This window comes from Streptomyces sp. NPDC046712, assembly GCF_040645695.1.
Lineage (GTDB): Bacteria > Actinomycetota > Actinomycetes > Streptomycetales > Streptomycetaceae > Streptomyces.
Map to the genome: position 1 here is coordinate 1 of NZ_JBEYYW010000027.1, position 111,107 is coordinate 111,107.

103 protein-coding genes and 14 pseudogenes are annotated in these 111,107 nt (G+C 70.8%); 68 read left to right on the plus strand and 49 right to left on the minus strand.

Going from position 1 to position 111,107, the window contains the following annotated elements; translation table 11 throughout:
- The coding region (locus ABZ939_RS28855) for an Hsp70 family protein (RefSeq protein WP_361861330.1) at positions 1-594 on the plus strand (594 nt) is incomplete at its 5' end.
- A gap of 97 nt (positions 595-691) precedes the next feature.
- On the opposite strand, the gene ABZ939_RS28860 is transcribed toward ABZ939_RS28855, so the two are convergent.
- From ABZ939_RS28860 to ABZ939_RS28870, 3 genes are read right to left on the minus strand one after another with little or no spacing between them, the layout of a single operon-like run.
- Positions 692-901 (minus strand): DNA-binding protein, encoded by a 210-nt coding sequence (locus ABZ939_RS28860; protein WP_361861333.1) that lies wholly within the window; start codon positions 899-901, stop codon positions 692-694.
- A 24-nt stretch (positions 902-925) separates the two neighbouring features.
- Entirely contained in the window at positions 926-2,299 is a 1,374-nt protein-coding gene (locus tag ABZ939_RS28865) for a VWA domain-containing protein (protein WP_361861336.1), read from the minus strand.
- A complete protein-coding gene (locus tag ABZ939_RS28870; protein WP_361861339.1) occupies positions 2,296-3,165 on the minus strand; it encodes a MoxR family ATPase in 870 nt (289 codons plus the stop codon). Before ABZ939_RS28870 ends, ABZ939_RS28865 begins: the two co-directional genes overlap by 4 nt.
- A 304-nt stretch (positions 3,166-3,469) precedes the next feature.
- On the opposite strand from ABZ939_RS28870, the gene ABZ939_RS28875 reads away from it, so the two are divergent.
- From ABZ939_RS28875 to ABZ939_RS28885, 3 genes are all read left to right on the plus strand, one after another.
- The gene (locus tag ABZ939_RS28875) at positions 3,470-4,636 is read left to right on the plus strand and encodes a PP2C family protein-serine/threonine phosphatase (RefSeq protein WP_361861341.1); all 1,167 of its coding nucleotides are present in this window, start codon (positions 3,470-3,472) and stop codon (positions 4,634-4,636) included.
- A gap of 197 nt (positions 4,637-4,833) precedes the next feature.
- Positions 4,834-5,442: a hypothetical protein gene (locus ABZ939_RS28880; protein WP_361861344.1), complete on the plus strand. Its 609-nt coding sequence runs from the start codon at positions 4,834-4,836 to the stop codon at positions 5,440-5,442.
- A gap of 200 nt (positions 5,443-5,642) precedes the next feature.
- Positions 5,643-6,011, plus strand: coding sequence for a luciferase family protein (locus ABZ939_RS28885; protein WP_361861347.1), 369 nt, complete (start codon positions 5,643-5,645; stop codon positions 6,009-6,011).
- A gap of 184 nt (positions 6,012-6,195) precedes the next feature.
- Here the strand turns inward: ABZ939_RS28885 and ABZ939_RS28890 are convergent, their stop codons facing one another.
- Positions 6,196-6,684, minus strand: a complete 489-nt coding sequence (locus tag ABZ939_RS28890) for a PaaI family thioesterase (RefSeq protein ID WP_361861350.1) — start codon at positions 6,682-6,684, stop codon at positions 6,196-6,198.
- A 120-nt stretch (positions 6,685-6,804) separates the two neighbouring features.
- Between ABZ939_RS28890 and ABZ939_RS28895 the strand changes: the two genes are divergently transcribed.
- Positions 6,805-7,278, plus strand: a complete 474-nt coding sequence (locus ABZ939_RS28895; protein ID WP_361861352.1) for a helix-turn-helix domain-containing protein — start codon at positions 6,805-6,807, stop codon at positions 7,276-7,278.
- Between the two features lie 94 nt (positions 7,279-7,372).
- Complete coding sequence (locus tag ABZ939_RS28900; RefSeq protein WP_361861355.1) at positions 7,373-8,254, plus strand: YhjD/YihY/BrkB family envelope integrity protein; 882 nt, start codon at positions 7,373-7,375, stop codon at positions 8,252-8,254.
- 9 nt (positions 8,255-8,263) lie between these two features.
- On the opposite strand, the gene ABZ939_RS28905 is transcribed toward ABZ939_RS28900, so the two are convergent.
- Together ABZ939_RS28905 and ABZ939_RS28910 are read right to left on the minus strand one after the other, a co-directional pair.
- Entirely contained in the window at positions 8,264-9,115 is an 852-nt protein-coding gene (locus ABZ939_RS28905; protein WP_361861358.1) for an ABC transporter permease, read from the minus strand.
- Complete coding sequence (locus ABZ939_RS28910; RefSeq protein WP_361861361.1) at positions 9,112-10,023, minus strand: ATP-binding cassette domain-containing protein; 912 nt, start codon at positions 10,021-10,023, stop codon at positions 9,112-9,114. The genes ABZ939_RS28905 and ABZ939_RS28910 overlap by 4 nt, the downstream gene beginning before the upstream one ends.
- Positions 10,024-10,157: 134 nt before the next feature.
- On the opposite strand from ABZ939_RS28910, the gene ABZ939_RS28915 reads away from it, so the two are divergent.
- The 3 genes from ABZ939_RS28915 (at position 10,158) to ABZ939_RS28925 (ending at position 12,617) form a co-directional block, all read left to right on the plus strand.
- Positions 10,158-11,354 carry a sensor histidine kinase gene (locus ABZ939_RS28915; protein WP_361861364.1) on the plus strand — a complete coding sequence of 399 codons (1,197 nt, stop codon included), beginning with the start codon at positions 10,158-10,160 and terminating at the stop codon, positions 11,352-11,354.
- Positions 11,351-12,016: a response regulator transcription factor gene (locus ABZ939_RS28920; RefSeq protein WP_361861367.1), complete on the plus strand. Its 666-nt coding sequence runs from the start codon at positions 11,351-11,353 to the stop codon at positions 12,014-12,016. The genes ABZ939_RS28915 and ABZ939_RS28920 overlap by 4 nt, the downstream gene beginning before the upstream one ends.
- Before the next feature lie 100 nt (positions 12,017-12,116).
- Positions 12,117-12,617: an NUDIX hydrolase gene (locus tag ABZ939_RS28925; protein ID WP_361861370.1), complete on the plus strand. Its 501-nt coding sequence runs from the start codon at positions 12,117-12,119 to the stop codon at positions 12,615-12,617.
- A gap of 50 nt (positions 12,618-12,667) precedes the next feature.
- Here the strand turns inward: ABZ939_RS28925 and ABZ939_RS28930 are convergent, their stop codons facing one another.
- Positions 12,668-13,189 (minus strand): hypothetical protein, encoded by a 522-nt coding sequence (locus ABZ939_RS28930; protein ID WP_361861373.1) that lies wholly within the window; start codon positions 13,187-13,189, stop codon positions 12,668-12,670.
- 172 nt (positions 13,190-13,361) lie between these two features.
- On the opposite strand from ABZ939_RS28930, the gene ABZ939_RS28935 reads away from it, so the two are divergent.
- Together ABZ939_RS28935 and ABZ939_RS28940 are read left to right on the plus strand one after the other, a co-directional pair.
- Positions 13,362-13,601: a hypothetical protein gene (locus tag ABZ939_RS28935; RefSeq protein WP_361861375.1), complete on the plus strand. Its 240-nt coding sequence runs from the start codon at positions 13,362-13,364 to the stop codon at positions 13,599-13,601.
- A 58-nt stretch (positions 13,602-13,659) separates the two neighbouring features.
- On the plus strand, positions 13,660-14,157 hold the full coding sequence (locus ABZ939_RS28940) for a peptidylprolyl isomerase (protein WP_361861378.1): 498 nt from the start codon (positions 13,660-13,662) through the stop codon (positions 14,155-14,157).
- Positions 14,158-14,353: 196 nt separating this feature from the next.
- On the opposite strand, the gene ABZ939_RS28945 is transcribed toward ABZ939_RS28940, so the two are convergent.
- Positions 14,354-15,121 carry an alpha/beta hydrolase gene (locus ABZ939_RS28945; RefSeq protein WP_361861381.1) on the minus strand — a complete coding sequence of 256 codons (768 nt, stop codon included), beginning with the start codon at positions 15,119-15,121 and terminating at the stop codon, positions 14,354-14,356.
- Between the two features lie 131 nt (positions 15,122-15,252).
- The gene (locus tag ABZ939_RS28950) at positions 15,253-15,507 is read right to left on the minus strand and encodes a type B 50S ribosomal protein L31 (RefSeq protein ID WP_361861384.1); all 255 of its coding nucleotides are present in this window, start codon (positions 15,505-15,507) and stop codon (positions 15,253-15,255) included.
- Positions 15,508-15,699: 192 nt separating this feature from the next.
- Between ABZ939_RS28950 and ABZ939_RS28955 the strand changes: the two genes are divergently transcribed.
- Positions 15,700-15,918: a hypothetical protein gene (locus tag ABZ939_RS28955; RefSeq protein WP_361861387.1), complete on the plus strand. Its 219-nt coding sequence runs from the start codon at positions 15,700-15,702 to the stop codon at positions 15,916-15,918.
- 33 nt (positions 15,919-15,951) lie between these two features.
- Here ABZ939_RS28955 and ABZ939_RS28960 read toward each other — a convergent pair whose 3' ends face one another.
- Positions 15,952-18,453, minus strand: coding sequence for a SpoIIE family protein phosphatase (locus ABZ939_RS28960; RefSeq protein ID WP_361861390.1), 2,502 nt, complete (start codon positions 18,451-18,453; stop codon positions 15,952-15,954).
- A 233-nt stretch (positions 18,454-18,686) separates the two neighbouring features.
- Here ABZ939_RS28960 and ABZ939_RS28965 point away from each other — a divergent pair, with 233 nt between their 5' ends.
- Entirely contained in the window at positions 18,687-19,451 is a 765-nt protein-coding gene (locus tag ABZ939_RS28965) for an alpha/beta hydrolase (RefSeq protein WP_361861393.1), read from the plus strand.
- Positions 19,452-19,592: 141 nt separating this feature from the next.
- The gene (locus tag ABZ939_RS28970; RefSeq protein WP_361861396.1) at positions 19,593-19,895 is read left to right on the plus strand and encodes a hypothetical protein; all 303 of its coding nucleotides are present in this window, start codon (positions 19,593-19,595) and stop codon (positions 19,893-19,895) included.
- Here the strand turns inward: ABZ939_RS28970 and ABZ939_RS28975 are convergent.
- Positions 19,892-20,113 carry a hypothetical protein gene (locus ABZ939_RS28975; RefSeq protein ID WP_361861399.1) on the minus strand — a complete coding sequence of 74 codons (222 nt, stop codon included), beginning with the start codon at positions 20,111-20,113 and terminating at the stop codon, positions 19,892-19,894. The two genes, ABZ939_RS28970 and ABZ939_RS28975, sit on opposite strands and share 4 nt — an antisense overlap.
- A gap of 14 nt (positions 20,114-20,127) precedes the next feature.
- Between ABZ939_RS28975 and ABZ939_RS28980 the strand changes: the two genes are divergently transcribed.
- The 3 genes from ABZ939_RS28980 (at position 20,128) to ABZ939_RS28990 (ending at position 22,556) form a co-directional block, all read left to right on the plus strand.
- Positions 20,128-20,637, plus strand: coding sequence for a DinB family protein (locus tag ABZ939_RS28980; protein ID WP_361861401.1), 510 nt, complete (start codon positions 20,128-20,130; stop codon positions 20,635-20,637).
- 195 nt (positions 20,638-20,832) lie between these two features.
- Positions 20,833-22,236: an FAD-binding oxidoreductase gene (locus tag ABZ939_RS28985; RefSeq protein ID WP_361861403.1), complete on the plus strand. Its 1,404-nt coding sequence runs from the start codon at positions 20,833-20,835 to the stop codon at positions 22,234-22,236.
- 53 nt (positions 22,237-22,289) lie between these two features.
- Positions 22,290-22,556: a hypothetical protein gene (locus tag ABZ939_RS28990; protein ID WP_361861406.1), complete on the plus strand. Its 267-nt coding sequence runs from the start codon at positions 22,290-22,292 to the stop codon at positions 22,554-22,556.
- Between the two features lie 88 nt (positions 22,557-22,644).
- On the opposite strand, the gene ABZ939_RS28995 is transcribed toward ABZ939_RS28990, so the two are convergent.
- From ABZ939_RS28995 to ABZ939_RS29005, 3 genes and pseudogenes are all read right to left on the minus strand, one after another.
- Positions 22,645-22,857 carry a DUF4287 domain-containing protein gene (locus ABZ939_RS28995; RefSeq protein WP_361861409.1) on the minus strand — a complete coding sequence of 71 codons (213 nt, stop codon included), beginning with the start codon at positions 22,855-22,857 and terminating at the stop codon, positions 22,645-22,647.
- 137 nt (positions 22,858-22,994) lie between these two features.
- Complete coding sequence (locus tag ABZ939_RS29000; RefSeq protein WP_361861411.1) at positions 22,995-24,734, minus strand: glycoside hydrolase family 6 protein; 1,740 nt, start codon at positions 24,732-24,734, stop codon at positions 22,995-22,997.
- 15 nt (positions 24,735-24,749) lie between these two features.
- Positions 24,750-25,754: pseudogene (locus tag ABZ939_RS29005) on the minus strand (cellulase family glycosylhydrolase); the annotation flags it as partial.
- Between the two features lie 145 nt (positions 25,755-25,899).
- Between ABZ939_RS29005 and ABZ939_RS29010 the strand changes: the two are divergent.
- Both ABZ939_RS29010 and ABZ939_RS29015 read left to right on the plus strand, forming a co-directional pair.
- The gene (locus ABZ939_RS29010; RefSeq protein ID WP_361861414.1) at positions 25,900-28,632 is read left to right on the plus strand and encodes a Tat pathway signal sequence domain protein; all 2,733 of its coding nucleotides are present in this window, start codon (positions 25,900-25,902) and stop codon (positions 28,630-28,632) included.
- Between the two features lie 13 nt (positions 28,633-28,645).
- Positions 28,646-29,692 (plus strand): rhamnogalacturonan acetylesterase, encoded by a 1,047-nt coding sequence (locus ABZ939_RS29015; RefSeq protein ID WP_361861416.1) that lies wholly within the window; start codon positions 28,646-28,648, stop codon positions 29,690-29,692.
- A 108-nt stretch (positions 29,693-29,800) separates the two neighbouring features.
- On the opposite strand, the pseudogene ABZ939_RS29020 reads toward ABZ939_RS29015, so the two are convergent.
- Positions 29,801-29,932 (minus strand): annotated as a pseudogene (locus tag ABZ939_RS29020) (sugar ABC transporter permease); the annotation flags it as partial.
- Between the two features lie 154 nt (positions 29,933-30,086).
- On the opposite strand from ABZ939_RS29020, the gene ABZ939_RS29025 reads away from it, so the two are divergent.
- From ABZ939_RS29025 to ABZ939_RS29045, 5 genes are all read left to right on the plus strand, one after another.
- Positions 30,087-30,857 carry an IclR family transcriptional regulator gene (locus ABZ939_RS29025; protein WP_361861419.1) on the plus strand — a complete coding sequence of 257 codons (771 nt, stop codon included), beginning with the start codon at positions 30,087-30,089 and terminating at the stop codon, positions 30,855-30,857.
- Positions 30,854-31,471 (plus strand): SMP-30/gluconolactonase/LRE family protein, encoded by a 618-nt coding sequence (locus tag ABZ939_RS29030; RefSeq protein WP_361861422.1) that lies wholly within the window; start codon positions 30,854-30,856, stop codon positions 31,469-31,471. Before ABZ939_RS29025 ends, ABZ939_RS29030 begins: the two co-directional genes overlap by 4 nt.
- A 145-nt stretch (positions 31,472-31,616) precedes the next feature.
- Positions 31,617-32,675: a LacI family DNA-binding transcriptional regulator gene (locus tag ABZ939_RS29035; RefSeq protein WP_361861424.1), complete on the plus strand. Its 1,059-nt coding sequence runs from the start codon at positions 31,617-31,619 to the stop codon at positions 32,673-32,675.
- Positions 32,656-33,186 carry a SigE family RNA polymerase sigma factor gene (locus tag ABZ939_RS29040; RefSeq protein ID WP_361861427.1) on the plus strand — a complete coding sequence of 177 codons (531 nt, stop codon included), beginning with the start codon at positions 32,656-32,658 and terminating at the stop codon, positions 33,184-33,186. Before ABZ939_RS29035 ends, ABZ939_RS29040 begins: the two co-directional genes overlap by 20 nt.
- A complete protein-coding gene (locus ABZ939_RS29045; protein ID WP_361861430.1) occupies positions 33,186-33,833 on the plus strand; it encodes a hypothetical protein in 648 nt (215 codons plus the stop codon). Before ABZ939_RS29040 ends, ABZ939_RS29045 begins: the two co-directional genes overlap by 1 nt.
- Here the strand turns inward: ABZ939_RS29045 and ABZ939_RS29050 are convergent.
- From ABZ939_RS29050 to xylA, 13 genes are all read right to left on the minus strand, one after another.
- Positions 33,817-34,944, minus strand: coding sequence for a pectinesterase family protein (locus tag ABZ939_RS29050; RefSeq protein ID WP_361861432.1), 1,128 nt, complete (start codon positions 34,942-34,944; stop codon positions 33,817-33,819). The two genes, ABZ939_RS29045 and ABZ939_RS29050, sit on opposite strands and share 17 nt — an antisense overlap.
- 150 nt (positions 34,945-35,094) lie before the next feature.
- Complete coding sequence (locus ABZ939_RS29055; RefSeq protein ID WP_361861435.1) at positions 35,095-36,384, minus strand: pectate lyase; 1,290 nt, start codon at positions 36,382-36,384, stop codon at positions 35,095-35,097.
- Entirely contained in the window at positions 36,381-37,208 is an 828-nt protein-coding gene (locus tag ABZ939_RS29060; protein ID WP_361861438.1) for a rhamnogalacturonan acetylesterase, read from the minus strand. The genes ABZ939_RS29055 and ABZ939_RS29060 overlap by 4 nt, the downstream gene beginning before the upstream one ends.
- Entirely contained in the window at positions 37,205-38,545 is a 1,341-nt protein-coding gene (locus tag ABZ939_RS29065; RefSeq protein ID WP_361861441.1) for a sugar ABC transporter substrate-binding protein, read from the minus strand. The genes ABZ939_RS29060 and ABZ939_RS29065 overlap by 4 nt, the downstream gene beginning before the upstream one ends.
- Positions 38,542-40,134, minus strand: a complete 1,593-nt coding sequence (locus ABZ939_RS29070; RefSeq protein WP_361861444.1) for a family 43 glycosylhydrolase — start codon at positions 40,132-40,134, stop codon at positions 38,542-38,544. The genes ABZ939_RS29065 and ABZ939_RS29070 overlap by 4 nt, the downstream gene beginning before the upstream one ends.
- Positions 40,131-40,970 carry a PmoA family protein gene (locus ABZ939_RS29075; RefSeq protein ID WP_361861447.1) on the minus strand — a complete coding sequence of 280 codons (840 nt, stop codon included), beginning with the start codon at positions 40,968-40,970 and terminating at the stop codon, positions 40,131-40,133. Before ABZ939_RS29075 ends, ABZ939_RS29070 begins: the two co-directional genes overlap by 4 nt.
- Positions 40,967-42,130, minus strand: a complete 1,164-nt coding sequence (locus tag ABZ939_RS29080; protein WP_361861450.1) for a Gfo/Idh/MocA family oxidoreductase — start codon at positions 42,128-42,130, stop codon at positions 40,967-40,969. The genes ABZ939_RS29075 and ABZ939_RS29080 overlap by 4 nt, the downstream gene beginning before the upstream one ends.
- The gene (locus ABZ939_RS29085) at positions 42,127-43,035 is read right to left on the minus strand and encodes a carbohydrate ABC transporter permease (RefSeq protein WP_361861602.1); all 909 of its coding nucleotides are present in this window, start codon (positions 43,033-43,035) and stop codon (positions 42,127-42,129) included. The genes ABZ939_RS29080 and ABZ939_RS29085 overlap by 4 nt, the downstream gene beginning before the upstream one ends.
- The gene (locus ABZ939_RS29090) at positions 43,035-43,982 is read right to left on the minus strand and encodes a sugar ABC transporter permease (RefSeq protein ID WP_361861453.1); all 948 of its coding nucleotides are present in this window, start codon (positions 43,980-43,982) and stop codon (positions 43,035-43,037) included. Before ABZ939_RS29090 ends, ABZ939_RS29085 begins: the two co-directional genes overlap by 1 nt.
- A gap of 90 nt (positions 43,983-44,072) precedes the next feature.
- Positions 44,073-45,824, minus strand: a complete 1,752-nt coding sequence (gene araD, locus ABZ939_RS29095) for an L-arabinonate dehydratase (protein WP_361861456.1) — start codon at positions 45,822-45,824, stop codon at positions 44,073-44,075.
- Positions 45,812-46,720, minus strand: a complete 909-nt coding sequence (locus ABZ939_RS29100; protein WP_361861459.1) for a dihydrodipicolinate synthase family protein — start codon at positions 46,718-46,720, stop codon at positions 45,812-45,814. The genes araD and ABZ939_RS29100 overlap by 13 nt, the downstream gene beginning before the upstream one ends.
- Before the next feature lie 4 nt (positions 46,721-46,724).
- Complete coding sequence (locus ABZ939_RS29105) at positions 46,725-47,366, minus strand: GntR family transcriptional regulator (RefSeq protein WP_361861462.1); 642 nt, start codon at positions 47,364-47,366, stop codon at positions 46,725-46,727.
- A gap of 205 nt (positions 47,367-47,571) precedes the next feature.
- Positions 47,572-48,741 (minus strand): xylose isomerase, encoded by a 1,170-nt coding sequence (gene xylA / locus ABZ939_RS29110; RefSeq protein ID WP_361861465.1) that lies wholly within the window; start codon positions 48,739-48,741, stop codon positions 47,572-47,574.
- 271 nt (positions 48,742-49,012) lie between these two features.
- On the opposite strand from xylA, the gene xylB reads away from it, so the two are divergent.
- Together xylB and yicI are read left to right on the plus strand one after the other, a co-directional pair.
- Positions 49,013-50,500: a xylulokinase gene (gene xylB, locus ABZ939_RS29115; protein ID WP_361861468.1), complete on the plus strand. Its 1,488-nt coding sequence runs from the start codon at positions 49,013-49,015 to the stop codon at positions 50,498-50,500.
- Positions 50,501-50,534: 34 nt separating this feature from the next.
- Positions 50,535-52,795: pseudogene (gene yicI, locus ABZ939_RS29120) on the plus strand (alpha-xylosidase).
- Positions 52,796-53,481: 686 nt separating this feature from the next.
- Here yicI and ABZ939_RS29125 read toward each other — a convergent pair.
- Positions 53,482-53,661: pseudogene (locus tag ABZ939_RS29125) on the minus strand (winged helix-turn-helix transcriptional regulator); the annotation flags it as partial.
- Positions 53,662-53,812: 151 nt separating this feature from the next.
- Here ABZ939_RS29125 and ABZ939_RS29130 point away from each other — a divergent pair.
- On the plus strand, positions 53,813-54,688 hold the full coding sequence (locus ABZ939_RS29130) for an NAD(P)-binding domain-containing protein (protein WP_361861471.1): 876 nt from the start codon (positions 53,813-53,815) through the stop codon (positions 54,686-54,688).
- Positions 54,689-54,711: 23 nt separating this feature from the next.
- Here the strand turns inward: ABZ939_RS29130 and ABZ939_RS29135 are convergent.
- Together ABZ939_RS29135 and ABZ939_RS29140 are read right to left on the minus strand one after the other, a co-directional pair.
- A pseudogene (locus tag ABZ939_RS29135) lies at positions 54,712-54,983 on the minus strand (IS5/IS1182 family transposase); the annotation flags it as partial.
- A gap of 87 nt (positions 54,984-55,070) precedes the next feature.
- A pseudogene (locus ABZ939_RS29140) lies at positions 55,071-55,223 on the minus strand (transposase family protein); the annotation flags it as partial.
- A gap of 87 nt (positions 55,224-55,310) precedes the next feature.
- Here ABZ939_RS29140 and ABZ939_RS29145 point away from each other — a divergent pair.
- The 3 genes and pseudogenes from ABZ939_RS29145 to ABZ939_RS29155 form a co-directional block, all read left to right on the plus strand.
- A complete protein-coding gene (locus tag ABZ939_RS29145; RefSeq protein WP_361861473.1) occupies positions 55,311-56,525 on the plus strand; it encodes a hypothetical protein in 1,215 nt (404 codons plus the stop codon).
- 544 nt (positions 56,526-57,069) lie between these two features.
- Positions 57,070-57,387 (plus strand): annotated as a pseudogene (locus ABZ939_RS29150) (transposase family protein); the annotation flags it as partial.
- A 160-nt stretch (positions 57,388-57,547) separates the two neighbouring features.
- A pseudogene (locus tag ABZ939_RS29155) lies at positions 57,548-58,024 on the plus strand (IS5 family transposase); the annotation flags it as partial.
- A 40-nt stretch (positions 58,025-58,064) separates the two neighbouring features.
- Here ABZ939_RS29155 and ABZ939_RS29160 read toward each other — a convergent pair.
- On the minus strand, positions 58,065-58,361 hold the full coding sequence (locus ABZ939_RS29160; protein WP_361861475.1) for a hypothetical protein: 297 nt from the start codon (positions 58,359-58,361) through the stop codon (positions 58,065-58,067).
- 364 nt (positions 58,362-58,725) lie between these two features.
- A complete protein-coding gene (locus tag ABZ939_RS29165; RefSeq protein WP_361861605.1) occupies positions 58,726-59,967 on the minus strand; it encodes a hypothetical protein in 1,242 nt (413 codons plus the stop codon).
- Between the two features lie 31 nt (positions 59,968-59,998).
- Here ABZ939_RS29165 and ABZ939_RS29170 point away from each other — a divergent pair.
- The 3 genes and pseudogenes from ABZ939_RS29170 to ABZ939_RS29180 form a co-directional block, all read left to right on the plus strand.
- Positions 59,999-60,279, plus strand: a pseudogene (locus ABZ939_RS29170) (HNH endonuclease); the annotation flags it as partial.
- Between the two features lie 73 nt (positions 60,280-60,352).
- Positions 60,353-60,562 (plus strand): hypothetical protein, encoded by a 210-nt coding sequence (locus tag ABZ939_RS29175; RefSeq protein WP_361861478.1) that lies wholly within the window; start codon positions 60,353-60,355, stop codon positions 60,560-60,562.
- 45 nt (positions 60,563-60,607) lie between these two features.
- A protein-coding gene (locus ABZ939_RS29180; protein ID WP_361861481.1) for an IS5 family transposase occupies positions 60,608-61,425 on the plus strand; the annotation gives its coding sequence in 2 pieces (ribosomal slippage) (positions 60,608-60,950 and positions 60,950-61,425; 819 coding nt in all).
- Between the two features lie 144 nt (positions 61,426-61,569).
- Here ABZ939_RS29180 and ABZ939_RS29185 read toward each other — a convergent pair.
- Positions 61,570-61,968, minus strand: coding sequence for a hypothetical protein (locus ABZ939_RS29185; RefSeq protein WP_361861484.1), 399 nt, complete (start codon positions 61,966-61,968; stop codon positions 61,570-61,572).
- Between ABZ939_RS29185 and ABZ939_RS29190 the strand changes: the two genes are divergently transcribed.
- The 4 genes and pseudogenes from ABZ939_RS29190 (at position 61,967) to ABZ939_RS29205 (ending at position 65,307) form a co-directional block, all read left to right on the plus strand.
- Positions 61,967-62,257 carry a hypothetical protein gene (locus tag ABZ939_RS29190; protein WP_361861487.1) on the plus strand — a complete coding sequence of 97 codons (291 nt, stop codon included), beginning with the start codon at positions 61,967-61,969 and terminating at the stop codon, positions 62,255-62,257. The two genes, ABZ939_RS29185 and ABZ939_RS29190, sit on opposite strands and share 2 nt — an antisense overlap.
- Before the next feature lie 529 nt (positions 62,258-62,786).
- Positions 62,787-63,614 (plus strand): hypothetical protein, encoded by an 828-nt coding sequence (locus ABZ939_RS29195; protein ID WP_361861490.1) that lies wholly within the window; start codon positions 62,787-62,789, stop codon positions 63,612-63,614.
- A 122-nt stretch (positions 63,615-63,736) separates the two neighbouring features.
- Positions 63,737-64,432, plus strand: coding sequence for a hypothetical protein (locus ABZ939_RS29200; RefSeq protein WP_361861492.1), 696 nt, complete (start codon positions 63,737-63,739; stop codon positions 64,430-64,432).
- A gap of 44 nt (positions 64,433-64,476) precedes the next feature.
- Positions 64,477-65,307: pseudogene (locus tag ABZ939_RS29205) on the plus strand (IS5 family transposase).
- Positions 65,308-65,349: 42 nt separating this feature from the next.
- Here the strand turns inward: ABZ939_RS29205 and ABZ939_RS29210 are convergent.
- Both ABZ939_RS29210 and ABZ939_RS29215 read right to left on the minus strand, forming a co-directional pair.
- Positions 65,350-65,850: a DM13 domain-containing protein gene (locus ABZ939_RS29210; RefSeq protein WP_361861608.1), complete on the minus strand. Its 501-nt coding sequence runs from the start codon at positions 65,848-65,850 to the stop codon at positions 65,350-65,352.
- 139 nt (positions 65,851-65,989) lie between these two features.
- Entirely contained in the window at positions 65,990-66,397 is a 408-nt protein-coding gene (locus tag ABZ939_RS29215) for a RidA family protein (RefSeq protein WP_361861495.1), read from the minus strand.
- A 144-nt stretch (positions 66,398-66,541) separates the two neighbouring features.
- On the opposite strand from ABZ939_RS29215, the gene ABZ939_RS29220 reads away from it, so the two are divergent.
- Positions 66,542-66,922: a helix-turn-helix domain-containing protein gene (locus ABZ939_RS29220; protein ID WP_361861498.1), complete on the plus strand. Its 381-nt coding sequence runs from the start codon at positions 66,542-66,544 to the stop codon at positions 66,920-66,922.
- A 213-nt stretch (positions 66,923-67,135) separates the two neighbouring features.
- Positions 67,136-67,393 (plus strand): hypothetical protein, encoded by a 258-nt coding sequence (locus ABZ939_RS29225; RefSeq protein ID WP_361861501.1) that lies wholly within the window; start codon positions 67,136-67,138, stop codon positions 67,391-67,393.
- Positions 67,394-67,455: 62 nt separating this feature from the next.
- Here ABZ939_RS29225 and ABZ939_RS29230 read toward each other — a convergent pair.
- Positions 67,456-67,753 (minus strand): annotated as a pseudogene (locus ABZ939_RS29230) (HNH endonuclease); the annotation flags it as partial.
- 113 nt (positions 67,754-67,866) lie between these two features.
- Here ABZ939_RS29230 and ABZ939_RS29235 point away from each other — a divergent pair.
- From ABZ939_RS29235 to ABZ939_RS29255, 5 genes are all read left to right on the plus strand, one after another.
- Positions 67,867-68,988, plus strand: a complete 1,122-nt coding sequence (locus ABZ939_RS29235; protein WP_361861503.1) for a tyrosine-type recombinase/integrase — start codon at positions 67,867-67,869, stop codon at positions 68,986-68,988.
- A gap of 71 nt (positions 68,989-69,059) precedes the next feature.
- Positions 69,060-71,174 carry a tyrosine-type recombinase/integrase gene (locus tag ABZ939_RS29240; RefSeq protein ID WP_361861505.1) on the plus strand — a complete coding sequence of 705 codons (2,115 nt, stop codon included), beginning with the start codon at positions 69,060-69,062 and terminating at the stop codon, positions 71,172-71,174.
- Between the two features lie 29 nt (positions 71,175-71,203).
- Positions 71,204-71,752, plus strand: a complete 549-nt coding sequence (locus ABZ939_RS29245) for a DUF6262 family protein (protein ID WP_361861508.1) — start codon at positions 71,204-71,206, stop codon at positions 71,750-71,752.
- 1,487 nt (positions 71,753-73,239) lie between these two features.
- Positions 73,240-73,554, plus strand: coding sequence for a metalloregulator ArsR/SmtB family transcription factor (locus tag ABZ939_RS29250; protein ID WP_361861511.1), 315 nt, complete (start codon positions 73,240-73,242; stop codon positions 73,552-73,554).
- Positions 73,551-73,961, plus strand: a complete 411-nt coding sequence (locus ABZ939_RS29255) for an SRPBCC domain-containing protein (RefSeq protein ID WP_361861514.1) — start codon at positions 73,551-73,553, stop codon at positions 73,959-73,961. The genes ABZ939_RS29250 and ABZ939_RS29255 overlap by 4 nt, the downstream gene beginning before the upstream one ends.
- Before the next feature lie 35 nt (positions 73,962-73,996).
- Here the strand turns inward: ABZ939_RS29255 and ABZ939_RS29260 are convergent, their stop codons facing one another.
- The 3 genes from ABZ939_RS29260 to ABZ939_RS29270 form a co-directional block, all read right to left on the minus strand.
- Positions 73,997-74,212 (minus strand): hypothetical protein, encoded by a 216-nt coding sequence (locus ABZ939_RS29260; RefSeq protein ID WP_361861517.1) that lies wholly within the window; start codon positions 74,210-74,212, stop codon positions 73,997-73,999.
- A gap of 280 nt (positions 74,213-74,492) precedes the next feature.
- On the minus strand, positions 74,493-75,368 hold the full coding sequence (locus ABZ939_RS29265) for a sigma-70 family RNA polymerase sigma factor (RefSeq protein ID WP_361861520.1): 876 nt from the start codon (positions 75,366-75,368) through the stop codon (positions 74,493-74,495).
- Positions 75,365-75,748, minus strand: coding sequence for a VOC family protein (locus ABZ939_RS29270; protein ID WP_361861523.1), 384 nt, complete (start codon positions 75,746-75,748; stop codon positions 75,365-75,367). The genes ABZ939_RS29265 and ABZ939_RS29270 overlap by 4 nt, the downstream gene beginning before the upstream one ends.
- A 195-nt stretch (positions 75,749-75,943) precedes the next feature.
- On the opposite strand from ABZ939_RS29270, the gene ABZ939_RS29275 reads away from it, so the two are divergent.
- The 3 genes and pseudogenes from ABZ939_RS29275 to ABZ939_RS29285 form a co-directional block, all read left to right on the plus strand.
- Positions 75,944-76,147, plus strand: coding sequence for a hypothetical protein (locus ABZ939_RS29275; RefSeq protein WP_361861526.1), 204 nt, complete (start codon positions 75,944-75,946; stop codon positions 76,145-76,147).
- The gene (locus ABZ939_RS29280; protein WP_361861529.1) at positions 76,116-76,619 is read left to right on the plus strand and encodes a hypothetical protein; all 504 of its coding nucleotides are present in this window, start codon (positions 76,116-76,118) and stop codon (positions 76,617-76,619) included. The genes ABZ939_RS29275 and ABZ939_RS29280 overlap by 32 nt, the downstream gene beginning before the upstream one ends.
- A 221-nt stretch (positions 76,620-76,840) precedes the next feature.
- Positions 76,841-77,471: pseudogene (locus ABZ939_RS29285) on the plus strand (hypothetical protein); the annotation flags it as partial.
- Here ABZ939_RS29285 and ABZ939_RS29290 read toward each other — a convergent pair.
- Both ABZ939_RS29290 and ABZ939_RS29295 read right to left on the minus strand, forming a co-directional pair.
- Positions 77,458-78,478 (minus strand): annotated as a pseudogene (locus tag ABZ939_RS29290) (LacI family DNA-binding transcriptional regulator). The pseudogenes ABZ939_RS29285 and ABZ939_RS29290 overlap by 14 nt on opposite strands.
- Positions 78,479-78,638: 160 nt before the next feature.
- Positions 78,639-79,193, minus strand: coding sequence for an XRE family transcriptional regulator (locus ABZ939_RS29295; RefSeq protein WP_361861610.1), 555 nt, complete (start codon positions 79,191-79,193; stop codon positions 78,639-78,641).
- 178 nt (positions 79,194-79,371) lie between these two features.
- Here ABZ939_RS29295 and ABZ939_RS29300 point away from each other — a divergent pair, with 178 nt between their 5' ends.
- Both ABZ939_RS29300 and ABZ939_RS29305 read left to right on the plus strand, forming a co-directional pair.
- Complete coding sequence (locus tag ABZ939_RS29300; RefSeq protein ID WP_361861532.1) at positions 79,372-80,496, plus strand: aryl-sulfate sulfotransferase; 1,125 nt, start codon at positions 79,372-79,374, stop codon at positions 80,494-80,496.
- Positions 80,493-81,872, plus strand: coding sequence for a solute carrier family 23 protein (locus ABZ939_RS29305; protein WP_361861535.1), 1,380 nt, complete (start codon positions 80,493-80,495; stop codon positions 81,870-81,872). Before ABZ939_RS29300 ends, ABZ939_RS29305 begins: the two co-directional genes overlap by 4 nt.
- On the opposite strand, the gene ABZ939_RS29310 is transcribed toward ABZ939_RS29305, so the two are convergent.
- Positions 81,780-82,706, minus strand: a complete 927-nt coding sequence (locus ABZ939_RS29310; protein ID WP_361861538.1) for a universal stress protein — start codon at positions 82,704-82,706, stop codon at positions 81,780-81,782. The genes ABZ939_RS29305 and ABZ939_RS29310 overlap by 93 nt on opposite strands.
- Before the next feature lie 74 nt (positions 82,707-82,780).
- Positions 82,781-83,680, minus strand: a complete 900-nt coding sequence (locus tag ABZ939_RS29315) for an Lrp/AsnC family transcriptional regulator (RefSeq protein WP_361861541.1) — start codon at positions 83,678-83,680, stop codon at positions 82,781-82,783.
- A gap of 208 nt (positions 83,681-83,888) precedes the next feature.
- Between ABZ939_RS29315 and ABZ939_RS29320 the strand changes: the two genes are divergently transcribed.
- The 5 genes from ABZ939_RS29320 (at position 83,889) to ABZ939_RS29340 (ending at position 87,699) form a co-directional block, all read left to right on the plus strand.
- Positions 83,889-84,902, plus strand: coding sequence for a C-terminal binding protein (locus tag ABZ939_RS29320; RefSeq protein ID WP_361861544.1), 1,014 nt, complete (start codon positions 83,889-83,891; stop codon positions 84,900-84,902).
- On the plus strand, positions 84,899-85,681 hold the full coding sequence (locus ABZ939_RS29325) for a class II aldolase/adducin family protein (protein ID WP_361861546.1): 783 nt from the start codon (positions 84,899-84,901) through the stop codon (positions 85,679-85,681). The genes ABZ939_RS29320 and ABZ939_RS29325 overlap by 4 nt, the downstream gene beginning before the upstream one ends.
- Before the next feature lie 93 nt (positions 85,682-85,774).
- Positions 85,775-85,972 (plus strand): hypothetical protein, encoded by a 198-nt coding sequence (locus tag ABZ939_RS29330; protein WP_361861549.1) that lies wholly within the window; start codon positions 85,775-85,777, stop codon positions 85,970-85,972.
- A gap of 78 nt (positions 85,973-86,050) precedes the next feature.
- Positions 86,051-86,947: a PfkB family carbohydrate kinase gene (locus tag ABZ939_RS29335; RefSeq protein WP_361861613.1), complete on the plus strand. Its 897-nt coding sequence runs from the start codon at positions 86,051-86,053 to the stop codon at positions 86,945-86,947.
- A gap of 155 nt (positions 86,948-87,102) precedes the next feature.
- Entirely contained in the window at positions 87,103-87,699 is a 597-nt protein-coding gene (locus ABZ939_RS29340; RefSeq protein ID WP_361861552.1) for a hypothetical protein, read from the plus strand.
- Positions 87,700-87,744: 45 nt separating this feature from the next.
- Here the strand turns inward: ABZ939_RS29340 and ABZ939_RS29345 are convergent, their stop codons facing one another.
- Both ABZ939_RS29345 and ABZ939_RS29350 read right to left on the minus strand, forming a co-directional pair.
- A complete protein-coding gene (locus ABZ939_RS29345) occupies positions 87,745-88,338 on the minus strand; it encodes a hypothetical protein (protein ID WP_361861554.1) in 594 nt (197 codons plus the stop codon).
- A 122-nt stretch (positions 88,339-88,460) separates the two neighbouring features.
- Positions 88,461-89,810 carry a serine hydrolase domain-containing protein gene (locus ABZ939_RS29350; RefSeq protein WP_361861557.1) on the minus strand — a complete coding sequence of 450 codons (1,350 nt, stop codon included), beginning with the start codon at positions 89,808-89,810 and terminating at the stop codon, positions 88,461-88,463.
- 174 nt (positions 89,811-89,984) lie between these two features.
- On the opposite strand from ABZ939_RS29350, the gene ABZ939_RS29355 reads away from it, so the two are divergent.
- Positions 89,985-91,073 (plus strand): magnesium and cobalt transport protein CorA, encoded by a 1,089-nt coding sequence (locus tag ABZ939_RS29355; protein WP_361861559.1) that lies wholly within the window; start codon positions 89,985-89,987, stop codon positions 91,071-91,073.
- 63 nt (positions 91,074-91,136) lie between these two features.
- On the opposite strand, the gene ABZ939_RS29360 is transcribed toward ABZ939_RS29355, so the two are convergent.
- On the minus strand, positions 91,137-92,501 hold the full coding sequence (locus ABZ939_RS29360; RefSeq protein WP_361861561.1) for an NAD(P)/FAD-dependent oxidoreductase: 1,365 nt from the start codon (positions 92,499-92,501) through the stop codon (positions 91,137-91,139).
- 168 nt (positions 92,502-92,669) lie between these two features.
- Between ABZ939_RS29360 and ABZ939_RS29365 the strand changes: the two genes are divergently transcribed.
- The 6 genes from ABZ939_RS29365 to ABZ939_RS29390 all read left to right on the plus strand — a co-directional run bounded on the left by ABZ939_RS29365 (position 92,670) and on the right by ABZ939_RS29390 (position 100,666).
- Positions 92,670-95,444, plus strand: coding sequence for a SpoIIE family protein phosphatase (locus tag ABZ939_RS29365; RefSeq protein WP_361861564.1), 2,775 nt, complete (start codon positions 92,670-92,672; stop codon positions 95,442-95,444).
- A 113-nt stretch (positions 95,445-95,557) separates the two neighbouring features.
- Complete coding sequence (locus tag ABZ939_RS29370) at positions 95,558-97,048, plus strand: carboxylesterase family protein (protein ID WP_361861616.1); 1,491 nt, start codon at positions 95,558-95,560, stop codon at positions 97,046-97,048.
- Positions 97,049-97,174: 126 nt separating this feature from the next.
- Positions 97,175-97,516, plus strand: coding sequence for a hypothetical protein (locus ABZ939_RS29375; protein ID WP_361861567.1), 342 nt, complete (start codon positions 97,175-97,177; stop codon positions 97,514-97,516).
- Positions 97,517-97,602: 86 nt separating this feature from the next.
- On the plus strand, positions 97,603-98,151 hold the full coding sequence (locus tag ABZ939_RS29380; RefSeq protein WP_361861570.1) for a hypothetical protein: 549 nt from the start codon (positions 97,603-97,605) through the stop codon (positions 98,149-98,151).
- Positions 98,152-98,326: 175 nt separating this feature from the next.
- Entirely contained in the window at positions 98,327-99,091 is a 765-nt protein-coding gene (locus ABZ939_RS29385) for a hypothetical protein (RefSeq protein ID WP_361861573.1), read from the plus strand.
- Between the two features lie 141 nt (positions 99,092-99,232).
- Complete coding sequence (locus tag ABZ939_RS29390) at positions 99,233-100,666, plus strand: serine hydrolase domain-containing protein (RefSeq protein WP_361861576.1); 1,434 nt, start codon at positions 99,233-99,235, stop codon at positions 100,664-100,666.
- 72 nt (positions 100,667-100,738) lie between these two features.
- On the opposite strand, the gene ABZ939_RS29395 is transcribed toward ABZ939_RS29390, so the two are convergent.
- Both ABZ939_RS29395 and ABZ939_RS29400 read right to left on the minus strand, forming a co-directional pair.
- Positions 100,739-102,304, minus strand: a complete 1,566-nt coding sequence (locus ABZ939_RS29395; protein WP_361861579.1) for a glycosyl hydrolase 53 family protein — start codon at positions 102,302-102,304, stop codon at positions 100,739-100,741.
- 147 nt (positions 102,305-102,451) lie between these two features.
- The gene (locus ABZ939_RS29400) at positions 102,452-104,473 is read right to left on the minus strand and encodes a beta-galactosidase (protein ID WP_361861582.1); all 2,022 of its coding nucleotides are present in this window, start codon (positions 104,471-104,473) and stop codon (positions 102,452-102,454) included.
- Between the two features lie 191 nt (positions 104,474-104,664).
- Between ABZ939_RS29400 and ABZ939_RS29405 the strand changes: the two genes are divergently transcribed.
- From ABZ939_RS29405 to ABZ939_RS29435, 7 genes and pseudogenes are all read left to right on the plus strand, one after another.
- Positions 104,665-105,978, plus strand: coding sequence for an extracellular solute-binding protein (locus tag ABZ939_RS29405; protein ID WP_361861585.1), 1,314 nt, complete (start codon positions 104,665-104,667; stop codon positions 105,976-105,978).
- Positions 105,975-106,907, plus strand: coding sequence for a sugar ABC transporter permease (locus tag ABZ939_RS29410; protein ID WP_361861588.1), 933 nt, complete (start codon positions 105,975-105,977; stop codon positions 106,905-106,907). Before ABZ939_RS29405 ends, ABZ939_RS29410 begins: the two co-directional genes overlap by 4 nt.
- Positions 106,904-107,845 carry a carbohydrate ABC transporter permease gene (locus ABZ939_RS29415; protein WP_361861591.1) on the plus strand — a complete coding sequence of 314 codons (942 nt, stop codon included), beginning with the start codon at positions 106,904-106,906 and terminating at the stop codon, positions 107,843-107,845. Before ABZ939_RS29410 ends, ABZ939_RS29415 begins: the two co-directional genes overlap by 4 nt.
- Before the next feature lie 26 nt (positions 107,846-107,871).
- Positions 107,872-108,897, plus strand: coding sequence for a LacI family DNA-binding transcriptional regulator (locus ABZ939_RS29420; protein WP_361861594.1), 1,026 nt, complete (start codon positions 107,872-107,874; stop codon positions 108,895-108,897).
- A 206-nt stretch (positions 108,898-109,103) separates the two neighbouring features.
- Positions 109,104-109,811, plus strand: a complete 708-nt coding sequence (locus ABZ939_RS29425) for a tRNA-dependent cyclodipeptide synthase (RefSeq protein WP_361861597.1) — start codon at positions 109,104-109,106, stop codon at positions 109,809-109,811.
- Positions 109,801-110,985 (plus strand): cytochrome P450, encoded by a 1,185-nt coding sequence (locus ABZ939_RS29430; protein ID WP_361861600.1) that lies wholly within the window; start codon positions 109,801-109,803, stop codon positions 110,983-110,985. The genes ABZ939_RS29425 and ABZ939_RS29430 overlap by 11 nt, the downstream gene beginning before the upstream one ends.
- A 28-nt stretch (positions 110,986-111,013) precedes the next feature.
- A pseudogene (locus tag ABZ939_RS29435) lies at positions 111,014-111,107 on the plus strand (LLM class F420-dependent oxidoreductase); the annotation flags it as partial.

Sequence of the window (111,107 nt, forward strand, 5' to 3'; positions counted from 1 at the left end):
CTGCCGCCGGCCCCGCGTGGCGTCCCGCAGATCGAGGTCGCGTTCGACATCGACGCCAACGGCATCATGCACGTGACCGCGAAGGACCTGGGCACCGGCCGGGAGCAGAAGATGACCGTCACCGGCGGCTCCTCGCTGCCGAAGACCGACATCGACCGCATGATGCGCGAGGCGGAACAGTACGCGGAGGAGGACCACCGTCGTCGCGAGGCCGCCGAGACCCGCAACCAGGGCGAGCAGCTGGTCTACCAGACGGAGAAGTTCCTCAAGGACAACGAGGACAAGGTCCCGGGCGACGTGAGGACGGAGGTGGAGGAAGCGCTCGCCGAGCTGAAGGAGAAGCTCAAGACCGAATCCACCGACGAGAACAGGACGGCGGAGATCCGTACCGCCACCGAGAAGGTCATGACCGTCTCCCAGAAGCTGGGCCAGGCCATGTACGCCGCAGCCGGGGCCGCGCAGGCCACCGGCGGCGACGCCCCGCAGGACGAGTCCCCGCAGGGCGGGGCCAAGGCCGGCGGAGGTGGCGACGACGAGGTGGTGGACGCCGAGATCGTCGACGACGAGGACGAGCGGAAGGGCGGCGGCTCCTGAGCCGTCCGCCGAAGGACCGTCCCCGCTGTGGGCGGCGGCTCGTCGAGCCGTCCGCCGAAGGGCAGTGCCCGTTGTCGGGCGGCGGCTCCTTGAGCCGTCAGCCGAAGGACAGACCTCGCTCCGCCATGACCTCCTGAAGCACGGTCAGCGCCTTGGGGCCGACGCCGTGCAGCGCCAGGAGTTCGGCCTCGGGCACTCCGGCGAGATCTTCGAGCGTGGTGTACCCGGCGGCGGTGAGCGCACGGGTGGCGGGCGCGCCGATCCCACGCGGAAGGTCCGTGCCCGGTGACTCGTTCGGCTTCGTCATACCGCGATGGTGGCACGAGGGCGGTCAGACCGGCAGCAGCCGGCCGATCAGTTCGCCCAGCTGTCGCGCGTTGCGGCACGGGTGCATCTCGACCAGCTCCGCGTAGGTGAGCGCGACCGAGTCGCCGGTCGACCAGAGTGAGGGCTGCTCGGGATTGAGCCAGTAGATCCGGCGGGCCCGGTCCGCGATGAGCTTCAGCGCCGGAAGGTTCGGGTCGCTCATGTTCGTACGGGCGTCGCCGAGGACGAAGACGGCGGTGCGCGGGCCGACGGCGTCCGCGTACCGTTCGGCGAACTCGCCGAGGGCGGTCCCGTAGTCGCTCTGCCCGTGCCAGCCGGTCAGCTCGGCCTCGTCGATGATGCGCGCGCCGAGGCCCGCCGGATCCGCCGCGCCCCGCGCGATCAGATCGGTCACCTCGTCGACCCGGTTGACGAAGGCGAACACCCGCACCCTGCTGAACTGGTCGTGCAGGGCCTGGACCAGCAGCATGGTGAAGTTCGCGAAGCCGGCGACGGATCCCGACACGTCGCAGAGCAGGACGAGCTCCGGGCGCCCGGGACGGCGGCGCCGCAGCACCGGCCGCATGGGTACGCCTCCGGTCGACAGCGAGCCGCGCAGCGTCCGCCGCAGATCGATCTGCCCGCGCGCGGCGCGCCGCCGCCGGGCCGCGAGGCGGGTGGCGAGCTTCCGCGCCAGTGGCCGTACGGTCGTGCGCAGTTCGTCCAGCTGGGCCCGGCCCGCGAGCAGGAAGTCGACACTGTCCGCCGTGCCGGCCACGGCCCGCCGCGCGACCCGGTCCCGGCCCTGGCGCTCGGCGACCCGTCGGCGTGCCTCGGTCCGTACCCGCTCCCGGAACGCCTCGATGCGCCGCCTGATCTCGTCGTCCGTCAGGCGGTCGGTGAAGTCGGGCCCGTCCGCGGCGGATTCCCGGAGCATCGCCCGCACCCGCGCGAGCAGCGTCTCGGGCCGGAGCCGGGCGAGCGTCTGGTACGAGGACCAGCCGTCCGAGTCCGGTGCGGAGCCGTACCCGCCGAGGCCGCCCACCGCGTCGCCCGCGAGCTGCGTCAGGGCCGGCCGGTCGTCGGCGGCCAGGGCCGCGGCCAGCTGCTCCCGCAGCGCGGCCGTGTCGAACTCCCCGTCGGCGGCCCCTTCCGCCCGCTCAGGGGTGAGCGGAAAGTACAGGTCGAAGACCCGGTCGAAGAGGGCGCGTTGCCCTTCCTTGTGGAGCAGGGTGGCGGCGAGCGCCTCCCGCATCCGGTCCCTGTCGGTGAATCCCACCGCCTCCAGGGCGTGGCCGGCGTCCACGCTCTCGCCCGTACCGATGGAGAGACCGTGGGCCCGCAGCGCGTGCACCAGACCGGTGAGCCGGTCCGGCACGCCCGCCGGTGGCGTGCTCACACCGCGTCCAGGTCGAGCTTGGCCGCCGCCTTCTGGATGTCGTCCTGGTGTTTGAGGATCACGCCCAGGCTGTCGCGCACCACCGTCTCGTCGAGCGTGTCGGCGCCGAGCGCCAGCAGGGTGCGGGCCCAGTCGATCGTCTCGGCGACCGACGGCGCCTTCCGCAGGTCCATCGCGCGCAGCGCGCCGACGACCCGCACCACGGAGGCGGCGAGCGCCTGGTCGAGCCCCGGCACCTTCGCCGTGACGATCCGCCGCTCCAGCTCCTCCTCGGGGAAGCCGATGTGGAGGAAGAGACAGCGGCGGCGCAACGCCTCGGACAGCTCGCGGCCCGCGTTGGAGGTGAGGACGACGAAGGGGCGCCGGGTCGCGGTGATCGTGCCGAGTTCGGGGACGGTGACCTGGAAGTCGCTGAGCACCTCGAGGAGCAGCCCCTCGACCTCGATGTCGGCCTTGTCGGTCTCGTCGATGAGGAGCACCGTCGGGTCGTCGGAGCGGATCGCGGTGAGGAGGGGACGGGGGAGCAGGAACTCCTCGCTGAAGATGTCCGTGCGCGTCTCGTCCCAGGACTCGTCGCGGCCCGCCGTGATGCGCAGCAGCTGCTTGGCGTGGTTCCACTCGTACAGGGCGCGGGACTCGTCGACGCCTTCGTAGCACTGGAGCCGCACGAGCCGGGCGTCGGCGACCCGGGCGACGGCCTTGGCGAGTTCGGTCTTGCCGACCCCTGCCGGGCCTTCGACGAGGAGCGGCTTGCCGAGCCGGTCGGCGAGGAAGACGGTGGTGGCGACGGCGGGCGAGGCCAGATATCCGGTGGCGGCGAGCCGCGCGGCGACATCGTCGACTGACGTGAAGTACCCGGTCGTCATCGGTTGTTCTCCCCGGAGCCGCAGGATTCGTACTGGCCGGTAGCGTCCTGTGTATTCGATCAGCTCAGCCACCGCACCACAACCTTCCGACCGAGATTGCGGCCACGTCGCGCGCCCGCCGGTGAAGGACGTGGCCTGATTACGGAAAGACTTGGCTATGGCATCACGGAATGTGATGGACTCCTGGTCCGGCCGGTGTGGCGCGCGGCCGGGTCGCGCCGCTGGTCCAATGGATGTGTGCGCTGCTCGGGGCCGTAGCGGCGGTGGAGGTGTCTTGTCGGAGCGAGCGGGGGAACAGGCCTCCTTGGTCGAGGAGCATGCGGCGGTCCTGGCCAGGCTGCGGGCCACGACGGACGCCATCGGCGAGATCGGCTCGCGCCCCGACGAGGAGGGCGTCTGTGAGGAACTGGCCACGTTCCTCTGCCGGCACGGGTACGACGCGGCGGCCGTGGACGTCCGGCCCGAGGACGGTCCCGGCTGGGCGCGTGCCGCCGTGGCCGGGGACCCCAAGCTGGTCGACCGGCTGGAGCCGCGGCACGCGAAGGGGGCACCCCGCACCTACGCGGACGTCGCCCCGGGGGGCGTCCCCGTGGTGGTCGTGTCCGCGCCCCTGGAGTGGCAGGGCCGGATCATCGGATCCGTGAGCGCCGTCAGCGCGCGGGCCACCGCCCTCACCGAGCACGAGACGGCCACCGTCCACGACGCCGCACGGCTCGCCGCGGCGCATCTGGGCCACGCCCGCCGGCTCACCGCCACCGAGCGGACCGCCTTCCACCTCCAGCAGGCACTCGTCGCGGAACCGGGCCGCCCGCACCCCAACCTGGAGGTCGCCGGCCGCTATCTGCCGGTCGGCGCCAGGACGTTGGTGGGCGGCGACTGGTTCGAGACCGTAAGGCTCCACTTCGGCCGCAGCCTCCTCGTCGTCGGCGACGTGATGGGTCACGGCCTCGACGCCGCCGTCGACATGAACGCGTACCGGTCGGCCCTGCGGGACGTCGCCTCCACGGACCTGCCGCCCCACCGGGTGCTGCGCCAGCTCGACTCCGTCGTCGCGGACGACGGCGGGCTGCGGCCCGCGACCTGTCTGTTGGTCCAGGTCGACCCGGCGCGCGGCGCGGCCACCTTCGCCAGCGCCGGGCACCTGCCGCCCGTCGTCTTCGCCGCCGACGGCTCCGCCGACCTCGTCGAGCTCCCCGTCGGACCGCCCCTGGGCACGGGCGTCGGCGGGTACGAACCCGTGACCCGCACCCTCGCCCCCTCCGACACCCTCGTGCTCTTCACCGACGGCCTCGTGGAACGGCGCGGCGAGGACATCGACGTCTCGCTCGCCAGGCTGTCCTCGCTCCGTCTGCGCCCCGGCTCCGGCCCCGAGGAGCTCGTGGAGGAGGTCCTCCAGCGACTCGACGCCCTCCATGCCGAGGACGACGTCGCCGTCCTCGCGGCCCGCCTCCGCGAACGCCCCACCCACTAGCCCCTCTCGCAACCCTCCTCGTGGACCGCCGCTCGGCCCGCTGGCGCACGCGGGTCACCCGGACGACCCGGCCCCCTTGCCTCCCTCCCTCGCAGGCCGTCGCATGGAGTCCGGGAGGCGGGTCCACCCGGGCTCGCCCATGGCCGGCGAGCCCTCGCGGGTGCGACGCCGGGCAGGACGAAGGGACCGCTGTGTACGTGCGCACGCTGTATGTGACAGGAGATCCGGCCAAGATCGACGGCGCGGTCGACGCGATCGCGTCCGATGGCCGCGCCATGGTGTCGGAGCAGCCGGGATTCCGGGGTTTCGGGCTGTTCGTCGACCGGGAGCTCGGCAAGCTGCTGACGGGAACCTGGTGGGAGGACGAGAAGTCCCGGAACGACAGTGACGAGCAGCTGCGGGAACGGCGTGCCGCGCTGCTCGCGCCGTTCGCCCAGACCGTGGCCGTCGACAACTGGGAGGCGGCCGTCGTTCGTCCCCCGCAGTCCGTCGGACCCGGGGCGCGGTTCCGGCTCGTGCGGATGGAGCTCGACCCCGCCGACGTGGACCTCCTGGTGGACACCTTCCGGGACGTGGCACTGCCCCGGATCGACGCCATGCCCGGCTTCCTGGGCGGATCCCTGTTCGTCGACCGGGCCAAGGGGCGGGCGAGTGTGGGGGCCATCTGGAGCGACCGTGACGCGCTGGCGGCCTCCCGCAGCGGCGTCGCGGCGATCAGGGGCGAGGCCACCGCGACGGCGCGCGTGACCACGAGGAGCCTCGAGGAGTTCGACGTGGTCTTCGCCGGCGTGAACCCGCCTTCCTGAACCCGGGGCGCCACCCCGCCCGCGCCGCCACCGCCGCGCCCCGACGCGCGCCCCGACGCGCGCGAACGTCCGCCGGAAAGAGGCTCTTTGTGAGACCGCGCGCGCCCTGTGTCACCAGGGGCGGGGCGGTTTCACGCCTCGGCCGGATTCTTTCCGCCGGACGCTTGTGCCGGGCCCTTCGTCCCGGCACGCTCCTGGGTATGAACACAGCCCGGCACGCCGGTGAACGTCTGATGAGTTGGCCTTCGCTGGCCCCCGGCCGCGCCCAGTGCGGCGCCGAGCTCGGACTGCGTACCGCGACGCACGACATCGTGCACTTCCACGGCGAGCACGAGGCCGACGTCCATCTCACCCGCGCCATGATCGCGAAACTGCGCCCCGCCCTGCTGGGCTCGAGCGCCGTGCGACTACGGGCCGGATCGGGCTGGGTGACGGTCCGTCTGGACATGAACTCCGACATCGACCTGCTGGCGACCCTGGTGAGCGCCGCGCTCCAGGCGTCCACCCGAGGTCAGGACACCGCGCCGGACGGCTGCACCCGCACCGGCCTCACACCCGTGCGGCCCTGAGCGCCCCGGCCCTGATCGGCCCCGACCTGAGCACCCCGGCCTGAACGCACCGGCCTGAACGCACCGGCCTGAACGCACCGGCCTGAACGCACCGGCCTGAACGCACCGGCCTGAACGCACCGACCCCGAGCGCCCCCGGCCCTGAGCGCACCCGCGCCGGGGCCGTCGGGGCGGGCCGCGGGCGTCACGCCACAGGGAACAGCATGCAGGTGCTCGTGGCATGACCGAGGAGCCGGTCGGCGGCGTCGTAGAGACCGGCCTCCGCGAGCGCCGTGCGGCGGCCCCGGCTCATGACCGTGCCGACCGCGCGCACCTTCCCCGTGTCCAGCGTGATGGGGCGCAGGAAGCGGGTCGACAGGTCCAGCGAGGTGTACGCCATGCCCTGGGGGAGCGTGGAGTGCACCGCGCACCCCGCGGCCGAGTCCAGCAGCGTCGCGTACACGCCCCCGTGCACACTGCCGATCGGGTTGTAGTGCTCCTCGCCCGGCTCGAAGCCGAACACCGCGCGCCCGTGCTCGACCTCCTCCAACGAGAAGCCCAGCAGGGCGCCGAAGGGCGCGCCGGGCAGCCGGCCGGACGCGATCTCCCGCAGGAAGTCCAGGCCCGCCATCGTCCCCGCCGCGCTCGCGGTGGCCGCGGCGTCCTCCCACTCCACCGTGCGTGACCGCTTCATACCCGTTTCGCTCCTTCGCCCGCCCGCGCCACCTGGCTTCACCACCTGGCTTCGAAGATCGAAGCTAGACCGGCGCTCACCTGACTGTCAACGACGAAGCCAGCTGGTTAGAGTGTGGCGATGAAGTGGCTGGAGACGGACACCGCGAACTGCTCGGTCCGCCGTACGCTCGACGTCGTCGGCGAGAAGTGGTCCCTGCTCATCGTCCGGGACGCGTTCAACGGCGTACGACGGTACGAGGAGTTCCGCCGCCACATCGGGCTGTCCGAGGCCGTCCTCGCCGACCGGCTTCGCAAGCTGACCGCCGCGGGCATCCTGCGCGCCGAGCCCTACCGCGAGCCCGGGACCCGCACCCGCTCCGAGTACCGGCTCACCCCCAAGGGTCGTGATCTGTGGCCCCTCTTGCTCGCCCTCAAGCAGTGGGGCGACGCCCACGCCGCCGACCCGGAAGGTCCCTCGCTCGACATCCGGCACACCGCCTGCGGTGCGCCCGTCCGTGTCGTCGTCGAGTGTCAGGGCGACGAGCGGGCCACCCTCGGTCCACGTGACGTCTCCGTCCGGCCCGGCCCGGGCGCCCGTCCCCTCGCCGACTGAACCCGCCGCGCCGACGCGCGCCCTCCCCGTCGTACACCCCCCGTTCGGCGGCATGACGGAGGTGTCCCGGGCTCCGGCGGGTACTCCCCGTGGCATGCCCCCCACTTCCGGTGCGCCCCACGACGGTGCCCCCACCGAGCACGGCCACTGGTTCCACCGGCTCCATCAGTCAATCCTGACCTCGGTCGTCGGACTCGCCTGGAACCGCGGGCGCGACGTGGAGCTCATGCACCGCGCGATGGGCTTCGCGGCGCTCAGCCTGCTCACCCTCGTCCCGCTGCTCATCGTCGTCGCCGCCGCCGACCTCGCCAGCGGCCAGGGCTTCGCCCGCTGGCTCGTCCAGGGACTCGGCGTCTCCGAGGTCTCACAGGAGGAGGTCGAGGACCTCTTCGGCAAACCGGGAGCGGCGCTGCAGCGGACCACCGCCTTCGGCCTCGCCGCCCTCGCCGCGTTCGGTGTGACCTTCGGATCCGCCGTGCAGACCGGCTACGAACGGGTCTGGGGCCTGCCCACCGCCCGCTGGCACACCATGTGGCGCCACGTCGTCTGGCTGGCGGTCCTCATCGGCGCCCTCCTGCTCTTCGTCGAGGCACCGGAGGAGCGGGAGACCTCCACGGCCATCACCGTGCTCATCGCCGTCACCGACGTCGTCGGCGCCTTCCTGTTCTTCTGGTGGTCGCAGCGCTTCCTGCTGTGCGGGCGCATCCGCTGGCGCGCGCTCGCCCCAGGGGCCGTCTGCACGGCCCTGGGGCTGTTCGGGCTGCGGATCTTCTCCCAGTTCGTCTTCTCCCCGCTGATCGCCTCCAACGCGGTGACGTACGGTCAGTTCGGCACGGTCCTCGTCCTGCAGTCCTGGCTCGTCGGCGTCGGCTTCGTCGTCTACGGCGCCGCCCTCGTGGGGCGCCTGATCCACGAACACCTGGTCCGGCGCCGGATCGACCACCTGCCGGCCGAGTTGCCCGACGACATCGAGTGACGTCGCGGCTCACTGGTCCCGAAGGTGGACGGCCGTCACCGTGATCACGGCCGCCACGAGTGCCCACGCCCCGTAGACGCACCACGCCCCGCCGAGCGACCAGGGGTAGAGGGTCTCGTACTGGCCGGCCTGCACCAGGCGCATCCACGCCTCGTACGGCAGCGTGTGGGCGAGCACGGCCGACCAGTGCCGCTGGTCGCTGACGACAAGGGGCAGCACCAGCAGCACCACCACGCTCGCCACGATCGTCGACGCGCTGTGCCGCAGCACCGTGCCGATCGCCATGCCCACGAGCGCCGACAACGGCGCCAGCAGCGCGGACGCCACGACGAGGCGCAGTGCGCCCGGCTCGCCGATCGAGACGCCGGCCCCGCGTGCCGACAGGACGGCCTGCGTCAGCGCGAAGGAGGCGCCGGCGACCATCGCGCCGCAGACGGTGGTCACGCCCGCGACCACGACCACCTTGGCCGCCATCACCGACCTGCGCGCCGGGACGGCGGCGAAGGTCGTACGGATCATCCCCGTGCTGTACTCGCCGACGACCGCGAGGGCGCCGATGGCGCTGAAACAGAGTATGAGGATCATGCCGGCGTTCGTGGTGAACGCGTCCCACAGCGCCATCTTCTGCTCGATGAACTGGGCCTGGTGCTCACGGTCGAACGTCGGCCAGTAGCGGTAGTGGTCGTACGCGATGCCCACGTTGAAGGCGATGACGACCAGCTCGGCGCCGAGGAGGGACCACGGGGTCGAGCGCAGCGACCACAGCTTGATCCACTCGGATGCGAGCAGATCCCGGAAACGGGCCCGCGGCTCCCCGACCGCGAGCTCGGCGGACGTGCGGGCGGTGGCGAGCGAGGTCATCGGGATTCTCCTGCGAGGTATTCGACGCTGTCGGCGGTGAGTTCCATGAACGCCTCCTCCAGCGAGGAGGTACGGGTGGTCAGCTCGTGCAGCAGGAAGCGATGGCGGAGGGCCAGTTCACCGATGCGGGCCGCCGGAAGCCCGGACACGGTCAGCAGGTCACCGCCCCGCGCCTCGACCGACGCCCCCTCGGCGACCAGCACCTCCCCGAGCGCGGCGGAGTCCGGGGTCGCCACCGAAACCGTCAGCCGCGTGCCACGGGCCGAGAACGCGGCCAGGCTCTCCGCCGCGATCAGCTCACCCCGGCCGACGACCACCAGATCGTCCGCCGTGTTCTCCATCTCCGACATCAGATGGCTGGAGACGAACACCGTGCGGCCCTCGGCGGCCAGCCGCCGGAACAGCCCGCGCACCCACTTCACGCCCTCCGGGTCGAGCCCGTTCAGCGGCTCGTCGAACAGCAGCACCGGCGGGTCGCCGAGCAACGCGGCCCCGATCCCGAGCCGCTGGAGCATCCCGAGGGAGAACCCGCCCACCCGGCGCTTCGCCGCGCCGGTGAGGCCGACCTCCTCCAGGACCTCGTCGACCCGGGAGAGCGGGATGCGGTTGCCGCGGGCGAGCAGGGCCAGATGGGCCCGCGCGGTCCGTCCGCCGTGCACATCGCCCGCGTCGAGCAGCGCACCGACGTGCCGCAGTCCGCGTGGGAGCTGCCGGAACGGGCGGCCGTCGACGGTGACGGATCCGCTCGTCGGCGCGTGCAGACCGAGGATCATCCGAAGCGTGGTGCTCTTGCCCGCGCCGTTGGGGCCGAGGAAGCCGGTGACGCGACCGGGCCGTACGGAGAACGTGAGCCCGTCGACGGCGGTCGTGGCGCCGTAGCGCTTGGTGAGTTCGTTGACTTCGATCACGGCGACCACGGTGCCTGGGGCGGCCCCAGCGCGTCGTCGGACCGGAGGCGACAGCCGACGCCGGCACCTGTCGGCCTGGGGTGTACACCCCAGGTCCGATGTCCCCCGGACATCGCGCGCCTAGGATCGTGATCATGCCGGTCACCGCGCCCCCGCCCCTGGTCAAACGCGCATCGCCCGCCGTCTGGACGGTCGTCGCCTGGTGCGCGGGCGCGGTGTTCACCTTTCTCATCCGGATGCGGTTGCCAGGGGAGGACGAACCCGCCGTTCAGGTCGGGGTCCTGTACACCCGCTGGGACGGCATCCTGTTCCTGGTGGTGGCCTCCGCGCTGGTACTCGTCGGTGCCCGGCGGCTGCGTGGCCGGCCGCTGACCGCCCTCGGCCTGTTGCTCCTCGCCTCGGTGACCGCGACGATCCCGTTGGGCGTCGGGGAGATCCCCCTCGCCCAGTTCCTCGCCGTCGAGGTGGCGCTGTACACCATCGCCGCCGGCCGCCCACGGCGCACCGGGATCATCGCGCTCGCTCTCGCGCTCGGCGTGCTCGTCGGCTTTCTCGGCTTCCGCTTGGCGAAGGGCTGGAGTGTCGGCACGTCGGCGGAGATCGCGGTGGCCCTCACGGCCTGCGTCGCCTGGCTCCTCGGGCGCTCGGCCCACCAGGCACGCGCGGCGCGCGACCATGCGGCCGTGCAGGCCGCGGCCAAGGCCGTCACCGACGAACGGCTGCGGATCGCCCGCGAGATGCACGACATGGTGGCCCACTCCATCGGAGTCATCGCCCTCCAGGCCGGCGCCGCGGCACGGGTCGTCGACACCCAGCCGGCCGGTGCCCGCGAGGCGATGATCGCCGTGGAGCAGGCGAGCCGGGAGACCCTGTCCGGCCTTCGCCGGATGCTCGGGGCGCTGCGCCAGCACGAGCAGCCGGACGGCTCCGCACTGAAGCCGGCCGTCGGACTCGCGGACGTCGAGGCGCTCGCCGCCACGACGACGGCAGCCGGCGTCCGCGTGGACGTGCTCTGGCGCGGTGAACGGCGCCCGCTGCCCCCGGACATCGACCTCTCGGCGTTCCGCATCATTCAGGAGTCCGTCACCAACGTGGTCCGCCACGCGGCCGCCGACTCCTGCCGCGTGACCGTCGACGCCCAGGAGGACGAGCTGCTCATCGAGGTCGTCGACGACGGGAGGGGCGAAGACCCGGGCGCCCGCCCCGGCTACGGACTCGTCGGCATGCGCGAGCGGGTCGCCCTGCTCCACGGCGAGTTCTCCGCCGCCCCACGCCCGGAAGGCGGCTTCCGGGTCACCGCCCGCCTCCCCGTCCCGACAGGAGTCCGATGACCGGCCCGGCCGACGTCGTCCGTATCGTCCTCACCGACGACCAGCCCCTCATCCGCACCGCGCTGCGGATGGTCATCGCCGAGGCCCCCGACCTCGACGTCGTCGGCGAGGCCGGCAACGGCGCCGAAGCGGTCGACCTGGCCGAGACCCTCCGCCCCGACGTGATCGTGATGGACCTCCGTATGCCCGGGATGGACGGCATCGAGGCCACCCGCAGGATCATGGCGGACCAGGGGACCCGGATCCTCGTCCTCACCACGTTCGACGACGACGACTACGTCTACGGTGCGCTGCGCGCCGGGGCAAGCGGCTTCCTCGTCAAGGACATGGGCCTGGACGACATCCTCGCCGCGATCCGCGTCGTCGCCGCCGGGGACGCCCTGATAGCGCCGAGCGTCACCCGCCGTCTCATCCAGGACTTCGCGGGCCGCCCCGCGTCCGGCCCGCCGCGACGGGGCGAACTCGGCTCCATCACCGAGCGGGAACGCGAGGTGCTGACCCTCATCGGCAGCGGACTGTCCAACACCGAGATCGCCGAACGGCTCGTCATCAGCGTCGCCACCGCCAAGACCTACGTGACCCGGCTGCTCGCCAAACTCGACGCCCGCGACCGGGTCCAGCTCGTCATCATCGCGTACGAGACGGGCCTGGTGACCCCGTGATCACACGATCCGGTGACGCACCGGCGGGGCGCCGGACGTGCGCACCGCGCCCGGTTGGATGGAGGTGATCAACCCCGCCCGTCGAAAGAGAGCTGCCCCCATGGCGAACACCTGGCTGCCGCCCGCCGAGTACATCGCGACGCTGCCGAGGGCGACGGCGTACGCCTGCCTGTACTTCACCGACACCGCCGGCCGGCCGTTCCAGTTGCGCGCCACGTACCGCACCGAGCTGTGGCAGTGGCCGGGCGGCAACATGGACCCGGGCGAGACCCCGTGGCAGACGGCCGTACGCGAGTGCCACGAGGAGACGGGGATCGTCTTCGAGGGCGAGCCGCGGCTCCTCGGCACCCACTTCGTGTCCGCCCGCGGTGAGGAGTGGCCGGCCAATCACATCGGATTCATCTTCGACGGCGGCGTCCTGACGGACGAGCAGCTCGCCGGTGTCGTCCTCGACCCGGAGGAGCACAGCGAGTTCCGGCTGCGAACCCTTGCCGAGTGGCGGCGGGAGATGACGCCCGGGAACTTCGCCCGGCTCGCCGAGATCGACCGCGCCCGCCGTTCCGGCACCACCGTGTACGTGGAGACGGACGCCGGCATCTGAGCCGCACGGCGGGGGCCGTCACCGGGACGGCCCCCGCCCGGGGTCCTCCTTCAGGCCCGGCAGCCGACCGGGTGGTTGATGTCGAGCACGAAGCGCTCGGGGGAGTGGAGCGTGAAGGTCTTGTAGCTGGGCTTGGTGTCGAAGGCCGCCCCGATGGTCACCACACCCTCGAAGTCGCCGGTCAGGGCGACACCCTTGAGCATGGGCAGATAGATCTTCAGGAGCCGGGGGCCCTGGTAGACGGACCGGCCGGACTCGTCGTGTGCGGCGGCGGGGGAGAGCCTGATCTCCAGGAAGTACTTCCCGGCGAGCGGAACCCGCTGGCCCGAGCCGTCGTAGTGCAGTGCGGCGACCGGCGTCACCGTGACCGGGGGCATCGCGCCCCGGACATCGATGACCAGCCGGTCGAACGAGGCGTGCCCGCCCCAGCGGGCGTTGACCACCAGGGCGGTCGAGGGCGGCGTCGTCGCCCCGGACCGTTCCGTGGAGGCGCCGGCGGGGATCGTGGCACCGATCCCGGCGGCGAGAAGAATGCCGGCGGCCACAGCCGCGAGGCTCTGACGGTGAAGCATGACGTCCCCCAATTCCTGCTGCTCCGGGGACAGTGGTGTCACTAAGAGAGACATCCACCACAACCATACGGTTCCAGCTGTTTTGCGGGGAATTCTGGGGAGATGCGCGCCGCGTTCCGAGCGTCTGGGGAACAGGCCGTAACCCCTGGGCTCCTCGACAGTTGACCAGGGCATGAAGAAGCGCAGCATGCTCGCCATCGCCTCCCTCGCCGCCGGTGTCGTCACGGCCCTCGTCACCCCGCCGCCGAACGCGTCCGCGGCCGACCACGGCGCGACCGGCACCACCGGTCTCCTGCAGAACGACAACCCGGTCGGCCCCCTCATGGACGACGCCGCCCCGCTGGTGGAGGACGCCGCCCCGGTCGTGGCCGACACCGTCCCCCGGACCCCGGACGTCCGCGGCCTGGTGTGACGCTCCGATGGGGCAGCCCGTGTGCGCGCTGCGTGAGCGGGAATGACAGGATGTCCCCATGAGCAACAACGTTTACTTCGACATCACGATCAACGACGAGCCCGCGGGCCGGATCGTCTTCAAGCTGTTCGACGACGTCGTCCCCAAGACGGCGAAGAACTTCCGTGAGCTCGCCACCGGCGAGCACGGCTTCGGCTACGCCGGCTCCCCGTTCCACCGTGTCATCCCGCAGTTCATGCTCCAGGGTGGCGACTTCACCCGGGGCAACGGCACCGGTGGCAAGAGCATCTACGGCGAGAAGTTCGCGGACGAGAACTTCACGCTGAAGCACGACCGGCCGTTCCTGCTGTCGATGGCGAACGCGGGCCGCAACACCAACGGCTCCCAGTTCTTCATCACCACCATCGTGACCGACTGGCTGGACGGCAAGCACGTCGTCTTCGGCGAGGTCGTCGAGGGCCAGGACCTGGTCAAGAAGATCGAGGGCCTCGGCTCCCGCTCCGGCGCGACCAGCGCCAAGATCGCCATCGCCGCGTCCGGCGTTGTCGAGGCCTGATCAGTACCGATCCGCGTTCCACCCCCGTGAGGGGACCACGTCCGGCCGCCACCGCGCACACGTCGCGGGGCGGCCGGATGTTCATCCGCCCCGCGCCGCGGCGGCCGCTTCATGGCCCACGAGGAACCCGAGCAGGTCGCCTCCGAACTGCGTACTTTCTTCCGCCCGTTGAGGTGAGAAACGGGTTCGCGAAGGGTCAGCGGCGCTCGACGACCAGCGCCCGCGCCAGCTCCTCCGCGAACCCGTCCGGGTTGTCGATCATCAGGTTGTGCCCGGCCTTGGGGACCTCGAACACCGGCACACCGAGCGCGCGCATCCGCTCGGCGTCGGCGTCCGGGAGGCTGTACTCGCCGACCAGGAAGGCGCGCGGCCGGTCGAGACCGGCCAGCAGCTCGCCCTCCGTCGGGGAGTCCCCCTCGACCAGGGCGACCGCGCTGCGGTGCACCGCGAGGGGATCGGAGAGCCGCAACCGGGCCGCGTAGTCGGCCCGGCCCAGCACGGCCAGCATCCGTGAGAAGCCCTGCCGGACGAAGGTCTCCTCGTCCTGGGCGGCGATCGGGGTACTGAACGCGCCCCCGCCGGGATACAGATTCGGCTCGGCCACCACGAGCCGGGCGATCAGGTCGGGCCGGGCCGCCGCCAGCCGGACGGCGACCGCCCCGCCCATCGAATGCCCGATCAACTCCGCGCCGGAAGCGCCCCGGTGCTCCAGGATCCGTGCCACGGCGGCGGCCTGCGCGGCCATGCCGTAGCCGAAATCCCTCGGCCGGTCACTCAGTCCGTAACCGAGCAGGTCCACGAGCAGCGCGGGCCCGCCCCGCAGCGCGGGGTGTGTCGCGATATGGGCGAAGTCGGACGCGCCCGTGCACCCGAGACCGTGCAGGAAGACCCTCACGGGCCCGTCCCCGGGCACCTCGATCCACCTGATGTGCGCCTGCACGTCCGTCAGGAACAACTCCCGCACGACCGACCCCCGTACCGTCCCGTATCTCGTACCGACCCGCTCACCCTACGGGGCGGCACCGACAGAGACACGGATCAGGACTCTCGCGGAGGGGGCCGCGCCGGAATCGGCGCGGCCCCCTCTCGTACGGCTCACTCCTCGCCGCCCTCGCCGTAACGGCGCTCGAACTTCGCGATGCGGCCCTCGGAGTCCACCGTGCGCGCCTTGCCCGTGTAGAACGGGTGGCTCTCGGAGGAGATCTCGACGTCCACCACTGGATAGGTGTGGCCGTCGTCCCACTCGATGGTCTGCTCGCTGGTCGCCGTGGACCGGGTCAGGAAGGCGAACCCGGCGGAGCGGTCGCGGAAGACCACCGGGCCGTACTCCGGCTGCTTGTCCTGCTGCACTGTTCCTCCTCGGGCTGCCCGCTGATGGCCCCAGCCTCGCCGGGACGGGCCCGGCCGACCAGTGCCACGGGGCCGACCGGGTGAGTGCGTCCGACCGCCCGCCACCGTTCCGCCGTGATCATTTCCGGGATACCGTGGGCGGAAGCCGGCGCACGGGTGGGCGACGGCGCGACGACGTGGGGGGAGCCCGTCATGACCTCGGTTCTTGTTCTCTTCGGTGTGTTGGGCGCAGTCATCCTGCTGCTCGTCGTGAAGCTGCTGCGCCGGGGCAGCGGCCGTACCGAGAACGTCGACGGCCTCCTCATCGAGCAGGCACGGCGCGTGCAGGCGCACGACGACCGGTCGTCGTTCTCGTCCTTCTCGGCGCACAACGCGCCGCCCACCACGACCGACAGCTACCACCGCCCCTGACGTATCCGGGGGAACGAACCGCTTCCGCCGCGCTCAGGTGGGATGCGCCCAGCGGGCGGCCAGGAGCAGGGCGATGTCGTCCGGGCGGTCGGTGGCCTGGCGGGCGTCCCGGATCAGCCGGTCAGCGGTCTCCGTGAGCGGGATCGACCCGGTCACGGAGAAGGTACGGCGCAGCCACTCGACACCCTCGTCGATGTCCGTACCCGGACGCTCCACCAGACCGTCCGTGTACAGCGCGAGGACCGCTCCCCGCTCCAGCTCCAGCTCGGTGACCGGGTACGTGGCGTCGTCGTCGATCCCCAGGACCAGCCCGCCCGGCAGCTCGAGGATCTCCGCCGTACCGTCCGGCCTGCGCAGCAGCGGCTGCGGATGCCCGGCCCGGACGGCCTGCGTGGCACCGGTCGCCGGATCGAGAACGACATAGCAGCAGCTGGCGAACTGCCCCGGATCGAGGTCGATCAGCAGCCGGTTGGTGCCCCGCATCACTTCCTGCGGCGGATGACCGCCGAGCGCGAAGGCCCGTACCGCACTGCGAAGCTGACCCATCGTGGCCGCGGCCGCGACACCGTGCCCCTGGACGTCGCCGACCACAAGCGCCAGCAGCCCCCGTCCCGTCTCGATCACGTCGTACCAGTCACCACCCACGTCCATGCCCTGCGTGCCAGGCAGATACCGCGCCACCGTGTCGACCTGCTCGCGGACCGGCAGCCGGGCGGGAAGCAGTGCGTCCTGCAGCCCGCGGGCCAGGGCGGCCTCGCTGTCGTACCGCCGGGCCCGCTCCAGCGCCTGGGCGATCAACCCGGCGAGGGCGGTGAGGACCGTGCGCTCCTCCGGGCTGAAGCCGCGCGGCCGGTCGAAGCCGAGGATGCACGAGCCGACAGGACGGCCCGAGGCGATCAGCGGCAGAAAGGCCCGGGCCCCGCTGACCGCGTCCATGGGAAGGCCCGGATAGGCCCGGCTCATCTGCTCCATCGACTCGAAGAACAGCGGACGACCGGTGGTGAGCGTCTCGACGCCCGGTAGATGCGCGTCGAGGCCCACACCGTCGAAGGGCTCCAGGAAGCCGGGCGGGAACCCGGTCTCCCACGCCAGATAGAGATGACGGTCGCTCAGCAGGTAGATCGCCAGCTGCCGGCCGCCGAACGCGGGCAGCAGCTCGTCGGTCACGACGGCCGACACCTGGCGGGCCGTCACCGCCTCGGTCAGCGCGATCGCGAGCGCCACCGGCCGGTAGAGCGCCGAGGCCCGGTCCGCGGGGGATCCGAGACCGGAGTCCGGGTGGGAGACGGAGCTGGGCTTGTACGCGGGGTCGCCCTCGGGCAGGAGCACGAACGTGACGCCGTCGTGGCCGGGATAGAGCGAGACCGACAGCCACTCGGCGTCGGAGGCGTGGGCCAGGAAGTGCACGGGCTCGTCGGAGAGCAGCGCGGCCCGCAGGTGCTCGTCGTAGGCGGGCTGGCCGATCCATGGGAGCACGTCCCACACGGTGCGCCCGGCGAGCGCCGTGCGGGGGTGGCCGAGAAGGGCCTCGGCCAGATGGTTCACGTACGTGATCCGGCCCAGGCGGTCGATCGCCAGGATGGCCCGCGGCAGCCGGTCGGTGGCGTCCGAGCCGACGAGGCCGGTGCCGAGGTCGACCAGCGAGCCTGTCAGGCGCCCGGGGCGGTCGCCCGCGGGGCGGGCGGAGATCTCGAGGAGATGGAGCCCGCCGTCGGGCCCCTTGAGCCGGAGCCGGCGTGCCACCTGCGCCCCGGAATCGGCCGCGCGACGGGCCATCGTCCACAGCGCGTAGCTGTCCTCCGGCGCGAGGCGCGCGGTCAGCGCCTCGATGGTCCCGGGGAACGTGTCGCCGTCGTCGCCGAGGATCGCCCGCAGCCCGGCGTCGGCGGTGACGGTGCCGCTGGTCAGGTCCCAGTCGAAGTAGCCGATCCGGACCGGCTTCGTACCGCCCGAGGGAAGCTGGACGCACACGGGCTCACCGGGCCATTCGACGGGCACACCGCTCTCCGCGAGCCTCGCGAGGCCCTCCCCGAGGCGGCGCGCCTCCCGTGCCAGCCGCATCCGGTCCCGGGCGTTCACCGGCACACCGGGGGTCGGCGTACGCAGCGCCACGAGCACCCCGAAGCGTTCCCGGCCGCTGACGATCGGAGCGTAGAGGGACGCGAAGGGGAACGGGAGACTCGCGACGAGCTGGGGGAACTGTCGCATGGCCTCCTCGACGTCGGCCAGGTGCACCGGCTGACTCGAGCGGTGGACCTCGGCCACCGGGAACGGCCGGTTCGCATGCATCCGCCACCAGGGCCGGAACAGCGGGCCGGGGAGTCCGGCGAGCACCGCCATGCGGAGCAGATCCGGTGTCCCTGACCGCAGATAGACCGCGCCCGCGTAGCCGCCGACCGCCTCGATGGTCCGGAGCGCGCCCTCGGCCAGGACCAGCGGCAGGGCGTCGAGGAGCTGCCCGTCGGTGTCCGCGATCCCGGGATCGCCCCCGGTCCCGGCCGACGGGGCAGGGTCGGCCACGCCGTGCGACGTCACACAGCCAGGATGCTCCCGGCCCGCCGGGCCCCGCATCTCGGCGCCGGTCGCGCGACGTACCGGCCCGGACACGCCTGGTCACGCCGGGACGCGCCCGGCGCGCCGCCGTGCGCCCGGTCGGCACTGTTGACCCGGCCGCCGCGGCTCGCGACACTCGATCGTCGGCGACCGAGGGCGGGCGCCGGCAGGCACGATGCCGGAGCACTTCCACCACCTCGTGACCAGGGGGCGTGATGACGGGCCAGGTTCTTCCGTACGACGTGGAGGGCAGCGGGCCCCGGCGGGCCCTCGTGCTGCACAACTGGTTCGGCGACCGCACCAGTTTCGACCCGCTGCGCGCCCACCTGAACGGCGACACCGGCTCGTACGCCTTCCTCGACTGCCGCGGCTACGGGGAGGCGATCGACACCGAGGGCGCGTTCACCATGGAGGAGGTCGCCGCGGACGCGCTGGCCGTCGCCGACGACCTGGGCTGGGACTCCTTCACCGTGATCGGTCATTCGATGGGAGGCAAGGCGGCCCAGTTGATGCTGCTCGACGCGCCCGCGCGGGTCCGCTCGCTCATCGGCATCTCACCGGTGTCCGCCGCCGGCTTCCCGCTCGACGAGGCGAGCTGGGCGCTGTTCGCCGGGGCCGCGGAGGACCCCGCGTACCGGCGGGTCATCATCGACACCACCACGGGCGGCCGTTACGACGACGCCTGGCTGGATCCCGTCGTGAAGCGCTCGGTGGAACGCTCCTCGGCCAGAGCCTTCCGTGCCTACCTCGACTCGTGGTCCCGCACGGACTTCCACGGGCGCGTCAAGGACAACCCGGCTCCCGTTCTGCTCGTCGTCGGCGCCCACGATCCGGCCCTGGGCGCCGAGGCCATGGCGGCCGGCTGGCTGCGGTGGTACCCGAACGCCCGCCTCGAAGTCCTTCCGGAGGCAGGCCACTACGCCCCGGAGGAGACCCCGGAGGCGCTGGCCGCGGCGATCGAGGACTTCCTCGCCGGCTGACACGCGGGGCGACGTGGCGCCGCCCGGCGCTCCGCCAACGGCCCGGCGGCCGCGCGGCGCCCTGCCCGGCGGCGCCCGTTCCCCTGGCCCGGTGCGCGCCCGACGGGTCTGCGCGAGCATGGACGGGGAGAGGCGGGTGCCATGGAGTCGTCCGTGCTGACAGCGGTGGTCGCGGCGGCGGCACTGGTGTGCCGTGCCGCGGTGCTCGAGCTGCGCGAGCCCGGCACGGGACGCCGTGCCTGGGCCTTCGCCACCGACCGGCGGGCGCTGGGCGCCGGACTGGGGGCCGCACTCGCACTCGGCGCGACGGGCTGGCTGACCGTCGGGGCCGACGCGGTGGTGTGGGCGGGACTCGCCGGCATCCTCGTCGCCTCCCTCACGGCCGAGCTGCGCCCACCGGGGGAGCGAGCGCCGGCACGGCGGGATCCGGAGGACGGGACCTAGCGGACCACGGTGACCTGGCCCCGGATCCCGCCTGTCTCGGAGAGGCGGTGGACGGTGTCAGGGTCGTCCGGTGGACGTGACGGGGAGATGTCGACGGCGGCGACGCCCGCAACCTGGCCGTCGAGCGCCGACGCGAGCGCACCGCGGCCGACGCGTACCGGCGAGGTGGAGGCTCCGGCCGGGGCGAAGTAGGTTCGGTTCCCGCACCGGACGATCATGAGGAGCAGCCGTAGTGACCACCGACCACCGCATCGGACCGCCGCACGTCGGGAGCGAACGCGACACGCTGCGGGCCTTCCTCGACTACCACCGCGCGACGCTCGCGATGAAGTGCGAGGGGCTCGGCGACGACCAGCTGCGTGAGCGGTCCATGCCCCCCTCGACGCTGTCCCTGCTCGGCCTGGTCCGGCACATGGCCGAGGTGGAACGTGCCTGGTTCCGCCGGGTCTTCGAGGACGGCGAGGCGCCGATGGTCTGGTCGGACCGGATCGACTTCCAGGCCGCCTACGACGCGAGCCGGTCCACCCGGGCCGAGGTCTTCGCCGCCTGGGAGGCGGAGGTCGAGAACTCCCGGCGGATCGAACGCGAGGCGGCGTCCCTGGACCTCGTCGGACACCAGCCGAGGTGGGGCGAGGACGTGTCGCTCCGGATGGTGATGGTGCACGTCCTGCTCGAGTACGGACGGCACAACGGGCACGCGGACTTCCTGCGCGAGGGCGTCGACGGAACCGTCGGCGCCTGAGCGGTGCCCAGGGCCTGTCCGGCGGATCAGGGGCGGACAGGCCCTCGGTCGGCCACGGGCTCACCGCCGTGCTGGTCGCGCTCACGGGCGTGCTGCTGCGGGAACGCCCGGCCCGGGACACCGCCTGATCCCACTGGCAGCGGCCACCGGCCGGTGGGACGCTGGCAGGAGAAGCCGATCCGCGCAGGAGTGAGCATGGGCGCAGCCCCCGCCGTGCGCGTGGACGAGACCGCCTTCCAGGAGCTGGAGCGATCCTTCTCCGGCCGGCTCGTCCGCCCCGACGATCCCGCCTACGACGAGGCCCGGCGTATCTGGAACGGGTCCATCAGCAAGTTCCCCGCGCTCATCGCGTACTGCACCGGTGTCGCCGACGTCGCCGCCGCGCTGGAGAGCGCGGCGCGCAGTGGCCTCCCGGTCGCGGTACGGAGCGGGGGCCACAGCTTCCCGGGCCAGTCGCTGTGCGACGACGGCATCGTCATCGACCTGTCGGCGATGAACGGGATCCGCGTCGATCCCGTGAACCGCACGGTCAGGGCCCAGGCCGGAGTCCTCCTCGGGGCGCTCGACCGCGAGACGCAGCACTTCGGGATGGCCGTGCCCGCGGGGATCGTGACGCACACCGGTCTCGCCGGACTCACCCTCGGCGGCGGGATCGGCTGGTTGATGCGCAAGTACGGACTCACCGTCGACCAACTGCTCTCCGCCGACGTGGTCACCGCCGACGGCTCCTTGGTCACCGCGAGCGAGAGCCGCGAAACCGAGCTCTTCTGGGGACTGCGCGGCGCGGGCAGCAACTTCGGCGTCGTCACGGAGTTCGAGTTCCGGCTCAACCCCGTAGGACCCATGGTGCTCGCCGGACCGATCCTGTGGCCGCTGGAAGAGGCACCGCACGTGCTGTGCTTCTACCGGGACTGGATCACCGACGTCCCCGACGAGCTCACGACCATCGTCGTCCAGCGCAAGGCCGCACCCCTCCCGGCGATCCCGGTCGAACTGCACGGCAGGCCGGTGATCGCGGTGATCAGCTGCTACGCCGGGGACATCGAGGCAGGCCAGGAGGTTCTCCGGCCGCTGCGCGAGTTCGGGACGCCGCTGCTCGACCTGTGCGCTCCCAAGCCCTACGTACAGCACCAGTCGATGTTCGACCCGTCCTTCCCCCACGGGTGGTGGTACTACATCCGGTCCTGCGACGTCGACCGGCTCAGCGACGAGGTCATCGGAATCAGCGCGGCGCACGCCCTGCAGGTCTCCTCCCCCCTCTCGACCTGCGGTGTCTTCCACCTGGGCGGCGCCGTCGCCCGCGTCGGCGAGGACGAGACGGCGTTCAGCGGCCGCGGCGTCGGCCACACCTTCAACATCAACGGCAACTGCGTCGACGCCGAGGGGTTCGCCGAGGAGCGCACCTGGGTGCGGGACTGGTGGTCCGCCCTGGAGCCCCACCACGCCGGTGTCTACGTCAACTTCCTCATGGAGGAGGGCGCGGACCGCGTCCAGCAGGCCTACGGGACCGACAAGCTCCGCCGGCTGCGCGCGCTCAAACGGGAGTACGACCCCGGCAACGTCTTCCGCTCCAACCAGAACATCACCCCGGCGGCCTGACCACACCCGTCACGCCCGGGCGACTGTCAGTGCCGGGTGCGATGCTGCCGGGTATGGACGAGCTGATGCGAGGCCGTGTGTACGGCGCCGACCACGACGATCCCGATCCTGGCCCCCGACCGGGGCGCGTCTACCGCGAGCTGGTGGCGGGCCCCCTGGACGGCCTCCTGCTCGACGTCACCGGATGGACCGCGCGACAGCTGGAGGAGGGGGCCGCCCTCGCCACGGAGATCGGTTCCTACGGCCCGGGCGGCCACGCCCGGTACGGGCCGCGCGAGGGCGACGCCGTGCACTGGGACTGGGAGGGCGACACCCGCTAGGCCCTGAGCGGCCCGACAGGCCCCGCCGGACTGCGCCGGCGAACGAACCGGGGCCCCCGGACCGGCCCCGTGCGGCTCCGCCCCGGGATCACTTGCCGCTGTCCTCCGCGAGCGTGTGCGCGACAAGGGCGTTGGCGTGGCCGTGCCCCAGACCGTGCTCGGCCTTGAGCCACGACACGAGCTCCATGTGCTTGGTCAGCGGTGACGAGCGGATCAGCTCCTTCCACTCGGCGACGGGGCGGCCGTACTTCTTCTCGATCGAGGGGAAGTAGCTCGCGGGGCCCTTCACGGTGTCCGTCATGGTGTCCAGTCCTGTCGGTGCGTAGTGTTCTTGCAGGTATGACCGGACGGGACGTGCGAAGTGATCGGTTCGGGCGTGTGAGGTGGATCACGCCTGCCGTGCGCCGGCCGGAACCAGGGTTCCGGCCGGCGCGGCGGTCACAGCGCCGGGTGGGCGTTCTTCAGGAGTTCCTGGAACTGGGCCGAGAACCACTTCCCGGAGAGCGGCGCGTCCGGCAGCGCGCCCGACATGCTGTTGCCGTTGCGGGCGTTGCCCGTGTACGTCGGGTCGCACATCCGATCGAAGCCCTTGCCCTCGTCGTTCGGGATCTCCTTGCTGGCACCGTCCGACTCGCCCGGGGGCTTCATCCACACGTACGCGTCGATGCCCGCCGCCGGGGCCGCCTTCGGCCGTTCGCCGAGCCCCGCGCCCGACTGGTTGCACCAGTTGCCGAGGTGGATGCGCCGGTCGTAGCGGCCGCCGTTGACGTACGTGTTGACGTCCGTCAGCGCCCCCGGGCCGGTGGGCCGTGCCGTCCCGCCCCAGCCGTTGCGTGAGGTGTCGATCAGCATGCCGAGGTTCGCGTCGAAACCGAGGGAGACCAGCTTGGTGCGCATGGCCTGGGCGTACGACAGCTCGTCCGTGTACCGGTTCCAGTCCACCCACGTCGACTGGCGTACGGAGACGCCGTTGACGGAGTCCTCGATCTTGAAGTGGTCTTCCTTCAGCGCGCTGTAGTTGGCGGTGTTGACGATGAAGCCGTGCACGTTGGCGACTGTGGAGCCCTCGGCGGTCGCGGCCTGCTTGAACAGCTCGGCGGACGCGCCGAAGTTGTCGTCCCAGCCGAGCCAGCCGTGGTGTCCCGCGTCCACGTAGTTGTAGACGTTGCCGATCGCGCCCAGCTTGTTCAGGGCGTAGCCGACACCCTTGATGTAGTTGCCGTTGGCCTTCATCACATCGCAGTTGGCGGTGGCCGTCGGGCGCCCGGACACGTTGGTGACCAGGTTGGGCAGCGAGTCGATCTCGACGGTCGTCACGATCCGCAGGCCCGCGTACTTCGGGTCGGCGAGGATCGCGGCGATCGGGTCGATGTACTGGGTCTTGTACTTGTCGATCTCGGTCGGGCCGAGTTCACCGTTGGAGGCGAGCGCGGCGCAGTCGCGGCCCGGCAGGTTGTAGACGACCAGCTGCACGACGAGCTCGCCGCTGCCCTTCTGGGCCAGAGCCTCGTCGAGGTGGTCGCGCAGCCCCATGCCGCCGTTCACCCCGGCGATGGCGGCCGTTCGGTCCAGCCAGACGCCGGTGGGCTGGTTCGAGACCTTGGTGCCACCGGCTTCGGCCGCAGCCTTCGCGGACCACTCGGGGTTCACGTAGACCCTGGCGCCGGCGTACGGGTTGTCGGCCTTGGTGCCCGCCGGCGGCGGAGTGGTCGGTGGCGTCGTCGGGGGAGTGGTGGGCGGGGTGGTCGGCGGCTGGGTGGCGCCGTTGCAGACGACTCCGTTGAGCGTGAACGTCGCCGGGACGGCGTTCGTCCCCGTGTGGGAGCCGTTGAAGCCGAAGGAGGTCGAACCGCCCGTGGCCAGGCTTCCGTTGTACGAGACGTTCCTGGCGGTCACGGCGGCGCCGGACTGGGTGATCGTGGCGTTCCAGCCCTGGGTGACCTGCTGGCCGCCCGCGTAGGACCACTCGAGCGTCCAGGAGCTCAGGGGGTCGCCGGTGTTGGCGACGGTGACGTTGGCCCCGAAGCCGTTGTTCCACTGGTGGGTGATCTGGTAGTCGACCTTGCAGCCGGCTGCTGCGGCTCCGGCCGTGCTGGTCATGACGGTGGCGGTGGCGCCGGTCGCCGTGATCAGGCCGATGGCCGCCAGGAGGGCGGTGCGGCTCGTGGTGCGGCTCATGTCGTGGTGTGCCTTTCAGTTCAGGGCGCGCAGATGGTCGCGCAGCCCGATGCCGAATGCGGTGGGTGTGCCGTGCGAGGTGATCAGGGCCGGTCCGGAGGAGCAGTTCCAGGTGTTCCAGGTCCAGCCGAGATAGGAGAGCCCGCGGTCGTCGAACCACTTCATGACGCGGTCGATGAAGCCGTGGCCACAGGTGTTCTCGCCGATCTCGCCCGCGACGAGCAACACCTGGGCGGCGACCGGAGCGAGGGTGCTGTCCCAGCACGCCTCGTTCGAGCAGGTGTTGAAGTTGTAGACGTGCCAGGCGGCGGCCAGATTGCCCGCCGGATCGGTGGGGCGGTGTGCGAGCCACTGGCTCAGATCGTTGGAGTACGCGATCCCGGGTACGAGGACGAGGTTCCGTGACCCGGTCGCACGGACCGCGTCGAGGAGGTCCTGCATGTCGGCGACCTCGTAGCCGATGCCCGGGCAGGTGCCGCCGTCGCGCCAGCACGTCCAGGCCTGGGCGGCCGTGGAGGTCGCCCGGTCGGGATAGGGCTCGTTGAACAGGTCGAAGACGACACGGCGGTCGTTCTTGAACGTGTCAGCGACCGAGGTCCAGAAGGCCGGGGTGTACTGGGCGTTGGGCATCGGCTTCTGGCAGGAGGCGTGGACGTCGGAGCACCCCGCCGAGTTGCCGGTGTACTGCCCGTGGGTCCAGTGCAGTTCGACGATCGGGGTCATGCCGTGCGCGAGGACGCGGGTGACCAGGTCCTTGACCGCTGTGACGTACTGCGTGCCCCGGTACTCGGGCTTGATGTTGTCCAGGCCCAGCCAGCACTCCTCGTTGAGCGGGATACGGACGGTGTTGGCCTTCCAGTCCGCGATCGCGCGGACGGAGGCGTCGTCGACCGGGCCGTCGAAGATGCCATGGCCCTGGACGCACATGAACTCACCGCCGGAGCGGTCGACGCCGAGCAGGCGACGGGTGGCGCCGTTCTGGTCGGTGAGCCGGTTACCGGCGACGCTCAGCTCGGGCGCGCCGGATACGGGGTCCGGCGGATCGGCGACGCCCGCACCGCTGTCGCGTCCTCGCGTGGTGGAGTGCGCCGACCGGACGGTCCTTCCTCCGGCTCGCGGAGTCGCCGTCGAGCCCGATGGATGTCATGCTCATGAAAGGATTCGCATGTCCTCCATTCCTCGCAGGTCTCTGCTCAAGGCCGCGGCCGTCGCCGGCGCCGCCGCCCAGTTCAGCTGGGCGCTCGGGCGGGGCGACGCGCGGGCCGCCGCAGGCGCCGAGGCGCCGTCCGCGGACCGGCCCGCGACCGTCACCTGGCTGGAGAACGGCGGCCTCGGCGCCGCGCCAGGCTCCACGTTCGGCGTGCCCTGGCCCAAGGGGGCCCACCCCGCCGACCGGACCTTCGCGCTCACCACGGCCGACGGCAAGGAGATCCCCGTACAGACCTGGACCACCGCCCGCTGGCCCGACGGCTCCCTCAAGTGGACCGCGCACGCCGTCGGACCCGAGGCCGCCGGGGCGGAGCGGTTCACGCTCGCCCCCGGCACCCCCGCGACCGCGAGCCGACGCATCACCGTCGCCGAGTCGAACCGGCGGATCACCGTCGACACCGGTACGCTCAGGGCGGTGATCTCCCGCGACGGCGAGAAGCTCGTCGAGTCCGTGACGCGCGACGGAGTGAAGATCGCCACCGACGGGCGGCTGGTGCTGCTTCGCCAGAGCGACCTCGACGACGGGGACCAGGGCAACGCCAAGTGGGAGCGGTTCGACGGCGAGATCGCCGGCGCCACCTTCGAACAGCGCGGCCCGGTTCGTGCCGTGGTCCGCATCGACGGCAAGCACCGCAAGGGCAGCCGCAGCTGGCTGCCGTTCTCCGTACGGCTCTACTTCTACGCCGGTGCCGAGTCCTTCCGGATGGTGCACACCATCACGTACGACGGAGACCAGAGCAAGGACTTCATCCGCGGCCTCGGCGTCCGCTTCACCGTCCCGATGCGTGACGCCGCCTACGACCGCCACATCCGCATCGCGGGCGAGGGCAAAGGCTTTCTCACCGAGGCCGTCCAGGGCATCACCGGCCTGCGCCGCGACCCCGGCACCGCCGTCCGCAAGGCCCAGGTCGCGGGCGAGAAGCTGCCCGACCCGGCCACCTGGGACCAGCGGGTCACCACCCGGCTGCAGTACGTCCCCACCTGGGGCGACTACACCCTCTCCCAGCTCTCCGCCGACGGCTTCGCCCTGCGCAAGCGCACCAAGCCCGGCCACGGCTGGATCCCGGCCGGCGGCGGCGGACGGGCGAACGGCTTCGGCTACGTCGGCGGTGTCAACGGTGGACTCTCCTTCGGACTCCGGGACTTCTGGCGGAAGCACCCCGCCCAGCTCGACATCCGAGGCGCGGCGGGCGACGCCGCCGAGGTCACGCTCTGGCTCTGGTCGCCCGAAGCTCAGCCCATGGACCTGCGCTTCTACCACGACGGCATGGGCCAGGACACCTTCCCCGAGCAGCTCGAAGGCCTCAACATCACCTACGAGGACCACGAGCCCGGCTTCGGCACCCCGTACGGCATCGCCCGCACCAGCGAGCTGATGTTCTGGGCCAACGCGGCCACCCCCACCGCCGACATGCTCGTCGCCCAGGCCGCCGCCGTCTCCACCCCGCCGCAACTCGCCGCGAGCCCCGGGGACCTGAGCCGGGCCGGCGTCTTCGGCGGCCTCTTCGCCCCCGTGGACCGCTCCACCCCCGCCAAGGCGAAGATCGAGGACCACCTCGACTACCTCTTCACGTACTACAAGGACCAGGCCGAGCAGCGCCGCTGGTACGGCTTCTGGGACTACGGCGACATCATGCACACCTACGACGAGGACCGGCACCAGTGGCGGTACGACATCGGCGGCTACGCCTGGGACAACTCCGAACTCTCACCCGACCTGTGGCTCTGGTACGCCTATCTGCGCTCGGGCCGCTCCGACATCTTCCGCTTCGCCGAGGCCATGCCCCGCCACACCGGTGAGGTCGACGTCTACCACCTCGGCACCTGGGCCGGCCTGGGCACCCGCCACGGCGTGCAGCACTTCGCCGACAGCGCCAAGCAGCAGCGCATCTCCACGGCCGTCTACCGCCGCCCCTACTACTTCCTCACCGCCGACGAACGCGTCGGGGACCTCATGCACGCCCTGGTCGACTCCGACGAGACCTTCCTCGCCCTCGACCCCATCCGCAAGATCCGCACCGAGCCGTACACCCCGGACCGCCACGCCCTCTCCATCGGCTTCGGCACGGACTGGAGCGGCCTCGCCGCGGCCTGGCTCACCGAGTGGGAACGCGGCGGCCCCAAGGCGGCGAAGGCCGAAGCACGGCTGCGGTCCACCATGGAGACCATCGCCGCCCAGCCCAACGGATTCGTCCAGGGCACCGGTCTGTACGACCTCGACACCGGGCGGTTCGCGGTGGCGACCGAACCCGCCGTCGGCGTCTCCCATCTCTCCGCGATGTTCGGCCTGGTCGAGATGTGCGCGGAACTCATCGACCTGATCGACATACCGGCGTTCAAGGCGGCCTGGCTGGACTACTGCCGCTACTTCAACGCCACCAAGGCCGAACAGGCCGCCCGCTACGGCAAGAACTTCGGCACCCTGCTCCTCTTCCAGGGCCACTCCCGCCAGGACGCCTACGCCGCCGCCCAGTTGAACGATCCCGTCCTCGCCAAGCGCGCGTGGGCCAAGTTCCACGGCAGCGACGGCTACACCTCGGCGATGGTGTGGGACAAGACTCCGGTCCAGGGGCCCGCCGCCCTCGAACCGGGATACGAACACCTGTGGATCAGCACCAACACCACGGCGCTGTTCGGACTCGCCGCCATCCAGAACCTCGCCCTCGTCGGCGACAGCCTCCCCGCGTAGAGAAGAAGGAACGATGAGACGCACCGCCCTGCTCGTCGCCGCCGCGACCGCCGGCACCGTTCTGGCCGCTGTCCCCGCCCACGCCGACAGCCCCTACGGCCAGGGGCTCGACCACTGCACCCCCACCGAGGCCGGTCCGCTCGTCTGCCACTTCGACGTCGCCCCCGGAACGTACGACGTCATGGTCACCCTCGGCGGAGACACCGCCGGAGTCACGTCCCTCACAGGCGAGACCCGCCGCGCCCTGCTGCCCGAGACCTCCACCGGAGCCGGGGAGCGGACCCTGCGCTCCTTCACCGTGGACGTCCGCGAGCCCGAGGGTGAGCCGACCGGTCCCACCGGAAGCCCAGGGCTCGACCTGGCCTTCGCCGGCCCGGCGCCCCGGGTGGGGGGCGTGCGGGTCACCCCGGCCCCCGCCGCCACTCGGATCTTTCTCGTCGGCGACTCGACCGTGTGCGACCAGCCGGGCGAGCCGTACAGCGGCTGGGGTCAGCAGCTGCCGCAGTATCTGAAGCGAGGTGTCGTGGTCGCCAACCACGCCGACTCCGGTGAGAGCACGGTCAGTTATCTGGCGAACCCGGCCCTGTTCCCGACCGTCCGGCCGCTGATCAGGACCGGCGACCCGGTCCTGATCCAGCTCGCCCACAACGACAAGCAGACGGACGCGACGACGTACCGGGCGAACCTCACCACCCTCGTCGAGGGGGTACGGGAACGGGGCGGCCGGCCCGTGCTCGTGACACCGATCGTGCGCCGCTGGTTCAACGCCGACGGCACCTTGAACAACGGCACCGCCCTGCTCGTCAACGGCCTCGGAGTGGACCACCCGGCCGAGATCAGGCGCCTCGCGGGCGAGCTCGGCACCCCGCTGATCGACCTCACCGCCCTCAGCAAGGCGCGCGTCGAGGAACTCGGCCCCGAGGCGTCCAAGGCGCTCTATCTGACGGCCGAGAAGCGGGACAACACCCACACCTCGGTGCGCGGGGCCACCGAGTACGCGGCCCTGGTCCTCACCGAGCTGCGCGCCCAGGGGATCGTCCCGGACCGCCTGATCCGCTGAGTGCCTCCGAAGCCTAAGGCGACACAGGAGGCCGCCGCGGCCGGCCGAAGCTCCGACCGGCCGCGGAAGAGGGGTCGTCCTTCCCCGACCGGCTCCCGCGGGCGCCTCCTACCGGCCCGCTCGCCGCTTGTTCCACACGTCGAAGCCGACCGCGGCGAGCAGTACGAGACTCTTGATGACCTGCTGGTAGTCGGCGCCGATGCCGACCAGCGACATGCCGTTGTTGAGGACGCCAAGAACCACAAGGCGGCGGCGAAGCTCTCCTAAACAGCCTCTCCCCGGGTGTCAATGGTCCGCGTACGGCCGTTGCCGGACGAACACCCGTACGGTTAGCCTGTGTTCGTCATACCGATCTCTGATCGGGATTTCGAACGAAGAGGGGTGGGTGGACGGCATGGGGCGTCTTGTTCCCGCGGTGACCAGGGCATTCGACATCCTGGAACTGTTCCTGCAGGGCGACGGATCACTCTCCGCCCCCGAGATCACACGCAGGCTCCAGCTCCCGCGCACCACCACGCACGAGCTCCTCACCACCCTGGCTGCCCGCAACTACCTGACGCCGGTCCCGCAGCAGCCGGGCCGCTACCGGCTCGGCGTGCGCACCTACCAGCTCGGCAGCCGCTACGCCGAACAGCTCGACCTCGCCGCCGAAGGACAGGCCGTCGCCCGCGAGATAGCCGACACCTGCGACGAGACCGTCCATGTCGCCCTCCTCGAAGACCTGGACGTCATCTACATCGCGAAGGTCGACTCCACCCACGCCGTCCGCATGGTCTCCGCGGCGGGCCGCCGGCTCCCCGCCCACTGCACCTCCGTCGGCAAACTGCTCCTCGCGTTCCTCCCCGAGGAGGAGTTCGACGCCCGCGTCGAGGGCCGCGAACTGGCCCGTATGACACCCCACAGCATCACCGACCCCGATGCCCTGCGCACCGCCCTGGCCGAGATCCGCGCCCAGGGCACCGCCACCGAACACCGCGAGTCCAACCCCGATGTCAGCTGCGTCGCCGCACCCGTACGGGACGGCTCCGGCCGGGTCGTCGCCGCACTGTCCATCTCCGTGCCCGTGATCCGCTGGAGCGAGGAGCGCGAGGGCGAACTGGCCGCGCTCGCCGCGAAGGGCGCGGACGAACTGTCGCTGCGACTCGGCCACCGGAGCGCCCGATGACGCCGGAGATCGCCGTACGGGAGTACGCCGAACTCGGCGAAGGACCCACCTGGGACCCGGCCGGAGCCCGGCTGATCTGGGTCGACATCCTGTGGGCGGGCACCATGCGCTACGACGAGGGACCCGGCGGCGGCAACCTCGTCCGGATCGCCGGCGACGGCGCCGCCACCACGCTCCTCGACTCCGTCACGATCAGCAACGGCACCGGATGGAGCCCCGACGCCGCCCTCACGTACTACATCGACACCCCCACCCGGCGGATCGACACCCTGCGCGTCGAGGACGGACACGTCGTCGAACGCCGGGAGTTCGTCACCGTCGAGCCGGGCGCCGGTTACCCCGACGGACTCGCCGTCGACGCCGAAGGCTGCGTCTGGGTCGCCCTCTGGGACGGCGGACAACTCCGCCGCTACACCCCGCGCGGCGCGCTCGACCGAACCGTCCCCCTGCCCGTGCCGCGCCCCACCGCGTGCGCCTTCGGCGGCCCCGGTCTTCGTGACCTCTACATCACCACCGCCCGCACCGGACTCACGGACCCGTCCCCGCTGTCCGGCTCCCTCCTCGTCCTGCCGGACGCCGGCCAGGGACTGCCCGGCACGCCCTTCGCGGGCTAGGTCGTGTCCGCAGGGCCTGCCCGCCCGAACAGAGCCGGACCGCCCCCAACCGTCTGGACACGCCGCTGAGCTGCCGCTTAGGGTCGGGGGCCCAGGCGTCGGGCAGGCACCGTCCTCCCGCCCGGAAATTGTCCCGGAGAAGTGAATGGTCACCCTCGCCGATGTCGCCCGCCACGCCGGAGTGTCGGCCAGCACGGTCAGCTACGTGCTCAGCGGCAAGCGGTCCATCTCCGACACCACCCGCGAGCGCATCCGGCGCAGCATCGAGGAACTGGGCTACCGACCGCACGCCGGCGCCCGTGCCCTCGCGAGCAGCAGGACCCGGATCCTCGCCCTGATGATGCCGCTGCGCACCGACCTGTACGTGCCGGTGATGATGGAGATCGCCATGGCCGTCACCACCACGGCACGCACCCACGGCTACGACATCCTGCTCCTGACCGGCGAGGAGGGACCGGAGGCCGTACGCCGCGTCGAGGGCAGCGCCCTCGCCGACGCCATGATCGTGATGGACGTGGAGCTCGACGATCCCCGGCTGCCCCACCTACGCCAGGCCGACCGGCCCGCCGTGCTCGTCGGACTGCCCGCCGACACCACCGGACTGAGCTGCGTCGACCTCGACTTCGAGGCGGCCGGCGCGCGCTGCGTGGACCACCTCGCCCCCCTCGGCCACCGGCAGATCGCGGTGCTCGGCGAACCGCCCGCCGTCTACGCACGGGGCACCGGCTTCGCCGAGCGCACCCTCACCGGGCTGCGCGCGGCGGCGGCCGAGCACGGCATCGGAATCCTCCACCGCCCCTGCGACGGCACGTACGCCGCCCTCGCCGCCACCGTCGGCCGGATCTTCGAAGAACGCCCCTCCACCACCGCCCTCGTCGTGCAGAACGAGGCCGCCGTCGAACCCCTCCTCGCCCTGCTGCGCCAACAGGGCCTCGCCGTACCCGAGGACATCTCCGTCGTCGCGGTCTGCGCCACCCAGGTGGCCGCGCAGGCCTCCGTACCCCTCACCTCCGTCGGCATCCCGGCACAGGAGATGGGGCGGCGCGCGGTCGAACGCCTCGTCGCCCACCTCGACGGGCACGCGACCCCCGGCACCGTCCTGATCGCCCCGGAACTGACCGTCCGCGGCAGCTCGGGCCCGGCCGCCGCCACGCCGCCGCCCGGCCGCACCGATGGAGCACGCCGTGGGCATAGCCGTCGATGACTCCGCGACGGAGTTCCACGACTTCTTCGAGCGCCACTACGTCGAACTCGCCCGGCTGGCCCACATGCTGACCGGCGAGGCTGACGGCGCCGACGATCTCGCGGCCGACGCCATGGTCGCGCTCTGGCACCGCTGGGACCGCGTACGCGCCGCCGACCACCCCGTCGCCTACGCCCGCGGCGTGGTCGCCAACCTCGTCCGCAGCCGCATCCGGGGCGCCGTGCGGGAGCGTCGCCGCATCGCGCTCTTCTGGGACCGGCGCTCCGAACGGTTCGACGACCCGGACGTCCCCGTCGTGGTGGACGTCCAGTCCGCGCTGCGCGCCCTGCCCTTCCGCAAGCGTGCCTGCGTCGTCCTGCGCCATGCCTTCGACCTGTCGGAACGGGACACCGCGCTCGCCCTCGGCATCTCGGTCGGTACGGTCAAGAGCCAGACGTCCAAGGGCATGGCGGAACTGCAGTCGCTGCTCGGGCCCCAGGCCGCCACGGCGCTGGCCGGAGGGAGGAAGTGATGGACGACGCCCGGCTGCGCCGACAGCTGCGTGAGGCGGCCGACGCCCACCGGCCCGACCGCGCCCGCATCCTCGCCCGCGTCGAGCGGGGCATGGCCGAGCCGCCCGTCGCCAGGATCCGCCGGGCGGGACCGACGAGCCGCTGGGCGCGGACCGTCGCGGTGGCGTGCGCCGTCACCGGCGTCCTCACCCTCGGCGCGGTCGCCGCGACCACACTCCACCGCGTCGCCGCCCCGGCCGCCACCACCTCGGCGCCGGATCCGCTCCGGGCGTCGGGCGCTATCGACCCCGGCAGCAATCGCTGGTGGGCACAGAGCAACGTCACCGTCACCGCGCCCACCCCGCTGACCTCCCTCGTCGTCGAACTCCGCATCGCCCGCACGGGCGGCATCGCGAGCACGGGCCACTGGCGCACCCGCCCCGCCGAGGACTTCACGGTCTCGGTACGGGAGGAGTCCACGGCCCTGGTCTACCACTGGACCCTCAAGCCGGGCCGCACGGTTCCGCCCGGCAGCCATGTCTTCGCCGGCCAGTACAACCATGCCGAGGGCGCCCGCGACGCCACGGGCGACGCGTACACGATCACGGCAACCGACCTCGCCGACGAACAGAGCACCGTACGCGGCGACTTCACGCCCCGCTCATAGGCGGGGAGGGGCACCAGCCGCCGAGATAGGTTGCCCGGGTTGCCGACTCGGCCTCCCCGGGGGTGAGTTGGGGGCGGTTCTCCGGGACGGTGATCTCCGCGCCCGGGCCGGTGTTGCGGTACTCGGCGAAGCGCTGGGACTGCCACGGATACGCCTCCCGCATGTTCGCGTACGGCGCGGTGGCGTCGATGCCCGGGCCGAGCACACTGTCGCGCACGACCAGGGACGGCCATGCGGTCGTGTCCGAGCTGGGCACCCACGGGCGGGCCAGCTTGTAGTAGCCGTCTGGCGCCTCGCTGGTCACCCGGCAGCGGCTGGCCAGATAACCGTACGGATTGGCGCCGGCGGTGGACGGGGCGAAGACGAAGCCGTGCGGGGCGGACGCGAGGTCGGGGCGCAGCAGCGTACGGAAGTGGCAGTGCTCGAAGACCGCGGTCGCCCGGCCGAAGACGAAGTCGACGTCGCCCTCGACGTAGCAGTGCGCGAAGTACTGGCGGGCGAAGGCGGAAAGCGACATCGAGTCGGCGTAGAGCGTGTCCTGGTGGCCGAGGAACCGGCAGTGGAAGAAGGCGGACCGGTCGCCCTGGACCTTGATGGCGACCGCCTGGGTGCCGGGGTTCCCGGGGAGGTCGGTGCGCAGGAAGTCGTTGGCGAAGGTGACCCACCGCGCGGTGAAGCCGTCGGCCTGGACGGTGGTGGTCGCCGAACCGCTCGTGCCGTACGTGCCGCCCTCGGGGCGGGTCGTGCCGGCGGCGTTGTCGTACACCACGACGACGTCCCGCGGGTCCTCGCTCGCACCGATCCAGGTCATCCCGGTGCGGGCGGTGCTGACGGCGACGGTCTCCCGGTAGGTGCCCGGGGCGATCACCAGCGTCCAGCCGGCGCCGCTCGCCGCGCTCACCGCCGCCTGGACGGTGGTGTGGTCGCCGAGGCTGCCCGGGTGGACGTACAGGGTGCGCTCGTCGCGCCGGGCGACGGGCGATCCGAACCGGCCGAACGGGCCCGGGGAGCGCGCCGCCGAGGGTGCGGCGGCCAGGCCGACGGACAGCGCCGCACCGGCGCTCGCGGCGAGCAGGGCCCGGCGCCCGATCGAGTGACTTGGTGAAGGCATGCCAAAACTCTTTCGCTGGGGGAGGGGGTGCGGAGAGTGGAGCGGGATGCGGGATGCGGGATGCGGGATGCGGGATGCGGGAGGAGGCAGGGGCGGGGGGCGTGGTCGGACGGGTGACCGCGCGGCCGCCCCTGCCTCCCGTACGGGACGTCAGCGCAGCCGGCCCGCGCCCGCGCAGTGGTCGACGATGCCGGGCACCGCCTGCGGCACGTCGACCCGGGTGCGCAGGGACGGCGTCCAGCCCGCACCCTCGCGCAGCGTCTCGCCGGGAATCTGGGCGTTGTGGACGGCGAGCAGATCGACAGCGGCGCCGTTGACGAGGTTGCCCGCCGTGGTGACCGGCGCGTCGCTCCACTTCTTGAGGACCTTGCCGGCCGGAACGCCCGCGGGGAGCGTGAACGCGTTCTTCTCGGCGACGAGCTGCGACTCGAAGCCGATGCCGAAGCTGTACACGTATCCCGAAGCAGGCGCCACGAAGTGGTTGTTGTACGCGTCGACCTTGCCGAAGCGGACCCGCGGCGCCCGCTCGATCACGTTCTTGAAGAGGTTGTGGTGCAGGGTGACCCGCAGCTTGCCGCGGTCGGTCGCGCCCGCGCCGTCGCTGTTGCCGATCATCAGCGTCTTGTCGTGGTCGGCGAAGACGTTCCATGAGGCGGTCACCAGGTCGGCGCCGCGCACGATGTCCAGCTCGCCGTCGTGCTGCTGGTAGATCTCGCCGAAGTACGAGGGCAGCGAGCTGTCCGGGTGGGCGCCGTCCGTGAACGTGTTGTGGTCGATCCACACATGCGTGGAGCCGTGGACGACCATGCTGTCGTACTCGGAGTTCCACGCCCCCGTCGCACCGTCCGTCGGGTCCCACTGCGGGAAGCAGTCGAGCGGGCTCTCCATCGTCAGATTGCGGACCACGACGTTGTCGACGCCCTGGATCTGCAGGCTGCCGCCGGTGATGCCCGCGTTCCTGCCGACCCCGATGACGGTGGTGTTCGCGGGCACGCGCACCTTGATCGCCTTGCCCTGGGCGGTGGCGGAGGCCGCGCGCAGGTCCTCCTGAGGACCGCTGACCTCGTTCTCGTACCCCCAGACCGCCGGGTCGTAGTCGGCGAGGTACTGGTCGAAGTCGTAGCCGGGGGCCTCGAAGGCCGCGCAGCCCGCGGCCGTGGCGTTCAGCGTGCCGACGACCTTGACGATCCTGGGCTCGGTGCCAGCCACGGCGAGCGCCGCGCGGAACTCCTCCCAGGTCGTGACGGTGAAGACGCGGGAGGCGTCGGCCGCCGCGCCGCCACGGGTTCCCGTACCGTCCGACGCCCAGCCGTCACCGGCAGGCAGGGTCTGGCGGGCGGGATCGGGTCCGGCGGGCCGGGCGTGGGCGGCCGCGGTCGGGCCGGTGACGCTCAGGACGAGCGCGGTGGCGCCCACCGCCCACAGACGGGTGTGTCTCATGCTCGGCTCTCCTCGGGTTCGGGCCAGGTGATCCACCGCGTGGGGATCTCGTCGTCGAGCCGGCGCGTGTCGCTCGGCGCGAGGACGCGCGTCTGCAGCAGCTCGGCCGCGACCAGCCGCGCCACGGCGATCGCGCCGGGCGGGTTGAAGTGCGTGTTGTCCTGCTCGGTCGCGGTCCAGTTGAAGTACGTCTTCGTCGTCTCCGGACCGAGCTTCTGCCACAGCGCCAGGGAGAGTTCCTGGACGTCGAGGAGGACGACCCCCTCCTCGCGGGACACCTCCCGCATCGAGGCCGGGTACTCCCCGAGGGTCATCAGCGCCGTGCCGTTCGCGTCGAACTTCCGCCGCTCGACGGAGGTGGCGAGCACGGGCACCGCCCCGCGCTCCCGCGCCCCGGCGACGTACCGGCGCAGATTGTCCTGGTAGGAGGTCCAGGGCTCGGTGTAGCGGGTCGGGTCGGCGATCTTCTGGTCGTTGTGGCCGAACTGGATCAGCAGCAGGCCGCCGGGCCGGATCAGCTCCAGGATCGCGTCCAGTCGGCCCTCGTCGAGGAAGCTCTTCGTGCTGCGGCCGTTGATCGCGTGATTGGCGACGGCGACGTCCCGGTGGAGGAAGAAGGGGAGCGCCATGCCCCACCCGGTCTCGGGCGCGGCGTCGGCGTACTTCTGGGCGGCGGTGGAGTCGCCGGCGATGTACAGCGTGCGCATGCGGTGGGGTCCTCGGGGGGATCGGGGGAGGGCCGCCGCGGCGGGGGCCGCGCCCAGGGCGAGCGCGAGGCCCGCCCCGGCCGCGACCACCTGACGGCGGGTCGGTCCGGCCGTCACTTGTTCTGCGACTTCCACTCGGCCTGCGCCGTGTTGAGCTGCTCGGCCAGGCCGTCCAGGAACTCCTTGGCGGTGGACTTGCCGAGCAGCACCTTCTGGAAGGCGGGCTCGTTGTCGGCCTTGGAGATGGTGTTCCAGTCGGGCAGGTAGTACGGCAGCTGCACGATGGCGGCCTTGCCGCTGAACAGCACCTCGGCGGCGAGCTTCGTCGGCTCGGCCTTCTGGATCCAGGCGTCCTGCGCCGCCTCGGTGTTGGCGGGGATGGCGCCGGCCGACTCGTTCCACTTGCTGTTGGACTGGTGCGAAGCGGCGAACTCGATGAACTTCCAGGCCGCCGCCTTGTTCTTGCTGGAGGAGAACAGCCCGAGGCCGTCGACCGGGTTGGAGACCTGCACCCGGGTGCCGTCGTCGGTCGTCGGGTTCGGGATGCCACGGAACTTCTCGGTACCGAGGGCCTTCACATGGTCCTTGTAGGAACCCAGGTTGTGGTTGAGCATGCCGATCTCGCCGCTGTCCCACTGGGCGACCATCTTGGTGAAGTCGTTGTTGACGTCGGCCGCCGGGGTGTTCTTCTTGAAGAGACCGACGTACTTCTCGAGCGCCGCCACGTTCTTCGGGTCGTTGACGGTGGTCCTGTCGCCGTTCCAGAAGCTGGTGATGCCGCTCTGGCCGTACATGGCGTCGAGCGCCTGGGCGATGGAGCCCGCGCCGCCGCGAATGGTGTAGCCGAAGCGGTTCTTGTCCTTCGCCGTCAGCTTGTCCGCCGCGGCGTAGAACTTCGACCAGGTCGTGGGCTCCTCCAGTCCCGCCGCCCGGAACAGGTCGGTGCGGTAGTAGAGGACACCGTTGCTCGCGGAGGTGGGAACCGTGAACAGCTTCCCCTGGCCGCCGGCGGACTTGACGCTCTCGACCATGCCCGCGTTCAGCTTGCCCTTGAGCGCACTGGACTCGATCCGTGCGTCGAGCGGCTCCAGGGCGTTCTGCGCGGCGATGCCGGCGAGCATGGCGGCCCCCACGCCGCCCACGTCCGGCAGTCCGCCGCCCTGGATGGCGGTGTCGTACTTGGACTGCACCTCCGTCGAGGCGATCCCGACGTACGTCACCTTGATGTCGGGGTTCGCGTTCTCGAAGTCCTTGATGATCTCCTTCCAGACGTCGGTGCGGACACCGCCGTTGTTGTCCCAGAAGGTGATCTCTCCCTTGCCCGATCCCTCGTTGCCCTTGTCGCCTGCGGCGCCGCTGCCGTCGTCGCCGCAAGCGGTGACGGTCAGCGCGAGGACGGTGGTCAGGGCGAGGGCACTGGCAGCTCTGCGCCGTCCATTGCGGAAGATGGTCATCGTCGGCTCTCTTCTCTCGGGGGGATCTCACTCGGGGTGATGCGGAAGGTGGTGAAGACGGCCGTACCGGCGGGGCCCGTGCCCGTCGGAGCGGCGGCGAACAGGCCGAGCAGGGCGCCGACCCAGCGCCAGGGGGTGGCGGCGAAGACCTGGCCGGAGGGCGTGAAGCCGTCGGCCGTGTCCGCCGGGTCGCTGGTGGCGTACGAGAAGCGGCAGCGGGCCCCCGCGCCGATCTCGATCCTCAGCCGGGCCCGGCCCTCGGGCGCGGGCCGCGGAGGGGCCGCGTCCCGCTCGCGGTCGGCCGAGACCGGGGCGAACCGGTGCACCAGCCGGACGGCGCCGTCCGTACCGCGCTCGAGACCGATCCAGCTGTACGCGTCGCCGAGCACGGCAAGGCCCGCGCGGGCACCCGGCTCCTCGCTGTCGAGCCGCAGCTCGACCTCCACGGCGGACGGGTCGGCCGGCAGCCGCTGGGTGAGGACGTGCGGGAGCGCTCGCAGATCGTCGGCGTCCTCCGCACGGCCGCAGCTCAACCGCAACCCGTCGGCGGAGTGCTGGGTCGTCCACCCCTCCCTCGGGTTGGCCGTCCACTGCCACTGACGCCCGAACCGGCCGCCGGGGAAGTCGTCGTCGGTGGCGGGAGCGGACGGCGGCTGCCGCGGCAGCGCCGGCTTGGGGTGGACGGTGACCGGGGCGCCCTCGTCGCCGAGCACCGGCCAGCCGTCGTCGTCCCAGCGCATCGGCTGCAGATGGACCACCCGGCCGTACGCACCGCGCTGCTGGAAGTGCAGGAACCAGTCCTCGCCAGGGCCGGTGCGCACCCAGCCGCCCTGGTGCGGCCCGTTGACGTCGCTCCCGCCCTGCTCCAGGACGACCCGCTCCTCGTACGGGCCGAAGAAGCCACGGGACCGGAAGGCGCCCTGCCAGCCGGTGGCCACCCCACCGGCGGGGGCGAGGATCCAGAACCAGCCGTCGTGCCGGTACGCCTTGGGGCCTTCGAGGGTGAACCAGCCCGGGATGCGGTCGGCGTCGACGATCGTCCTGCCGTCGTCGAGGAGTTCGGTGCCGTCGGCGCTCATCCGGTGACCGGTCAGCCGGTTGTTGACACCGGAGCGGGACTTGGCCCAGGCGTGCACGAGATACGCCTCGCCGGTCTCCTCGTCCCACAACGGACACGGATCGATCAGCCCACGGCCCGCCTTCACCAGGTGGGGCGTGCTCCATTCACCGCGTACGGACGGTGAGTTGATCTGCCAGATGCCGTGGTCGGGGTCGCCCCAGAAGATCCAGAACCGGCCGTCGTGATGACGCAGCGACGGAGCCCATACGCCCCCGTCGTGCCGGGGCGAGGCATAGGACGCCTCCGGCGGCAGCCGCTCCAGGGCGTGCCCGACCAGCCGCCAGTTGACCAGGTCGCGCGAGTGGAGGATCGGGAGGCCCGGCGCCCGGCCGAAGCTGGAGGCGGTCAGGTAGTAGTCCTCGCCGACCCGCACCACGTCCGGGTCCGACCAGTCGGCGGCCAGGACGGGGTTGCGGTACGTCCCGTCGCCGAGGTCCCCGGTGGACCACGTGCTCTCACGGCCCCTCATCCGGCGACCGCCTTGCGCACGAGCGCCGCCGCCGCGTCCCGGTCGAGCCGGCCGTCGGCCACGACGGTGACGACCCGGCGGACCACCGTGCCGCCCGCCGGCACGCTCAGGCGCGCGTCGGAGGCGAGGGAGGAGCCGACGCCCGGGTACTCGGCGGCGCGCACGAACCACGGGTCCCGCCGGGTCTCCTCGGTCGCCCCCGCGAAGACCAGCGTCCACCCCTGACCCGCGAGCGCGACCCAGTCGGCGCGGGCCCCGTGCACGGCCTGTTCGCCGTCCGCGTCCGCGCCGAAGACCCCCGGCGCCGCGCTCTGCAGCGGGGCCCGCCAGAAGAATCCGCCGTAGGCCGCCCCCGGCCGGCCGTTGGTGGCCGGGCTGCCGAAGGACAGCTCCTCGTCCGTCGCGTTCGTCAGCGAGAAGGTGAAGTCCAGCGCCCACGCGCCGTCCGTGAGCGGGGCGGCGGCGATCGTGCGGTGCTCACGGAGCAGGACGCGCTCCCCGACGGCCCAGCTCAGCTCCTCCACGAAGCCGTCCGGGTCGCGGAGCTTGAACCCCTCGTGCCGCTGGACGCCGTGGTTGTCGAGCGCGGTAGGGCCCTGGTCACGGACGAAGGTGCGGCCGCCCCAGAAGTTGAACCCTGCGACATCGGGCACGGCGACCCCCGCACCCAGGTGGTGCGGATGGTCCTCGGGCAGCTGCTCGGTGACCGGGACACCCGCCAGGGTGGAGACGGGGTGCAGATAGGGGCGGGGGGAGTGGTCGGGCGCCAGTTCGGGGCGCAGTACGTACCGGGCGACCGTACGGCCGGCGACACGCAGAACCGTCGGGGGGTTCATCGGGAGTCCGCCTTCGGGGTCAGGGCCCAGGGGGCACCGAGCTCGGAGTAGAGGCTGAGGGTGTCGGCGCTCACCGCGACCAGCCCGTCGACGCCTGGCACGACCCGGCGGGGCGCGCTCTCGCCCGGCTCGGTGCGCCAGGCGTGGGCCGGGAGTTCCTCCGGGTCGGGCGCCAGCCTGACGGCCTCGACGACCCGCATGAACGCGCCGGTCGCCTCGGGCGGTACGAGCAGCTCGGTGCCGTCGGTGAGATGGGCGACGAGGTTCTCCAGGAGGTTGGTCAGCCCGTGGACGGACTCCTCCGGGCCGTGTCCGGCCCGCTGCAGCAGCACGCGGTCCTGCTTGTACCAGAAGGTGATCCGGCCCCGGCTGCCGTGCACGACCACGTACGGCTCCGAGGACTTCTCGGCGCACAGCGTGGCGGCCACGCTGACCCGGGTGCCGCGCGTCGTGAGGAGCCGGACGCAGGAGGTGTCGTCGGACTCGATCGCGTTGGCCCGGAGCAGCTCCGTCTCGATGTGCTCGACGTCCTCGGCGCGCGGGGTACCGGCCAGGGCGAGAGCCGTGGCGACGGCGTGGGCGAGCGGATTGGTCAGGGCGCCGTCGACGACGTCGACCCCGTTCAGCCGCCGGCGGCCCGCCCAGGGCGCGCGGCGGAAGTACGCCTCGTCGCGGACCCAGGCCCCGGCCCCGCCGACCCCGAGGAGCTCACCGATCGCGCCCTCCTCGACCAGCCGCCGGACGGCGGGTACGGCGTGCGAGCCGAGCGACTGGAAGCCGATCTGGCAGGCCACCCCGGCGGCGGCGACCCCGTCGGCCATCCGCCGGAACTCGGCGTACGAAGGCGCCGGAGGCTTCTCCAGCAGCAGATGCGCGCCGTGCCTGGCGGCGGTCAGGGCCAGGTCGGTGTGGGTCTGGATCGGGGTGCACACCACCGCGATCCGGGCGCCCGTCGAGGCGAGCAGCGCGTCGAAGTCGGCGGACTGCTCCGGGGTGCCGAAGCCGTCCAGCTCCTCGGCGTCGAGCGGCCGCAGTTCGCAGATCCCGGCGAGGCGGACCAGGCCCATCCGTTCCAGTCGGCGGATGTTGAGCAGATGGGAGCGGCCGTGTCCGCGGGCGCCCGCGAGGACGACGGGGAAGGGGGTGCTCGGCGTGCTCAACCCTTCACCGCCCCGGCGCTGAACCCGGTGACGAGCCACTTCTGGATGAAGGCGAAGACGATCACGACGGGCACGGCGGCGATGACGCCGCCCGCGGCGAGCGCGCCCAGATCGACGCTGTCCGCGCCCATCAGGGTGTTCAGGCCGACCGGGATCGTCTGCTTCTCCTGGCTGCTGAGGAACATCAGCGCGAACAGGAAGTGGTTCCAGGCATGGACGAAGGCGAAGGAGCCCACGGCGACCAGACCGGGCCGCAGCAGCGGCAGCACGACGATCCGGAACGCGGTGAAGCGGCTGCAGCCGTCGACCCAGGCGGCCTCCTCGAGGGAGTACGGCACGTTCCTGATGAAGCCGCTGATCAGGATCATGGACAGCGGCAGCTGGAAGACGGTCTCCGCGATGATGACGCTGCCCAGCGAGTTGATCATGCTCAGATTGGCGAAGATCTGGAACAGCGGGACGAGCAGCAGCGCACCCGGCACGAACTGGGAGCACAGCAGGGCCAGCATGAAACCCTTCTTGATCCGGAAGTCGAAGCGGGCCAGGGCGTAGCCGCCGGCGAGCGCGATCACTGTGGTCATCACCAGGGTGGCCAGGCCGATGAGCAGACTGTTCTGGAAGAACGTGGCGAAGCTGCGCTCGGTCCACACCTTCTCGAAGTGCTCGGTCGTCATCGGCCACGGCACGAGCGAGGTGGACCCGGCCGGGCGGAGCGCGAAGAGCAGGATCCAGTAGAAGGGGACGAGGGTGAAGAGCAGATAGATGCCGAGCGGCAGATAGATCTGCCAACGCGGGACCTCGTCCCAGGCGCGCCGCCGCCTGCGGGCGGCGGGTGCGGGCGGGTGCGGGGGTGGTACGGCGTCGGCGAGGGGCCGGGCGGACGCCTGGTGGGTGTCCTGGACGATCACTTGCTCTCGCCTCCGAACTTGCTCAGGCGCAGATAGACCATCGAGCAGAAGAGAAGGATCACGAACGCCACCGTCGTGAGGGCGGAGGCGTAACCGAAGTTGTGGGCGTCGACGCTGGTGTTGGCGATGTAGAGCGGGAGGGTGGTCGTCTCGCCCGCGGGCCCGCCGCCCGTCAGGGTGTAGAGGAGATCCACGTTGTTGAACTCCCACACCGCCCGCAGCAGGGTGGAGAGGATGATCGCGTCCTTCAGGTGCGGCAGTGTGATGTGGAGGAACTGCCGCAGCCGGCCGGCCCCGTCGACCTCGGCCGCCTCGTACAGGTCCTTCGGCACGGACTGGAGGTCGGCGAGGATGAGGATCGCGAAGAACGGCACACCGCGCCAGAGATCGGCCACGACGACGGCCGGGAAGACGGTGGCGGTGTCCGAGAGCCAGGACGTGCCGTACTCACCGATGCCCAGGTCGGCCAGGTAACGTGTGATGCCGGTCTGGGAGTTGTACAGCAGCACCCAGATCGCCGAGGTCAGCACCCCGGACACGGCCCAGGGCGAGAAGACCAGCGCCCGGCCGAGCGCCCGGCCGACGAACGTCTGGTTGACGATCAGCGCGAGCGCGAGCCCGAACAGCAGCTGCAGGGTCACCTCGACGGCGACCCACTTCAGGCTGAAGGTCAGGGTCCCCCAGAAGTGCGGGTCGTCGGTGAAGATCCGGGTGAAGTTGTCGAAGCCCGCGAAGCCGTTCCGCCAGGGCTTGGTGGGGTTGTAGTTCTGCAGGCTGTAGTAGAAGACGCTGAGCACGGGGTAGGCGATGAAGCCCAGCATCAGCAGCCCGGCGGGGGCGATCAGCAGATACGGCAGACGGCGGGGTGTCGCACCCGTGCGGCGACGACTGCGTGGCGTGGGGGTCTCGGGTGCCTGTGGCGGTGGGGTCACGGCTGTGGCCATGACGGCGGCTCCGTTCTCGGGCGCGAAGCGCTTCGCAGACGGTGTTCGAAATACCGGACAGGTGGAACGGGGAAGGATCGACCCGGGTGGTCAGCCCGCGTACGGATCCGGGGTCGTTCCCGGCCTGGCCAGGAACTCGAAGTCGCAGCCGGTGTCGGCCTGGGAGATCTGCTCGGTGTACAGCGCGCCGTAGCCGCGCTCGTACCGGGTGGGCGGGGGAGTCCACTCGGCCCGGCGCCGCTCCAACTCCTCGTCAGGGACGTCCAGATGGAGCGTCCTGGCCTCGACGTCCAGGGTGATGGGATCACCGGTGCGCACCAGGGCCAGCGGCCCGCCGACGTACGACTCGGGCGCCACGTGCAGCACGCAGGCGCCGTAACTGGTCCCGCTCATCCTGGCGTCGGAGATCCGGACCATGTCCCGCACCCCCTGTTCGAGCAGCTGGCGGGGGATCGGCAGCATTCCGTACTCCGGCATCCCCGGACCGCCCTTGGGGCCCGCGTTGCGCAGGACCAGGATGTGGTCGGGGGTGATGCCGAGTTCCGGGTCGTCGATCGTCCGCTGCATGGTGCGGTAGTCGTCGAAGACCACGGCCGGCCCGGTGTGCTTGAGCAGCCGCGGCTCGGCGGCGATGTGCTTGATGACCGCGCCGTCCGGACACAGGTTGCCGCGCAGCACCGCCACCCCGCCCTCGGCCGCCAGTGGACGTGAACGCTCCCGGATCACCTCGTCGTTGTGGACAAGCGCCCCGTCGAGCTGCTCGCGCAGCGTCGCGTGCGCGACCGTCGGGCGGTCCAGATGGAGCAGATCCGTGAGCCGGGACAGGAAGCCGGGCATGCCGCCCGCGAAGTGGAAGTCCTCCATCAAATACTGTCCGCCGGGCCGGAGGTTCGCGAGCACCGGAACCGTCCGGGCGATCCGGTCGAAGTCGTCGAGGGCCAGCTTCACCCCGGAGCGCCCGGCCATGGCGATCAGATGGATGACGGCGTTCGTCGAACCGCCGAGCGCCAGGACGGCGGCGACCGCGTCCTCGTACGCCTCGCGGGTCAGGATCCGCGAGAGCCGCAGATCCTGCCGTACGAGCTCCACGATCCGCATCCCCGAGGCGGCCGCCATCCGGTCGTGCCCGGACTCGACGGCCGGGATCGAGGAGGCGCCCGGCATCGTCACCCCGAGCGTCTCCGCCGCGGCGGTGAGGGTGGAGGCCGTGCCCATCGTCATGCAGTGGCCGGGGGAGCGGGCGAGCCCGTTCTCCAGCTCCGCCATCTCGCAGTCGCCGATGAGACCGGCCCGCTTGTCGTCCCAGTACTTCCACATGTCCGTGCCGGAACCCAGGGTCTCCCCGCGCCAGTGGCCCGGCAGCATCGGTCCCGCGGGCACGAAGACGGTCGGCAGGTCCACCGTGGCCGCGCCCATCAGCAGCGCCGGGGTCGACTTGTCGCACCCGCCCATCAGCACCGCACCGTCGACGGGGTAGGAGCGGAGCAGCTCCTCCGTCTCCATCGCCAGGAGATTGCGGTAGAGCATCGGGGTCGGCTTCTGGAAGGTCTCCGACAGGGTGGAGACGGGGAACTCGAGCGGGAAGCCGCCGGCCTGCCACACACCCCGCTTCACCGCCTGCGCCCGGTCGCGCAGATGCACATGGCAGGGGTTGATGTCGGACCAGGTGTTGAGGATCGCGACGACCGGCTTGCCCAGGTGCTCCTCCGGCAGATAGCCCAGCTGCCGGGTACGGGCCCGATGGCTGAACGAGCGCAGTCCGTCCGTGCCGTACCAGCGGTGGCTGCGGAGCTCCTCGGGCGCTTTCCCGCCCTGCGGGCCCGGCGTGCTCACGCCTGCCATCCGGCGGCTATCGCGGCGACCTCGGCGCGGTCCGCCTCGGGCAGCTCGCGGCTCGGCGGGCGGATGTCCCGGCGGCACAGCCCCAGAGCGGCCAGCGCCTCCTTGACGACGGTGACGTTGTCGGCGCTGCCGTTGGCGGCCCGCAGCTCCTCGAAACGGCGGATCCGCTCCCACACCTTCATCGCCGTCGGGAAGTCGCCGGCCCGCAGCGCGGTGAGCATCTCCAGGGAGACCGACGGGGCGACGTTGACCAGACCCGAGGTGAAGCCGGTGGCGCCGCCGGCGAAATAGGAGGGGGCGTACGGCTCGGCGAGCCCGGCCACCCAGACGAAGCGGTCGAGACCGGCGTCGCGGGCGAAGCCGGCGAAGCGCGACGCGTCCGGGACGGCGTACTTCACGCCGATGACGTTCGGACAGGCGGCGCCAAGTTCGGCCAGTCGCGCTCCGCCGAGCAGCGGGTTGCGGATGTACGGCACGATGCCGAGCTCCGGCACCGCCTCGGCGATGGCCCGGTGGTAGTCGACCCAGCCGCCCTCGGAAACATACGGATGGACGGGCTGATGGACCATCAGCATCCGGGCCCCCGCTTCTTGCGCATGACGGGCGGCCGCCACGGCGGTCGGCACGTCGTGTCCGACTCCGACCAGGACGACGGCGCGGTCGCCGGCCTCCTCGACGGTCAGCTCGGTGACCAGACGGCGCTCCTCGGGGGTCAGCGCGTAGAACTCGCCGGTGTTCCCGTTCGGCGTCAGGGTGCGGACGCCGCCGTCGAGCAGTCGGCGCAGCAGCACGCGGTGGGCGGCGGTGTCCACCGAGCCGTCCTCGGCGAACGGGGTCACGGGAATCGCCACCACCTCGGCGAGCGCGGCCTTCTCGGTCTCAAAGGTCTTGGTCACTCGGTCACTCACCGTCTTCGGGAAAGGCGCGCTCGACGAACGAGGCGATGTGGTCGTGCACGGCGAGGCCGGCGCCGGCCGAGTCGCCCGCGGCCGCGAGCCGCAGGATCTCCTCGTGCTCGGCGGCCTCGCGCTCCCAGGAGGGCGTAGCGGCCCAGGCCACGGTGGAGACGAGGGCGGCCTGGTCGCGCACCTCGTCGAGCATCCGGCCGAGCAGCGGATTGCCGCAGGGCAGATACAGGGCGCGGTGGAAGTCCCGGTTGGCCAGGGAGCGTTCGGCCGGATCATCGGCGCTCGCGGCCCGGCGCAGCGCGTCCCGCGCCTCGCCCAGCGGGGCCCGGGCGGCGACCGTACGACGGACCGCCTCCGGCTCCAGGAGCAGCCGTACGTCGTAGACGGAGCGGGCCATGTCGGCGTCGACCATCCGGACCGTGGCGCCTTTGTACTGGCTCATCACCACGAGACCGCTGCCGGCCAGGGTCTTCAGGGCCTCGCGCACCGGAGTCTTCGACACCCCGAAACGGGCGGCCAGTTCGGTCTCCACCAGGGCCTGTCCGGGACTCAGACCTCCGGTGAGGATGTCGTGTTTGATCGCTTCCAGGACGTACTGGGTGCGGGACGGGATGGGGCTGGGGGCGAAGGCCATGACGCACTCTCAGATCTCATGTATCGCGTCTCATATATGACGTACGAAGTGCAACGCGGTTGAAGCTAGGGGGGCGTTCATGTTTCGTCAATGCTTCGCGCAGGATTATTAGAAAGCGCTTGCTGCTGGCTGTGGCCAGGAAACACGGCGACGGGCGCCCGGACCGTGCCGCGGGCGCCCGTCGAGGCGGGGGAGGGAGTGGAGGTCAGCGGACCGCCAGCAGATGTTCGAGGGCCAGCTGGTCCAGCCGCTCGAAGGCCATGGACCGCTCGGCCGCCGCGGTCACGTCGAAATCCTCGAACGAGGCGCGGTCCGCGAGCAGACCGGCCAGCCCGTCCGGGGCCGTGGGGGTGGCGAGTTCGTCGAGCCGGGAGGCGGCCAGAGCCGCCCCGACCTCGGGGTCCGCGCGGAACGCGGCGGCACGCTCTTTGAGGATCAGGTAGTTGCGCATGCAGTTCTTCGCCGACTCCCACACGCCGTCGAAGCCGTCGGTCCGCACCGGCTTGAAGTCGAAGTGCCGGGGGCCTTCGTAGCCGGCCGTCTCCAACAGGTCCACCAGCCAGAACGCCTGGCGCAGATCGCCCGCGCCGAAGCGGAAGTCCTGGTCGTACTTGATGCCGGACTGGCCGTTGAGGTCGATGTGGAAGAGCTTGCCCGCCCAGAGCGCCTGGGCGATGCCGTGCGGGAAGTTGAGCCCGGCCATCTGTTCGTGGCCCGTCTCCGGGTTCACGCCGACCAGTTCGGGCCGCTCCAGGCGTTCGATGAACGCGAGCGCGTGGCCGATCGTCGGCAGGAGGATGTCGCCGCGCGGCTCGTTCGGCTTGGGCTCGATCGCGAAGCGCAGGTCGTAGCCCTGCTCGGTGACGTACTGGCCGAGCAGGTCGAAGGCCTCCTTCATCCGGTCCAGGGCCACCCGCACGTCCTTGGCCGCCCCCGACTCGGCGCCCTCCCGGCCGCCCCAGGCCACATAGGTGGTGGCCCCGAGCTCCACGGCTAGGTCGATGTTGCGGATCGTCTTGCGCAGTGCGTAGCGGCGCACGTCGCGGTCGTTGGCGGTGAAACCGCCGTCCTTGAAGACGGGGTGCGTGAAGAGGTTCGTCGTGGCCATCGGCACCTTCAGGCCGGTGCGCTCCAGGGCGCCCCGGAAACGCTTGACGGCGGCCTCCCGTTCGCCGTCCGTGGCCCCGAAGGGGATGAGGTCGTCGTCGTGGAAGGTCACGCCGTACGCCCCGAGTCCGGCGAGCCGCTCGACCGACTCGACCGGGTCCAGGGCCGGGCGGGTGGCATCACCGAAGGGGTCGCGGCCCTGCCAGCCGACGGTCCACAGGCCGAAGGTGAACCGGTCCTCAGGGGTGGGGGAGAAGCGTTCCGACATGGTCTGTCCCTCTTTTGCTGATTGCGGGGAGAACCCGCAGGGGAATCGACACGCGGCCAGGTCTGGTCGCCGTATTTGTTTTCTGAGATAACTAATACGGCATGCGCGCGACACCGCGCCAGAGCCGGTGTCGGTGTCGGTGTCGGAAGCCGGAACCGGAAGGTGGAACCGGAAGCCGGAACCGGAAGCCGGAACCGGGAGTCGGAGCCGGATACGTCGGATGGGGACCGGCGCCGGCCGGCGCGAGGAGACCCGAGGAAAGGTGAGGCCCATGGCGGCGACGCAACCGGCGGACGCGGTCGTGATCGGCGTGGACAGCTCCACGCAGTCCACCAAGGCGGCCGTCGTGCACGCGGCCACCGGCGCCCTGCTCGCCGTCGGCCGAGCCCCGCACACCGTCACGGGCACGGACGGAGCCAGGGAGAGCGACCCGGAGACCTGGTGGAGCGCCCTGCGCGAGGCGGTCGCCGCCGGCCTGGCGCGGGCGGCCGTTCCCTCCTCCGCCGTCACCGGCATCGCGGTCGCGGGCCAGCAGCACGGCCTGGTCGTCCTCGACGCCGCCGGCCGCCCGCTGCGCCCCGCCCTGCTCTGGAACGACACCCGCTCCGCGCCGCAGGCGGCCGCCCTCACCGCTGCGCTCGGCGGCCCCGGCCCCTGGCTCACCAGGACCGGCTCGGTGCCGGTCGCCTCCATGACCGCCGCCAAATGGCAGTGGCTGCGGGACCATGAGCCTGAGACCGCAGCCGCCGCCGCGGGCGTCCGGCTGCCCCACGACTTCCTCACCGAGCGCCTGTCGGGCGTCGCCGCGACCGATCCCGGGGACGCCTCCGGCACCTGCTGGTACGACCCGGCGAGCGCCGCCTACGACCCCAAGATCCTCCGGCTCCTCGCCCTGGATCCAGGCATGCTGCCCACCGTCGCCCCGACCGGCGCCACATGCGTCGGCACGCTCTCCCCGGCCGCCGCCCGCGCGCTCGGCCTCCCGGAGACCGTCTCCGTCGCCGCGGGCACCGGGGACAACATGGCGGCCGCCGTCGGCCTCGGCCTCGGGGGCGCGGGGCTCCTGGACCACCCGGTCGTGAGCCTCGGCACCTCCGGCACCGTGTTCGCCGCCACGCGCACCCGCCCCGCCGCCCCCGGCCTCGCCGGATTCGCCGCGGCCGACGGCACGTACCTCCCCCTCGGCTGCACCCTGAACTGCACGCTCGCCGTCGACCGCTTCGCCGCCCTCCTCGGCCTCGACCGCGAGGACACCGCACCGGGCGACGGCGTGGTCGTGCTGCCGTACCTCGACGGCGAACGCACTCCCGACCTGCCGCACGCCACCGGCCTCGTCACCGGCCTGCGCCACACCACCACCCCGCGCGCGATCCTCGGCGCGGCCTACGAGGGCGCCGCCTTCACGGTCCTGCGCGCCCTCGACGAACTGCTGACCGCCTGCGGCCTCGACCCCGCCGACCCGGAGGTCCGGGACCGGCCCCTGCGCCTCGTCGGCGGCGGCGCCCAGGGCCGCGCCTGGGCGGACACCGTCCGCCGGCTCTCCGGACGCCCCCTGATCGTCCCCGCCGCGACCGAACTCGTCGCCCTCGGCGCCGCGGCCCTCGCCGCGGCCGCCGTGACCGGCGAGGACCCGGTCGCCCTCGCCACCACCTGGGGTACGGGGAACGGCGAGACACTCCCGGCCGTCGACCGGGACGAGGAGACCTGGGGCCGGATCGCCGACGTCCTGGACCGGGCCGCCCCGAGCCTCCTCGCCTGACCCCGTACCCCTTCGCACCCTTCCGAGGACCACGATGAAGTTCACCGACGGCTTCTGGCTGATGCGCGAAGGCGTTCACGCCTCGTACGCCACCGAGGTACGCGATCTGCACCTGAGCGCCGACCACTTCAGGCCTACGCGTCCGTCAAGAAGGTCGAGACACGCGGCGACACCCTCAACTCCGCCCTCATCACGGTGGAGTGCTTCTCGCCCGCGACGGGCGTGATCGGCGTCCGCCTCACGCACCACGCGGGCAAGGCCGACCGCGGACCGGACTTCGCCCTGCCCGGGGACGGCCCGGGGACCGCGTCCGTACGCCGCGAGGGCCCGGTCACCGAACTGACCACCGGCCCGCTCACGCTGCGCCTGGACACCTCCGGGCCGTGGTCCCTGGACTTCCTCGACGCGGACGGCCGCGCCCTGACCTCGGCCGGCCGCAAGGGCACCGCCTTCGTCACCACCGGCGACGGAGCCCACCACATGATGGCCCAACTCGCCCTGGGCGTCGGCGAGAACGTCTACGGACTCGGCGAACGCTTCACCCCGTTCGTCAAGAACGGCCAGGTCGTCGACATGTGGCAGGCCGACGGTGGCACCAGCAGCGAACAGGCCTACAAGAACATCCCGTTCTACCTCTCCTCACGCGGCTAGGGGGTCTTCGTCAACCACCCGGGCAAGGTCTCCTTCGAGGTCGGTTCCGAATCCGTCGGCCAGGTGCAGTTCAGCGTCGAGGACCAGACGCTGGAGTACTACGTCGTCGCGGGACCCACCCCCAAGGACGTCCTCACCCGCTACATCGCCCTCACCGGCCGCCCGGCGCTGCCCCCGGCGTGGTCCTTCGGGCTGTGGCTGACCACCTCCTTCACCACGCCCTACGACGAGGCCACCGTCACCTCCTTCGTCGACGGCATGGCCGAACGCGGCATCCCGCTCTCCGTCTTCCACTTCGACTGCTTCTGGATGCGCGCCTACCAGTGGTCGGACCTCCAGTGGGACCCGGAGACCTTCCCCGACCCGGACGGGATGCTCGCCCGGCTCAAGGAGCGGGGCCTGCGGGTCAGCATGTGGATCAACCCGTACATCGCCCAGAAGTCCACGCTCTTCGCCGAGGGGATGGCCGGCGGCTACCTGGTGAAGCGGCCCAACGGCGACATCTGGCAGTGGGACCTGTGGCAGCCCGGCATGGCCCTGGTCGACTTCACCAACCCGGCCGCCCGCGCCTGGTTCCAGGACCGGCTGAAGCCGCTCCTCGCCCAGGGCGTCGACTGCTTCAAGACGGACTTCGGCGAACGGGTGCCCACCGATGTGGTCTGGCACGACGGCTCCGACCCCGAGCGGATGCACAACTACTACACCCACCTGTACAACCAGGCCGTCTTCGAACTCCTGGAGAAGGAGCGGGGAGCCGGCGAGGCCGTGCTCTTCGCCCGCTCCGCGACCGCGGGAGGCCAGCAGTTCCCGGTCCACTGGGGAGGCGACTGCTGGGCGTCGTTCGAGGCCATGGCCGAGTCGCTGCGCGCGGGCCTGTCCCTCTCCCTGAGCGGCTTCGGCTTCTGGAGCCACGACATCGGCGGCTTCGAGGGCACTCCCGACCCCGCCGTCTTCAAGCGCTGGCTCGCCTTCGGCCTGCTCTCCTCGCACAGCCGGCTGCACGGCAACGAGTCCTACCGGGTGCCGTGGGAGTTCGGCGAGGAGGCCGTCGACGTGGCGCGGGCCTTCACGCGGCTCAAGCACCGGCTGATGCCGTACCTGTACGGGGTCGCCGTCGAGGCGCATCGCACGGGCGTCCCCGCCATGCGCCCCATGCTGCTCGAGTTCCCCGACGACCCGACCTGCCGGACCCTCGACCGCCAGTACATGCTCGGTCCCGACCTGCTGGTCCCGCCGGTCTTCACCGCCGACGGCGAGGTGGAGGTGTACCTCCCGGCGGGGGAGTGGACGCACCTCCTCAGCGGCCAGACCGTCACCGGACCGTGCTGGCGCCGTGAGGTCCACGGCTTCGACAGCCTGCCGCTGTACGTCCGCCCCGGCACTGTCCTCCCGCTCGGCGCGGACGACCGGCGCCCGGACGGCGACTGGCTCGACGGCCTCACCCTGCTGACGACCCCGGGCACGACCGACCGCACGATCACGATCCCGGACCACCGCGGCGCTCCGGCGGCCACCTTCCACGTGACCCGCTCCGCCGGCACCGCACGAGCGGTCACGACCGACACGGACCGCCCCTTCGAGCTCCGCCTCGTGCACGGCGGCACGGCTCGCGGCAGCGGTGAGGTGACGGTCAGCCCCACGTAGCGGAGCCGCATCCTTGCCACGGAGGGGAAGGCGCGGACGGCGGCACCCCGACAGGACAGGGCCCGGCACCGGAAGGCATCGGTGCCGGGCCCTGCTGGTCGAACTTCGGCCGGACCCTCAGCCGGTGAAGCCGACCCGCGCGCCCAGGCGGCCGCGAGGCCGTCGCTGCGCGCGTTCTGGGCGCTGGCTGAGGCCGGGGAGCGGGGCTGCGGCGCCTCGCGCGGGACGTGGGCAGCAGCCGGAGCTGAAGGCGACCGTGCCCGCGCGGGACCAGGCCGCGCGTACCGGGGTCTGGCGGACATAGCGTCGGCGGCGCCGCTGGAGCGGGATGGCATCGGCATGACCAGGGGCGGAGCGGGCCCGGCTGCTGGCAATGGCGGGGATCGTCCTGGATTCGGGGTGCCGGTCCCGGTAGCTGGCCGCGCTACCCGCCTGGCCGATGTGGCGGGCGAGCAGCGGGCGGTGGGGATCCGGCGCCGTCCCTGTCTTGAATCCGTCGTGGTAGGGGCTGCCAGTCCTGGCGCCGCCTGAGTCGCGATCTGAAACGCGATGAGTCGCGATCGCTGTCTTGCAGTCTCCCTTTCTGACCTGCACTGAGGCGTGTTGAGTCGCTTTGAATCAGGAACCAAGAGCTCGCGCGGATAGGCGCGGTGGAGTGCCCGGGCCGCGATCCGGCCCATCCGCTTCTATCGCCGAACTGTCCCGGCAACGTTGACGGAGACCTTTTCGGCGCCGATCCGCCCCATGCGTTCGGTGCCCCATTCTCCTAATGGGGCCAGGGCCGCGTTGAGCGAGACCCCGTGCTCCGTCAAGGAGTACTCGACCTTCGGTGGCACTTCCCGGTACACCTCACGATGCACGAGCCCGTACGGGTCACGTCGTGCTGGCGTTGCCATCCGCCCCTCTAAGACGTACTTACCTATGAGTGAGTACCTCACTAATTAGTCCGTACTGGTCAACCCTACTGGCAGCGGAGAGGATTCAGCGGAGCGACGAACACGAGGGGGAGCCCCAAAAGTGACAATCAACAACAGTGTCCAGGTGAGTGTTCTCGGGCTGGGGGCGATGGGTAGTGCTCTCGCGGGCGCCCTGGTGAAGGCCGGATACGCGGCAACAGTCTGGAACCGCTCACCGGGGAAGGCGGACGACCTCGTTGCGCAGGGCGCGGCGGCCGCGGCCACGGCCGGCGACGCGGTCCGGGCCAGCGGGTTGGTGATCGTATGCCTGCTGGACCATGCGTCGGTCCATGAGGTGCTCGATCCGCTCTCCGATGAGCTGGCCGGACGAACCGTGGTCAACGTAACTACGACGTCACCGGCGCAGTCACGGGAGTTGGCCGCCTGGGCTGCCCATGCCGGGGTTGCGTATCTGGACGGCGGCATCATGGCCGTACCGCACATGATCGGCCGGCCTGGGTCATCGATCCTCTACAGCGGATCGGCCGATGTCTTCAATCAGTACAAGCCCCTGCTCGACCTGTGGGGAACCAGTACCTACTTCGGTGAGGATGCCGGGCTGGCGTCCCTGTACGACCTCGCCCTACTCGCGGGCATGTACGTCATGTTCGCCGGATTCATGCACGGAGCCGCCATGGTCGCCCCGGCAGGTGTGACGGCGGGCGAGTTCGCCGCTATGGCCACACCTTGGCTGACTGCCATGACCGGCGCCTTCCAAGGGTTCGCCGCAGTCATCGACGGCGGGGACTACACCGTCGAAGGGCAACAGAGCCTCCAGTTCTCCAACCTCAGTGACCTCCTGGCCGCCAGTTCCGACCAGGGCATCAGCACCGAGGTAGTCACTATGGTCCAGCGGCTCATCCAACGCCAGGTTGATGCAGGCCATGGAGACGAGGGCTTCGCCCGAATCATCGAGAGCATAAAGCAACCGGGCTGAGAACTCGCCCGGACGGGCGTGGGTCATGGTCGCCAGGTGGGCCGGTTGTCCCAGCGGTGGGTGGTCCAGGCGCGGCGGATGAGGCTGCGTAGGGTGATGATGGCATCGACGAAGTCGAAGAAGGCGTTGATGACGCTGGAGCGGCGTTCATAGCAGCGTTCAAGGCCGCGGAAGGCGTTCTGCCGGGCGTGCGTGCCCTCCACGTGCCGGCGGCGGGTGGCCTGGACGGGCCCCTCTCGCCCCTGCGTGCGATCTGACCGCGTAGCCCGCGTTCGTTGAGGGTGGTGCGGGTCCTAAGAGCTGTCCGCGTAATCGATCTTTGAGTGGTTCGAGGCGGACCGGTCGACCGGTGGTCGGCAAACTCCGCGACCTGGAGGCGTTTGTGCAGGCGTGCGATGCCGAGCATGGCGTGCTGGACGCCTTTGCCCTTGAGGCGGCAGTCGCGGAGGATCTTCCAGGGCTTCATGCGGGCGAAGCCGTGCTCGACACGGGCGCGGACTTGCTTGTGCTCACGGTTGCGCTCGGCCTGCCAGTCGTGGGCGCTCCTCGCGCTGACCCTGGGGTGATCGTTCCGTGACGTGCAGGAAGGCAACCTTTGATCCGACCGGGAGGTCATGTGGTCGTGATCAGACGCCTTGCTCGTACCGCCGCGCTCCCCGCCGCCCTCCTGCTGCTCACCGCCTGCGGCGGTGGGGACGACGAGGGCGCGCAAGCGAAGGCGCAGCCTTCGCAGCACCCGGTGTTCGACCAGCCGCTCGACCGCCAGGTCTTCCTGGCCCTGCGCCAGACGCAGAAGTCAGGCAGCGCGAGCTTCACGCAGACGGTGTCCTTCGAGTCCAAGAGGGGCACGGCCGTACAGACGCTCAGCGGCAAGCTGGACTTCACGAAGGGGGCCGGCGAAGCGACCGTGAAATGGCAGGTGCCGAAGAAGTACTCCGTCGCGGCGAAGGAGACGCTTCTCGGCAACACTCCCGGTAGAGCCTATGGCACAGCCTCTGGCAGCTTCCTCGTCGACCGGCAGCAGATCCACTACCGCGCCGCTTCCTCGGGCTACTGGCTCCGGTACAGCAGCGCCGACACCCTCGCCATGGGAGACAGCAACGACCCGATCGACCACCTGCGGGGTTCCGAGAGCCCGGTCGGCGGCACACTCCTGGAGGGCGTGGGCGGCTCGGATGCGAAAGCGCAGCAGGGCGGCCCCGCGGGTGGCCGTACGTACCAGGCGGAGATGCCCTTCTCGGTGGGGTGGACGTTGTTCCCTGCGGACCTTCGCAAGGAACTGGCGGCCGAGATGAGCACCAGCGCCCTCCAGGCCGGCTTTCCCCTGACCATATCCGTGGACCCGCAGGGCCGGATCACCCATGGCAGGGTGGATCTGTCGCGGCTCCTCCGGAAGAGCGGCGTCCTCGCCGACGTGACCTCGCTGACGATGGATCTCACTCTCACGGGGTTCAGCTCATCGCAGCCGGCCGCAGCCCCCGCAGGGCGCGTCCGCAAGGCTTTCGAGGCCGTGCTGCCCATGCGCGATGTGAAGGACGGCGGCTGCGTCGACTTCGACACCGGTCAGCGCGCAGCGCAGGCGGTCGTGGGCGTGCCCTGCTCCGGACCGTACGACGCCCGTGTCTTCACCCAGATCTCGTTGCGGCCAGGCGCGACGGCGGCGGAGACCCAGGAACGGGCCGGTATTGCCTGCCAGTTCGCCTACGACGTGGCCAGGCCGGCGTGGATGCCGAAGGTGCCGGAGATCTGGGCCTGGTGGACACCGGGATACGCGTCGGTGCCAGGCGACAAGGACCGGGTGACTTGCTACCTGACCACGAAGCGAGGCGATTCCTAGGGCGTGTATCGATGTGTTCCAAGGCTTGTCCCATGTAGGGGCGTGAGCTGGGCGCTTGCCTGACAGTACGGTCGTCGGGTGGAGTCGATGAGGCTGAGCGAGTGCCCGTTGCACGGGGTCGGTGTGCGTCCTGATTACCTGGTCGGGCGGCGGCTTGAGCAAGTGGTGGCTTTGTGGCATCTGTACGGCTCGGGGGTTCCGTCCGGCCCGCTGGACGTGTGGCTGATCGACAGCAAGGCGGTCGCCACGCACATCACCACCGGTTTGGACTGGTGCCTGATCGTGGAGATGTTGGCTCTCTTCGCGGGATACGACATGGCGGAGTCAGGTGGCGCCGATCGGCGGCGAGACCGCGTTCGCGGATCACCTCGGCGAGACGGTACTGGCAGTCAGCGAAGTGGGTGCCCCGGACAGCGGGCGGCTCGCACTGGAGATCTCCTTCGGCTCTGGCCGTGTCCGGTGTGAGACCTGGTCCGGAGATCTCCGCCTGTCCAGCAAGTGATCAGCACACCAGCCACGGCGGGAACCGTGTGAGGCTCCCGCCGTGACTGGTGTGATCACGGCGTCGCGGCCGTCCTGGATAGCCCCGTTCACCGGGTTGAGCCCCTGCTGTTTCGGCACGTTGGTGACACAGCTGCGGCACGAAGGAGCTGACGCGGTCCGCAGAGGCCGGCCGTGGAGCCTGCCATTGGAGGACCGGGTACTGGTCACTGCGTACTGGCGCACCAACTTGACGCTACGGCAGCTCGCACCGCTGTTCGGCGTCTCGACGTCCGCAGCCGACCGCATCATCCTCGGTCCCCTGCTCACGCTCAAGCCCCGCACGCGGTTCCGCGAGGACACCGTGCTCATCGTGGACGGTCCTGGGAGAAGGTTTTCACCGCCCTGCTCGCCCAGGCCGACGCCGAAGGCGACCTCGACTGGGTCTTCGCCGTCGACTCCACCATCGTCCGTGCCCCCCCCCAGCACGCCGCCGGTGCCCCTCAAAAGGGGCCCCGGCCGGTGAGCCGGACCATCATGCCCTCGGACGCTCCCGCGGCGGACTGACCACCAAGATCCACCTCGCCGCGGACAGTCACTGCCGGCCGCTCGCCTTCGTCCTCACACCTGGCCAGGCCGGTGATGCACCCGCCTTCACCCAGGTCATGGCTCGCTTACGGGTGCCGAGGCCGATCGGCCGGCCTCGGATCGCACCGGACGTGGTCCTGGCCGACAAGGCCTATTCGTCCCGCGCGATCCGGGCCTACCTCCGTCGGCGCGGGATCCGGGCCGTGATCCCGCAGCCCTCCGACCAGGCCGCCAACCGCAAACGCCGCGGCAGCCGAGGCGGCCGCCCACCGGCCTTCGACCGCGTGGCCTACAAGCAGCGCAACACGGTCGAGCGGTGCATCAACAAGCTCAAGCAGTGGCGCGGCATGGCCCCTCGATACGATAAGACCGCCACCGTCTACCTCGCCGGACTGCACCTCGCCGCCATCTTCATCTGGTCGGCGAGATGATCCGAAGAAACGGCCTAGGCGGATGGGGCTCCCCGACGGATCAAGCCGTGGGCCGACGGCGGTCCCGGAGCAGGCGGACGCCCTTCCAGACGTAGCCGGCGGTGATGAGCACGAAGCCGGCGAGGCCGAGCAAGGACCAGGATTCCGCCACCGTGTAGCCCAGCAGAAGGCCAACGAGAAGCAGCAGGGTGCCGACGGTCTCCAGCAGGTCGAGACGTGCCTTGGAACGCGCCGAAAGGTCAGGGCCGGTCATCAGGCCGATGACCCGGACGAGGGCGAGGGCCTGAAAGACGACCAGGACGACAGCGATCCACACGAGCCAGTCGGGTATGTCCACGGCGCGCACTGTACCGCCCGCCCGCTTCAACTGCCGGACGTCGAAGTGATCCAGAGGAAACGCCCTAGGTCGGTGAATTCCTCACCGTCGTCCCAGTAGGCATATGGGCTGAGGTCCGCGTAGTACATGCGACCATCGTCGTGCGCCTCGGGGCTCCTTGGACACTCACTGAACCAACGGTGGCGTGGCAGCCTCACGAGCCCGCGTCCGCCTGACCGGCACCCCGTTCCTCGGCTCTTCCGACTGGACCGCCTTCCTTGACGTCCGTCACGCAGGCCAACAACAGTTCTGCTCAGGGGCTGGGCCCTTGTGACGCGGTCAGCTCGGCGGGCCGACCCGCCCTCGGCGTGGGCCAGGCAGAGCTTCAGAACGGGGGCTCCTCACTCCAAGCGACGGTGGAGGGCTGGGGCGGACGGGGCTTGTCCTGGTGCAGGACAGCCACGGCCTCTTCGATGCGGCCGAGGTCGATGAGGTACCCGGCCACGTCGTGGCTGCTTGCGGGGGCGTGGGGTCGCAGGATCGCGACAGCCTCCTCGGTGCGTCCGGCGCTGGCCAGCAGCTCGGCAATGTGCGGTGCCGCGTACGACGTGCCGCCTTCGGGATGGGCCCGAGCCCGCTCCAACGCTTCGTTGACCCGGTCGCAGGCGGCCATCAGCGGAAGCCGTATCCAGAAGAGGTCCCACTCCTCCTCCCCACGGCGTTCCTTGAGGGCGTCGAGGTAGGCCAGGCCGTCCTCGGGGCGGCCCTGGTCGGCGTAGAGGGTGCAGAGCAGGTGGAGGATCCAGTCTTCGGCCCCGCCGGGAAGGTCGGCCAAGGCCCGCATTACCTCGATCGCCTCCTCGCCCCGGTCGTGGCGCGCCAGGAGTTGCGCGAGATCCACTGCCACGTTTCCCGGGCAGAAGGACGCATCACCGACCTGCCGGTACACGGCGATCGCGCCCTCCACGTCGTCGCGCTCCTCCAGCAGCTCCGCCAGGCGCCGCGCAGCGATTCCGAAAGGCTCAGTCGCCGCGTACGCACGCAGTTCTGCGACTCGGTTCCGCCGGGCCAGCAGGTCGGCCAGCTGGTCCCGATTGTTGAGCGAGGTCTTGTCCCGGGTGCGCAGCAGAGCGATGGCGTCGCCGACGCGGCCCTGGCGTTCACGGATCGTGGCAAGCAGCCCGATCGCCATGTCGGGGTCCAGGCCACGGCAGCACCACGGGCTGTCGCACCGGTGCTCGTCCGGGATGTGGGCCTCGAGCAACTCCGCCGCCTCGTCATCCCGGCCGGCGCCGTCCGCGACGTCGACCAGGGCCGCGGCGAGGAACCAGTCCTGAACGTGCGGCCGCAGCAGGCTGAATGCCTCGTCGCCCCCGCCGTGCCGGGCGAGCAGGCGTGAGTGGAACTGCAGTGCCAGCGGGTGCCCGTCCTCCATCCCGCGCGCAGAACCACTCCCCATGGCTGGCCCACAACCCCACCACCTCGGCATGGCCGAGTTCGAGAAGCCGGGAGACCAGATGCGGTGGGATGCAGCCAGACTGCGTCCGGGCTCGATAGTCAAGATCAGCAGCGTCCACAGCGACGTACCGTAGCCCTTCCCTCTGACATCACCCTCCAGCTCGAATATCTCGTACGTGGAATGACGCTCCCTGCCGGCTGGCGCTTCCGCTTGGGCGGCGAAGCGGCGTGAGGCGTACGCGAACGACCAGGACGTCGCCTCCTCGCTCGTCGCCGTGACCGCCCGGTCGAACCGAAGGCCGACCAGGACCCGGCCGCGTAGATGCCGCCGCTGCCCGACGCGCACTGTCGGTACGTCGGCGAGTGGGTGGCTACGCAGCTCCGCTGGGGGCTGAGCGCGGACCAGGCCGAGGCAGGCTCGCTGAAGGTGTACGCCGAGACCTGCGAGACCACCGTCGTGCACTACACGCCTGCCCCGTGATGCGCGCCGCCGACGGGCACCTGCGCCCGTCGGCGGTACGGTCCGGCCACTGATCGAAACACAGGGAGAAGCCATGACGGTCAATCCAAGCGACCCCCACACCTTCGAAGGCATCGGAGCCGAGAGCGCCAGCCAAGCCTCCCGGGACGACGCCGAGGAGCAGCAGCCCGAATTCCAACATCACGACGACTCCGTGCCCACCAACGACCCCGCCGGTGGCAATGACGGCGACATGGTGGAGCAGGCCCGAGTCGTCGACCTCGACGAAGACGACTACCGCTGATCCTTAGACCGTGTCCTATGTGGTGAGGCGGTCGTTGGGCTGTTCATGGGGCGGGGTACGTGGAGTTGGATTGTTCCGGACGGGTTGTGGGAGATCGCGGAGCCGTTGATCCCGCCGTCGAGGGTGCGTCCGCAGGGCGGCGGGACTCAGGACACCCCTGATGAGACGCTGTTCGCGGCCATCATCTACGTGCTGGTCAGCGGGTGCGCCTGGCGATCGCTGCCACCCTGTTTCGGCATATCGAAGTCGACCGCCCATCGCCGGTTCCTGATCTGGTCGAGGGCCGGCGTGTGGGGCCGGCTCCACGAGGAGATCCTGCACAGGCTCGACGACGCAGGCCTGCTCGACCTGTCCCGAGTCGTCCTCGACTCCGCCCACGTGCGGGCCAAAAAGGGGGCGAACTCACAGGCCCGAGCCCCGTGGACCGGGGCAAACCGGGCTCCAAAATGCACGTCCTGTCGGACGCGAACGGACTGCCCCTCGTCGTCGGTGCTTCGGCCGCCAACACCCACGACAGCGAAGGGCTGAAGCCCATGGTCGCGGGACTCCAAACGAAACACGACCCCCACAGCGGCCGGAACTTCAAGCCCCAACGCCTCCACGCCGACAAGGCCTACGACATCCCCCACCTGCGTAAATGGCTCCGCGGCAAACGCATCGGCGTCCGCATCGCCCGCAAAGGCATCGAGTCCAGCGAACGATTAGGGCGACGCCGCTGGGTCATCGAACGAACCATGTCCTGGCTGACCGGCTACCGCAGACTCAACCACCGCTACGAACGCCACCCCCGCAACTACCTGGCCTTCCTCGGCCTCGCCGCCGCCCTCTGCTGCTACAAACGGCTTCTCCGCCTCACCACATAGGACACGGTCTTAGGACCGCGGTCAGTCCCGGGTCAAGTACGGCCTGGTGACCAAGCTCGTCAACGAGCTCTTCGCACATGTTCCGGCGAACCTGTGTCAGGCAGCGCCGAAACTCAACAGGTTCGGCCGTGCGAGGTCGTGAGATCAGTCGTCGGCGTAGGAGACACAGACTGCGGCAGGCTCGAATACCACCTGGTCCTGGGTGTAGCAGTCTGCCTGCGGCGTGGCCACCTCAGTCCGGCAACCCGAGCAGACGAGAATCAGACCGTTACCACCGGCGGGACCCTGGCAACAGTCCATCCATCGCATGTCGTCGGGGTGCCAGTCGGTGCCAACGACGTCGTCAGGATGAACGATGAGACCGGCGAGGTTGGTATCGAACTCGTCCAGCCGGAAGTTCGGAGCGTAGGTGCCGCGGGGCATCCGCGCCGGTCGTGTCCGGACACCGGGGATCTGTGACATCGGGACCAAGGGCGGCACTTTGATCTTGGTGACCTGTCCCGTGAGGGGGCATCGGCAGTGGTCACACAAGACGCGCGGCATGCTGCTGATTCTGCAGGACGATATTTACCCTGGCCAGCGGGTTGGTAGCTGTTCACGGCTGCGGGAGTCGTCCTGGGTCGACGTGGTCGGCGAGATAGATGAGGGTGGCTTGCGGGTCTGTGCCGAACGCGGCAGCGACGAGCTTGGGGTCCATGGTGTTTACCAGGTCGACGAGCCGGGTGCTGCGGATCGTCCGGGGTGGTATCCGCAGTCGTTAAGGACGTGGGAACGACAGGCAGTTGAGGCCGGGCATCGCCCAGCCTTCGTTCTCTCGGTGACCATCACGTGAGGGTTGGCCGTGGCCATGCCTCACGCTGGTCGGCCTTGCGGCGGCAGTCGGGGCACAGACGGTTCCCGGCCGCGCGGACAGGATGACCGCACAGCTCGCAGACGCGCGAGCGGATGATGCACCGGCCCGTATCCTGCTGGAGCACGCGGTCCTTGCCGCAGGACGGACACGTCGCCTTCGCGTCCTGCTCTTTCATCCGCCGCCAGCACAGGCAGCAGTGCCGGCGGTCGAGATAGCCGACGGGGGCACCGCAGGTCCCCCTCCTGCCCAGTCTGGTCGCCCCGCTGGCGGAGGACGCGGCCCCGTGGCCGCGCCGTCACCTCGCCCGCGGCGGGCAGCCAACTAGTACTCCAGCAAGATTTTGCCTTTGACCTGCGCGTTTCGCCGGGCTGCTGGAGTACTAGGCTGCGGGACGCACGTGTGGAGGGGTGTCCAGAGGGGGGCAGGCATGGTGCGGTTGGAGAAGACGTCGCCGCGGGTGAGACCCACGTACCGGCGGAGCGTGTGGACCACGCTCACCGGCTGGGGGATGCTGCTAAGTGCCACGGGGGCGGTCGGCTGCGTGCTGTGGGGCGTCGGCCCGTACCCGCCGCTGGTCGCCGAGACGGGCCTTGCCGCGCTGAGCGTGGTCTTCGCCGCCGCCTGGATCGCAGCCTCCCGCCGGGCCCCGCAACACACCGGCCTTCCCCCAGCCGGCGGCCGCGGGCTGGTGTGGCTGGTCGCCTGGCTGGTGCCGCTGGCCACGCTGGCCTGCTTCAACCTCGGTTTCATGGTGTCGACGGAGTACGGGCGGGAGACCGAGCGCCTGGAGGCGGCGGGGTACGGGCATTACTCCGCCACCGTCGTCCGGCTTGCCGGAGACCCGATCCGCGGGCACAACGCCTCCGACGAGCCGGTGTACTTCGAGACCGACCTGGTCCTGCGCATCCCGTACCACAGCGGTCCGCGCGACGTGACCGTGCCCAAGATGTACACCCGCTACGACCCGCCGAAGGCGGGCATGACGATCAACGTCTACTACGCGCCGGGCGACCCCCGCCCGGACTCGCCGGTCCTGGAGGACGGCCGCCGCTGGGGCACGGGTGCGATCGGCACCCGAATGCTCATCATCACCCTCTTCCCGGTTATTTTTGCGGGAGCCATCCTGACGGGCGCGCTCAAGTACGAAATGCCGCGCGACGTACGACGGTTCACGCCGTCCGTACACCTCCCCGCCCTCGGCATCCTGCTCCTCGGCCTGCTCCTCCTCCTGCCGACCGCCCTGGGCTGGGAGGCCGGCGGCCTGGCCCGCCCGGCGGCCTTCCTGTCCTGCGTGACGCCAGGGGCCGCGCTGGCGTGGGTCTGGCGCTCGTCCTAGGCAGTGTCTTCAAAATTGCACTCCCACACAGGGGTGCGGCGGTGACGGCGGCTTGGTAGGCCCACCGTTGCAGGCAGAACCTAGAGTGTGGCCCGGACACGGGCGCTGATTGGGTAGGGATCATGGATGCATTCGATGAGCTGGACGACGCTGCGCTCACGGATCGGTGCGCTGCCATGACGACCCTCCAGCGCCGCCACGCGGCCACGCTGGCGCTCTGGCGGCTCCGTGCGCCGCTGCTGATGCTGAGGCTCGACCCCGAGTGGGGTCTTCACCGCACGGTTGTGGAGCGCGTATTCCGCGCCATGATTCTCACCCCGGGAGAGGAGGAGTCCCACCGCGCCTACACGGAGGCGGTTGCCGAAATGGTCAGCACCCCCTTCTTCACCGACCCAGAGGAAGGGGAACTGGACAGCATCATCGCCGAAGTCCAGGTAGAGGCCATGGCTGAGCTGGAGATGTGGAACGTACTGGACGAGCTGAGTGCGGAGGAGACCGAGCGGATCATCCGCCGACCTCGCGAGGTGTCCGGATGGCTCGACAGCAGCATGCAAGATTCGCTGTGGGACCACCCGGCTCACCGCGCCCACGAGCAGTACCTCGCGACCGCGTCTGGCCAGGGCCGCGGCGCCGACTTCAGCTACTACAGCGCGTGTAACCTCGCCGCCGAGGCCGCTTGTCACGACATCGTTCTGGCACTGCCGCCAGCTGCGGGGCTCTTGGGCACTGCAGCCGGTCGAGAGGCACTCGCGCTCTGCGAGGCTTTCAGCGCCGAGCTTGTCTCGACCCTGGCCTGGCAGCACAACTTGGGCCACTAGGCAGGGCCCTCAAATGATCTTGCGTGGTGGATCATGAGGCGGTGATACGTCGCCATGAACTGTCTGATGCCGAGTGGGAGTTCGTCCGACCTCTGCTGCCTGAGTCGTTGCGGGGGCGGAAGCGGCTGGATGACCGCAGGGTCCTGAACGGGATCGTGTGGAAGTTCCGCACCGGGACGGCATGGCGGGACGTGCCCGAGCGTTATGGGCCGTGGGCCACGCTCCACACGCGTTTCCGCAGGTGGGCGGCGAATGGAACGTTCGACCGGATGCTGCGCGCCGCCCAGGCGAAGGCGGACGCCGCAGGCGACGTCGAGTGGCTGGTGTCGGTCGACTCCACGGTCGTCCGTGCCCACCAGCACGCGGCCGGGGCTCGAAAAGGGGGGTCCGCAATCCGGGCCTCGGCCGGTCCAGAGGCGGTCTGACCAGCAAGATTCACCTGGCCTGTGACGGCCTAGGCCGTCCGCTCGCTTTCGTCGTCACTGGCGGCAACACCAACGACTGCACCCAGTTCGCCGTAGTCATGGAAGCAATCCGGGTGCCCCGCGTGGGACCGGGGCGCCCCCGGGTCCGACCCGATCACGTCCTGGGCGACAAGGGGTACAGCTCGAAAGCGATCCGGGCCTGGCTCCGCCGCCGGGGCATCCCGCACACGATGCCCGAGCGGGTCGACCAGGCAAGCAACCGGCTCCGGCGCGGCAGTCGCGGCGGCCCGGCCACCCGCTTTCGACCGCGACACCTACAAGCGGCGCAACGTCGTGGAACGGTGCTTCAACCGCCTGAAGCAGTGGCGAGGCATCGCCACCCGCTACGACAAGACCGCCCAGTCCTACGAAGCAGCCGTCACCCTGGCATCTCTCCTGATGTGGGCGTGACATTTGACGACAGAACCTAGCACTCCAGCAGGGTTCAGCGAATCAAATCCGGCTGAGTTCCGCGGCACCGAAGGACACATCGAACCGATCGCACCAGATCGCCACACTCGTGAAGTCATCGAGGCGAACATCGGCCGGAATCGGGTAGTTCTGGTCACCCTTGTTCCCTTTGAGCTTGCCCAGGCTGACGTACTTCCCGTCGTCGAACACCCGCCAGCCCGCCACGCCCTCCTTCACCGGAGCATCGGTGAGCCAAACCCGTAGGTCCGGCCCGTTGCTGGTGTCCAGGTTCTCCAGCCGGAGCGTGCGGGACCCGTCGGGGAGCTCGACGACCTTCACCGAGCCCGTGGTGGCGTGCTCGTGACTGATCAGCCCGCCCCGCGCGACAGTACGAGGACCGGCCGCCCCGGGCCCGCCGGACACGCCCGAGGACGAAGACGCGGACGCCTGTGGCAGCGCGTCGTTGACCTCCTCGTCCGTCCACAGCTTCCAGGGCTGGAACCAGTAGACCCCGGCACCCGCCAAGACCGCCACGACCAGCATTGCGCCGAGCACCAGAGTCCGCCGCCTGCCATTCCTCGCCACCACAACACCCTTCTCTCGGGACCTCTTTGATCCACCCCGATTCAACCCTGCGGGCCTACCCTGCTCCAGACGGCCGGCCTCAGAACCGCAGGGCCGGTCAGTCGATGACGGCGGTGGCCTCAATCTCGACCAGGTGCTCGGGTACGTCCAGTGCCGCGACGCCCAGCAGCGTGGCCGGCGGGACCGGTGCGGCCCCCAGCTTCGCGGCCGCCCGGGTGACCCCCTCCATCAGCATCGCCATCTTGTCGGGGGTCCAGTCGACGACGTAGACGGTCAGTTTCGCCACGTCGTCGAAGGACGCGCCGACCCCGGCCAGAGCGGTGCCGATGTTGAGGTAGCACTGCTCGACCTGAGCGGCGAGGTCACCATCGCCGACCGTGACCCCATCGGCGCCCCATGCCACTTGTCCGGCGATGAAGGCCAGCTTCGACCCGGTCGCGACCGACACCTGCCGGTAGGCGTCGATCTCCGGCAATCCGCTGGGGTTCACCAGGGTGATGGCCATGGCTTCTGCCTCCTGTCGTGGGAGCCCCGTGGGCTCGCCGCCACCGGACCAAGGCGATCCCTTGGTCTCTTGTGGTTACTCAGGAACCGTAGGAGAGTGTCTGCTGACATGGAAGAACGCACTTTTCGGTGACTGGGGAACCTGATGGTGACCAAGCAGTACACGGGCTCGCCCGACGAAGCGAACCTGCGACGGGCGGACTCTCTGGCGCGGGAGATCTTCTCGGACGTCGCCAACAAGTGGGCGCTCCTGATCATCGAGGCCCTGGGGGAGAGCACCCTGCGCTTCGGCGAACTGCGGAACGAGATCGAGGGCATCAGCCACAAGATGCTCACCCAGAACCTGCGCATGCTGGAACGCAACGGTCTGGTCTCGCGGACCGTGCATCCCGTCGTGCCGCCGCGGGTCGAGTACGCCCTCACCGAGCCGGGCCTGGCCCTGCGGGTGACGATCGAGGGTCTGTGCCACTGGACCCACCGGTACCTCGGCCACATCGAGACCTCCCGCCACCGCTTCGACGCCTGACCGGTTGAGGACTCGCTCGCCGCGCAACCGCGAAGGAAACCCACTCACCGGCTCACAACCGGGGGCGGTGTCCGCCACCGATGGAGGGGCCGTCTCTCGCCCCATGGCCGACGGAAGCAACTCTTCCGGGTGGGCGGCGGTCTTACCAGGCGGCGCCCTTGGAGGGTAACTGTGTCAATTCGTACCGGTGAACCGACTGGAAGGGCGCACTCCATGGTGTTCGATCCCAACTTCCGCCTGGATGTTCCGGAGGGCTTCGACGACTCGGACGCTGAGACCGGGGTCCATCCCGTCGCCAGGAAGCTGTTCCCCGCCACGACTGCCGCGGACGCTTTCAAGAAGGCCCATGAGTGGGTGCGGGAACATAAGATCCGCGTCCTGGACGTGTCGTGGGACTTCTTCCATGACGAGGACGAGCCCAACTGCCTGACCATCTATTTCATGTTCGAGCTGGATCCCGAAGACACCTGACACTGCGCGCTGGTGGACCGACCGTACCGCCGACGGGCGCGAGTGCCCGTCGGCGACGCGGGTTACTTGGCGGGCGTGTAGTGGACGACGGTGGTCTCGCAGGTCTCGGCGTACACCTTGAGCGCGTCCGCCTCGGCCTGGTCCGCACTCAGGCCACAGCGGAGCTTCGTGGCCACCCACCCGCCTACGTACCGGCAGTGGGCACTCGGCGAGCGGCACCATGGGGTCGATGTCGAGCTTGCTCGGGTCGTTGACCTCCTGGCCGTCGTAGTACGACAGCCACGTGCCGCCGGACAGCTTGCAGCCGGCCGAGACGGTCGGGGCGGCGGTCGCCTCGTCGAGGAGGACCTCGGCGCGGGTTATCTGCATTGCTTCTGAGGGTCTGAGGCACGTGCGTCACAGGTGCTCCGATCCGCTGTGCCTCACTGAACGTGATGATGGGGTGAGGCACAAGAATCACTCAGGAGTATTTGATGTTGCGCATGGAACGGGCCGTGTCACCAAGCACAGGCACTGTGACCATGGTCTTGGTCCATGACCAGACCTTCGAGATCCACGAGGAAGCTCGTGACTATTCGCTGAGCCTTCAGGCACGTGGACGATCACCACACACTCAGCGTAGTTATCTGCCGCGGATTAGCCGGTACTTGAACTGGTGCGCCGGGCGGGGGACCGATTGGCGGGCGGTGTCCTTGGGAGACCTGGCCCGGTACAAGTTCCACGTCGAGCAGACCCCCGATCGCCGGAGCCGTCGGCTGCCCACGGGTAAGACGGTCAACGCACACCTCACCTCGGTCTGCGAGTTCCTGCGTTTCTGCGCCGCCCAGGGCCACATTCCGCAGGAGGTCGCAGACCGGCTAACCGAACCCCGCTTCCTCCGGTTCGCACCGGTCGGTTACCACCGTGGTGAGGGCGGGGAACACCAGACAGTCCGGGCCCGAATACTCAAGGCCCCGGAGATCGAGAAGCCTCCGGCGGTCCTGTCCTTGAAGCAGTCCCAGCAGGTCGTCGAGGCTGCGCGGACAGCACGTGATCGCCTCCTGCTCAGCATTCTCCTCGCAGGTGGTCTGCGGATCGGTGAAGCCCTGGGCCTGCGGCGCGAGGACATGCATCTGCTGCCCGACGCGACCCACCTGGGGTGCCGTCACCGGGGTCCCCATCTGCATGTCCGGCCTCGGCAGGACAACACCAACGGGGCTCGCGCGAAGGGCGGCCGGCCACGGGTCGTGCCACTTGTCGGGACATCGGTCCACCGATACCGCGATCATCTCGGGGAACGCGAAGGAGTGCCCGGGGCTGCCGGCTCCGACTACGTGTTCGTGAATCTGGCCGGCCCGTACGCCGCACGGCCGATGACGTACTCCAACGCCAAACAGATCATCGAACGGACCGGAATCCGCTGCGGTTTCCGTGCCCGTCCGCACATGATGCGGCACACCGCCGCGACTCGGTGGGTTCGTAACGGCGTTGATGCGGACGTGGTGCAGACACTTCTGGGCCACGTCTCGTCCGCGAGTACGGCCGTTTACCTGCACGCGACGGACGACGACCTGCGTGCTGCCGTGGAACTGGCCGCCGCGCGGACCGGCCGGTGAGCGCGGTGCTTGCGGCGGTGCCGCAGCCGCGTGGAGCTGATGCCCCGAACCTGCCGCACTGGAGTGGATGGTTGACCGGCCGGCTCGATCCGTACTGGCGGACCGATGAGTGGGACGGGGAGACGAACGTCTTCACCGGCTCGGTGGACAACCCGCGGACGGCGGCATATCGCTGCCGGGTGGTCCGCTGCACGGCGATGGTGGAGTCGTTCAACAGCTACTGCTCCGCCTGCGACTACCACCGGCGGAAGAAGAAGGAGGAGGAGGACCGGCCGGACTTCGCGGAGACGCACCAGCCGGGAGCCCGCTACGCCCGCCAGGAGATCGGACAGTCCCGGTTCTCGCTCGCACCGCTGTCGGCAACGGTGCGCACGGAGATCCTTTACGCACTTCAGCAACGGGATCAGCTGGACGTCATCCTGGTTCCGGCCCGCATCCGGTCCCTCACGGCGAAGCTGCCGGCCGGCCTGAGCTCGCTGTTCGAGCTCGGTCCTGGATTCCCCGCGGCCCTCGACAAGCTCCAGAGTGCGACGTTCCGGGGCCTGACGGACCAGCTGGCCCGGGCCCGCACCCAGAATGAGGGCTCCGACCCGACCGCAGGCGACATCTGGGATTGCCGCCTGGTCGGCCTGCTCGCCGGAAAGGGCCGTGAGTACCGGGCCACCTCCGGGACCATCGACTTCACCAGGCTGCGGCAGACATGGCTGCGCGAGGTCGCCAAGGAGTACGGGCGGCAGGTGCGGCCGACCGTGATCGAGCTGCGGTTCGCCGTTCAGGCGGCATCAATCGCCTCGGCCGCGCTCGTCGCCAGGCCGCATGGCGACACCCCCGGCAAGCTACAGCTCGCGGACATGAGCACCGTCGTCGACGCATTCCGCACCGCAGCCAATCCCAAGACCCGCATGCCTTACGGCGACCAGCACCGCAAGGCACTGCTGGGGCACTGGCGAAGATTCCTGGACCGTGCCCGGCTGCTCGGGCTCATGGACCAGGTCCCCGGCACCTTCGCTCTCTCTCCCGCTTTCCACCAAATGGGCAGCACGCAGGAGGACACCGAGGACGAGCTCGGCCGGGCGATCCCCGAACATGTCATCGCCCAGCTCGACGAGCATCTGCACCTGATCGGCACCAGCTACGAACGAGGCGGATGGACCAGCAGCGACTACACGCAGATGTATGCCGCGTATTACCGGATCGTGCGGGACACCGGCCGCCGCCCGGAAGAGACGGCCCGCCTCAAACGCGGCTGCGTCCAGCGGGTCGACGGGAAACCCACCCTCATCTACGACAACCTCAAACGCCGCCGCTACGGGCGCCGGCTACCCATCACCGAGACCACAGCCCGTGACATCGAGGCATGGGAGAAGAAGCTGTCCGGCCTCCCGGTACGGGACCTCGGTGAGGAATGGCTCTTTCCCGCGCCCGGCCAGAACCGCACCCTCCGCGGCCACATGTCCGCACACCACTTCTCCGCCAAGATCTTCCGGACCTGGGTGAACAGGATGCCCGCCCTGCTGGACGATGGGCTCGACGACGAGGGACACCCCGTTCCGTTCGATCGCACGGAGATCATCGTCTATGGGCTGCGGCATTCCTACGCGCAACGGCATGCCGACGCCGGCGTCGCCGTGGACCACCTGCGCGAGCTGATGGATCACCGGGAAATCGACACCACCATGGGCTACTTCAAGGTCTCCCTGGAGCGGAAACGCAAAGCCGTGGAAGCCGTCGCTCCGCTGACCACCGACCGGCACGGAAACTCCCGCGGATACAGCGATGCCCTGGCCTACGAAGGCCAGACCGTCGCGGTCCCCTACGGAGGATGCAGCGAACCCAGCAACGTCAAAGCCGGCGGACAGCACTGCCGCATCCGCTTCCAGTGCGCCGGATGCGACTTCTACCGTCCCGATCCCTCCTACCTCCCTGCCCTGGAACAGCAGATCACCGAACTGCGGGCCGGCAAGGAGGCCGCCCTGGCGATGAGCGCCGCCGACTGGGTCATCCGCAACTTCGACGACCAGATCGCCGGCTACGGCAAGTCGCTGGGGCAGATGCGGCGCACGCTGGAACAACTCCCCGAACAGGAGCGGGCCGCCGTGGAGGAAGCGGCCCGGGAACTGCGCAAGGCCCGGTCGGCCGCCGCCTTCATCTCGCTGGAGAGCCTGAAGATCGGGGGCAGAGCGTGAGTGGACCCGCATCGTCCCGCGACGCACGCGTGGCGCGGTTGCGCCAGGCCAGGCAATCGGACAGCACGGCCAAGTCCGCTCGGGCACGAGGCGTCGTCCGCGACCTACTCCGAGCCGGACAGCGGATCTCCTTCGCCCGCGTCGCCCGGGAAGCAGGCGTATCCACCTGGTTCGTCTATAACGAGCCCGCGGTCAAAGCAGCGGTCCGGGACGCGATGAACGACCAGGCCCATCACGGGATGGAAGCGGCAGCAGCACCCCGGCCCGAGCGGACCACCCCCGCCAGCCTGCACACCGACCTCGCGTTCGCCCGGGAAGAGATCCAGGATCTGAAACGGGAGCGTGACGGGCTCAAGCGCCGCGTCCAACTCGCCCTCGGAGCTGAGATCGACCACGTGGCCCAAGCCGATCTGGTCAGGCGGATCCAGGACCTGGAACACCACAACCGGGTCCTCGCCACCGACCTCTCAGAAGCCAGGACTCGGGCCGGAAGGCTCGCGGAACAACACCAGGAATCGGAAGCAACCGTCGCGTCGCTCCGGCTCGCGCTGCGAAAAGCGATACGCGCAGTGCCCTGACCTGCTGATCCGCAACATCGGTGGGGGTGTGTTCCCGCCCTCGGACAGGAACACACCCCCACCGGCCTCGATGGACCCGTTAAGATCTGCCGAGAGCGGTCGCACCAGACGGGTGCGAAACACCGCCAAAACGAAGCTCACCCGAAGACACCCTTGAGACGTCAGGCGACGCAGTGTGGGCTCCTGGCCGATAGTCGGATGCGCGTCAACCGACTGGGCCGTAGCCTTGCTCGGTGCCCAGCTTTGAGACGCATCGTCGGCGCGTCCATGACGCAAGCCTTCCGGCTCGTGCTCGTCATGCGGCCTTGCGCACGTGCGTGGTGATCTTCGCTCCGTACGGATTCCGCGCGACCTATCACCACCTGAGCCATAGTGCCCACATTCCGGTTGATCTGGAGAAGGACCCGACCTCATTGGTCCGCGCGGTGCAGGAACTTCACACCGCGCGCCAGCTCTGGCTGGCGGAAGAGGCCGCGTTCGTGGCGCAGCGCCGAGGAGAAAAGACCGCCGGACAGAGGCACTCCACGTCACACAACAGCTGGAGAGCTCAAGGCCGCGGCTCAGAAGGAAGCCTCGCCTATTGCCCGAACCCCGAGTTCCACCCCACCGAGCCGCTTCCAACCGTTGTCGAACGCATTCTGCGTTCAACCGTCCCCACCACGGAAGCATCCTCGCCGTGCCGGGTCTGCATCGGGTCAGGAGAGACGACCAGGTGGAGAACCGGCCACTACCTGTACCGGCTCTGCGCCCGATGCGGCGTGACGCTGAGCTCACACCAGACCGATGCTAACCAAGCAATTCTCGCTGCCAGGGCCGAGCGCTGGAAGGAGATCTGGAAGCGCACGGCACGACCGGGCAGATCGATCACGCAGACATGGGCCCATTCGGTCCCGTCGGGAGCCGAGCCAGCGGGTCCACAGGTTCTGCCTACTGCTCAGACGCACGATGGTCTTCTCCAGTGGCACAGGGGCAGTGATCAGCGTGAGAACGAGCAGGCCGCGTTCCCAGAAACGCCGACCTCCCGCATCCTGTGACTCACGTGCCTCAGCAACCACCGAAACGCTAAAGTACCCATGCACCAGCGGCGTTGTGACCTACCCCAAACGGGCCATGCAGATAACACGGGTGTTGCAGCCATCGGCAGGGTCGAGCCCGGTGTTCCAGTGCCTGAACTTGTCGAGGGTGTAGCCGTACGGGACTCGTCGCGATCTGGATGTGACCAGCGGTTTCGCGTACAGCTCAGCCGCGCGGGTGAAGAGGTTCACCGCAGACACGGTGCTGCCCCGCCGCAATCAACGGCTCGTACGCATTGCCTCCGCTCGTTGGCCGGGGATGCCTAACTCGCCCTGACGAAGCGCTGGTAGTCCATTGACAACCCGGAAGGCCCGGGGGGAACTGCCAGCTGGCCCCGAGCAGATCCTGCCCACGCCTCAAGGATACGTCGGAAAGTTTTGACGCGTCGGGATTTTCCGACGTATGGTTGTGTCATGCCAACCGACGTGTTCGGCGTGCTGGCCAACCCGGTGCGCCGCAGACTGCTCGAAGTCCTACGCGAAGGGCCGCGCTCCACGGGTGAGCTGGCCGGAATGTTCGAGCTCGGGCGGCCGGCGGTCTCTGAGCACCTGGCGGTGCTCCGTACCTCCGGTCTGGTGCGTGAGGAGCCCCGCGGTCGGCATCGCTTCTACCACCTCGAACCGGCCCGGCTGGCCGAGGTCGGCGAGTGGCTGCACCCGTTCGAGCACTACTGGAAGCAGCGCTTGGACGCGCTGGCCGATCTCCTGGACGAGGACGACGAGACATGACCGTGAACAACACGATCACCTGCGAGAAGTTCCTGCCCCACTCCCCGGCAGCGGTGTGGAAGGCCCTGACCGACCCCGACCTGCACGCTCGCTGGTGGGCGGCCGGCGACGTCAAGCCCGTTGTCGGTCACCGCTTCACCCTCGACATGGGCAACTTCGGCCGGCAGCCCTGCGAGGTGATTGAGGTGGACAACGAGCGACTGCTTGCCTATCGCTTCGCCGAGGGCTCGCTCGACACGACGATCACGTGGACGCTGCGGCCGGAAGCCGGGGGAACCCGCCTCGTCCTCACCCATGCAGACTTCGACCTCGACTCCCCGATCGGCCGACAGGCGTACGAGGGCATGGGCAAGGGATGGCCGCACGTCCTGGAGCGTCTCGAGGTCGCCGTCGGCGAGGCCGCCTGATCCCGCCCCTTCAACCCCGCCGAGCGATATCCGCATCACCGAGCGGACCAGATGAAGATGCCCACCGAGGAGCGAACCTCGGCGCGCGTCACGTCCTTGCCACCGCTGAGGGCGAAACACGGCAGCAGGATCCCGACTGCGGGCCGATCGGTGTTGCCCGTGTCGCAGGAGCGGCACAGCTCCAGGCGGATCGGGCGGCTGTGCACGTCGTGCTGCGGCGCGACCGCGCGACGGCCCGGGGCCGATGCCACGGGCCCGGGCCGGAACTGCTGGGCAAGCTCGCCGGCGTCACCGCCATATGGCCGCAGGCTGCCCTTGACCTGTGCAAGCGCGGCGGCAGTCGGGAGCGGTTGGACGAACCGAGTGAACCCGCTGAGAGCCGCTCTTTACCTCAGTTGGTTCACGAAGTGAATCAACTGGGGAACACGCAGAAGGACTCACCGATTACCGGGACGGTGAGTCCTTGAGCGCGGGGGTGAGTCAGTGGGGCGAGACTGAGCCCGCTGACTGGTCGAGCCTGACGGCACCGGCTCAGTCCGGGGAGGGCAGATGGATCGAGGCGAGTTTGGCCGGGTCGACGACGATGTGGATGCCGGTGATCCGGCCTTCGCTGACGATGAAGGCGATGACGGAGAGAGGTCTTCCGTCGGGGCCCCAGGACATGTGGCCGGGGACGCCGTTGAGCAGCACGGGTCGTTGGCGGGCGACCTCGCCGGAGAACATGCGGGCGCCGGCGGCGACCTTGGTGGCGCCGAGGGTGACGACCACGCCATCGGCGGTGTCGACGGTCAGCTTCACGTTCGGGTCGAGGACACGCAGGAGCGCTTCGAAGTCGCCGCTGAGGGCTGCGGCGCCGAATGCCTGGACGACCTCTCGGTGCTCGCGGCCGGGGCCCGTCGTGCGGTCCGTGGCTTGGACCTTGCGGCGGGCACGGCTGGCGACCATCTTGGTGGCGTCAGCGGATTTACCCAGGATTTGGCCGATTTCCTGGAACGGGACCGCGAACATGTCGTGCAGGACGAACGCCAGGCGTTCGCTCGGGGTGAGGGAGTCGAGCACGACGAGCATGGCGAGGCCGACCGAATCGGCCAGCGCCACCAGCTCGTCCGGCGCGGGGTCATCGTCGGGTGTCACAACGAGGTTCGCGAACTCTTGCTCGTAGGCGGTTTCGGGGTGGGCTCGACGGGATCTCAGAAGATCCAGGCTGATTCGGCCGACCACGGTGGTCAGCCATCCGGCCAGATTGCCGATAGACGCCGCGTCCTGGCGGGCGAGACGCATCCACGCTTCCTGGACCACGTCTTCGGCATCGGCATGCGAGCCCAGCACGCGGTACGCGACGGCACGCAGCCGATCGCGCTGGGCTTCGAACGCCTCGGCCACGAGACCGGACGGGTGGGCGGTCACGGCTTGAGCTGCTGACGGAGCGAGATCCGGTTGCCGTCCGGGTCCACTGCCTCGACGCGGACCCCGAACGGGTAGTCCACGGGCGCGGACTCCTCGAAGACGACGCCGCGCCGGCGCATGACCTCGAAATCCTTTCGCAGGTCCTCGGATTCGAGGATCAGCGGACCGGGTGCTCCCGCGCCGCCGGGCTGTCCCGCGGCCGCCGCATGCGACCACAGGATGATCTGCACCGGGCTGTCGGGAACACCGACGGTGAGGAAACGTCCGTCGGGCCCCGGGAAATCGAGCCGCTTCTCAAGCCCGAGTCCCTTGGTGTAGAACTCCAGCGCGCGGTCCTGATCGGTGACGTAGATCGTCACGTACATGATGTTGGTCAGCATCCTGTTCTCGATTCACTCGTGGGTGCGACGACCGTTCGTATCCGGTCGTCACACCCATGACGCATGCCGACGGGCGAAGGTAACAGGACGCTCCGCCGCAGCGGACACGGGGCGCATGCGGTTGCGGACCTGGGTTGACTGGGCTGTCTTCGTTTACATGGTCGTGACTGCTTCGAGAAGGCGATCCGTACGTGGATGCCCGACGACAAGAAGCCCGGCACGGCGGTCGCGTTCGGCATGCTCAACGAGCACCGCAAGGACTGGGGGAAGCGAGTCGGCGTACGGTTGGCGCCGGCCATCACCGACGACATGCTGCGGGCCATGGTGGAGACCTGCGACCTGCGGCACCCGATCGGCTCCGCGACCGATGCGTCTTTCTTTTGGGCCGCGGCGCGCTGACCGGCGGATCGAGCTCGCGGACCTGGCCGTGCCGGAGGTCCTGGTCGACGACGACTTCGTGACCCTGCTGATCGCATACTCCAAGAGGGACCAGGCAGGCGTGGGTGCGCACACCGACATCCCGGCCGAACCGGACGACCGGCTGATGTGCCCGGTCCGGGCCGCACGGGACTGGCTGAAAGTCCCGGGCCGTAGCGACCGAGCGGGGCGACACCAGGGACGCGATCAACGACTGGGTACGGGCCGCGCACACAAGGCAGGCATGGAGAACTGGCAGCGGATTACCGGGCACGGGCTGCGCCGCGGCGGGGCCCAGGCCATCGCGGACGCCGGGGGCGACCCGACCGACCAGGACCGGTGGAAGCCGGGCTCGGCGGTGGTGAAGCGGGAGTACTTGGACCGGGCACGGTCGCGGGCGGAGAATCCGTGGCTGAAGGTCCAGGAGAAGCGGCGCAGGGAGTCCGAGGCGTGAGCCAGCAGTACACCGCGGCATCTGTGCGGCAGCTCGCCGCGGTCGGGGAGCGGGTCGCGCCGCGGGATCCGGCGGCGTGGGACGGCCGTGCGCGGGTGGTGTGCCGATCCACGTGTCGGCGGAGCGTGGCAGACAGTTATGGATGCTGGTCGGCGTGTTCGACCGTGCCGTTGGGCGGGAGGAGATGCCGGACCGGGCCGGGAGTACGGCTGCCCAGTTGTTCAGTCAGGCACATCTGCGACCGGTGGGGCAACACCACGCTCGGCGGATACACGCTCTACAACAACATCTGGGGCTCGGGCGCGGGCAGCCAGTGCGTCTGGGTCAACTCCGGTACGAACTTGGGGAGTCTGGGCCGACCACCCGGACACCGGCGGCATCAAGTCGTACCCCAACGCCAAGAAGGTGGTGAACCGGAAGATCAGCGCGATGGCTACGCTGACCAGCAGCTACAACGTCACGGTGCCGTCCTCAGGCGCGTACAGCAGCTCGTACGACATCTGGGACACCGACTACGACTACGAGATCATGCTCTGGGTCAACGCCACCGGCGCCGTCGGCGCGCTCGGCGATCACCAGGGCACGGCGACCCTGGGCGGCCACGCTTGGGATGTGTACAAGGGGAAGGTCTACAACGCCGACGGCACGTACCACGACGTGTTCTCGTTCCTGCTGACCTCCGACTCGACCTCCGGCACCGTGAACATTCTGCCGATCCTGAAGTGGATCAAGGACACGAAGAAGTGGATGGGGGACGAGACCATCGGCGATGTCCAGTTCGGCTTCGAGATCACCTCGTCGTCCGGCGGCAAGGACTTCCGCACCAACAGTCTGACGGTCAGCGCGAGTTGATCCGCGGAGCGGGGCCCGAGCTGTCCCGCACGGTCAGCTCGGGCGGCAGGAGCACGACCCCCTCGTCCGGCCGGCCCTGCAGCTTGGCCACGAGCAGCTCCACCGCCTGCCGCCCGAGCTCCTGCGCGGGGACCGCGACCGAGGTGAGCCGTACGGAGGCATGGACGGCGACCTGTTCGGGACAGACCGCGACCACCGAGACGTCCTCCGGAACGGCCCGTCCGCCCTGTCGAAGCAGGGCGAGCAGCGGCTCCACCGCCGCCTCGTTCTGGACGACGAACCCGGTGGTGCCGGGCCGCTCGTCGAAGATCCGGCCGAGCGTACCCGCGAGGGAGGCGTAGCCCCCCTCGCACGGCCGGTGGAGCACGCTCAGCCCCAGCTGCGCCGCGCGCTCGCGCAGCCCTTCGAGGGTCCGCTCGGCGAAGTCGGTTGTGGCGTTCGTAGACACCGGGCGCCTCGCCGATGACGGCGAGTTCCCGGTGTCCGAGAGCCGCCAGGTGCTCGGCGCACAGGGCACCTGTCGCGGCGAAGTTCAGATCGACACCGGTGAGCCCCGCCGGGTCGGCGGGCAGCCCGACGAGGACGGCGGGCTGCCCGCCTTCGCGGAGCAACGGCAGTCGCTCGTCCTCGAGTTGGATGTCCATCAGGATCATGGCCTCGGCGAGCCCGCTGCCGGTGACGCGCCGCACCGCGGCGGGACCCTCCTCGCCCGTCAGAAGGAGGACGTCGTAGCCGTGTTCGCGGGCGGTGGTCGCGATGGCGATGGCGATCTCCATCATCACCGGCACGTACATGTCGGTGCGCAACGGCACCATCAGTGCGATGATCCGGGACCTGTTGCTGGCCAGGGCGCGGGCGCCGGCGTGCGGGTGATAGCCGAGTTGCTCGATGCTGTCGCGGACGCGCTGCCGGGTGAAGGCGGAGATGGAACGCTTGCCGCTGAGGACGTAGCTCACCGTGCTGGCCGACACTCCGGCGTGCCGGGCGACCTCGGCAAGGGTGACCATCCACACTCCCGATCGGTGTGAAGCGCTTCGACAGCGACGAGTCCGGCTCATATAGCTCTGAACAGCAAAACCGTGTCCCGGGCCCTGGAAGGTGTCCAGGCTTCAGGGCTTTGCAGGTCGAATCAGTCGAAGCGATCCCGGCGTGTCGGGCCGCCGCCCGTCAGGAGTCCACGACCTCGACATGGTCGGCGACCGCCACCACCAGGACGCGGGTGCCCGGTTCGGTCGTGTGCCAGCGGTGGCGGACACCGCCCGAGAGCAGGAGCGTGTCGCCGCGGGCGAGGTGGTGGACGCGGCCTTCGGCCTCCACCTCGACGGCTCCGTCGGCGACGTACATCAGCTCGTCGTTGCGGTGCCGGTACTCGCGGTCGGCGCCCTGCTCCCCGGTGAACTCCAGCGCGTGCAGCTGATGCCGGCCCCGGATCACGGGCCGCACCCGCGTGCCCGCCGTCAGACCGCTGTCGTCGCCCGCCCGCACGATGTCGACGGCGCGCGTCGCGTCGGACGCGGCGAGGAGCTGGACGGCGGTGGTGTCCAGCGCGTCGGCGATGCGCTGCAGCGAGCGCATGCTGGGGCGAGCCCGGTCGTTCTCGACCTGGCTGAGGAAGGGCGCCGAGAGGCCGCTGCGCTCCGCGACGTCGGCGAGGGTGAGGTCGAGCGTCCTGCGCCGGCGCCGTACGGCGGCGCCCACCCGTGGCGCGTCGGTCTCCTCCATGGCTGCCCTGCCCTCCCTTTCGGCGCTCCCCATGGGCGATCCTCCCAGCTCCACGCGGCTCGCGCGCCATCGGCCCACGGTTTCGTACTCCCGCAACACGCACGTCACACAACGGCTCTACCGTCAAATCCTGTTGAGCCAATCAAAGAAAGTTTGACGAGACTCGAGGAGTGCCCACATGACCGCCGTCGACCAGAACGCACGCCGCCGACGCCCCACCGGCCTCATCGCCCTCGACGAGGACGCCGCCTACGAGGGCTACACCCTCTTCGCGCCCCTGACTGGATCGGGCGAGGTGTACCTCGTCGATCTGCACGGCAGGCCGGCGCACCGCTGGACGTTCCCCTTCCGCCCCGGCCGGCACGCACGGCTCCTGCCCGGTGGCACGCTCGCCTACAACGGCGTCCTGCCGGGCGAGGACGCGCTGTTCCCGATGTGGCACAAGTACCGCGGCGGCGTCATGCTCCGGGCCGCGCCCGACGGCACGATCCTGAGCGAGCACCGCGACCCGCTCCAGCACCATGACGCCCACCATCTCGATGACGGAGGCATCCTCTACACGGGCCTCGAACCCCTGCGGGGCGCCGACGCCGCCGACGTACGCGGGGGAGTGCCGGGCTCCGAGGCGGACGGCGGCACGGTCTGGGCGGACACCATCCGGGAGATCGGCCCCGACGGCGCCGAGCGCTGGTCCTGGCGCGCCGCCGACCACCTCGACCGGGAGACGTACGCCCTGCATCCCGCGTACGCCCGCGAACACTGGCCGCTGATCAACAGCGTCACCCCACTCGCCGACGGCAACATCCTGGCGAGCCTCCGCAGCGTCTCGGCCGTCGTCGTCATCAGCCGCGCCACCGGCGAGATCCTCTGGCGGACCGCGCCCGGCACCGTCTCCCAGCAGCACGCCCCCACCGAACTCGACAACGGCAACCTGCTCGTCTTCGACAACGGGGTCTTCCGGCCGCACCACGACGTGCCGTACTCGCGCGTCATCGAGATCGAACGCGACAGCGGCGCCGTGGTGTGGGAGTACCACGATCCGGCCCGGGAGTTCTTCTTCGCCCCGTTCATGGGATCGGCCCAACGCCTGCCCAACGGCAACACCCTCGTCACCGACTCGCCCTCGGGACGGCTCTTCGAGGTGACGAAGGACGGCTATCTGTGCTGGGAGTACGTCGTCCCGTACTTCGCCGGCTACCGCGAGTCCGAAGTAGCCGGCCTGTTCCCCTCCGAACCCAACGCCGTCTTCCGGTCCTACCGCTACGCGCCGGCCGACGTGCCGTGGCTGGGCGGTGCCTCGTGACCGCCGCCACCACCACGACGGGGACCGTCGACGACCGCCTCCCGCTGCGCCGCCTGGCCCCACTGTCCACGCAGCACGTCCTCGCCATGATCGCCGCGCCCGTCTCGACCGTCTTCCTCACCGCAACCACCCTGCGCCTGCCGGCCGGAACGACCACCTCGCTCCTGAGCGCCGTCCTCGTGCTCTGCGGCGCCGGCGCGCTGCTCCAGTCGCTCGGCGTCTGGCGGATCGGCGCCCGACTTCCGTTCGTGATGCTCCCGGGCGGGGCCGCGACGGCGCTCTTCCTCCAGATCGCCCAGGACCACGGCGCCCCCACGGCCGCCGGGTCCGTGCTGCTCGCGGCGGCGCTGCTGATCGCCGTGCTGCCGCTGTACGCGCGGATCGTCCGGCTGTTCCCGCCGCTGGTCATGGGCGTCACCGTGCTTCTCATCGGGATTGCGATGGTCCGCGTCTCCGCCCGGCTCGTCACCGGCCCCGACGGGCACGCGCGGCCGAGCGCCGTGCTCCTCGCCGGTCTGACCGTCGCCGCCACCGTCGCGGCGTACGTCCTGCTGCGCGGGGTGTGGCGGCAGACCGCCATCCTGATCGGCATGGTCGCCGGCACCCTGATCGCCGTGGTCAGCGGCCTCGGCGAGTTCACCCCCGCCGCCGGAAGCGGCTTCGCGCCGCCCTCGCTCCTCCCGTACGGCACACCCCGGTTCGACCTGCTCGCCGCGCTCCCGCTGCTGATCTTCAGCCTCACCACACTGGCGGAGATCACCGGGCAGACCGTCCTGAACAGCGAGACCGTCGGCCGCGCCCCCGACCCCGGACGCGATGTGCCGCGTGTCGCCCGCGCCGACGCGGCGGTGTCCCTGGCCGGCGGGCTGCTCGGTACGTCGCTGATGGTGACCAGTGCCGAGAACATCGGCATCGGCCGGCTCACCGGGGTACGCAGCCGGTACGTCACCGCCGGCGCGGGCGTGCTGCTGATCGCCGCCGGCCTCGCCACCCCGCTCTCCCGCGCGTTGGCCGGCATACCCGAGGCCGTCGTCGGCGGGTCCTCACTCGTCGTCTACGCCGTGATCGCGGTGATGGGGGTCGAGATGCTGCGTCGCGCCGATCTCGGCGGCCCGGACGACGGGGCGGGATCGATCGTCGCGGCGCTCGCCCTCGCGGCGGGCCTGCTGCCGCTACTCGCGCCCGGCATGTACGACGGGTTCCCCGCCTGGGCCCGTACCGTCCTGGGCAGCGGCGTCGTCGCCGGAACGCTGACGGCCGTGCTCCTCGGGGCGCTCCTCGGCTCAGGACGACGCGGCAGGAGCGGGCGGGACGACCGCGACCGGGCAGTGGGCGTGGTGCAGGACGGCATGGGCGACCGAGCCCATCAGCAGTGATCCGACCCGGTGCCTGCGGTGGCGGCCCACGACCACGAGACCCGCGCTGCGAGATCCCTCGACGAGTCGGCCCGCCGCGTCCTCCGGGACGACGGCGGGAACGACCTCGACGTCCGGGTACTGCTCGGCGAAGGGCCGTAGCCGCTCCTCCTGGCGCCGGGTGGTCTCCTGGACGAGCTCGGGCGTCTCGTCCACGGGGAGCGGGGGCGGCACCTGGAGCGCGGGTGCGGGCGGGCTGGCCAGGATCACCGGCGAGGGCGGTAGCCGGAAGGCCGTCACCGCCTCGAGGGCCACGCCCCGCTGCCGAGCTGCATGAAAGGCGAAGTCCAGGACCTCGTCGGCTGTCTCCTCCGGGTGGAGCCCGAGCAGGATGCGGCCCGCCTCCGCGCCGCTCTCCAGCGATGCGTCCCGGGCCTCGTGCGGCACCACGACGATCGGGCAGGGGGCGGACGAGGCCAGGGCGCGGCCGGTGGAGCCGAGCAGCAGGGTCGCGAAGCCGCCGCGCCCGCGGGAGCCGGTCACCAGGAGCCGCGCGGTCCGGGCCTCGGCGAGCAGGGCGTCCGGCACGGAGCCGTCCAGCGACGCGTACCGTACGGGCACGCTCCCGCCCTGCTCCTCGATCCACGCGCGGACCCCGTCGATGACGCTGTCGGGGATCTCGGCGGTCTCGCCGAGCGAGGCGATGCGCGCGGCCCCGAGCTGGAGCGCGTCGGAGCGCACATGCGCCACCACGAGCGGAGCGTCCAGTCCGCGCGCGGTGTTCAGCGCCCATTCCAGGGCGCGGTGACTGTGCTCGGACCCGTCCACGCCGACAACAACGGCCTGTGCGCTCATATCGGGATTATCACCCCTGTTCGGCACATCGCGCCGATGGGTGCGTGTGACGCCACGCCGGACGGCCCCGGCGACTACGAGGCCGGTGCGCCGAGGTCGTAGCGCTCCTTGACCAGCTCCAGATGGATCCAGCTCTCCACCCCGCGCACCCCCGGCTCGGCGCGGATCGCGTCGAGGGTCGCCCGCACGGCCCCCAGGGACTCCGCGGTGACCGTGCCGACCAACTCGGCCCGGCCGAGACAGGCCGACAGGAACGTCACCCGCTTCCACCCGACCAGGGCCCGCACCACCGGCTCCCGCGGGCCCTCCACACGGACGGCGAACCCGCACAGGTAGCCGAGGCCCAGCACTTCGGGGCGGACGAGCGCGAGGACCTTCACCACGCCGCCGTCCAGGAGGCGGAGCGTACGGGCGCGGGTGGCGCCGGGGGAGAGGCCGACGCGCTCGGCCAGTTCGGCGAAGGGGAGTCGGCCGTCCTGTTCGAGGGCGTCGAGGATCCGCCAGTCGGTGTCGTCGAGGGCCGGGACCGTCGGCTCGTCCGCCAGCAGGTACGGATCCTTGAGGTGGCGGGTGCCGATCAGCGCGTCGACCACCGCTACGCCGGGCACCGAGCGCACCCGCTCGATGGTCTGCTCGAGCGCGTCGAAGCCCTCGGTGCGCAGCTCCGTCATGATGGCGCGCGGTCCGGCCGTCAGGCTGACGAACGGCGCCTGGGGCAGGGCGGCGATCGCGCGGGCCACCGGTTCCGCGGCCCCGTCCACGTCGATCGACAGATGGGCGGACGCGGTCAGTCCGCGGACCGACGGGTGGACGACGGCGACGACCCGGACCGCTCCCGACTCCAGCAGCCGCTGGACTCGCGCGCGGGTCGCGGGCCGCGACAGGCCGACGCGCTGGGCGAGCGTCTCGTAGGCGAGACGGCCGTCGTCCTGCAGCGCACGGACGACAGCCAGGTCGATGGCGTCCAGGTCCACCCGTTGGTCTCCTCGGCTCGGTGGCCCGGCGCGGCGGGCCGGCCCGGGTCCGCAGTCATTCTCGGGTACCGGGGCGCGGGTGAGCCGCGTTCGTGACATGCGTCACGGATATCCGGTACATCTGTCAGTGGACAGTCCGTTCGGACGGATCGTAAGTTCATTGCGTCATCAACCGACGAATCAGCCGCACAAGCGGGAAGGGGGCCGTGTGAATCAGCCCGTCGCCGTTTTCACCGACACCGACGACCTCGACCCCGGACCGGGTGTCCGTCTGCTGGAGCGGGCCGGCTTCGAGGTGCGTGTCGCCGGAACACGGGATCCCGAGGTCATCGCGGAAGTCGCCAGGGACGCCGTCGCCCTGGTCGTCGGCTACGCGCGGATCGACGCGGCGCTGCTCGACCGGCTGCCCCGTCTGCGGATCCTCGCCACGATGTCCGCCGGATACGACATGGTCGACACCGCCGAGGCCCGACGGCGCGGACTGTGGGTGGCAAACCTCCCCGACGCCGCGACCGAGGACGTCGCGGTCCACGCGCTCGCCGCCACGCTCTCGCTCGTCCGCCGCCTCCCGCAGGCCGACAGCGTGGTGCGCTCAGGCGGCTGGAACGCCGACTTCGCCCAGCAGCGCCACCTTCCGCGCCGCGCGAGCGAACTGACCCTGGGTCTTGTCGGTCTCGGCCGGATCGCCCGCTCCTTCGCGACGCTCGCCGCCCCCGTCTTCGGGCGGGTCGCCGCCCACGACCCGCACACCGACCCCGCCCACTGGCCGTCCGGCATCGAGCGGTACGACGACCTCGAGGCCCTCGCCGCCGCTACCGACGTCCTCTCCCTGCACGTCCCGCTGACCCCGGCCACCCGTGGCCTCGTCGACGGAGCGCTGCTCGGGCGGCTGCGCCCCGGCGGCTTCCTCGTCAACGTCGCACGCGGTGAACTCGTCGACCCCGAAGCCCTGTTGGCGGCTCTCGACACCGACCGGCTGACGGGCGCCGCCCTCGACGTCTTCCCCGTGGAACCGCCCCCGGCCGACGACCCGTTGCGCACCCACCCGCGCATCCAGGTCTCTCCCCACAGCGCCTTCCTCTCCGACACCTCGCGGCGCGCCTATGTGTGCGGACCCGCCGAGAACGTCCTCGCCTGGCACCGCACCGGCCGCCCGCTCACCCCCGTCGTCGACCCCACCGCCACCGCCCTCACCCCCGCTCCCGAAGGAGCCGCCGCATGACCGCCGCACCGCCGCTCACCGCGCAGACGAGGACCGCAGAGGAGCTCCGGCTGCGCCGCGAACTCGCCGCCGTCTACCGGCTCGTGGCCCACTTCCGGATGACCGACCTGATCTTCACCCACATCTCCCTGCGGCTGCCCGGACCCGAGCACCACTTCCTCATCAACCCCTACGGGCTGCTCTTCGAGGAGATCACCGCCTCCAACCTGGTGAAGATCGACCTGGCCGGAAACCCCGTCGAACCGACCCCGTACCCCGTGAACCCGGCCGGCTTCGTCATCCACAGCGCCATCCACGCCGCCCGCACCGACGCGCACTGCGTCCTGCACACCCATACCAAGGCGGGCTGCGCCGTCGCTGCGCAGGAGGGCGGGCTGCTCCCGCTCAACCAGATGTCGATGGAGTTCCACAACCGCGTGGGCTACCACGACTACGAGGGCGTCGCCCTCAACCTCGACGAACAGCGCCGCCTCGTCGCCGACATCGGCGCCCACCCCGCGCTGATCCTGCGCAACCACGGCCTGCTGACGGTCGGCGAGAGCGCCGCCCAGGCCTTCCTGCGCATGTACTACCTGGAGCGCGCCTGCGAGATCCAGGTCACCGCCCAGGCGGGAGGCGGACCGCTGGTGATACCGCCAGCCGACGTCTGCGAGTTCACGGCCCGGCAGCTCACGGGCGAGGCCACCACGGCCGACTTCCAGGACGACGACGCGTACGAACTGGCATGGGCGGCGATGCTCCGCCTCCTGGACCGGACCTGCCCGGACTACAAGGACTGACCGGCTCGGGGCCAGTCCTCTGGTCGACGTGTCCGAGGATGGCCCCACGTAGGATCGGAGCGCCCAAGAGGATCGAACAGAAGGGGGAGGGCCATGGCCGTACTCGTACTGTCCGCTGTCCTCGTGCTCGCCGTCGGAGGGTGCGTCTGCGTCGTGTGGGCCGCGCGGGGCGGGCCGCGCTGGGTGCGCGCGGTGGCCACCGCGACCCTGGCGGCCGGTGCACTCGTACGCCGCGCGAACCGCTCGGGCCGCAGCTCCAGCCTGGAGCAGCGGACCGACTCCGGCGACTGACTGCCGCACTCTCCCGGGCGCTGCGGCCATACTGGATCGCGGCGGGACCCGAGAGGCGGAACAGTGAGTCAACAGAACATGCGGTACGACGTGTTGGTGTTCGGCGGCAGTGGCGTGGACACCGTCATCAGGGTCGACGCCCTGCCTGTCCCGCTCGCCGACTCGGTCCAGGTCGGCCCCATCGAGGAGTGGCCCGGGCACACCGGGGGAAACGTGGCCCTTGGCACCAGGGCCCTCGGCCTCCGGGTCGCGCTGCTCGACTGCATCGGTGACGCCGGGATCGGGGCGCTCGTACGTGAGCGCATGGCCGAGGGGGACGTCGAGTTCGCCCCGGTCATCTCGCCCGCCGGCACGCGCCGCGCGGTCAACTTCGTGGACGCGACCGGGCGCCGGATGTCGTTCTACGACGCCAGGGACCCCGCCGACCTGCGGATGCCGCGGGAGTTCTACCTGTCCCGGCTGCGGAGCACACGCCACGCCCACCTGTCCATCATGAACTTCACGCGCTTCCTGTACGACGACATCGAGGCCCTGGGCGTACCCGTCTCCACCGACGTGCACGACTGGGACGGACTCGCCGAACACCATCGGGAGTTCGCCCTCCGCTCCGATCTCGTCTTCCTCAGCGCGGAGGGGGCCGGCGAGCGAACGCCGGAGCTGATGCGGGAGATCCTGCGCGAGGGCCGCGCGGAGACCGTGGTCGCCACGGCGGGTGCGCGCGGCTCGTACGTCCTCACCCGGGACGGCGGCCCCACCCCGCACCACATCCCGGCGGTCGCCCCGTCCACGCCGGTCGTCGACTCCAACGGCGCGGGCGACGCGTACGTCAGCGGTTTCCTCTACGGCAGGCTCGTCGGCCGGGACATCCTGGACTGCGCGCGCCTCGGCGCGGTGGCCGGAGCCCACGCCTGCACGGCGCCCGGCTCCACCGCCCTCATCGGCCGGGAGGCCCTCCTGGCGGCACCCACGGGCTGACCCGGACCCGGTGTCCCGGCGGACGCGCGCCCCGCGGCGCCCGTCCGCCGGGACCGATCCGTTCGTCGTCGCGGGAAACGACTTTCGAGGACTGCGGCGGCCACGCGCCGGCCGCGATCATCGAGGTGAAGTCAACGACGAACGTGGAGTGCACCGTGGGTCTCGAACAGTCGCAGCACCGCTTCCACATCCGCCAGAAGCTCACGCCGATGGCCAATCGGTATGTGGTCCACGCGGCAGGCCCGGACGGTGCCGAGGGGGAGATCGTCGCGTTCGCCCACCAGAAGCGCATGGCCCTGAAGGAGCAGATCACCTTCTACACGGACGAGTCCCAGCGGCAGGTCCTCTTCACCTTCCAGGCCCGGCAGATCGTGGATCTCGGCGCGACCTACGACATCCGCGCCGCCTCGGGCAGCCCCGTCGGCACACTCCGCAAGAACTTCGCCGCCTCCCTGCTGCGCAGCACCTGGCACATGAACCAGGAGGGCGCCGCGGCCGAGACCACGGGCGTGGAGCGGAACAGGACCGTGGCCCTGGCGCGCAGGGTCTGGGATCTCGTTCCGTTCGTCGACCTGGTGCCGTTCGCCTGGCCGTACCACTTCGACTTCGCCGCCGCCGACCGCCCGGTCATGTCGGTGAACAAGCAGTTCGGACTGCGGGACCGCTACGTCCTGGAGATCGAGGACGAGCACCTCGACCGCCGCCTGGCGATAGCCCAGGCCGTCGCGCTGGACGCCCTGCAGTCCCGGTGACGCCGGCTCCCGGCCGCGCGGGGGGCGGCCGGGAACCGAGCTTTATCAGCCCGTGAAGGGCGGCAGCGCCGCGAACTCGGGTGCCACGCCGACGCTCTCGGCCAGCGCCCCGAGAACTTCCCTGACCCGGGTCAGGGGATGGTCGGGGAACTCCGCGTCGTACCGGGCGTGGTCGGCGGCGTGGAACGGCAGTCCGCCCCGGACCTCCGGTGCGTAAGGATGCGCCCGGTAGAAGGCGTCCGGTCCGACCTGCGCCATCACCATCGCCTCGCGCATCCCGGTCATCCCGCGCTCGGGCGCCTGGATCTTCACCACGGTGCTGCACTCCGCGCGCGGCACGGTGAAACTGCCGATGAAGACCTGCCCGTTGGACTGTCCCGGCAGCGGCAGCTTCAGTATCTGGCGCAGCGCGGGCAGGTCTCCCAGAGACTTCACCGACGCCTCGATCAGCCCGCCGCCGGCGTCCGCGGTGAAGCGGGTCAGCGCGGCGCGCAACGACGGGCCGTCGTCCAGTGACGCGGGGAGGTCCGGACGCAGGGCGAAGAAGTGCAGCGACAGCACATCACCCGCGTCACTGACCCAGACATCGGGCTCGACGAGTCGGAAGCCCGGCAATTCGATGCCGACAAGAGCTCTCATGACCGGTGATGATGGCGCATGTTTCCGGCCTTGGCGAAAAAAGGCGATCGTGCCGGCCCGCGGTCCGTACGCAGCGCCCCGCGCCGCGGGAGCACGGGGCGCGGCGCGCGGAGGTTGGGCGACTATCGGAGGGACGCCTGGTGAAGTGTGTCCGGGCCGATCGGCAGGCCGGGCAGGCCCGGCAGCTCCTGCGCACGCTGCGGCGCCACCCCGAGGGCGGGCGCGGGAGCGCCGGCGAGGGCCCCGTCGACGTGGGCGTAGAGCGCCTCGGTGATGGGGTCGGGCAGCGGGCGGCCCTGCTCGTCGAAGCGCTGGTACTTCATCAGGTTGTAGCCGATGGCGACCTGGCGACGGCCGTCCTCGGTGGACAGCGCCCACGTACCGGCGCCGAAGACGGCACCGTCATGGCCCCAGTACCAGCCGCCGCTCGGCATCTTCAGGGTGTAGATGCCGAGGCCGTAGCGCATCATCGGCTCCTCGCCCGGCTGTGTCTCGTGGGCGGGGACGGTGGTCTTCATCTCGCGCAGCTCCGCCGGACCGAGCAACCGGCCGCCGAGCAGCTTGCGGTAGAAGTCGTTGAGGTCGCTCGTCGTCGAGACGAGGGCGCCGGCCGTGCCCGCCCAGGACATGTCGGTGACGCTGTAGTCGCGCGGCGGGTCGATCAGGCCGAAGAACGACTCGTACATCTTGGCGTGCGGGCCCTTGATGGACGGCGAGCTGGGGAAGTACGTGTGGCGCAGGCCGGCCTTGCGGATGACATTCCGGGTGATGTACGCCTCGGCCTTCTGGCCGGTCACGCGCTCCAGAAGCAGCCCGGCCAGGATGTAGTTGGTGTTGGAGTACGAGTGCTTCCCGCGCTCCGCGACGGGCGGGGCCGCGAGCCCCAGGCGGGCCAGTTCCTCGGGGGCGATGTGGCGGAGGCGGTTCTCGTCGAGGGCCTTGCCCGGGTTCTCGATGATGCCGGGGAACGCGGGCAGGACGTAGTCGGGGATGCCGCTCGTGTGGTTGAGCAGCATCCGTACGGTCACCTGCCGGCCTCGTTCGCCGGGCACCACGTCGGGCAGATAGCGGCCGATGGGTGCGTCGAGGTCGATGCGTCCGGCGCCGGCCTGCTGGAGGACGGCGACCGCCGTGAAGGTCTTGGTGATGCTGCCGACCCGGTGCTCGAGGTCCGGCCGGGTGGGCCGGCGGGTGTCGACGTCGGCCCACCCGGTGGCGCCCCGCCACTGCGCGGAGCCGTCGCGGACCGCCGAATAGGCGCCGTACATCCCCGCCTTGTGGAAGGCGTCGAGTGAGCCGCGCAGCGCCGCCCGGTCGAGACCGTGGCCGGTGAGGGGCGCCGCGACCGGCGCCGGAGCGGTGGGGGAGCCGGGCTCCGCGGCGACGGCCTGTGCCGGTAACGCCGAGGCGGAGAGCGCTATCAGGGTGGCCGCGGCCACGGCCGAGAGGCGGGCCCTGTGGGACGAAGACATGGGTGGATCCTGCTTCCCTCGTTGAATACGGTGGTTTCATCCTGGTCGCGGTCCCTCGACCTGCCCTCCACCCCCGGGAGGATCTTGTGCACAAGGAACCTGTGACATTTGTCAGAAGTCCCGCTCACGGCCGGTGGGTGGCACACTGACCGCTGATCGTCCCGAGGAGCCCACGTGCCGATAATCCGAAACCTCCGGCGCACCGTCCGCCGCGCCTACCGCCGGACCGTCGACCTCAGCCACCCGGCACGCTCGCCGCTGGGCAGCGCGGTCGTCAACTGTGTGTTGTACGAGGACGGGGCACGGCAGCGGGGAGCCTGCCCCGCGGAAGAGGCGGTGCGGCGGGTACGCAAGTCCGGCGACGGGTTCGTCTGGATCGGACTGCACGAGCCGTCCGTGGACGAGTTCGCCGGACTCGCCGAGCTGTTCGGGCTGCATCCGCTGGCCGTCGAGGACGCCGTGCACGCCCATCAGCGACCGAAGCTGGAGCGGTACGACCAGACGCTGTTCGCCGTCTTCAAGACGGTCGGCTACGTCGAGCACGAGGAACTCACCGCCACCAGCGAGGTCGTCGACACGGGCGAGCTCATGGTCTTCACGGGAACCGACTTCGTCATCACCGTCCGGCACGGCAGGCACGGTTCGCTCGGCCCGCTGCGGGAGGCCCTGGAGGCGGACCCCGAGCAGCTGGCCAAGGGGCCGGCCGCCGTCCTGCACGCCATCGCCGACCATGTGGTGGACGACTATCTCGCGGTGGCCGACGCCGTGCAGAACGACATCGACGCCGTTGAGATGGCCGTCTTCAGCGAGCAGGCGTCCCGCGGCGACGCCGGCCGCGTCTACCAGCTCAAGCGGGAACTCCTCGAACTCAAGCGGGCGGTGACCCCGCTCGACCGCCCGCTACAGGCCCTCGCCGCGCAGCCGCTGCCGCTGGTCGGCCCGGACATCCAGCCGTACTTCCGCGACGTCGCCGACCACCTGTCCCGGGTCACGGAACAGATCACGTCCTTCGACGCCCTGCTCGACTCGATCCTCCAGGCCCATCTGGCGCAGGTGACCGTCGCCCAGAACGAGGACATGCGCAAGATCACGGCATGGGCGGCGATCATCGCCGTCCCGACGATGGTCTGCGGGGTCTACGGGATGAACTTCGACCACATGCCGGAGCTCCGCTGGACCTACGGCTACCCGATCGTCGTCACCGCGATGGCCACCGCCTGCTTCCTCCTCCACCGCACCTTCCGCCGCAACGGCTGGCTCTGACCGTTCGGCGCCCCGCCCGGCACCGGCGCCGGGCGAATCGACCGCGGCGACGGCGCCACCACCTCAGCCCTGAGCGCGCAGCGCCGAGGTGTGCGCCCGGACCTGCTCGGGTGTGAGGTAGACGTCGGTGTACTCGAAGTCGGCGAGGGTTCCGGACCGGGACGCCAGGAAGCCCGTACGCACGAAGTCGTCGCCGGCCACGGCGTTGAGCAGCCAGTTCGTCATCACGCGCGTCTTGGCCACATTGGTCCGCAGCGCCGACCAGTGGTAGGCGCGGGCCACCGCCTGTGCGGGCGTCCCGTGCAGCTCCACCCCGAGCGGCTTCGAGACCGCGTCCCGCCCGCCCAGGTCCACCACCAGGCCGAGATCCCGGTGGTAGTAGGGGTACGTCTGCTCGCCCCGCAGCGTCGCCACGATGTTGTCGGCGACCTGCTTGCCCTGCCGATGGGCGTGCTGGGCGGTCGGCGGGCAGATCGCCCCCTGCTCGTTCTTGGCCAGGTCCGGTACGGCCGCGGCGTCGCCCAGGGCGTACACGCCGTCCAGACCGGGGACCACCATGTCCGGTCCCACCACGAGGCGGCCCCGCAGCGTCTCCGCGCCCAGGGTGCCGATCAGGGGGCTGGCGGCCACGCCGGCCGTCCAGATCAGGGTGCGCGTCGGCAGCACCCGTCCGTCGGTGAGCGTCACGGCGTCGTCGTCCACGGAGGAGACCGACACACCGAGCGAGACCTCGATCCCGCGTCGGCGCAGGATGTCGAGCGCCGCGCCGCCCAGCTTGTCGCCGAGTTCGGGCATGAGCTTGGGGGCGAGGTCCACCAGATGCCACTTGATCAGCTTCGGATCGAGGCGGGGATAGCGCTGAACCGCGTTGTGCGTGAGCCGCTGCAGACAGGCGGCGGTCTCCGTCCCGGCGTATCCGCCGCCCACCACCACGAACGTCAGCCGCGCCGCCCGCTCGGCCTCGTCCTGGCCCGCGTCGGCGAGATCCAGCTGGGCGATCACGTGGTCGCGGATGTAGACCGCTTCGGCGAGCGTCTTCATCCCCCGGGCGTGTTCGCTGAGGCCCGGGATGTCGAAGGTGCGCGTCACACTGCCGGGCGCCAGCACGAGGTGGTCGTACGGCTCGTCCACGAGCTCGCCCGTGATCGTCCGGACGAGGCAGACCTTCGCCGCGGTGTCCACGCCGATGGCGCCGCCCGGAATGATCCGGGTGCGGTGCCGTTTGCTGCGCCGCAGGGACAGCGCGACCGACTGAGGGGTCAGCACCCCGGCGGCCACCTGGGGGAGCAGGGGCAGATACAGCTGGTACGAGAACGGCGTGAGCAGCGAGATCTGTGCCTCCCTGCCGGTCAGCCGCCGCTCGAGGCGCCGCACGCAGGCGACCCCGGCGAAGCCGGCGCCCACCACGAGGATCTTCGGTCGAGTCACGTGCCCGCCTCCCGGGTCGTCGGTCCTTGACTGCTGACTAACCTCTCCGGCCGGTCGGGAACCCGGCCTGTCCGCCAATGGGGTGACGCCGCCGCAGCGCCAGGAAGGAAGAGTGTGCAATGTGATAAAAGGGAAAAACAGGGTGGAATGGGAACGGAGCCGACGGCCGTGGGGAGACCTGAGGGCACAGACACCACCGGGCAGGCGCCGGCGTTCGGCGTCGCGGACTCCGTCGTGCTCCTCTTCGACGAGGGCGGGGTCGTCGTCGGCCGCCCGCACGCCGCCGAGCGACTCCTCGGCCACTCCGCGGAGGAGCTGCGCGGCAGGCGCGTCCAGTTCCTCCTCAGCCCGCACGAGGCCGCCCGCCTGCCCGCGATCGCGGAGAGCTGCGCCACGGACGGCCGCTGGTCGGGCGTCCTCCTGGCGCGTCACCGGAACGGCCGTGACATCGCCGTCGACGTCACCGTGCTGCCCCTGCCGGAGGACGCGGCCCCGGCGCGCTGGCTGGCCATGGCCGCCGACGCGGCACCGTCCCGCCAGTGGACCATGGGGCCCACTCTCCTGGAACGGATGGTCACCCAAGCGCCCGTCGGACTCGCCCTGGTCGACACCGAACTGCGCTGCGTGTGGTCGAACACCGCCCTGGAGCGCTTCGGCGGGGGCCGTGCCGACCTGCGCCGCGGCCGGCGCCTCGCGGAGATCCAGCCCGGCCTGAACGCGGAGCTCGTCGAGTCGAAGATGCGCCAGGTGCTCGACACCGGTGAGCCGGTCACGGGGTACGAACATGTGGGCCGCACCCGGGCCGAGCCCGGCCGGGACCACGCCCATGCCATGTCGTTCATCCGGCTCGACGACGACAACGGCCGTGCCATCGGGGTCTGCTACGCCGTCGTCGACATCACCGACCGCTACCGCGCGCGTCTCCGGCTCGCCCTGATGGCGCGGGCGAGCGAGCGCATCGGCCGCAGCCTCGACGTCATGGGGACCGCCCAGGACCTCGCCGACGTCGCGGTGCCCGGCCTCGCGGACTTCGTCGCCGTCGACCTGCTGGACTCCGTGATCCGGGGCGCGGAGCCGTCCCCCGGGCCTACGGCGGGAGCCACCGCCGTACGACTGGTGCGCGCGGGCGACCAGACGGCGCGCGCGAATCCGCCCGAGGCGGTGGTGGAGCCGGGGGAGACGGCTGCCTACCGGCCGTCGTCACCCCAGATCGGCTGCCTGGCCCACGGTCGGTCCTGGCGCACGGCCCGGCTGGACGCCGCCGCCAGGAATTCGGCCCTCCCCGTCCCGGCACCGGAACGCCAGGCCGGAGCGGGCCCGACCGCGACCGCGGAATCCGGGCAGGACGGGACCGTAGAACCTGGGCACGCCCCGGCTGCGCAGCCTGGGCAGGCCGCGATCGCAGAACCCCGGGAGCGGGCCGGGGCCGGGACCGAGGATCCGAGTCATGCCTCGACCACAAACCCCAGCCCGGCCCCGACCACGGAACCCGGTACGGCCACGACCACGGATCCTGGACAGGCCCCAGCCACGGAACCCCGCCCCGCCACGGCCACGGGCCCCGGCCCGGTCCCGACCGCCACGCCCGTACCGCCCACGTCCGCCGAGTACGTACCGCGGCCGCCCACCGACCCCCTGGCGCACACGGCCATGGTCGTGCCGATTCTCGCCCGGGGCGTCACCCTCGGCGTGGCCACGTTCTTCCGGTCGCGGCGGGACGAGGCGTTCGACGAGGACGACCTGCGGCTCGCGGAGGAACTCGTCGCCCGCGCCGCCGTCTGCCTCGACAACGCCCGCCGCTACGCCCGCGAGCGCGCCGCCGCGCTCGTCCTCCAGCGCAGCCTCCTCCCACACGGCGTACCGGCGCAGGAGGCCGTCGACGCGGCCTCGTACTACCGCCCGGCCGACGAACTCTCCGGCCTCGGCGGCGACTGGTTCGACGTCATCGCCCTCTCCGGGGCCCGGGTCGCCCTCGTTGTCGGCGAGGTCATCGGCCACGGCATCGAGGCCGCCGCCACCATGGGCCAGCTCCGGACGGCCGTAAGGACCCTGGCGGATCTCGACCTGTCGCCCGAGGAACTCCTCGCCCACCTCGACGACCTCGTCCTCCAGGCGACCCGGGAGGGGCGGCCGGTCGGCTTCGGCGGCGTGACCAACCCCGGAGCTGTCGGCGCCAGTTGCCTGTACGCGGTCTACGACCCGGTGAGCATGCGCTGCGAACTCGCGAGCGCCGGCCACCTCGCACCCGCCGTCGTCGCCCCCGACGGGACGGTGAGCTTTCCCGAGCTGCCGCCCGGCCCGGCCCTGGGCGTGGGAGGGCTGCCCTTCGAATCCGTCGAACTGCCCCTGGAGGAGGGCAGTGTGCTGGCCTTCTACACCGACGGCCTGATCGCCGCGCCCGGTGCCGGCAAGGAGGGACTGGGCCGCGCCCTCCGCTCGCGGGACCTGCCGCTCGACGAGCTCTGCCGGAGCGTCGTCGACGAGCTGGCGCCCAGCAGGCCGTACACCGACGACGCGGCCCTTCTGCTGGTCAGGACGCGTAGCCTGGCGGCCGGGCAGGTCGCCGCGTGGGACCTGCCCGCAGACCCGTCCGTCGTGGCCCGCGCCCGCGTGATGACCGCACGCCAACTGGCCGCCTGGGGTCTCGAGGAACTCGCCTTCACCACCGAACTCGTCGTCAGCGAGCTGGTCACCAACGCCATCCGGCACGCCTCGGGACCGATCCGGCTGCGCCTCATCCTCGAACGCACCCTGATCTGCGAGGTCTTCGACGCCAGCAGCACCTCCCCCCATCTGCGGCACGCGCGAACGACCGACGAGGGCGGCCGCGGCCTCTTCCTGATCTCCCAGTTCACCCGGCGCTGGGGCACCCGCTACACGGCCGAGGGCAAGGTGATCTGGGCCGAGCAGCCACTCGACCAGGACACCCCCGCCCCGGAATGATCTTTATTCGATTGCCCGGCCCCGGGCACCGTGCGAGGGTGTCCTGCCGCACGGAGACACCGGCGGCGACGAGTAGGGGAGTTCCGCCTGTGCGTGCGCGTGCCGCCGATGACATCGTGGTGACGAAACTGGGATCGGTGCGGGGCACGGTCGTGGACGGGCTGCGGGTCACCCTGGGGATCCCGTACGCCGCACCGCCGTTCGGCGCCGGCCGCTTCCGGGCGCCGATGCCTGCCGCGCCCTGGGACGGGGTGCGGGACGGCACCCGCTTCGGGCCGGTGGCCCCGCAGTCGGCGGAGCTGCCCGGCGCCCCGGTCTGGCGCCCGGACCAGGAGGACGTTCTCACCCTCAACGTCTGGTCCCCCGCAGACGATTCGGAACCCCGTCCCGTGCTGTTCTGGATCCACGGCGGCGCCTACACCTTCGGGTCCTCGGCCCAGCCCGATTACGACGGAACCGCCCTCGCGCGGGCCGGGCTCACCGTCGTGACGTGCAACTACCGGCTCGGCTTCGAAGGGTTCGGCCACGTCCCCGGCTTCCCCGACAACCGGGGGCTGCTCGACCAGATCGCCGCGCTGGAGTGGGTACGCGACAACATCTCCGCCTTCGGCGGTGACCCGGACAACGTCACGGTGGCCGGTCAGTCCGCCGGCGGGGGCTCGATCGCCTGCCTGATGAGCAGCCCGCGGGCCGAGGGGCTCTTCCACCGCGCCGTCGCGCACAGTGTCCCCGACGCCACCTTCCCGCGGGAGTTCGCCGAAGGACTGACCCGCCAGGTGGCGGACGCGGCAGGTGTCGAACCCACCGCGCATGGCATGCTCTCCGCGAGCCCGCAGGCTCTTGTCGAGGCGTCGGACCGGGTGGTGGCGCGGTACGCGGACGACCCCTCCTCGGGTTTCCTGCACTACGACACCGTCCTCTACGGCCCTGTGCTCGACGGCGAGACGCTCAGGAGGGACCCGGTCGACGCATTGGCCGACGGCGCGGGGCGGTCGATCGACCTCCTGGTGTGTCACACCACCGAGGAGTACCGGCTCATGCACGAGGTCGGCTCCATGCCGTCGGTTTCCACGGAGGAGGGCCTCGCCCGGTTCGCCGCCGACTACGGGCTGCCCGCGGACCTCCTCGCGCAGTACCGCGCCCTCATGGCGGACGCGCCGGTGCTCGACGTCTTCCTCGCGCTCGCGGGCGACGCCGTGTTCGCCGCACACACCGTCCGCCTCGCCGAGGCCCACGCCCGCGCGGGCGGTCGCACCTTCCTGTCCCGTTTCGACCGGCGGCGTACCCGACCCGACGGCGGTCCTGTGCATGCCTGGCACGCCGCCGACGTGCCCTTCACCCTCGGCACCTTGGACGCCACCGGCGTCGACTTCCTGACCGGCGGGCCCGCCGACACCGACGACCGGGCCCTGTCGCGACGGATGATCCGGGCCTGGGCCGCCTTCGCGAGCACGGGAGAACCGGGCTGGGCCCCGCTCACGGACCCCTCCGCCCCCTCGGTCCCCGTCCATGTGTGGGCCGTTCCCCACGACCGGACCGAGAGCGCGAGCCCCACCCACGCGCTGTTCCGAGACGTACGGATGGACCCGCCCGCGCTCCGGTAGCGCGCCCTGCCCCCAAGCTCCCGAACGCGCACGGGATAATTGCGGCGGCCGCGTGACAGGTTCACCCGCGCCGAAAGACACGAAACACGCCGGCCGCTCGCGGCGCGGCGGGAGAAGGAGACCCCGATGGACGTCCAGCACTTCGAGCGCATCACCGCGTTCATCGAGGCACGCCTCCGCCCGCTCTTCGACCCCGAGAACGGCAGCGACCACGGATTCGGCATGGACGACACCTCCCGCGCCCTGCGGGCCCTCCTCGGCACCGTGAAGGCCGCGGCGGCCGTCAAGGGCCTCGCCGAGCAGCGGGCGGCGGCCGACCCGGCGATGCGCAACATCATCGACCAGGCCCTGGAGCACAACTGGGACGTCCTGCGCGGCGTCGCCCGCAACTGGGAGGACCACCCCGACTTCGCCCGCGAGTTCAAGCGCCACGCCTGGGAGCTCGACGAGACCCCCGCCACCGCCTGAACCGACCGCCTGACACCGAACCGAACCACCCGACACCGACCGCCTGACTCAGACCACCCGACACCGACCACACCAGACACGGGACCATGAACTCGGACATCTGGGCCGCGCTCCCGGCCGCGACGCGCTCCGCCGTGGACGACCTCGTCCGCCTCGACCGCCGCATCATGGCGATCAAGGAGATCCGCGAGGGCTTCCCCGAAGGGGCCCGGCCGGGCCTGTACGAGGCGCTCGACGTGGTGGCCGAGCGCTACCGGGAACTGGGCAGGCGCTTCGAGCCCGGCCCGACGGAACCGCTCGACCCGGCGGCCCTCGCCGCACGGGCCGCGCAGCTGCCGGGCCGCGCGGTGGCCGTCGAGGCGGTCTGGGACGGTGACACCTTCGGCTGGATGGTCGACCTCCAGCTCGTCACCGACGACCCGGACACCGAGCACTGCCTCGCCGTGATCCGGCACGGCGGCGACCTGAGGCTGTTCAACGGCACGGTCCCGCCCTGGCCCGAGGCCCAGGAGGCGCAGAGCGCCGGCCGGGCCCTGGCCGAGCTGCTCGGCGTCCCCTTCCACTTCGCGAGCCCCGACCGACCCGACGACGAGGCTCCCAGGTGGCGGGACACCCAGGGCGGCGCTCCTTCCTGATGGGACGTCGGCCCCTCCTGACGGGACGTCGGCCTGACGGTCGCTCGGCAACCGGGCGCAATGACCCGCCGGCTCTGCCCCGGTCGGGTGAGTGCGCCGTTCTTCCGACAGGGTCGGATGCGGACCGGGTACATATCGCCGCATTGCCGTCCCCAGCGTCGGAGGATGCTGTCCCATGCCTGTCAGGAAAGCCCGCCCCGGCCCGCGTGTGCTGACCGCCGCCCTGTGCGCGACGCTCGCCGTCGTCGGCTACATGACGGTCTCACCCGAGGACTCCGCTACCGCGCCCGGACCCCGCCCCGCGGCCAAGAACGCCGGCCCGGGAGCCGCGCCCCGGCCCGCCACACCCGAGGCCCCTCCCGGCGTCGGCCCCGTCACCCGTACGAGAATTCCGGACGTCGCGAGCCAGGCACTCGTGGTCACGGGGAAGACCCGGGACACCAACGTGGCCGATGCGGTGCTCTACGAACGGGACGGGACCGGGAAGTGGCAGCGCGCCGCCGGGCCGTGGCCCGCGCACAACGCCCTGCGCGGCTGGACGAACGACCACTGGGCCGGCGATCTGCGCACCCCGATCGGAGTCTTCAGGATCGGTGACGCGGGCGGACGGCTGCCGAACCCCGGCACCCTGCTGCCGTACGACCACGACAAGGAGTTCGTCTCCCCGGGCACCGGGTTCCTCGGCGAACCCCTGGAGGGATCGTTCGACTACGTGGTCGCCATCGACTACAACCGCATCCCCGGCACGACCCCGTTGAACAAGAAGCGGCCGCTGGGCGCGGAGCGCGGCGGAGGCGTCTGGGTCCATGTCGACCACGGCGGGCCCACGCAGGCGTGCGTCTCCCTGTCGGCCGACGCCATGCGACAGCTGCTGCGCGCACTGAAACCGGCCCGGGAACCGGTGATCGTCATGGGCCCCGCCGCCGAGATCGCGCAGTGATCCGCGGAGGGGGCTGACGGGCCGCATGGGCGGCTGACAGGCGGCGCGCTCCGCTGTCAGCGCGCGCTCGGCGGCCTGTCAGCACGCCCGGGCATCGTCGTGGTCATCGAGAACGACGACACCCGAGCAGGAGAAACCCCCATGAGTGCCCACAGCACCGAGATGTCCCAGGCCGAGATGACCCAGGCCGAGAAGTCCCGTACCGAGCTGGCAGAGTTCATCGAGCAGACGGCCACGAAGTTCGGCGTCCCCGGCGTCTCCGTCGGCGTGTGGGCGGACGGCCGGGAGACCTTCGCGAGCCACGGCGTGACCAGCCTCGACAACCCGCTGCCCGTCGACAAGGACACGCTGTTCCAGCTCGGCTCCACGACGAAGACCTTCACGGCGACCGCGCTGATGCGGCTGGTCGCCGACGGCCGGCTCGAGCTGGACGCCCCGGTGCGCCGGTACGTTCCCGAGCTCGTCCTCGCGGACGAGAAGGCCGCGGCGGACATCACCGTGATGAACCTGCTCAACCACACCTCGGGCCTCAGCTGGAACATCATCACCGACACCGGTGACGGCGACGACGCTCTGGCCGCCTTCGTGGCGAAGATGGCCGAGCTGGAGCTCATCGGCGAGCCCGGTGACCGCGCCTCGTACAGCCAGGCCGGCTACAACCTCCTCGGGCGCGTCCTGGAAAACGTCACGGGACTGACGTACGAGCAGGCCGTCGCCTCGCTCCTGTTCGAGCCGCTGGGGCTCTCGAACAGCTTCTTCGGGACCGCCGACGTGATGACCCGCCGGTTCGCCGTGGGCCACAACCCCGACGAGGACGGCAACCTCGCCGTCGCGAAGGAGTGGCGGCTCACCCGGGGCAACAACCCCGGCGGTGGCCTCGCGTCCTCGGCGGCGGAGGTCCTCCGATGGGCGCGGTTCCAGCTCGGCGACGGTCTTACGGAGAACGGCGAGCGGCTCCTGCCCACCGAACTGCTGCACCGGATGCGGGAGCAGACGGTCGAGCTGCGCGGTAGCAACCTCGGCGACGGCTTCGGCATCTGCTGGTTCCTGCGCGAGGTGGACGGCGTACGGACGATCGAGCACGGCGGTTCGACCAACGGCCAGTTCGTGGAACTGGTGATCGTGCCCGAGCGGAACTTCGCCGTCGTCGCCCTGTCCAACTCCGGCTCGGACGGCAGCCCCTTCAACCGGGCCGCCGTCCGCTGGGCCCTGGAGCACTACCTCGGCGTCGTGGACAAGGACCCGGAGCCGCTTCCGTACGACGAGGCGCGGGCACAGGAGGTCGTCGGGGCCTACGACAACGACGCGATGACGCTCACCGTCGCCACCGACGGGACCGGCCTGACCCTCGCGGCCGCGATCAAGCCGGAGATCCGCGAGGCCGCCGACTTCGAGATGCCCGCGGACTACGAGCCGGCCGCCATGGGCCTGCTGCCCGGCGACGACGAGTTCATCGTCACCGCCGGTGGACTGAAGGGGCAGCGAGGCTTCTTCTCCCGGGACGCGAGCGGCGCGATCGTCGGCATCGATCTCGGCGGCCGGATCTTCAACCGGGTCCCCACCGCCTCCGCGTGACGGTCCCGCCGCGCCCATCGAGCCACCGGCCTCGCCTCTCCACGGAGGCGAAGCCGGTGGCGGCGCGTGCGGTCAGCGGTGTGCGAGCCAGGAGGCCGCCGGCAGCAGCCTGCTGTCGTAGTCGAACAGGGCCTGGTTCTCCCAGCCGTTGCCCGAGGCGGGGTCCGCCGGGTTCCAGCCGTTGCCGGAGACGGCGGTCCAGGTGGGCTCCCAGTAGACGACACCCAGCCCGCGGCCGTTCGGTACGGCCTCCACGACGTTCATCACGTCACGGAGCCACGCCGACTGACCGGCCGAACTCGCCGGGTAGCCGGAGACCAGCTCGGCCGTGGTGTCGATGATGTTCTCGTGGCTGTCCTCGCTGTCCAGCCGGAACGGGTACGCGGTCTCGGCGACCATGACCTTCTTCCCGTAGCGGGCGGAGATGTCGTCGAGGTTGGCCTGCAGATCGGACAGCGCGCCGTGCCAGTAGCCGTAGAAGGACAGCGCGATGACGTCGTACGGGATTCCTTGCGCGGTGGCGTTGTCGAACCACCAGCGGTACAGGCTGTTGTCACCGCCGTGGGCCAGATGCAGGGCGATCTGCGTGGACGAGGAGACCGCCTTGGTGGCGTTGATCCCCGACTTCAGCAGCCCGGCGAGCTGCGACCAGTTGTCCGTCGACCCCTCCGGCCAGAGCATGCCGGTGTTGATCTCGTTGCCGATCTGCACCATGTCGGCCGTCGTGCCCTGCGCCTTGAGGGCGTTCAGCACGTCGTAGGTGTGGTTGTAGACGTCCGTCGTGAGCTGACTGTACGAGTGCGAGGCCCACGCGGCGGGCTTCGCCTGGGCCCCCGGGTCGGCCCAGGTGTCGGAGTAGTGGAAGTCGACGAGCAGCTTCATGCCCTGGGCCTTGATGCGCTGGGCCGTCGCCAGGACCCGCGCTTTGTTGTTGTAGCCGTCGGCCGGGTTCACCCACACCTTGAGGCGGCCGTAGGTGGCGCCCGCCGACTTCAGCAGGGAGACGGGATCGGCCGTGGCCCCCGCGGCCGTGCGGTACGTACCGCCGAGGTCCTCGCTCTTCTTCAGCGAGGAGATGTCGACGCCCTTGACGGACAGGCCGGTCGAGCCGGCGGCGAAGGTGAGATCGTCGACGTTGAGCCACTGGCCCGCGCCGGCGGTGGAGTTGATGCTGATCGTGCACTGGCCGCCCGTCACGTTGACCGACGTGACCAGGCGTATCCAGGCGCCGTTGGGGGTGGGCGGCAGATCGGTCCGCTGCTCGGCGGAGCCGCAGTTGCGCAGGGCCAGGTAGGCCGAGCTCTGGCCACCGCTGGAGCGCACCCAGGCGCTGAGCGTGTAGCTGCCGTTGGTGAGACCGGAAAGGTACTGGTACGTCTCCACCTGGTAGGCGGTGGACGCCCAGTGCGTGAGCCGGTAGCTGCCACCATGTCCGCCGGCCTCCGTGAAGGAGGCCGTGTTCTGGCCGGTCGCGGAGTAGGTGGACCAGCCGGACGGCGTGGCGGTTCCGGTGCCGCCGGCCTCGAAACCGGTGTTGGTGAGCGTCGAGGCCGCCTGCGCCGGCTGTGCGGGCAGCGCGGACAGGAGCAGGGCGCCGAGCGCGGAGGCCGCGGCGATGCGTAGGCGTGTACCTGACATGAGGGTCCGCAGGGTGCGGGGAACGGCGTGCATCGTCGATGTCCCTTCGACGGTGGAGGGAGGGGGAGGATGGTGCGGGGTGGTGCCGTTCACCCGGGGGCGCTCGTACGGGACGCCCGCCCCCGGGGAGTCATGGGTGAGGAGCGATCAGGCGCCGAGCCGTATGACGCGCACCGACCCGGCCGGGACGGCGAGGTGCCCGTCGGCGCGTTCGCCGCCGAGGAGTTCGGTGCCGGGGGCCTCCAGCGGCACCTTCGCGTCGTGGGCGGTGTGGTTGAGCGCGAAGAGGTAGTCACCTTCCGCTCCGGAGCGGCGTACGACCTCGACGTCCCGGGGGAAGTCGCCGCGCGGCTCGATCCCGGCGTCCTCGCAGGCCGCGCCGAGGATCGTGTCCAGCGAAACCGCGTCGAGCCGGGTGGAGACGTACCAGGCGGTGCCCCTGCCCAGGCGGTGGCGGGTGACGGCGGGGCGCCCGGCGGCCGGCCCGTCCGCGTACGTCCACACCGGCTCGGCGCCGCGCTCCACCACGAACTCGGTCCAGACGTCGGCGGGCAGCGTCGCCCCGTCGGGGCCCGCGATCCGCACCGACTCGCCCGCGCCGAGCGGCGACCACTCCTCCACGGTCAGCCCGAGCACGTCGCGTAGAGCGCCCGGGTAGGCGCCCGGGTGGACGGCGTCGTGCTCGTCGACGATCCCGGAGAAGTACGAGACGACGAGCGTGCCGCCGTTCTGGACGTACTCGCGGAGGTTGAGCCCCGCTGCCTCGGTGGCGAGGTAGAGCGCCGGGACCACGACCAGCGGATAGGCCGACAGATCGGCCTCCGGGTGAGCGAAGTCCACAGTCAGGTGCCGGTCGTAGAGCGACTCGTAGAAGCTGTCGGCGCGCTCGCGCGCGTCGTGGTCCTCGCTCGGCCGCCACTCCAGGCTCTGCGCCCACCACGACTGCCAGTCCCACAGCATGGCGACGTCCGGCACGGTCCGTGTGCCGCGCAGCCCCGCGAGGGTGTCTAGGTCGGCGCCGAGCCCGACCACCTCGCGCCAGACCCGGGAGCCGGTCCCGGCGTGCGGAACCATCGCCGAGTGGAACTTCTCCGCGCCGCGCCGGGACTGGCGCCACTGGAAGAACATCGCGCCCTCGGATCCGCGCGCGACGTGCGCGAGGGAGTTGCGGGCCATCTCCCCGGGACGCTTGGCGGGGTTGCGGGGCTGCCAGTTGACCCCCGACGTGGCGTGTTCGAGGAGCAGCCAGGGCGCGCCGCCCGCGACGGAGCGGGTGAGGTCGGCGGCCATGGCGAGGTTGACGTGGGTGCGGCGGCCGTCGGTGATCAGGTAGTGGTCGTTGGTGACGAGGTCGACCTCACGGCCCCAGGCCCAGTAGTCGACGGAATCGCACTGGCTGAGCGCGGTCATGAAGTTGGTGGTGACCGGGACGCCGGGGGAGAGCCGGTGCAGAATGTCCCGTTCCATGCGGAAGTTCTCCCGCATGGTGGCGTCCGCGAAGCGGCGGTGGTCGAGCTGCTGGGCCGGGTTGCCCACGGTGGGGGCCAGGCGCGGCGGGTCGATCTGCTCGTACGAGGTGTAGTGCTGGCCCCAGAAGGCCGTGCCCCAGGCCTCGTTGACGGCCTCGACGGATCCGTACCGGTTCTCGAGCCAGCGCCGGAAGTGGGTCGCGCAGCTCTCGCAGTAGCAGGCGCTGACCGGGACGCCGTACTCGTTGTGGACGTGCCAGAGGGCCAGGGCGGGATGGCCGGCGTACCGCTCGGCCAGCTTCGTCGTGATCCGTGCGGCGGCCTCGCGGTACGCCGACGAGCTGTGGCAGATCGCCCCGCGTGAGCCGAACGCGTACCGCACACCCTCGCGGCTGACCGGCAGCGCGTCGGGGTGGGCGCGGTAGAACCACGCGGGCGGCGCCACCGTGGGCGTCCCCAGGTCGACGCGGATGCCGTGCTCGTGCAGCAGGTCCAGGACCCGGTCGAGCCAGCCGAAGTCGTACGTTCCCGGCTCGGGTTCGAGCAGTGCCCAGGAGAAGATCCCGACGCTCACCATGGTCACACCGGCCTCGCGCATCAGCCGGACGTCCTCTTGCCAGACGCTTTCCGGCCACTGCTCGGGGTTGTAGTCCCCACCGAAGGCGAGCCGGTGCAGGCCTTGGGGAGTCATGTCCGGCATGCGTGTCTCCTGAACGTCAGAACTCGAACATCTGTGAACGTACACACATCAGATCTCGATGTGGCAACGCAACATAACCGCACACGATCCACCATTGACAAGTGTCCGGAACGTTTCTCTACTGTGAACGCTCACAGATGCATGGCCGGTCTTCTCGCAACGGAGGGACCGCTCGTCAGGGGAGGGGCTCCATGCCCATCGTTTTGCGCCACCGTGTTGTCGCCACTGCCACCGCCGTCGCTCTCGGCGCCGCCGCGCTGACCGCCTGCGGCTCGTCCGAAGAGGGCGGCGAGCAGGCCGAGTCCGGACCCGTCTCGCTCACCTACTGGGCCTGGGCGCCCAACATGGACAAGGTGGCCGCGATCTGGAACAAGAAGAACCCGGACATCAAGGTCACCGTCCAGAAGCAGGCCTCCGGCGACGACCTGGTCACCAAGATCATCACGGCGTCGAAGGCCCACCAGGCACCCGACCTCGTCCAGGCCGAGTTCCAGGCCCTGCCGACGCTGGTCAGCAACGACGCCCTCGCCGACATCTCCAAGGAAGTCGGCGGCGCCAAGGACAAGTTCGCCCCCGGCCTCTGGCAGCAGACCACGCTCGGCTCCGACGCCGTCTACGCGGTGCCCCAGGACTCCGGGCCCCTGATGTTCTTCTACCGGACCGACCTCTTCAAGCAGTACGGCCTCAAGGTCCCCACCACCTGGGACGAGTTCGCCGCCACCGCCAAGGCCCTCAAGGCCAAGGCGCCCGACAAGGCTCTCACCACCTTCTCCTCCAACGACGCGGGCCTCTTCGCCGGCCTCTCCCAGCAGGCCGGCGCCCAGTGGTGGACCACCCAGGACCAGAAGTGGAAGGTCGGCGTCGATGGCACGGCCACCCAGAAGGTCGCCGACTTCTGGGGCGGCCTCGTCAAGGATGGCGCGATCGACAACCAGCCGATGTACACCCCCGCCTGGAACAAGGCCCTGAACACCGGGCAGCAGATCGCCTGGGTCAGCGCCGTCTGGGCGCCGGGTGTCCTGACCACCGCCGCGCCCGACACCAAGGGCAAGTGGGCCATGGCGCCGCTGCCCCAGTGGGACGCCACGAAGCCCTCCACCGGCAGCTGGGGCGGCTCCACCACCGCCGTCACCACCGACTCGAAGCACAAGGCGGCCGCCGCGAAGTTCGCGACCTGGCTGAACACCGACCCCGAGGCGCTCGCCGCCCTGGTGAAGGAGGCCGGCATCTACCCGGCCGCCACCGCCGCGCAGACCGGCGGCGCGCTCGCCCAGGCCCCGGAGTTCTTCGCCAACCAGCCCGACTTCTACACACAGGCCGCGGCGATCGCGAAGACCACCGCCCCCGCCGCCTGGGGCCCCAACGTGAACGTCGCGTACACCTCCTTCAAGGACGAGTTCGGCAAGGCCGCCAAGGCCAAGTCCGACTTCGCCGGCGCCCTGAGCGCCATGCAGGCCGCCACCGTCGCGGACCTGAAGAAGCAGGGCTTCGAGGTCGCCCAGTGACGCAGCCCACCCAGGGCGTGCGCCGGTCGTACGGGGTCAAGGTGGCCCCGTACGGCTTCCTCCTCCCGGCAGCCGTCCTGTTCGCCCTCTTCTTCGCGCTGCCCATCGGCTACGCGATCTGGCTCAGCTTCCACAAGATCGAGGTCAAGGGCCTCGGTCTGGGCAAGGGGTCCAGGAGCGAGGTCTGGGCCGGCCTGGAGAACTACACCGCCGCCCTCACCGACTCCGAACTCGGCGCCGGCGCCCTGCGGATCCTCGGCTACGGCGCGATCGTCGTCCCCGTCATGCTGGGTCTCGCCCTGCTCTTCGCGCTGCTGCTCGACACCGAGCGGGTCCGGGCCCGTTCCTTCTCCCGGCTCACGATCTTCCTGCCGTACGCCGTCCCCGGCGTCATCGCGGCCCTCATGTGGGGCTTCCTGTACCTGCCCGACGTCAGCCCCTTCTACCACCTGCTCGACACCCTCGGACTGCCGCAGCCGGACCTGATGGACGGCGGACCCCTCTACCTCGCGATGTCCAACATCGCCGTCTGGGGCGGCACCGGCTTCAACATGATCGTGATCTACACCTCGCTGCGCTCGCTCCCCGCCGAGGTCCACGAGGCCGCCAAGCTCGACGGCTGCTCCGAGCTGCAGATCGCCCTGCGGATCAAGATCCCCATGGTGGCGCCCTCGCTGGTGCTCACCTTCTTCTTCTCGATCATCGCCACCCTCCAGGTCTTCAACGAGCCCACCACGCTCCGGCCGCTCACCAACGGCATCCCGACCACCTGGAGCCCCCTGATGAAGGTCTACAACGACGCCTTCACCGGCGGGAACATCCATGCCGCGTCGGCCACCGCCGTCGTCCTCGCCGCGGCCACCTTCCTGTTGTCGTTCGGCCTCCTGCGGGCCTCCAACCGTCGTACGAAGCAAGGAGCCACCCGATGAGCGGGCTCGCCTCCCCGTCACAGGTGCGCCAAGCCGCCCCGGCCGCCGGCACCACCCCGGGAACCTCCCAGGGCCCTCCCCATGCCTCCGGCGGGGGGACCCCAAGCCCGCGCCGCGTCGCGCTGCTGCCGACCGCGGCCCTCGTCCTCGGCGCGCTCTACTGCCTGCTGCCCATCGCCTGGGTCCTGGTGGCCTCCACCAAGTCCGGCGCGGACCTCTTCTCCACCTTCACCTTCCTGCCCGGCGACGGCTTCGGCGACAACCTCGCCGACCTGGGCGCGTACCGCGACGGCCTCTACTGGCGTTGGATGGCCAACTCGGTGTTCTACGCCGGGCTCGGCGCCGTCCTGTCCACGATCGTCTCGGCGCTCGCCGGCTACGCCCTCGCCCTCTACCGCTTCCGCGGCCGCGAGACCTTCTTCAACCTGATCCTCACCGGCGTCCTGATGCCCCCGGTGATCCTCGCCATCCCGCAGTACCTCCTGATGGCCGAGGCCGACCTGACGGACACGTACCTCTCCGTCCTCCTCCCGCTGATCCTCTCCCCGTACGGCGTCTACCTCGGCCGGATCTACGCCGAGGCCGCCATCCCCATGGAACTCGTCGAGGCCGGACGGATGGACGGCGCGGGGGAGTGGCGGATCTTCCTGCGGATCGCCGTCCCGATGATGTCGCCGGGCCTGGTGACGATCTTCCTCTTCCAGTTCGTGGCGATCTGGAACAACTTCCTGCTGCCGTTCATCATGCTCGGCGACGACGAGAAGTTCCCCATGACCGTGGGGCTGTTCACGCTCCTCAAGCAGGGAGCGGGCCAACCCGCCCTCTACACCCTGGTCATCACCGGCGCGCTGCTCGCGATCGTCCCGCTCATCGCCCTGTTCCTGGTCATCCAGCGCTTCTGGAGCCTCGATCTGCTGTCCGGCGCCGTAAAGTCCTGAGCACCGGGGAACAAGGGGAACAGAGCATGAGCATTCCAGCGGGCAGGCGCCGCCCGGCCACCATCCACGACGTGGCGCGCGAGGCCGGGGTCTCGCGCGGCACCGTCTCGCGCGTCCTCAACGGCGGGCACTACGTCAGCCCCACAGCCAAGGCGGCCGTCGACGCCGCCATCCGCAGAACGGGCTACGTCGTCAACCGGCACGCCCGCTCGCTGATCACCGGCAAGTCCGACTCGGTGGCATTCCTGCTGACCGAGCCCCAGGAACGGTTCTTCGAGGACCCCAACTTCAATGTGCTGCTGCGGGCCTGCACCCAGGCGCTCGCCGCCCAGGACATCCCGCTGCTGCTGATGATCGCGGGCACGGAGGACGAACGGCGGCGCAATCTTCGCTACATCGAGGCCGGGCACGTCGACGGCGTCCTGCTGGTCTCCAGCCACTCCGGCGACCCCGTGGTCGCCCAGCTGCACGCCGCGGGCGTCCCGGTCGTCGCCTGCGGCAAGCCGCTCGGCCAGACGGCCAAGATCGGCTATGTCGCGGCCGACGACCGGGACGGCGCACGGGACATGGTGCGCCACCTGTACGAGACGGGCCGCCGCCGGATCGCCACCGTCACCGGCCCCCTGGACACCCCGGGCGGCGTCGAACGCCTGGCGGGATACCGCGAGACGCTCGCCGAGTGCGGACTGCCCGCCGACGACGCGCTGATCGTCACCGGCGACTACAGCCGGGCGAGCGGCGAGACGGCCGCGGCCCTCCTCCTGGAGCGCGCCCCGGACATCGACGCCGTGTTCGTGGCCTCGGACCTGATGGCCCAGGGCGTGCTCGACACCCTCGACCGCGCCGGCCGCCGGGTCCCGCAGGACGTCGCCGTGGGTGGCTTCGACGACTCGCAGGCCGCCCTCTCCTCCCGTCCGCCGCTCACCACGATCCGGCAGCCGTGGGACCGCATCAGCAGTGAGATGGTCCGTATGCTGCTCGCCCGCATCGGGGGCGAGGAGCCGGCCGCGGTCATTCTGCCCACGGAGCTGGTGCGCCGCGAGTCGAGCTGAGCGTCCAACACGCGAGACATTGGCCGGAATGCGCCGCTCCACACCGGAGTGGCGCATTAATTTCGGTCATGTACAGATGATTTCGAGTCACGTCGTGATCAGAATCGTCACTCTGTGGGGATCGCCGGTAACTTCATGCCGTCGCCGCCACACCAGGGGCACACGGCCCCCACGGGACTAGCGGCGCCCGAAGGACATCTCTTCACTTGACGACAGCGACCGACAGCTTCAAGGTCCAGCCGTATACGCAGCACTGCCAAGTGATCCACACCGAAGGCGCTCACGCGGTCATCGGCATCTCCCCCGGCAACGGTTACTTCTCCGCCCAGCGGGTGGCCGACCTCGCCGCGTGGGGACTGCGTAACTTCGAGCAGGTCGACCTCATCTACACCGACCTGCACGTCGCCGACATGTACGAGGCCCTCGGCTACCCGCCCGACGAGGCCCGCCGCAAGACGGTCAAGAACCTCCGCGGCGTACGCGCCAAGGTCAACAACGCCGTCGCCGCCACCGACCCCAGCGGCGAACGGCTCAGAGGACGCCCCATGTCCGCGCTCCTCGACATACCCGCCTACCGGCACCTGCGCAAGCACCTGGACGACCTGCTCGCCACCGACCCGGAGTTTCTCGCCACCTGCGACAAGCTCGTCACGGCGTTCCTCTCCTCCAAGGTCCTCGAAGGCCAGACCCCCACCGCCCGCCAGCGCGAGGTCTGCCTCCAGTACATCTGCGCCGAGGCACCGCTCTTCCTGGACACCCCGGCGATCCTCGACGTCCCCTCCTCCCTCAACTGCTACCACCAGCTCCTGCCGATGGCCGAACTCCTCTACTCCAGAGGCTCCGGACTGCGCGCCTCCCGCAACCAGGGCCACGCCATCGTCAGCGCACTTCTCGGAGACCACGATGACCACTGACACGCTGACCGACTTCCCGTTCTCCCCCCGGGGCGACCGCCTTCCGCCCGAGATCGAGGCCCTGCGCGCCGAGCCGGTCAAACGCGTCCGCACCATCGCCGGCGACCCGGCCTGGCTGGTGTCCTCCTACGAGCTGTGCAAGCAGGTCCTCGAAGACCCGCGCTTCTCGCTCAAGGACACCTCGGCACCCGGCGTCCCCCGGCAGTACGCGCTGACCATCCCGCCCGAGGTCGTCAACAACATGGGCAACATCACCGGGGCGGGCCTCCGCAAGGCCGTCCTCAAGGCGATCAACCCCAAGACCGACGGCCTCACCGACTGGATGCGCCGCCACGCCTCCGAGCTCGTCGACGAACTCCTCGCGTACGGCCCGCCCGTCGACCTCCGCGGCCGTTTCACGAACCCCTACGCCGAGCACCTCCACTGCCGGATCCTCGGCATACCCGAGGCCGACGCGCCGCGCCTCGCCGCCAGCCTGGACATCGCGTTCATGAACTCGGCCTGCCCCGTCACCGGCGCCCGGCTCAACTGGGACCGCGACATCGCCTACATGGTCGAGCGACTGGACGATCCGGCCACCACCGGCCTCATGGCCGAACTCGCCGCGCTGCGCGGGAACCCCGACTACGCCCATCTGACCGACGAGATGCTCGCCACGGTCGGCGTCACCTTCTTCGGCGCGGGCGTGATCTCCACCATGGGCTTCCTCACCATGGCCATCTTCTCCCTGCTCCAGAACCCCGACGTCTGGGAACAGCTCCGCAAGGAACCGGAGCGGATCCCCACCGCCGTGGACGAGCTGCTGCGCGTCAACCTCTCCATCGCCGACGGGCTGCCACGCCTCGCCCTCGAGGACGTCACCCTCGGCGACGTCGAGGTCCGCAAGGGCGAGCTCCTTCTCGTCTTGGTCGAGGGGGCCAACACCGACCCGGCCGTCTTCCCCGACCCGCACACCGTCGACATCACGCGCCCCAACGCCCCGGCGCACCTGTCGTTCGGCGGCGGTCAGCACTACTGCCCGGCCACGGCCCTCGGGAAGAAGCACACCGAGATCGCCCTGGAGGTCCTCCTCGACAGGATGCCCGACCTGCACCTCGCGGTCCCGGTCGACCAACTCGTCTGGCGCACCCGCTTCATGAAGCGCATCCCCGAGCGTCTCCCGGTCGCCTGGTGACCATCCGCTGAACCCTCGCAACGCCGTCCTGGAGATGCTGGAAGAGGCCGTGGGCATCATTCGCGGGCTGTTCGAGGGCGGGTACGTCACTCATCACGGCACGCATTTCGACGTGGAGAACG

Coding starts and splice junctions, on each gene's coding strand:
- ABZ939_RS28860 (WP_361861333.1), bottom strand. CDS start 901: ATGACGAAGCCGAACGAGTCACCGGGCACGGACCTTCCGCGTGGGATC.
- ABZ939_RS28870 (WP_361861339.1), bottom strand. CDS start 3,165: ATGACGACCGGGTACTTCACGTCAGTCGACGATGTCGCCGCGCGGCTC.
- ABZ939_RS28885 (WP_361861347.1), top strand. CDS start 5,643: ATGAACACAGCCCGGCACGCCGGTGAACGTCTGATGAGTTGGCCTTCG.
- ABZ939_RS28890 (WP_361861350.1), bottom strand. CDS start 6,684: ATGAAGCGGTCACGCACGGTGGAGTGGGAGGACGCCGCGGCCACCGCG.
- ABZ939_RS28895 (WP_361861352.1), top strand. CDS start 6,805: ATGAAGTGGCTGGAGACGGACACCGCGAACTGCTCGGTCCGCCGTACG.
- ABZ939_RS28900 (WP_361861355.1), top strand. CDS start 7,373: ATGCCCCCCACTTCCGGTGCGCCCCACGACGGTGCCCCCACCGAGCAC.
- ABZ939_RS28905 (WP_361861358.1), bottom strand. CDS start 9,115: ATGACCTCGCTCGCCACCGCCCGCACGTCCGCCGAGCTCGCGGTCGGG.
- ABZ939_RS28915 (WP_361861364.1), top strand. CDS start 10,158: ATGCCGGTCACCGCGCCCCCGCCCCTGGTCAAACGCGCATCGCCCGCC.
- ABZ939_RS28920 (WP_361861367.1), top strand. CDS start 11,351: ATGACCGGCCCGGCCGACGTCGTCCGTATCGTCCTCACCGACGACCAG.
- ABZ939_RS28925 (WP_361861370.1), top strand. CDS start 12,117: ATGGCGAACACCTGGCTGCCGCCCGCCGAGTACATCGCGACGCTGCCG.
- ABZ939_RS28930 (WP_361861373.1), bottom strand. CDS start 13,189: ATGCTTCACCGTCAGAGCCTCGCGGCTGTGGCCGCCGGCATTCTTCTC.
- ABZ939_RS28935 (WP_361861375.1), top strand. CDS start 13,362: ATGAAGAAGCGCAGCATGCTCGCCATCGCCTCCCTCGCCGCCGGTGTC.
- ABZ939_RS28940 (WP_361861378.1), top strand. CDS start 13,660: ATGAGCAACAACGTTTACTTCGACATCACGATCAACGACGAGCCCGCG.
- ABZ939_RS28955 (WP_361861387.1), top strand. CDS start 15,700: ATGACCTCGGTTCTTGTTCTCTTCGGTGTGTTGGGCGCAGTCATCCTG.
- ABZ939_RS28965 (WP_361861393.1), top strand. CDS start 18,687: ATGACGGGCCAGGTTCTTCCGTACGACGTGGAGGGCAGCGGGCCCCGG.
- ABZ939_RS28970 (WP_361861396.1), top strand. CDS start 19,593: ATGGAGTCGTCCGTGCTGACAGCGGTGGTCGCGGCGGCGGCACTGGTG.
- ABZ939_RS28975 (WP_361861399.1), bottom strand. CDS start 20,113: ATGATCGTCCGGTGCGGGAACCGAACCTACTTCGCCCCGGCCGGAGCC.
- ABZ939_RS28985 (WP_361861403.1), top strand. CDS start 20,833: ATGGGCGCAGCCCCCGCCGTGCGCGTGGACGAGACCGCCTTCCAGGAG.
- ABZ939_RS28990 (WP_361861406.1), top strand. CDS start 22,290: ATGGACGAGCTGATGCGAGGCCGTGTGTACGGCGCCGACCACGACGAT.
- ABZ939_RS28995 (WP_361861409.1), bottom strand. CDS start 22,857: ATGACGGACACCGTGAAGGGCCCCGCGAGCTACTTCCCCTCGATCGAG.
- ABZ939_RS29000 (WP_361861411.1), bottom strand. CDS start 24,734: ATGAGCCGCACCACGAGCCGCACCGCCCTCCTGGCGGCCATCGGCCTG.
- ABZ939_RS29010 (WP_361861414.1), top strand. CDS start 25,900: ATGTCCTCCATTCCTCGCAGGTCTCTGCTCAAGGCCGCGGCCGTCGCC.
- ABZ939_RS29015 (WP_361861416.1), top strand. CDS start 28,646: ATGAGACGCACCGCCCTGCTCGTCGCCGCCGCGACCGCCGGCACCGTT.
- ABZ939_RS29025 (WP_361861419.1), top strand. CDS start 30,087: ATGGGGCGTCTTGTTCCCGCGGTGACCAGGGCATTCGACATCCTGGAA.
- ABZ939_RS29030 (WP_361861422.1), top strand. CDS start 30,854: ATGACGCCGGAGATCGCCGTACGGGAGTACGCCGAACTCGGCGAAGGA.
- ABZ939_RS29035 (WP_361861424.1), top strand. CDS start 31,617: ATGGTCACCCTCGCCGATGTCGCCCGCCACGCCGGAGTGTCGGCCAGC.
- ABZ939_RS29045 (WP_361861430.1), top strand. CDS start 33,186: ATGGACGACGCCCGGCTGCGCCGACAGCTGCGTGAGGCGGCCGACGCC.
- ABZ939_RS29050 (WP_361861432.1), bottom strand. CDS start 34,944: ATGCCTTCACCAAGTCACTCGATCGGGCGCCGGGCCCTGCTCGCCGCG.
- ABZ939_RS29055 (WP_361861435.1), bottom strand. CDS start 36,384: ATGAGACACACCCGTCTGTGGGCGGTGGGCGCCACCGCGCTCGTCCTG.
- ABZ939_RS29065 (WP_361861441.1), bottom strand. CDS start 38,545: ATGACCATCTTCCGCAATGGACGGCGCAGAGCTGCCAGTGCCCTCGCC.
- ABZ939_RS29070 (WP_361861444.1), bottom strand. CDS start 40,134: ATGAGGGGCCGTGAGAGCACGTGGTCCACCGGGGACCTCGGCGACGGG.
- ABZ939_RS29075 (WP_361861447.1), bottom strand. CDS start 40,970: ATGAACCCCCCGACGGTTCTGCGTGTCGCCGGCCGTACGGTCGCCCGG.
- ABZ939_RS29090 (WP_361861453.1), bottom strand. CDS start 43,982: ATGGCCACAGCCGTGACCCCACCGCCACAGGCACCCGAGACCCCCACG.
- araD (WP_361861456.1), bottom strand. CDS start 45,824: ATGGCAGGCGTGAGCACGCCGGGCCCGCAGGGCGGGAAAGCGCCCGAG.
- ABZ939_RS29105 (WP_361861462.1), bottom strand. CDS start 47,366: ATGGCCTTCGCCCCCAGCCCCATCCCGTCCCGCACCCAGTACGTCCTG.
- xylA (WP_361861465.1), bottom strand. CDS start 48,741: ATGTCGGAACGCTTCTCCCCCACCCCTGAGGACCGGTTCACCTTCGGC.
- xylB (WP_361861468.1), top strand. CDS start 49,013: ATGGCGGCGACGCAACCGGCGGACGCGGTCGTGATCGGCGTGGACAGC.
- ABZ939_RS29175 (WP_361861478.1), top strand. CDS start 60,353: ATGACGGTCAATCCAAGCGACCCCCACACCTTCGAAGGCATCGGAGCC.
- ABZ939_RS29190 (WP_361861487.1), top strand. CDS start 61,967: ATGCTGCTGATTCTGCAGGACGATATTTACCCTGGCCAGCGGGTTGGT.
- ABZ939_RS29185 (WP_361861484.1), bottom strand. CDS start 61,968: ATGCCGCGCGTCTTGTGTGACCACTGCCGATGCCCCCTCACGGGACAG.
- ABZ939_RS29195 (WP_361861490.1), top strand. CDS start 62,787: ATGCTGCTAAGTGCCACGGGGGCGGTCGGCTGCGTGCTGTGGGGCGTC.
- ABZ939_RS29200 (WP_361861492.1), top strand. CDS start 63,737: ATGGATGCATTCGATGAGCTGGACGACGCTGCGCTCACGGATCGGTGC.
- ABZ939_RS29210 (WP_361861608.1), bottom strand. CDS start 65,850: ATGCTGGTCGTGGCGGTCTTGGCGGGTGCCGGGGTCTACTGGTTCCAG.
- ABZ939_RS29215 (WP_361861495.1), bottom strand. CDS start 66,397: ATGGCCATCACCCTGGTGAACCCCAGCGGATTGCCGGAGATCGACGCC.
- ABZ939_RS29220 (WP_361861498.1), top strand. CDS start 66,542: ATGGTGACCAAGCAGTACACGGGCTCGCCCGACGAAGCGAACCTGCGA.
- ABZ939_RS29225 (WP_361861501.1), top strand. CDS start 67,136: ATGGTGTTCGATCCCAACTTCCGCCTGGATGTTCCGGAGGGCTTCGAC.
- ABZ939_RS29235 (WP_361861503.1), top strand. CDS start 67,867: ATGTTGCGCATGGAACGGGCCGTGTCACCAAGCACAGGCACTGTGACC.
- ABZ939_RS29250 (WP_361861511.1), top strand. CDS start 73,240: ATGCCAACCGACGTGTTCGGCGTGCTGGCCAACCCGGTGCGCCGCAGA.
- ABZ939_RS29255 (WP_361861514.1), top strand. CDS start 73,551: ATGACCGTGAACAACACGATCACCTGCGAGAAGTTCCTGCCCCACTCC.
- ABZ939_RS29270 (WP_361861523.1), bottom strand. CDS start 75,748: ATGCTGACCAACATCATGTACGTGACGATCTACGTCACCGATCAGGAC.
- ABZ939_RS29275 (WP_361861526.1), top strand. CDS start 75,944: ATGCCCGACGACAAGAAGCCCGGCACGGCGGTCGCGTTCGGCATGCTC.
- ABZ939_RS29280 (WP_361861529.1), top strand. CDS start 76,116: ATGCGTCTTTCTTTTGGGCCGCGGCGCGCTGACCGGCGGATCGAGCTC.
- ABZ939_RS29295 (WP_361861610.1), bottom strand. CDS start 79,193: ATGGAGGAGACCGACGCGCCACGGGTGGGCGCCGCCGTACGGCGCCGG.
- ABZ939_RS29300 (WP_361861532.1), top strand. CDS start 79,372: ATGACCGCCGTCGACCAGAACGCACGCCGCCGACGCCCCACCGGCCTC.
- ABZ939_RS29310 (WP_361861538.1), bottom strand. CDS start 82,706: ATGAGCGCACAGGCCGTTGTTGTCGGCGTGGACGGGTCCGAGCACAGT.
- ABZ939_RS29325 (WP_361861546.1), top strand. CDS start 84,899: ATGACCGCCGCACCGCCGCTCACCGCGCAGACGAGGACCGCAGAGGAG.
- ABZ939_RS29330 (WP_361861549.1), top strand. CDS start 85,775: ATGGCCGTACTCGTACTGTCCGCTGTCCTCGTGCTCGCCGTCGGAGGG.
- ABZ939_RS29335 (WP_361861613.1), top strand. CDS start 86,051: ATGCGGTACGACGTGTTGGTGTTCGGCGGCAGTGGCGTGGACACCGTC.
- ABZ939_RS29345 (WP_361861554.1), bottom strand. CDS start 88,338: ATGAGAGCTCTTGTCGGCATCGAATTGCCGGGCTTCCGACTCGTCGAG.
- ABZ939_RS29350 (WP_361861557.1), bottom strand. CDS start 89,810: ATGTCTTCGTCCCACAGGGCCCGCCTCTCGGCCGTGGCCGCGGCCACC.
- ABZ939_RS29375 (WP_361861567.1), top strand. CDS start 97,175: ATGGACGTCCAGCACTTCGAGCGCATCACCGCGTTCATCGAGGCACGC.
- ABZ939_RS29380 (WP_361861570.1), top strand. CDS start 97,603: ATGAACTCGGACATCTGGGCCGCGCTCCCGGCCGCGACGCGCTCCGCC.
- ABZ939_RS29385 (WP_361861573.1), top strand. CDS start 98,327: ATGCCTGTCAGGAAAGCCCGCCCCGGCCCGCGTGTGCTGACCGCCGCC.
- ABZ939_RS29390 (WP_361861576.1), top strand. CDS start 99,233: ATGAGTGCCCACAGCACCGAGATGTCCCAGGCCGAGATGACCCAGGCC.
- ABZ939_RS29395 (WP_361861579.1), bottom strand. CDS start 102,304: ATGTCAGGTACACGCCTACGCATCGCCGCGGCCTCCGCGCTCGGCGCC.
- ABZ939_RS29400 (WP_361861582.1), bottom strand. CDS start 104,473: ATGCCGGACATGACTCCCCAAGGCCTGCACCGGCTCGCCTTCGGTGGG.
- ABZ939_RS29405 (WP_361861585.1), top strand. CDS start 104,665: ATGCCCATCGTTTTGCGCCACCGTGTTGTCGCCACTGCCACCGCCGTC.
- ABZ939_RS29415 (WP_361861591.1), top strand. CDS start 106,904: ATGAGCGGGCTCGCCTCCCCGTCACAGGTGCGCCAAGCCGCCCCGGCC.
- ABZ939_RS29420 (WP_361861594.1), top strand. CDS start 107,872: ATGAGCATTCCAGCGGGCAGGCGCCGCCCGGCCACCATCCACGACGTG.
- ABZ939_RS29430 (WP_361861600.1), top strand. CDS start 109,801: ATGACCACTGACACGCTGACCGACTTCCCGTTCTCCCCCCGGGGCGAC.